The following is a 113,182-nucleotide window of genomic DNA, read 5'->3' as shown; positions in this document are numbered from 1 at the left end:
GGTCGTGTAGCGACCGGTCAATCGTCTGGTGTAGAAATTATCGAGGTAATCGCGGAGCGAGGGTTCCGGATCGCGCAGGAACCCGAGCAGGTCGTGCCGGTGCGCCGCGCCCATCAACGGGTCGTTTTCGACATCGCCGATCACATCCGGCCGCACGCTCCGCCAGAAATGATAGATCGAGACGAGCCGTGCCCGGGGTTCGCGCAGGAAGGTGAACAGGAACCGGTCGCGGTCGATCCGTTCGAGGGCCGGCAGATCGAAATGGCCCCAGAGCAAGGCGTATCGTGCTTTTTCACGGCCGATGCCGGCGGGTGCGCGATAGAAATTCTGCGGCGGCACCGCGCGCAGCGGGTCGGGGTCGATCTGTTCGGGGTGAAACTGCGGCGCGAGCCAGCGCATCACGGCGAGTCCGCCGCATTTCTCAAGGTGCAGAAACCCGAGTTTGGGTCCGGTCCAGACGGTCAGGATGTCACCTTGCAGGGGCGACAGCGGTGGCAGCGCGGTGCCGCGTCGGGCCCGCATGGCGTAGCCCATCAGATTGCACACATCGCCGACTGAACTGAGCGCCCGCACCAGTGCGGGCAATCGTGCGGCGCGATCCGTGAAGCCGCGCCGGAACGCTTGCCGCTCGCTGTCGCTGGGCCATCGCCCGAGCGAAAGGCGCAGCACCAGGGGCGCGCTCGTCAGCGCGATCACGCTCATGGCCGTCTGCCGCATGTCTGCGGCACGCCTGTGCGGGGCGCCGGGTTCTCTCATCGTTCCTGCCCTAAATGACCCGCCCGCCGGTTTCAACCGATGAATTTTGACACATTGTTACAGTGCGATGCTCATTTTATAATCACGATCTCGTGAAAACATCGAAAATTGAGCATCACCGCACAGCGGCAACACGTCTCAAACCAGTACCCAAGCCGATCGAAATCGGGCCTCTTGCAACCGGGGATGGAGGTTGCCAGAACACGCTTCGATCCTCCGCTTTTCCGACACGTCCAAACAACCCCGCCCGCTCGCCCCACCCCGTCCCTCGTACCCAAGGAGTAACCCCGGCTTGAAAATCGCGATCATTGGTGGCGGCTATGTCGGTCTGGTCTCAGCCGCCTGTTTCGCCGAGTTCGGTGTCGAGGTTGCGGTGGCGGAAACCGACCCTTCCCGCCTGACCCGCCTGCTGGCCGGCGAGATGCCGATCTACGAACCAGGCCTGGATGCCCTGGTCGCCAGCAACCGCGCCGCCGGCCGCCTCGGCTTCACCGGCGCCCTGCCCGAAGCGATCGCCGGTGCCGAAGCCGTCTTCATCGCGGTCGGCACGCCCTCGCGCCGTGGCGGCGGCCATGCGGACCTCACCTATGTCTTCGCCGCCGCCGAACAGGTGCTGCGCGCACTCGACCATCCGGCCGTCCTGGTCACCAAATCCACCGTCCCGGTCGGCACCGGCCGCAAGCTCGCCGCCCTCGCCGCCCAACTCCGCCCCGATCTCGCGATCGAGGTCGCCTCGAACCCCGAATTCCTGCGCGAAGGCAGCGCGATCGGCGATTTCATGCGCCCCGACCGTGTCGTGGTCGGCGCCGAGACCGAGCACGCCCGCACCGTCCTGCGCGCCCTCTACCGCCCGCTCAACCTGATCGAGACCCCCATCCTGATGACCGGCCTCGAAACCGCCGAGCTGATCAAATACGCAGCCAACGCCTTCCTCGCCATGAAGGTGACGTTCATCAACGAAATGGCCGATCTCTGCGAATCGGTCGGCGCCGACGTGCACGACGTCGCCCGCGGCATGGGGCTCGACGGGCGGATCGGCCGCAAATTCCTCCACCCCGGTCCCGGTTTCGGCGGCTCCTGCTTCCCCAAGGACACGCTCGCCCTCGCCCGCATCGCGCAGGACGCCCGCGCGCCCAGCCGCCTGACCGAAACCGTCGTCGCCGTCAACGAAGCCCGCAAGGCCGGGCTTGGGCGCCGCATCATCGATGCCGCGGCGATCGAGCTGCGCGGCAAGCGCATCGCCATCCTCGGCCTCGCCTTCAAGCCCGAAACCGATGACATGCGCGATTCCCCCGCGATTCCCGCCATCGAGGCGCTGGCCGAAACCGGTGCGACCATCATCGCCTACGACCCCGCCGCAATGGCCGCCGCCAAACCCCTGCTCCCCGCCGCGATCCAGTTCGCCGAAACCGCAGCGCAGGCGATCGCGGGTGCCGATCTGCTGGTGGTGATGACCGAATGGAACGAATTCCGCGCCCTCGCCCCAGCCCGCCTCGCCCAGGCGATGCCGGGCCGCGTCATCGTCGATCTGCGGAATATTTTCGACCCCGCCGCAATGCGCGCCGCCGGTTTCGTGTATCATGGCGTCGGTCGCGGCAGCCGGCCCACCGGCGACATCACCGCGGACCCCGAGACGGATGAGGATCAATGACCATGGATGACCTAACCACAACCCCGGAGCGCCTCGATCCCCACGGTCTGCCGATGGTCGGCGCCTATCCCGACTATGCCAACCCCGATCTGGTCATGGCGATCCCGCTGTCCGCCCGCACCGTGATCGACATCGGCTGCGGCGGCGGCGCGATCGGCGCGGCCTATCTTCGCCGCAATCCCCGAGCGCGCATGCTCGGCGTCGATATCGACCGCGACTCCATCGCCATGGCGCAAACCCGCCTCACCGAAGCCGCCTATTGCGACGTTCAGACCGAACCCTTCCCGTTCGATCTGTCCGGCGGTGTCGATTGCCTGGTCTATGGCGATGTCCTCGAACATCTGGCCGATCCCTGGGCGGTCCTCGCCCGCCATGCCGAGCTGCTCAACCCGGATGGCACGGTGCTGGTCTGCTTTCCCAATGTCGAGCATTGGAGCATCGCCTATCGCCTGCTCAAGGGCGAGTTCGACTATGACGACATCGGCCTGCTCGACCGCACCCACCTGCGCTGGTTCACGCCGCGCACCATGGGCACCGCCCTCGAACGCGCCGGCCTCGCTTTGTGCGATGTCCGCCCCCGCGCCGCCGATCCCGATGGCGCCGCCCGCTTCACCGAGGCGCTGGCCCCCGCCCTCGCCAGTATCGGCGTCGATCCCAACGACTACCGCAACCGCGCCACCCCCATCCAGTTCATCTGGCGCGCCAAAAAACAGCCCCGTCCCCGCCTCGTGCTGGGGGCGACCATGCTGCCACCGGTCGGCGGCGTGTCCGATGTGCGCGTGATCGACCCGATCCGCGGCCTCGCGACCGACCCCTCCCTGATCACCGCGATCAAGCCCGAAAGCGAGCTCAGCCGCGTGCTCGAAGGCGCGCCCCACATCGCCGTGCTGCACCGCCCGCTGCTGATCGGCGAACCAGGCCTCGCCCGCGTGCGCAGCCTGATCGAGCGCGGCTACCTCGTCGTCACCGAGTTCGACGATCACCCCGGCTTCCTCGAACAGCGCGGCGTCGCCGCCGCCGACCTGCTCACCTTCACCGCCGTCCACGCGGTGCAGACCAGCACCGAGGCGCTCGCCGCCGTGCTCACCGAATACAACCCCGAAATCGCGGTCTTCCCCAACGCCATCTCCGAGCTCGCCGCCCCGCGCAACTTCACCAACCCCGAGCGCATGACCCTGTTTTTCGGCGCGCTGAACCGCGAGGAAGACTGGGCGCCCTACATGCCGGTCCTGAACGAGGTGCTCCGCGCGGTCGGCCCCCGCCTCGCCGTCACCGTGCTGCACGATCGCGGCTTCTTCGATGCGCTCGACACCACCAACAAAACCTTCATCCCGACCAGCGACTACGCAACCTACCGCGATGCCCTGGCCAGCGTGGAAATCGGCTTCATGCCGCTCGCCGACACCCCGTTCAACCGCGCGAAATCCGATCTGAAATTCATCGAGGCGAGTGCCGCGCGCGTCGTCTCCCTCGCCAGCCCCACCGTCTACGATGCCAGCATCCGCGAGGGCGAGAACGGCCTGCTGTTCCGCAGCCCCGATCATCTGCGCATGCAGCTGCTCCGCCTGCTCGCCTACCCCGAGGCTGCCAGGCGTCTCGCCGATGCCGCCCGCGCCGACATCAGCGACAACCGCATGCTCGCCTACCAGATCCGTGCCCGTACCGACTGGTACCACGCCCTCTGGGCCCGCCGCGACGAGCTGACCGAAGCCCTGCGCGCCCGCATGCCGGCCCTGTTCGCTTGAACCCAGCGGCTGGAAGCGAAGGCGCCATGGATCTGCCGGACCCGCCGCCGCCCGCCATCCGGGTCATCTGGCCGGACACCGAACAACCACCCTACGAGCGCCCCTGCCCGAATTGCGGCGCATCGGGCGCAAAGCCGCATCTGCTCGATGTCGCCTGGACCGCGCCGAAACTGAAAGGCGGCGACCGCAAGCCGGTGTTCGCCTGCCCCGCCTGCACCGCCCGCTTCTACCCGCCGCTCGACGTGCCGAATTACCACGATCCCGATGTGATGGACTGGGGCTGGCACCAGTTCCACATCCAGCAGGGTGCCGGCCTGGTGCCGATCACCGAAACCATCGGCCGCATCGCCCGCCCCGCCGGCACCCGCTTCCTCGAAATCGGCTGCGGCTACGGCTTCGGCCTCGATTTCGCAATCCACGCGCTCGGCTGGCAGGGTCTCGGCATCGATCCCTCGCCGATGGCGCGCCTCGGTGCGGCCGATCTCGGCATCACCATCAACGACGGGTATTTCCCCCAGGCCGACCCCGCGCCCGCGTTATGGGACGTCATTGCCGCGACCGAGGTCATCGAACACGTCGAAACCCCGGCCGATCTGCTCGCCGCCATCCGCGCCCGGCTCAACCCCGGCGGTCTGCTCCTGCTCACCACGCCGGATGGCGCCGCGATCACCCGCGAAACCCCGGAAGCCGCCCTGGTCCAACTCCTGGCACCCGGCATCCACATGGTGTTCCAGACCGCGACCAGCCTGCGCCGCCTGCTCGACCGCGCCGGCTTCCCCGATGCCGTGATGGGCCACGACGGCCTCACCCTGGTCGCCTATGCCGGCGCCGCCGTCGATGCCGCGCTGATCGACGACGAACCGGCCCGCCGCCGCCGCTTCCGCGCCTATCTCGCCACCCGCGCCGAACAGATCCCCGCCACGACCGACCTCGGCCTCGGCTTCGCCGGCCGCGCCCTGTTCGAAGCCGCGGTCGATCTCGACTGGCCCGCCGCCAGATCCATGCGCGACCGGCTCTGGCCCGCCATCCAGACCCGGTTCGGCCTCGATCTCGACACGATCACCACCCTGCCGCCCGGCTTCGCCCCCCTCAGCCTCGCCGAACTCAAGGACCACATGCCGCTCAACCTCGGCATGATCCTCTATGCGGAGGCGAGCCGCCTGCGCGCCGATCCCGCCACACGCGCGCGCGCCGCCCCGCTGTTCCTGCTCGCCAGCGCCGCCGCCGGCACGCTGCACGCCGCCCTCGCGCGCCTCTCGCTCAACGACGGTCTCGCCGAGGAACTCTCCTGGCGCGGCATCGCCGAAGCCGCGATCGAAGCGGCGCGAACCGGCGACGCCGCGGCCCTGCCCCGTTTCGCCGCCCTGCACGCCATCGCGGGCGCCGCCGCGGAACGCGCCGCCATCGTCTGGCGCGGCGTCATCGAACTCACCAACGCCGGCGCCATTGCGCTGGCGCGCGACCTGCTCGCGCGCGAACACCTCACCACCCCGCCGCCCGCTCTGCCGGAGGCGGTCCGGCGCGACGCCCAAATCGTCATCGCCCAGCTCGCCCTGGCACCGGATGGCGATCCGCTCGGCGCGATCGCCATGGCCGAAGCGCTCGGCCCCGCCGATCCCGCCTACGCAACCCTGCTGGGCGGCGGGTTCGTCCGCCTGGTCAACCGCGCCCGCTTCGCCGAGGCGCTGCCCCACATCCCCGCGGTCACCGCCGCCTGCACCGCGGGTGACAGCCCCGCCGCAACCGATGCCAACAACGCCCTCGCCATCGCGATCGAACGCGCCGCAGACCCCGCCGCCATCCCCGCCCTGCTCCGCCCGCTCCGGCTCGACCCCGCCCGGCGCGACGCCATCCTGCTCGAAGCCTTCTGCCGCTTGGTCGATACCGGCCGCTACGAGACGGCGATCGTCATGGCGGACGCCGAAAACATTGTCAGCCGCGCCGTCGCGCGCGACGATACCGCCGGGCGCAACGCCCGCCTCGCCCTCGCCCTGCTCGACCTCGCCACCGGCGACCCGATGGACGTGCCCGCCCGCCTCGCCGGACTCGCAATCGACGAACAGCGCCGCCGCGACATCCTGATCGGCGCCTTCTGCCGCCTGGTGAACGCCGCGCGCTACCAGGACGCCCAGACCTACGCGACCACCCAGGCCATCGCCCAACTGGCCGCACCCGAACCCGGCACCACCCACGACGCCGCCGGCCGCGATGCGATCATCAGCCTCGCCATCCTCGATCTGGTCACCGGCGATCCCGCCGAAGCCCCCCGCCGCATCGCTGGCATCGCCATCGATGCCGAACGCCGCCGCCAGATCACGCTCGGCGCCTTCGTCACCCTGGTCAACCGTAGCCGCTACGACGACGCCACCGCCCTGCGCGCCACCACCCCGATCGACGCCTGGGCCGCCACCACGCTCGATGACGACGCGATCGACGCCTCGATCGCCCTGATCGCCCTGACCCTGGTGGCCGGCGACCCCGCCGCCGTCCCCGCCCTGCTCGCCCAACTGCCCGGATTATCGCCCGAAGCCCAGGCCGATGCCCGCGCCCAGGCCGCCCTCCGCCTGATCCATCTCGGCCGGCTCGATGAAGCCCGCCCCCTGATCGCGCAGATCGATTACGCCCTGCTCGACCCCGCCAGCCGGATCGATCTGGTCGCGACCGAGGCGCATTTCGCGATCGAGGACCACGCTACCGCCGCCGTCCCCGCCCTGCTCGATGCGCTGGAGGCCGACCACGCCGACCCCGTCCGCGTCAAAAACCTCGCCCTGCGCGGCTTCGTCACCGCGGTCAACCGGGGCGATTTCGCCGGTGCCGCCCTGCTGCGCCCCCGGATCGAGCCGGATTTCACCAACTACGCCAAAGCGACGACCGATGCCCTGCGCAGCGCCGGCTTCGCCCTCGGCGTGCTCGATCTGCAGGACCCGCCGCAGCCCCACCGCGCCGAGGCCGCCTTCGCCTCGGTCCGCCGGGGCTTCGCCGCCGAACTGGCCCAGGGCGATGCCGCGCCGCCGCTGTTCTGGGAATCGCTGCGCGGCGAACTCATCGCCCTGCATCAGACCGGCCGCGCCGCCGAAGCCAACGCACTCGGCCGCGCCATGCTCGACCGCTACGGCGCGGCCCCGGCCGATCTCGCTCTCGAACTCAAAGGATAACACAGGCTGATGGCGAGTGTTCTACGTCGAGTCTGGCTGGGCATCAGCGCCGCCCGCGCCGCCGTCACCCTCGCGGTCGCCGGCGTGCTGGGCCGTCTGCGCAGCCCGCATCAGGTCATCGTCAGCAAACCCGCCACCGGCATCGTGCTCGGCCCGAAAATCGTGCTGTTCCTGCATTGGGACCGCGGCGGCCGCGTGCGCGAGGCGCTGTTCACCTACATCGCCCAACTCGCGGAATCCGGCCGCTCGGTGGTGTTCATCACCAACGCCGGCAAGATCGAACCGAACGCCGAGGCCCGCCTGCTCACCCTCTGCGCCGGCGTGCTGGTCCGGCGCAACATCGGCTACGATTTCGGCGGCTGGCGCGACGGTATCGAAACCCTCAACCTGCCCCAGCCGGACACCGAGGAAATCATCATCGTCAACGACAGCGTGTTCGGCCCGGTCCGCCCGCTGGAAGCGACCTTGCTCCGGCTCGACTATGCCGATGCCGATGTCTGGGGCTTGACCGAAAGCTGGCAGCGCCGCTATCACCTGCAATCCTATTTCGTCGCCTTCGGCCCGCGCGCCATCCGCGCGCCCGCCTTCCGCACATTCTGGCAGCAGGTCATCCCCGCACCCTCGAAAGCCTATGTCATCGGCAAATACGAGATCGGCATGACCCAGGCGATGATCAAGGCGGGCCTGCGCGTCGCCGTGCTCTGGCCCTACGAGATGCTGACCAAGCAGATCACGCGCGAGCAGCTGGCCGGCTATCTCGATGGCGATGCCGCCGCCGGCGCGCGCAACGACCCGCTCGATCTCACCCGCTGGCTGCATATCCTGCGCCTGCGCGACGCCATCGCCCGGCGCAAGCCGCTCAACCCCACCTCGGATCTCTGGCGTCACCTGCTGCTGTCGGGCTACCCGTTCATCAAGCGCGAACTCCTGCGCGACAACCCCACCCGCGTCGAAGACGTCGGCGACTGGGCGGATGTCCTGCGCGAAACCCTCGGCGTCGATCCCGCCCCGATCATCGCCGATCTGCGCACCATGCTGCGGGGCGACGCGCCCTGATCGAACACAATGATCGCATGGGCCGGCTCCGCATGCTGGCCCGCCTCGCCGCCTTCATCGTCTGGACGCTGGCGCTCCTGCCCATCCAGCTCGTGCTGATCAACCTGCCCGGCAATGCCAGGCGCCGCATCCCGCTGCTCTACTGGTCGGGCGTCGCCCGCATCCTGGGGGTCGAACTCGATGTCACCGGCACCATCGCCACCGATGGCGCCCGCCCGGTCCTGTTCGTCGCCAACCACAGCTCCTGGGTCGACATCGTCGCCCTCGGCGCCGTCCTGCCCGGCTGCTTCGTCGCCAAGGGCGAAATCGCCCGCTGGCCGGGCATCAACCTGGTCGCCAAGGCCGGCCGCACCATCTTCGTCTCGCGCCGCCACGGCAACACCGGGCGCGAACGCAACGACATGCAGCGCCGTCTCCAGGCGGGCGACAGCCTGATCCTGTTCCCCGAAGGCACCACCTCCGACGGCGCGCGCGTCATGAAGTTCCACCCCACCTTCCTCGCTCTGGCCAACGATCCCTCGAACCCGATCGTCCAACCCGTCACGATCGTCTACGACCGGATGGACGGTCTGCCGATCGGCCGGCGCAACCGCCCGCGCATCGCCTGGTATGGCGATATGGACATCGCCTCGCACTACGCCCAGCTCGGCCGCCACAACTGGCGGGCCCGCATCGTCCTCGGCACACCCGCCGATACCAGCCGGGGCCGCAAAGCCCTGGCCGCCGCGCTCGAAAGCCGGATCGCGTGCGAGGCGGCGCGCCTGCGCCAGGGCCGCTCAACCCCGCCAGGCTAACCGCCGCCTCCCCGCACGGCGATACCCGGCCCGACATTCTCCTTTCTCACCCCCCGCCGACCATGCTTATCTCCCCTGGTGCGCCCCATCCCAACCCCGCTGACACTCTCGCTGCTCGACCGCTTCGCCCTCATCATGGCGATGCTCGCCGAAATCGCCGTCCGGCAGGGCCACGCACAGCACCTGCCGGGGGCCAGAATCATCGCCATCTGGCAGCGCCTCACCGGCATCGCCGCCCGCTTCGCGCGCGCCGTCCTGCGCGGCCCCACCCCAGGCCGCCCACGCCTCACCCCAGCCAAACCCAGCCGCACCGAACGCCCATCCCTGCCGGCAGGCTTCGGCTGGCTCCCCCGCGTCTTCCCCGGTACACCGGACATGCCCGCCGCCGTCACCTACCCCGCCCAGCAACTCCGCGACCTGCTCGCCGACCCCACCATGGCTCAGCTGATCGAAACCAACCCCGCCATCGGCCGCATCCTCCGCCCCCTGTTCGAAGCCCTCGGCCTCGAACGCCCCGCCATCCTCGCCATCCCCAAACCCGCAGCCGAGGCCAGGCCCGCACCGCGCCCCCTCGCGCCGCCGCCCGAAGCCATCCCCCGCGCGTGCGCCGTGCTCATGCCGTCGCCCGGCCGGATCGCCGCGACCATCCTGGACGCTTGCGAAAAATCCGCCGCATGAAGCGCCGCCGGCCCGTACGCATTTCATTACGATATCGAAACGAACGAGACGCGGTGAAGGGGAGCCGCGCCCGTCTACCCCCCGGTCACACTCATATGCCGCGCCAGCGCCGGCCGGTTGTGCGCCCGGTCGATCACGAAATCATGACCCTTCGGCTTGCGCGCAATCGCCGCGCGGATCGCATCGGCAAGCACCGCATCGTCATCCGAACCGCGCAGCACCCTACGCAGGTCCGCCGCGTCCTCCTGGCCCAGGCACATGTACAAAGTCCCCGTGCAGGTCAGCCGCACCCGGTTGCACCCTTCGCAGAAATTATGCGTGAGCGGGGTGATGAAGCCGAGCCGCGTGCCGGTCTCGGCCACATCGAAATACCGCGCCGGCCCGCCGGTCACGTAATCGGTCGGCGTCAGCGTCCAATGCGCGGCAAGCCGCTGGCGCACCAGCGACAACGGCAGATACTGATCCATCCGGTCGCCATCGATCTCGCCGAGCGGCATCGTCTCGATCAGGCACAGATCGAACCCGTGCGCCCCGCACCAATCGAGCATCCCGTCGAACTCATGCTCATTGACATCCTTCAGCGCGACCGCGTTGATCTTGACCTTCAACCCCGCCGCCTTGGCCGCCATCACCCCGTCGAGCACCTGCGGCAACCGCCCCCAGCGGGTGATCGCCGCGAATTTCGCGGCATCCAGCGTATCGATGCTCACATTGATCCGCCTCACCCCGGCCGCGGCCAGATCCTCGGCATAGCGCGCCAGCTGGCTGCCGTTGGTGGTCAAGGTCAGTTCATCCAGCCCCGGTTCGCCTGGTTTCGCGCCGATCTGCAACCCCAGCCGGTTGACCAGCGCCATCACGCCCCGCCGCACCAGCGGCTCGCCGCCGGTCAGCCGCAATTTCCGCACCCCGAGCCTGACGAAGGCGGTCGCCAGCCGTTCCAGCTCCTCGAGCGACAGCAGATCGCCCTTGGGCAGAAAATTCATATCCTCCGCCATGCAATAGACACAGCGGAAATCGCACCGGTCGGTGACAGATATCCTCAAATACGTGATGGTGCGGCCGAATGGGTCGATCATACCTGTCATCTTTACCCGTGAACACACAAACGCAAGGGAAAAACCTTCCACACGCCCACGCACGGGCGGCCTGCGCCGTAAACACCCCGGCATGGCTTGACCAGACTGTCATATCTGCACCATATCAAAAAGGCTATTGTATGTCGGCTGCGCCGAGGCACGAACTTGGCCGCCTGCCGCTCTCTCTGAGGTATGATCATGACGCTACCCCTGATGCCGAAAGCCACCGCCGTGTGGTTGATCGAAAAAACCGCGCTGACCTTCGAACAGATCGCGGATTTCTGCGGCATGCACCCGCTCGAAATCCAGGCCATCGCGGATGGCGAGGTCGCGCAAGGCATCGTCGGCTACGATCCGGTCGCGAACAAACAGACCACCGCCGAACAGATCAAACGCTGCGAAGCCGACCCCACGGCCCGGCTCAAAGTGCTGGAAGCGGCCAACCCCGGCGCCAAACGCAGCAAGGGTGCCCGCTACACACCCGTCGCCAAGCGGATCGACCGGCCGGACGCCATCGCCTTCGTGCTGCGCAACTACCCGCTGGTGCAGGACGCCGCGATCGTCAAACTGCTCGGCACCACGAAGGAAACCATCCAGAAGGTGCGCGAGCGCAGCCACTGGAACTCCGCCAACATCAAGCCGCGCGACCCGGTTATCCTCGGCCTGTGCAAGCAATCGGACCTGAACGACGCGGTCAATGCCGCCAACACCCGCGCCATGCGCGAGGGTCAGCCGATTCCCGCCCCCCTGCCGGCCCACGCGGAAGACGAAGCCGCCTGACATCGCAACGGCCGGGGCGGTTGAGCCGCCCCGGCCGCGCCGATGGGTCGATGTCGGTCGGTTTACTGTCGCGTCCGCAGACGCTCCATTTCTTCCTTCAAACGGAGTTTTTCCAGTTTGAGCCGTGAGAGACTGTCGTCATCTGGTCGGGGCCGGCGATCTTCATCGGTAATCCGCGCATCGAGGCCGGCGTGGCGCTGCTTCAATGACTCCAGTCTCGCTTCCAAGCTCATCATTCACTCCTTTCCGAGAGTTGATCCAACGTGTGGAAGGTCCGGTGCCCGATCGATGACACCGCATTCAAGACTAGTCCCGCCGCGCCGCACTTGTCATCAAACTTTTATGCAAGGCGCCGCCGATACCCCCCTTGGCTTGGCACCGAAAACCGCGATAGGCGTTGAATACGACCCTGTGCTAAGGAACCGAGCATGCTGACAGACAAGGATAATCTGCTCCGTCATCTGCATGGGTTGCGCAGCGAGCACCGCGACCTCGATACGGTCATCGCACGCCTCGGCGACCACGCCGCGATCGATCAGTTGCAGGTGCAGCGCCTCAAGAAGCGCAAACTGCTCCTGCGCGACCAGATCCTGCGGCTCGAAAGCCGCCTGATCCCCGACAACATCGCATGAACCCACCGCTCGTCGGCGTCATCATGGGCAGCCGGTCGGACTGGCCGACCCTGCAAGCCGCCACCGCCATGCTCGATGACCTCGCCATTCCCTACGAAGCCCGCGTGATTTCCGCCCATCGCACGCCCGAACGCATGGTGGCCTACGCCAAATCGGCCCAGGCGCGCGGCCTGCACATCATCATCGCCGGCGCCGGCGGTGCCGCCCATCTGCCCGGCATGGTCGCCGCGCTCACCACTCTGCCGGTGCTCGGCGTACCGGTGGAATCCCATGCCTTGCGCGGTCAGGACAGCCTGTATTCGATCGTGCAGATGCCCGGCGGCGTACCGGTCGCGACGTTCGCGATCGGCAAGCCCGGCGCCACCAACGCCGGCTTGTTCGCCGCCTCCATCCTCGCCCTGGCCGATCCGGCGCTGGCCGCCCGCCTCGCTGGCTGGCGCGCCGCCCAGACCGCGCGCGTCCCCGACATGCCGGAAGACTGACCATGACTTTCCCCCTGCCGCCCAACGCAACCATCGGCATCGTCGGCGGCGGCCAGCTCGGCCGCATGTCCGCAATGGCCGCGGCAAGGCTGGGCTATCGCTGCCATATCTTCACCCCCGAACCCGATGCCCCGGCCTCACAGGTCGCAAGCCTGACGACCCTGGCCGATTACGACGACCACGCCGCCCTGATCCGCTTTGCCGAATCGGTCGATGTCATCACCTTCGAGTTCGAAAACGTCTCGGCCGAAGGGCTCGACCTGCTGGCCGAACGCCGCCCGGTGCGCCCCGGGCCGGATATCCTGCGCATCAGCCAGGACCGAATCGCCGAAAAAACCTTCCTCAACGCCGCCGGCGTCCGCACCGCACCCTGGGCGCCGGTCGAATCGATCGCGCAACTCCAGGCGGCCATCGCCACCATCGGCCTGCCCGCCGTGCTCAAGACCACCCGCCTCGGCTACGACGGCAAGGGCCAGGCGCTGATCCGCACCGCCGGTGAAGCCGAAATGGCCTTCGCCCTGCTCAACCCGAAACCGCTGATCCTGGAAGGCTTCGTCGATTTCGCCTGTGAATGCTCCGTCATCGTGGCGCGCGGCGCCGATGGTGCCGACACCGCGTTCGACACTGTGGAAAACCGCCACCGCGACCACATCCTCGATCTCACCCTGGCCCCCGCCCCGTTCGACCCCGATCTGCGGCAGGAAGCGCAGGCGATGGCGCTGCGCGTGGCTGATCACCTCGCCCTCGTCGGGCTGATGGCGGTGGAATTCTTCATCGACCGCGATGGCCGCATCCTCGCCAACGAAATCGCCCCCCGCCCGCATAACTCAGGCCACTGGACGATCGATGCCTGCCCCGCCAGCCAGTTCGAACTCCACATCCGCGCCGTCGCCGGCCTCGCCCTGCCCCAGGCGGTGCGCCATTCCGATGCGGTGATGAAAAACCTGGTCGGCCCGGCCGATATCGCGCTCTGGCCACAGATCGTCGCAACCCAGGGCCTCATCCCGCATCATTACGGCAAAACCGCCGCCCGCGAAGGCCGCAAACTCGGCCATGTCAACACGCTGTTCCCGCACGGCGCGCTGCCGGGTGCGTTCGGCATCGCCGCCGCCCTGGGCATCCTGGCCCCAGACGAACCCTGACCGGCTCAGACCGCGGCGGCGCCGATCAACCGCGTCGCGGTTTCCAGCCGGTCCGCCTCGGCAACGGGCTTGTCGAGGCGCAACCGCAAAATGCGGGGAAACCGCAGCGCGATGCCCGATTTATGCCGGCTTGAACGCTGGGCGGCATCGAAGCCGATTTCGAGCACGATGCCAGGTTCCACCTCGCGCACCGGCCCGTAGGTGGCAACGGTGTGGGCGCGGATCCATTTATCCAGCACCAGCAATTCTGCATCGGTGTAGCCGGAATACGCCTTGCCGATCGGCACCAGCCGGCCATCCTCGGTCCAGACGCCGAACGTGTAATCGGAATAGAACGAGCTTCGCCTGCCGTGGCCGCGCTGGGCATACATCAGCACACAGTCGAGGCTGAGCGGGTCGCGTTTCCATTTCCACCAATGGCCTTTCGGCCGCCCGGCCAGATAAGGGCTCGCGGCGGCCTTGAGCATCAGCCCCTCGATGCCGTCGTCACGCGCGGTGGCGCGCAGGGCCGCGAGGTCGGCCTCGGTTTCAAAATTGATCTGCTCCGAAAGATCCATCCGCGCCGGTCTGGTCGCGGTAAACCAGGCTTCAAGCCGGCCACGGCGCTGATCGAACGGCAGTCCGCGCAGATCGGTGGCACCGTCGAACAGCATGTCATAGAGCCGCACGGCGACCGGATATTCCGCCCGCGCCCTGGCGCTGACCATCTTGCGGTTGAGCCGTTGCTGCAGATCGGCAAACGGCGCGACAACGCCATCGCGGATCACCAGCAATTCCCCATCGAGCACCGCGGTGAAGTCCATCGCGGCGAGGATTTCCGGAAAACTCGCTGAGATATCGTCCGCCCCGCGCGAATACAGCCGCTTGCCGCCCGGGGTTGCGACCAGTTGAACGCGGATACCGTCCCATTTCCATTCCGCCCGATAGGAAGACCAGTCGAGGCTCGCGCGGTCGGCCTCCTCGATCGGGTGGGCGAGCATCGGCGGGCGGAACACCGGCGTGGTGCCGGGATCGGGCCGGGCGGTGCGGCGTTCAAGCCAGTCGAACAGCGTGGGATAGGGTGCCAGCAGCCCATGCCAGATCTCCTCGATCTGATCGACCTCGACCTCAAAGCGTTGTGCGAGCGCGAGCTTGGCCAGCCGCAGCGACGCGCCGACCCTGAGACCCCCTGTGATCAGCTTGATCAGCGCGATGCGGGTCGAAACATCGCTGGCATCCAGCCAGGTGGCGATGAGCGCCGGGATCGCCTCGCGCGGGGTCTGGCGAAGCTGGTCGACCACCGCGGGTAGTTCCGGCGGCGCCTCGATCGCCGCTTTTGGCCAGATCAGCGCGATCGCCTCGGCCAGATCGCCGACATAATCGTAGGAGAGCGCAAATAATTCCGGATCGACGCGGGTTGCGACCAAGGCGCGTAGCACCGCTGGTTTGGCACCCGGAAAATCGAGTTTGCCGGCGATTGCGGCCAGGGCGTAGCCGCGTTCGGGGTCGGGGCGCGTGCCGAAGTAATCGGCCAATAGCGCGATTTTGGCGTTGCGGCCCTGGGTGTAGAGCAGGCGCTCCAGGAGGTCGGCGAAGGGCTTCATCAGGGCGAAGGCAAGGAAAGGGGAAGACTTCTTTCTGTGAACAAAAAGAAGCAAAAAAACTTTGATTCATAGAGCCCATGCCGGTGAAACCACCCGTGCCCCAAATTAACAAAAGTTTTTTGCTTCTTTTTTACAAAAAAGAAGTCCTTCCTCCCCTTCCTATCGTTCACGCATCATCCCCCTCATCGCCATACCCGATCAAACTCAGCGCCCGCCCGCGCCGTCCCATCAGACCGAGCTGGTAGATCAGCGCGGCCTCGTTGCCGTGCGTGACCCAGATTTCCGGGGCCTGCACGTCGATCACGGTGGCCAGCAACTCGTCCCAATCGGCGTGATCGGAGATGATCAGGGGCAGTTCCACCCCGCTCGCCTTGGCGCGCTGGCGCACGCGCATCCAGCCCGAAGCGACCGCGACCACCGGATCGTCCAGCCGGCGGGCCCAGCGATCCGCGACGGCGGAGGGCGGCGCGATCACCACGGCACCGCGCAGTGCGGCTTTGTCGGCCACCGTGGCCGGGCGGAGATCGCCCAGATCAATGCCGAGTTCGCCGTACAAATCGCATAGTTTCGCCAATGCCCCGTGCAGGTAGATGGGCGCGTCGTAGCCGGCGGCGCGCAGCAGGGCGACCATGCGCTGCGATTTGCCGAGACCGTAGGCGCCGATCAGATGCGGCCGTTCGGGAAATACGCTCATCGAGTGTAGCAGCTTGGCGATTTCCTTGTCGGTGTCGGGATGGCGGAACACCGGCAGGCCGAACGTCGCCTCGGTGACGAACACGTCGCACGCGACCGGCACGAAACCCGCGCAGGTGGGGTCGGCGCGGCGCTTGTAATCGCCGGACACCACGGCGCGGCTGCCCTGATAGGTCATCACCACCTGGCACGAGCCGAGCACATGGCCGGCCGGCACCAGGCCGACATCGACATCGCCGATCCGCAACACCTCGCCGCTCGCCAGCGCCTGCTGGGTGATGCCCGCCCTGCCCTCGCCCATCCGCGCCCGCATGATCGCGAGTGTCTCGGCGCTCGCCAGCACGTGGTGGTGACCGGGGCGGGCGTGATCGGCATGGCCATGGGTGATGATCGCGCGATCGACCGCGCGCGTCGCATCGATGAAAAAGCCGCCGGGGAGGCAGAACAGGCCTTCGGGGCGCGGTTGGAGCCAGGTTTCGGGGTGCGGTGCCACAGCGTGCAGATGGACGGTGATTGCGAAAATAACCAGGGTGATTAGACTGCAAATCGTGAACAAAAGCAAAACATCGCTGCCGGCGCAGTTCGGTGACTGGTTTGCAGCGCGGGGTTGGCAGGTGCGGCCGCATCAGCTTGCGGTGCTCGGGGCGGTGGCCGCGGGTGAGAATGCGTTGTTGATCGCGCCGACCGGCGGCGGCAAGACGCTGGCCGGATTCCTGCCCAGTTTGATCGCCCTGGCCGATGATCCCCGGCCGCGCTTGCACACGATCTACATCAGCCCGCTGAAGGCGCTGGCCACCGACATCGCGCGCAACCTCGAAGCGCCGATCGCCGAGATGGCGCTGCCGATCCGCGTCGAGACCCGCACCGGCGACACGCCGGCGAACCGGCGGACCCGCCAGCGCAGCGATCCGCCGCATATTCTGCTGACCACCCCGGAAAGCCTCGCCTTGCTGTTGTACCAGCCCGAGGCGGCGGATTATTTCGCCGATCTCGCGGTGATCGTGATCGATGAGATCCACGCGCTCGCCGGCACCAAGCGCGGCGATCAACTGGCGCTCGGCCTCGCGCGGCTGCACGCGCTGGCGCCGGCGGCGCTGCGGATCGGCCTGTCCGCCACCGTCGCGCATCCGGGCGCGATGCGGGACTGGCTTTCGCCCGACGGTGTCGGCGGTGCGACGCAATTGGTGCTGGGCGAGGCCGGCGCACCACCCGAGATCGGCCTGTTGATCGCGCCGGGGCGGATGCCGTGGTCCGGTCACATGGGGTTGATGGCGGCCGAGGCGATTTTGCAGCAAATTCGCGGTGCGCGCATGACCATCGTGTTCGTCAACACCCGCGCGCAGGCGGAATTGATGTTCGAGGCGCTGTGGCGGCACAATGACGAAACCCTGCCGATCGCGCTGCATCACGGCAGTCTCGATGTGAACCAGCGCCGCAAGGTGGAGGCGGCGATGGCAGCGGGACGGCTGCGCGCGGTGGTGGCGACTTCCTCGCTCGATCTCGGGATCGATTGGGCGGCGGTCGATCAGGTGATCCAGGTTGCCGCCCCCAAGGGCGTGTCGCGGCTGATGCAGCGGCTGGGCCGGGCCAATCACCGGCTCGATGAGGCTTCGCGCGCGCTGCTGGTGCCGGCCAACCGGTTCGAAGTGCTGGAATGCGCCGCCGCGATCGAAGGGGTGGCGGCGCTTGATCTCGACGGCGATCCGCCGCGGCCGGGCGCGCTCGATGTGCTGGCCCAGCATGTGCTGGGTTGCGCTTGTGCGGCCCCGTTCCACCCCGATCAATTATATGCCGAGGTCTGCCGCGCCGCACCCTATGCCCTGCTCGCGCGGCGCGATTTCGACGATGTGGTTCGCTATGTCGAAGATGGCGGCTACGCGCTCGCGGTCTATGAGCGCTACCGAAAATTGTTCCGTGATTCCGAAGGGTTCCTGCATGTGCGCCACGCGCGCATCATGCGGCAGTTCCGCATGAACATCGGCACCATCGTCGAGGCGCCGGTGCTGAAGGTGCGGTTGGGCGGCGGGCGCGGCGGCGGCATCACGCTCGGTGAGATCGAGGAATATTTCGTCACAATGATGAGCCCGGGCGATACGTTTTTATTCGCGGGCCGGCGGCTGGTGTTTCAGGGCATTCGCGAAACCACCGTGATGGCGGCGGATGGCGGCACCGGCGAGCCGAAAATACCCACCTATGTCGGCGGGCGGATGCCGCTCAGCACCAACCTCGCCAACCGGGTGCGGGCCATGCTGCACGAGCCGGCGCAATGGCGGCATTTTCCGGATCAGGTGCGCGAATGGCTGGAACTGCAGGCGTGGCGATCATCCCTGCCGGCGCCGGACGATCTGCTGGTCGAGACGTTTCCGCGCGGCGGCCGCTGGTACATCGTCGCCTATTGTTTCGAGGGGCGCCAGGCGCATCAGGCGCTCGGCATGCTGATCACCCGGCGGTTGGAGCGGTTCGGTGACCAGCCGCTCGGCTTCGTTGCGACCGATTACGTGCTCGGCGTGTGGTGCGCCCGCGAACCGCACGACATCGCCCGGCTGTTCGAGGAAGACATGCTGGGCGATGATCTCGAAGCCTGGATGGCGGAAAGCACGATGCTCAAACGCAGCTTCCGCAACGTCGCGGTCATTGCGGGATTGATCGAGCGGACGCATCCGGGCGGCGAGCGCAGCCGTAGACAAGTCAGTATCAATACCGATCTGATTTACGATGTGCTCCGCAAACACGATCCCACCCATATCCTGCTCCGCGCGACAAGGGCCGATGCCGCCCATGGGCTGGTCGATCTGGCGCGGATCGCCGGCATGCTGGCCCGCGCGCGCGGGCGGATCACGCACCGGCGGCTCAAGCGTGTCTCGCCGCTCGCCGTGCCGGTGCTCCTGGAGATCGGCCGCGAGCAGATCCGCGGCGGCGAGGCGGAGGATGCGTTGCTGGCCGAAGCCGAAGCCGAAGCCCTGCTCGCCGAAGCCGGGTTCGCGGGTGATATCGCATCGAGTGTCCATCTGGCGTGACACGGCACAATATGGAATGGAGGCAGTCATGAATGCTGCCCCGATTCACCGTGCCGGCCATCGTTTCATGCTCGACCCCGCCGGGGCGGTGTTCTGGCCCGCGCGCCGGGCGTTGATCCTTGCCGATCTGCATCTGGAAAAAGCCTCGTTCAGCGCCGCGCGCGGTGCGCTGGTGCCGCCGTATGACACGCGCGCGACGCTGGACCGGCTGGCCCTGCTGCTGCGCCGCTACGCGCCAGATGTGGTGATTGCGCTCGGCGATTCGTTTCACGACGATCAGGGCGAGGCGCGTCTGGCGGCCGAGGATGCGGCGCGGCTGGCACGGTTCGAGGCGGCGCACCGGTTCGTGTGGATCGCGGGCAATCACGATCAGGCGATGGGTGGTGCCACAATGCTGCGTGACGAGGCCTGCGTGTTTCGCCATCAGGCCGCAGCGCTGGAGGCCGGGCAAATCGAGTTTTCCGGGCATTTTCATCCCAAGGCGCGAATCGCGACACGGGCGGGCGCGATCGCGCGGCCCTGTTTCGTCACCGATCAGCACCGCGTGCTGCTGCCCTCGTTCGGCGCCTATACCGGCGGGTTGGAGGTCACGGCCGCGCCGATCCGCGCGCTGTTCCCGCGCGGCGGGCAGGTGTTTCTGCTGAGCCGGGAGCGGGTGTTCGCGTTTCCGCTCGCGCATGCGGCCAAGGCGGCATGATGGCGAAGAGCATTGTCTGGCTGCGCAACGATTTACGGCTGGCCGATAACCCCGCGTTAGCAGCGGGGCTCGATGCGGGCGAAGTCGTGCTGGTGTTCGTGCTCGATCCCGCCGCCGGCTGGGGCGGGGCGTCGCTCTGGTGGCTGCATCACTCGCTCGCGGCGCTGGCGCGCGATTGTGCGGCGCGTGGCGCGGAACTGGTGCTGCGGCGGGGCGATTCGGTGGCGGTCATCGAGGAGCTCGCCGGATCGATCGGTGCGGCGACGGTGCATGCCGGGCGGGCGCATGAGCCCTGGCTGCGCCGGGTCGATCGCGATGTGGCGGCCGCGTTGAAGGCGCGCGGCATCGGCTTTCAGCGGCATCGTTCGGCGCTGATGTTCGGCCCCGAACAGATCCGGACGAAATCGGATGGCGTCTACGGCGTCTATACCCCATTCTCGCGCGCGTGTTTCGAAGCGTTCGCGCCGCGCGGGCCGATTGCGCCGCCCGCGCGGATTGCGAGCGTTGGCGCTATCGCCAGCGATGCGCTAGAGGACTGGCAATTATTGCCCCGCGCGCCTGATTGGGCGGGCGGGTTGCGCGACACCTGGCAACCGGGCGAGGCCGGCGCACAGCAGCGGCTCGCGCATTTTCTGCACGAGGGGCTCGAGGACTACGATCGCCGGCGCAACCTGCCGGGCGAGACCGGCACCTCGATGCTCTCGCCGCACCTGCATTGGGGCGAGATCGCGATCGATGCGGTCTGGCGCGCGGCCGATACGGTGGCGGCCAGACGCGCTGACGGCAAGCACATATTTCTCAAGGAGCTGATCTGGCGCGAGTTCGCCGCCTATCTGCTCTGGCACAACGAGACGCTCGATGCGGTGCCGATGAAAGACCAGTTCGCGGCGATGCCCTGGCGCGACGCCCCGGATGATCTGCGCGCCTGGCAGCGCGGCGTGACCGGTATTCCGATCGTCGATGCCGGGATGCGCCAACTCTGGCAGACCGGCTGGATGCACAACCGGGTGCGGATGATCACCGCCTCCTTCCTGGTCAAGCATCTGCTGGTCCCCTGGCAGGCGGGCGAGGCGTGGTTCTGGGATTGTCTGGTCGATGCCGATGCCGCGTCCAACGCCGCCTCATGGCAATGGGTGGCCGGGTGCGGTGCGGATGCGGCACCCTATTTCAGGATCTTCAACCCGGTGCTGCAAGGTGAGAAATTCGACCCGGACGGTGCCTATGTCCGCCGCTTCGTGCCCGAACTCGCACGCCTGCCCGATCGCGCGCTGCACGCGCCGTGGGAGGCTCCGGAGCCCGTGCTGCGCGGCGCCGGCGTCATGCTCGGCAAAACATATCCGCGCCCGATCATCGACCTCAAGGCGGGGCGCGAGCGGGCGCTCGCGGCGTTCAAGACGATTGGAAAATCGGCGGCATGAGCAGTGAAAAACCAAAACTCGCGGTGATCGGCGCCGGCATCGCCGGGATGGCGATGGCATGGCTCGCGCGCGATGCGTTCGACGTGGTGCTCTACGAGGCCGAGGCGCGGCTGGGCGGGCATGCCGATACCCAAGTGGTCACGCTCGATGGCGCGGAGGTTGCGGTCGATACCGGGTTCATCGTGCTGAACGATCGGAACTATCCCAATCTCGAAGGATTTTTCAGGCAACTCGGTGTTGCGACGCATGACACCGACATGTCGTTCGGTGTCTCGATCGGCGATGGCGCGCTGGAATACGGCGGTTCGAACCTCGGCCAGTTGTTCGCCCAGAAGGCCAATCTGCTGCGGCCGCGCTTCTGGCGGATGATCCAGGACATTCTGCGCTTCAACCGCGAGGCGCCCGCGCTGCTGACCAGCGAGACCACCGAAACGCTCGGCGATTACCTCGATCGGAACCGCTACAGCGCCGGTTTCACCGAGGATCATATCCTGCCGATGGGGGCGGCGATCTGGTCGGCGTCGGTCGCCGGCATGCGGGCGTTTCCGGCGCGGCATTTCGTGCGGTTCTTTCATAATCACGGGCTGCTGACCATCAACGACCGGCCGCAATGGCGCACCGTGACCGGCGGATCGCGCCACTATGTCACGAAGCTGCGCGCGGCACTCGGTGCCAGGGTGCGCGCGGCAGCACCGGTGCGCCGCGTCAGCCGTCTGGCCGATCGGGTCAGCGTCAGCACCGATCATGATACGGCATGGTTCGATCAGGTGGTGCTCGCCTGCCACGCGGATCAGGCGCTCGCGATGATCGAACGACCCACGGCCGATGAACGCGCCCTGCTCGGCGCCGTGCGGTTTCAGGCGAATACCGCCGTCCTGCATACCGATGCTGCGCTGATGCCGCGGCGCAAGGCCGTGTGGTCGGCGTGGAATTACCTCTCGCGCGATGCGGCCGATCATGGCCAGGCGATCAGCGTGACGTATTGGATGAACGCGTTGCAGGGCATGAAGACGTCGAAACCCCTGCTGGTCAGCCTGAACCCGCTGATCCCGCCCGATCCGGCCGAGGTGCTGGTGCGGCGCGACTACATGCATCCGGTGTTCGACACGGCGGCGATGGCGGCGCAGGCGGCGCTGCCGCAGATCCAGGGCGTCGATCGGCTGTGGTTCGCGGGGGCCTGGACCGGCTGGGGGTTTCATGAGGATGGCATCGCCTCGGCGGTGCGGATCGCCCGGGCGCTCGGGCTCGGCATTCCCTGGCATCCGGCCGCCGAGCAGCGCGCGGCATGAGCGGTGCGACCCTCTATGCCGGATCGGTCGGCCATGTGCGCTACACCACGCCGCACCGTAAATTCGCCTACCGGCTGTGGATGCTCGCGCTCGATCTGGATGATCTCGATGGTCTGGCGCGGCGGAGCGCTGTTTTCCGGCACAACCGGCCGGGGTTGATCGGCATCAACGACCGCGACCACGGCCCGCGCGACGGCAGCCCCCTGCGCCCCTGGGTCGAGGCGGCGCTGGCGGAAAACGGGCTGGCGGCGTTCGGCGCGCGCATCCGTTTCATGACGATTCCCCGTATACTCGGTTATGCATTCAACCCGATTTCCTTTTATTTCTGCGCCGATGCGGATGGCAGGCTGGGTGCCGTGCTGCACCAGGTGAAGAACACGTTCGGCGATCAGGTCGGCTACCTCATTCCCGTCACGACCGCATCGGGGCCGATCCGCCAGCGGGTCGCCAAGGCGATGCATGTATCGCCGCTGTTCGACATGCGGGGCCAGTATGATTTCACCTTCACCCGGCTCGAACGGCGGTTTCGCATGAGCATCCGCTACGGTGCGGAAAGCCGGCGCATGACTGCGGTCATGGCGCTCGATGCGATGCCGGCGACCGATCGTGCCCTGCTCGGCCAGCTGGCGCGGATGCCGCTGATGACGGTCAAGGTGATCGCGGCGATCCATTGGGAGGCGATCAAGACCCTGGCGCGCGGCGCGCGGTTTCATCGCGAACCGAAAGACTCTCACCCGACAATCGTCCGAGGAGACGCCGTATGAACGACGCCACCACCCTCTCCAACCCCGCCCTGCCGCGCGATCGCCGGCTGCGGCTGGGGCTCGGGATCGCCCGGATGATCAAGGCCGGTACGATCGAGGTCATCCTGCCGGATGGCTCGGTGCATCATTTCGCCGGCACCGAACCGGGGCCGAACGCGACGATGGTGGTGCGCGATGCACGGATGATCGCGAAACTGCTGCTCGGCGGCAGCCTCGGTCTCGCCGAGGCGTATCTGGAAGGCTGGTGGGACAGCCCGAACCTGATCGACGTGCTGCGCTCGGGCACGGTGAACGAGGCGGCGTGGGAAGACATGCTGCGCGGCAAGCTGTGGGCGCGCGCGGTCAGCTATGTCGCGCATAAATTGCGGCCGAACACCCGCAAGGGCGCGCGGCGGAATATCGCCGAGCATTATGACCTTGGCAACGATTTCTATGCATCATGGCTTGATGAAACCATGACCTATTCAGCTGCCGTGTTCGAAACCGGCGATTCCGGCCTGGCCGCGGCACAGGAGCGGAAAATCCACCGCCTCTGCCGTGCGCTCGGCCTGAGCGAGGGGATGAACGTGCTCGAAATCGGCTGCGGCTGGGGCGGTTTCGCCGAGATCGCGGCGCGCGACTATGGCGCCAATGTCACCGGCATCACCCTGTCGCGCGAGCAGCTCGAATATGGCGAGGCGCGCATCGCCCGCGCCGGGCTCGTCAACCGCGTCACGCTGCGGCTGCAGGATTATCGCGACGTGACGGAAACCTTCGACCGGATCGCCTCGATCGAGATGTTCGAGGCGGTCGGCGAACAATACTGGCCGACCTATTTCGACTGCGTGCGCGAACGCCTGAACCAGGGCGGGCTTGCCGGGCTGCAGGTGATCACCATCGCGGATCGGTATTTCGACGATTATCGCTCGAGTGCGGATTTCATCCAGCGCTACGTCTTCCCCGGCGGCATGCTGCCCTCGCCCACAAGGTTCGGTCAGGAAATCGCCCGCGCCGGTTTAAAGCTGCGCGAGAGTTTCTGGTTCGGTCAGGACTATGCCGAAACCCTGGCGCGCTGGCAGCAGGCATTCCAGGCCGCGTGGCCGCAGATCGGCGCGATGTCGCGCCAGTACGACATGCGGTTCAAGCGGCTGTGGGAATATTATCTGGCCTATTGCGAGGCCGGGTTCCGCGCCGGCTGGACCGATGTGGGGCAGTTCGTGATCGCGCGAGGCTGATTGCCGAATTCTCGCCTCAGCCTCCGCACCAGGCTGATCTACGCGGCCCCGGCGCTGCCGCTGGCGATGCTCGGCCTGCCGCTGCTGGTGATCCTGCCGGATTTCTGGGCCGGATCGATGCACATGAACCTCGCGACCGTGGGGTTCGTTCTCACGCTGGTGCGGATTTTCGATGTCGTCGTCGATCCCGCGATCGGCCGGTGTTCCGATCTGTCGCACAGCCGGTTCGGCCGGCGCAAACCGTTCATGGCGGTGGCGATGCCGGTGGCGGCGATCGGCGCGGTCGGCCTGTTCTTTCCGCCGCACGGCGCCGGCGCGCTCTGGCTGTTCGTGTTCTACGCCCTGGTCACCTGGGGCTGGACCGCGCTATCCCTGCCCTATTGGGCGTGGGGGGCTGAATTGTCGGACGACTATACCGAGCGCCAGCGCATCACCTCGCTGCGGGAGGGCGGCACCATCGTCGGCATCCTGCTGTCCGCGATCGCGCCGGTCGCCCTCGGCATCACCACGCATGTCGGCCAGGCGCATCTGCTGTCGCTGCTGACCATCGGGCTCGCGACACCCTTCGTGCTGTTCGCGCTGCTGCTGGTGCCCGACAAGCTGCCGACGCGGCGCAGCACGCCCGCCGGGCTCGGGCCAACCCTGAAACTGGTCGCCTCGAACCTCCCGTTCCGCCGTTTGATTTTGGCCTGGGCGGTGAACGGTCTGGCGAACGGGCTGCCGGCCGCGCTGATCCTGATCGTGTTCGACCAGATCCTGCACGCGCCCGCGGCATCGGGGCCGCTGCTGCTGGTCTATTTCGCGGCGGGCGTGATCTCGGTGCCGGTCTGGCTGAAATGCGCGGCGCGGATCGGCAAGCATCAGACCTGGGCGGCGGCGATGGCGATGTCCGGCATCGCCTTCGCCTTCGTCCCGGCGATCCTGCACGTGCCGCATGTGCTGATCCTGTTCGGCATCATCAGCGTGTTCACCGGCGCCGGGCTGGGAGCGGATTTCACCATTCCGCCCGCGATCCAGGCCGATGTCGTCGATGTCGATGAAGCGGCGAGCGGCGAGCAGCGCGCCGGCATCTATTTCGCGGCCGCCACCATGGCGCAGAAGGCGGGCAACGCGCTCGCACCGGGTCTCGCGTTTCCGCTGCTCGGGCTGGTCGGGTTCTCGACCCATGGCGGCAACGATGCGATGCAGGACGCCGCCCTGATGGTGCTCTACTGCGGCATCCCATCCGCGCTGAAAATCGTCGCCGCGCTGATCATGCGCCGCTTTCCGATCGACCGTGCCGCCCAGCAGGATCTGCGCGCCGCCATCGCGGCACGGGCATGACGCCGCCCGGCCGTATTCCCCGGGGCATCGGCCTGCGCATCGTCGGTGATGTCCATGGTGATGCCAAAGGCTTCGCGGCGGCGGCGGCGACCGACCGGTTTATCATCCAGCTCGGCGATCTGGTCGATGACGGGCCGGACACGCCGGGTGCCCTGCATCTGATGTTCGAGCTGATCGATGCGGGGCGTGGCCTGTTCCTGCTCGGCAATCATGATTTCAAACTGGCCCGCGCGCTGCGGGGCGATGCGGTGCAGCGCGGCCCCGGCCTTGCCGCCACGTTGGCCGCGCTCGATGCGGCGACCGCCGCGCGCACCCTGGCCGAAATCAGCCGCGCACCGGCGTGGCTGACCCTGCACAACGGCCTCTGCGTCCACGGCGGGTTTCACCCCGCGATGCTCACCGAACCGGCCCCGCCGCTGCCGCCGGGCCGCGCCGGCCGCCTGCTCGCCCGCGCCCTGTTCGGCCAGACCACCGGCCGCGTCACCGGCGCCGGCAAGCCCGAACGCCTGCTCACCTGGGTCGACCGGATTCCGCCGGGCATCACGGTATATTGCGGCCACGACCAACGCAGCACGGATGGCCGCCCGCTGCGCCTGACCGGTGCGCTCGGCGGCGAGGCGATGTTCATGGACACCGGCGCCGGCAAGGGCGGGCATCTCTCCTGGATCGACCTGCCCCCGTTGAACTGAGCCGGGTTTCGTGCGTTTAACCCCCGGCATTCATGACATCGCTATCACTGACAGGACTCGATCGATGACCAAGCTCACCCTCGCCACCGCCGAAACCATCCTCGCCGCCGCCCGCGCCAAAGGGCGCGCGCTCAACCTCGCACCGCTGACCGTGGTGGTGCTCGACGCCGGCGGCCATATGGTTGCGCTCGCGCGGGAGGATCGCTCGGGCATCGGCCGGGTCGAAATCGCCACCGGCAAGGCCTGGGGCGGTCTCGCCATCGGGGCCGGTTCGCGCGTGCTGTTCGACCGCTGGACCGCCGGCGGCGCCGGCTTCGTCACCGGCCTCGCCGCCGCCACCCAGGGCCGCATGGTGCCCGTGCCGGGCGGCGTGCTGGTGATCGATGCCGGGGGCGACATCATCGGCGCGGTCGGGATTTCGGGCGATACCTCCGATAACGACGAGGCCTGCGCGATTGCCGGGATCGAGGCGGCCGGGTTGACGGCCAAGGCGGGGTGAGGATCGGTCAGAAAGTCAGGGAAGTCCTTCTTTTTTGAATTGGGGTATGGGCTCGGTCGGGCTTCGCAGACATGAAACAGGGGCCAGGATTGGACGCACGGGTGCTTCGCTGAAGACCGTCAAGCGCAAGGCGACCCGTTCACAACCGTGACCCATCCACAGCGTCTCCGAGTCAAAAAGTTTTTTGCTTCTTTTTTACAAAAAAGAAGCCCTTGCCTGACCTTCCTATCCAACCCGAAGTTTCAGTGTGCCTTGGCCGCATGATCCAGCGCCACCGAAATCCAAGACGATCCATCCGGCCCATCGACCAGCAGGGCCACCGCGTGTTTATGCGCCAGCCGATCGTTCAGCGCCTTGGGTGAGGTGACGAAATCCGGGCCGACCGCTTCGATCAGCGTATCGGCCTGCAATCCGGCATGGGCGGCGGCGCCGTTTTTATCGACCGAGACGACGATGACGCCCTGGGCACCGGGATGGGTCATGACGCCGATGCCGAGGGCGGTGATCATATCGGGTTTCGGCGCCGTGGCCGCGGGTACGGGTTTCGGCTTGGCGCTGGGTGTGGCCTGTTTCGGCGGCACGGCGATGGTGATGGTCGCGTCGTGCACATGACCATCGTTCCGGTACCGCAGCCGCGCGGTCTGGCCGGCCGGGATTTCGGCCAGAGCGACCTTGAAGGCGTGGACCGTATCGATCGGGTTGCCGTTGACGCGGGTGATCACGTCGGCCGGTGCGAGTTTGCCGGCCGCGGGCCCGTGGGCGACCACGCCGCCGACCACGACGCCATCGCCCGTTTTAAGATGCCACGCGCGTTGCATGTCGGCCGAGACATGCTCCACCCGCAGCCCGGCCCAGCCGCGTGTCATCGAGCCATGCGCGATCAGCGAGAGGGCGACCGGCTTGACCATGCTGGAGGGGATGGCGAAGCCGATGCCGACCGAGCCGCCGGACGGTGAATAGATCGCCGAATCGACGCCGACGACATGGCCTGCGGCATCAAGCATCGGGCCGCCCGAATTGCCGCGGTTGATCGCGGCATCGGTCTGGATGAAATTGTCATAGGGGCCGGAGCCGATATCGCGATGCAGCGCGCTGACCACGCCGGCCGAGACCGAAAACCCGAGGCCGAACGGATTGCCGATCGCAACCACCCAGTCGCCCAGATCGAGCTTGCCGCTGTCGCCGAAGGTCAGATAGGGGTCGGGCTTGCCGGTGTCGATTTTCAACACGGCGAGATCGGCCTTTTTGTCGGCGCCGACGAGCTTGGCGGTGAAAATCCGGCCGTCATGCAGCGTCACCTTGATTTCGCTGGCACCGGCGATGACGTGATGATTGGTGACGATATACCCATCCGGGCTGATGAAAAACCCGGTGCCGAGCGCCTGTTCGGCGCGCGGCGGCACGATCAGGCTGTGGCTGTCGGCCTTGTCGGTCGCGGTCTTGTGAAACCCGCCATCGCCCGGCTTGCTGGCCGCGCCGCTGCCGGGCTTGGCTTTCATCGGGTCGATGCTTTCGACATCGACCACCGCGGGCAGGGCCGCCCGCGCGAGTTTCGCGATCGCCGGCGGCGCCGGTGCGGCATAAGCGGGTGCAGCGCAGGCGAGGCCGAGAGAGACGAGCGTCAGCAGGGGCAGGGTTTTGCGCGATGTCATGTCATGAGAGTGAGGCGATATTCCCGATCCGGCAAGAGATGATTTTTCGGACCTGTTCGGGGGTTACACCGCCATCCCGCAGGTCGCGCAGCGTGGCGGCACGATCGCGCTTGGCCAGGCGCCGGCCGGCGGCATCGGTCAGCAGCGCGTGATGGGCGTAGCCCGGCGTTGGCCAGCCGAACAGGCGTTGCAGCACCACCTGGATCGGCGTGGTGTCCCGCAGATCGGCGCCGCGCGTCACCAGAGTTACGCCCTGCAGCGCATCGTCATGCGTGACGCACAAATGATAGCTGCACGGCGCATCCTTGCGGGCGAGCACGATATCACCGCACGCCGCCGCATCGCCGCTGATCCAGCCCTCGCCCGCCTCGTGATAGCGCACGGGACCGGTTTGGCTGAGCGCGGCATCGGTGCGCAGGCGCAGCGCATAGGCATCGCCGCGCGCCATGCGGTCGGCGGCAAATGCGGGATCGAGGTGACGGCAGGTGCCGGGATAGACCGCGCCCGCGCCGTGCGGCGCTCCAAGGGCGGCGGCAATCTCGGCGCGCGAGCAGAAACACGGATACAGCAGGCCCATCGCCGCGAGTTGATCGAGTGCGGCGCGATAGGCAGCGAAATGCGCGGACTGGATGCGCGGTGCGCCATCCCACTCGAGACCGAGCCAGGCGAGATCCGCGAGGATCGCTTCGGTATAGCAAGCCCGGCAGCGCGCGGTATCGATGTCCTCGATTCGCAGCAGAAACCGCCCGCCGGTGGCCCGCGCATGCCCGTAGCCGATCAAGGCGGCCGCGGCATGGCCGAGGTGCAGATACCCGGTCGGGCTGGGGGCGAAGCGCGTGGTCATGGACATCGCCGGGCAGGATGATACGCTCGGGATGAAAGTCAAAGAGGGATCAGGATGGCCGTATTGGATGGACCGCGGTGGGGACCGGCCGCGGGCGCCGCGAAGCAACTCATCGTGCTGTGCCACGGCGTCGGTGCCGACGGCAACGATCTGATCGATCTGGCGCCCTATTGGGCGAAGGCCGCGCCGGAGGCGGCCTTCGTTTCGCCACACGCGCCCGAACCCTTCGCCATGGCGCCGCACGGAAGGCAGTGGTTCGACATCGGCGACCGCGATCCCGCCAGGCTTGCGGCCGGCGTCAGGCGCGCGCGGGTGGCGGTCGATGCGTTTCTTGATGCCGAACTGTCACGCCTGGGCCTGCCGCCCGATGCCTATGCGCTGATGGGTTTCAGCCAGGGGGCGATGACCGTGCTGTTCACCGGTCTGCGCCGCGCCGTGCCGCCGCGCGCGATTCTCGCGTTTTCCGGCGCGCTGATCGACCCGGACTCGCTCGCGCACGACCTCACCGGCCGCCCGCCGGTCCTGCTGGTCCATGGCATCGAGGATCAGGTCGTGCCGGTATCACGCTCGCGTGACGCCGAGGCGGTGCTGCGCGCGAACGACGTGCCGGTGCAGGCGCTCTATGTGCCGAGGCTGGCGCACGGTATCGAGGATTCCGGACTCTCGGCCGGCGCGCTGGCGTTGCAGAAAGGCTTCGCCACCGGTGTTTAAGTTTGATGACAAGGGTTTTGTGCCATCGGCTTCGGCTTGCGGGTCTGGCCGGTCTTTGTCATAAAGCGCGGATGAATTCGGCCTGCCACGACATCTGGCGATTCGATTTCCGGAACGCCCTCAAGCGTTGGTCCCCGTTCTGGGACCTGTTCAGTCCGGCCGCCGTGCCGTGTGGTGCGCCTGATGCCTGACGGCGGGCAGAATTTTCCCGCTCTTGTGTTGAATGCGGATTTTCGTCCGCTCTCCTATTTTCCATTATCGCTCTGGGCCTGGCAGGACGCCGTGAAAGCGGTATTCCTCGATCGTGTTTCGGTCCTCTCCGAATACGAGCACGAGGTGCATTCCGTCTCGCTATCGATGAAGCTGCCCTCGGTGATCGCGCTGAAGGATTTCGTGCCCTCGATGCGCCAGCCGGCGTTCACCCGGTTCAACGTGTTCCTGCGCGACGGGTTTACCTGCCAGTATTGCAACGATCGGCTGCCCGCGCCGGATCTGACGTTCGACCACGTGATCCCGCGCGCGCGCGGCGGCCGCACGACGTGGGAAAACGTGGTCACTGCCTGCGGGGCTTGCAATCTGCGCAAGGGCTCGAAACTGCCACGCGAGTGCAAGATGTTCCCGTATGAAACGCCGCGCCGGCCGAACAGCTGGGAATTGCAGGATCGCGGCCGGGCGTTTCCACCGAATTTCCTGCACGAAAGTTGGCGCGATTTCCTGTATTGGGACAGCGAGTTGGAAACATGAGCGATCTGATCCTCTACACTAACCCCATGTCGCGCGGGCGCATCGCCCGCTGGATGCTCGAGGAGGTCGGTCAGCCCTACCGGGCCGAACTGCTCGACTACAAAGGTGCGATGAAATCGTCGCACTACCTTGCGATCAACCCGATGGGCAAAGTCCCCGCGGTGCAGCACGGCGATACGATCGTCACAGAAACCGCGGCGATCTGTGCCTACCTCGCGGATGCGTTTCCCGAGGCCGGATTGGCACCGCCGCTCCGCGACCCTCGGCGCGGCCCTTATTTCCGCTGGATGTTTTTCGCGGCCGGCCCCTATGAGGCGGCGGTGACCAACAAGGCATTCGGCTTCGAAGTGCCGGCCGGGCGCGAAATGTCGATCGGCTATGGCAGTTACGCCACCGTGATGGACGCGCTGGAGCAGGCGGTCGGGCAGGGTGACTTCATTCTGGGCGATCAGTTTTCGGCGGCGGATGTCTATGTCGGCTCGCAGATCGCCTTCGGCCTGATGTTCGGCACGATCGAAAAACGCCCGGCGTTCGAGGCCTATGCCCAGCGTCTGGCTGCACGGCCCGCCGCCCAGCGCGCCGCAGCACTGGACGATGCCTTGATCGCCGCCGCAGGCGATAAATAGCGCCCCGCCCGGTTTCACCGGATCGTCATATCGGCTATCTCCGCTTCATTGGAGAGCCGCCATGAACAAACCGATCCCGAATTCCCTGCGCAACCTGCCTGATGAACGCGGCCGCTTCGGCGCGTTCGGCGGACGGTTCGTCGCCGAGACGCTGATGCCGCTGATCCTGGAGCTGGAATCGGCTTACGAGGAAGCCAAGCGCGATCCGGCGTTTCAGACCGAATTCGACTACTACATGAAGCATTACGTCGGCCGGCCGAGCCCGCTGTGGTTCGCCGAGCGGCTGACCCGCAAACTCGGCGGGGCCAAAATCTATTTCAAGCGCGATGAGCTGAACCACACCGGCGCGCACAAGATCAACAATTGCATCGGCCAGATCCTGCTGGCCAGGCGCATGGGCAAGACGCGGATCATCGCGGAAACCGGCGCCGGGCAGCATGGTGTGGCGACCGCGACCGTGGCCGCTCTGTTCGGCCTGCCCTGCGTGATCTACATGGGCGCCGTCGATGTCGAGCGCCAGCAGCCCAACGTGTTCCGCATGAAGCTGCTCGGCGCCGAGGTGGTGCCCGTCACCTCCGGTGCCGCCACGCTCAAGGATGCGATGAACGATGCGATGCGCGACTGGGTCGCGAACGTGCGCGATACATTCTACATCATCGGCACCGCCGCCGGTCCGCACCCCTACCCCGCCATGGTGCGCGATTTCCAGTCCGTGATCGGCACCGAGGCGCGCGCCCAGATGATCGAGGCCGAGGGCCGCCTGCCGGATGTCGCGATCGCGGCGATCGGCGGGGGTTCCAACGCGATCGGCCTGTTCCACCCGATGCTCGATGACGCGGTGAAACTCATTGGCGTCGAAGCCGCCGGGCGCGGCCTCGATTCCGGCGAACACGCCGCCTCGCTCTCGCGCGGCCGGCCCGGCGTGCTGCACGGCAACCGCACCTATCTGTTGCAGGACGCCGATGGCCAGATCCTCGAAGCCCATTCGATCTCCGCCGGGCTCGACTATCCCGGCATCGGGCCCGAGCATTCGCATCTGCACGACATCGGCCGGGTGGAATATGTCGCCGTCACCGATGACGAGGCGTTGGAGGCGTTCCAGCTCTGCTGCGCGACCGAGGGCATTATCCCCGCGCTGGAACCGGCCCACGCGCTCGCGCATGTCGCGAAAATCGCGCCGGCGATGGACCCGTCGCAGATCATCCTGATGAATCTGTGCGGGCGGGGCGACAAGGATATTTTCACGGTCGCAAAGCATCTTGGAGCACAATTGTGAACCGGATCGCCGCCACCTTCGCGCGGCTGAAATCCGAAGATCGTGCCGCGCTCATCACCTTCGTCGAAGCGTTCGACCCCGATCGCGCGACATCGGCCGCCCTGCTCGCCGGCATGGCGGCGCGCGGCGCGGACATCATTGAAATCGGCATGCCCTTCACCGACCCGATGGCCGATGGCCCGACCATTCAGCAGGCCGGCCGCCGCGCCTTGTCAGGGGGCGCCACCGTCGCCGGCACGCTCGGCCTGGTGCGCGAGTTCCGCACCACGAACGACACCGTGCCGCTCGTGCTGATGGGCTACCTCAACCCGATCCTGTCCTACGGCGTCGCACGCTTCACCGCCGATGCCGCCGGTGCGGGCGTGGATGGGTTGATCGTGGTCGATCTGCCGACCGAGGAGACCGACCTGATGCTGGCGGACGTGCGGGCGAACGGGCTCGACCTGATCCGCCTGGTCGCCCCAACGACCTCGGATGCGCGCCTGCCGGTGGTGCTGAACGACTCCTCGGGCTTCGTGTATTACGTGTCGATCACCGGCATCACCGGCACGCGCACCGCCTCCGCCGCCGACCTCGCGCGCGACATCCCGCGCCTGCGCGCGGCGACCACCCTGCCCATCGCGGTCGGCTTCGGCGTGCGCACCCCCGAACAAGCCGCGATCGTGGCCCGCCACGCCGATGGCGCGGTGGTCGCCTCCGCCCTGATCGACCGCATGGCCGCCGGGCTCGACGATCAGGGCAAAGCCTCCGCCGCGCTGATCGCCACCGTGCTCGACGATGTCGCTGCCCTCGCCGCCGCGATGCGCCGCGAGCGGGTGACCGTCTTGGCGTAAGGCGGTTGCCGGTCAGAAGGCCATGGCGCCGGCCCCGATATCCCGCCGGCAGAACCCCTCGGGAAATCTGATCGCATCCACCGCCCGATAGGCGCGCCCGACCGCCTCGGCCACTCCGCTGCCGGTCGCGGTCACCGCCAGCACGCGCCCGCCCGCGCTGGTCAGCCCGCCCGCCGCCAGCGCGGTGCCGGCATGGAACACCACCGTATCCGGCAACGCCACCGCCTCACCCAGATCGATCGCGCTGCCCTTGGCATACGCACCCGGATAGCCCTGCGCCGCCACGATCACGGTCGCCGCCGCCGCATCGCGCCAGACCGGCGTCATCGCCGCATCGAGCGTGCCATGCGCGCCGGCGGTCAGCAGCGGCAGCAAATCGCTCGCCATCAGCGGCATCAGCGCCTCGCATTCCGGGTCGCCGAACCGCGCATTGAACTCGATCAGCCGGGGCCCGGTCGCGGTCAGCATCAGCCCGGCGAACAGAAACCCGCGGAATGGGGTGCCGCGCGCCGCCATGGTGGCGAGCGTTGGGCGGATGATGCCGGCCATGATGGTCTCGATCAGCGCCGCCGTCGCCGCCGGGTGCGGTGCAATCGCGCCCATGCCGCCGGTATTCGGACCCGTATCGTGGTCGAACGCGCGTTTGTGATCCATCGCGGTGCCGCAGAACAACGCCGTCTCGCCATCGCACAGTGCGAACAGCGACATCTCGGTCCCGGTCATGCATTCCTCGATCACGATGCTCGAACCCGAGGCACCATGCACCCCATCCTCCAGCATCGCCGCAATCGCCGCCTCTGCCTCGGCATCGCTCGCCGCCACCACCACGCCCTTGCCGCCGGCCAGTCCATCCGCCTTGATCACGATCGGCGCCGGATGCGTGGCGAGATAGGCGCGCGCCGCCGCCGCATCGGTAAAACTCGCCCATTCCGCGGTCGGGATCGCCGCCTCGTCGCATAATTCCTTGGTGAACTGCTTCGACGCCTCAAGCCGCGCCGCCGCCCGGCTCGGCCCGAAACAGGCGATGCCCGATGCCGCCAGCGCATCCGCAATGCCCAGCGCCAGCGGCAGCTCCGGCCCCGGGATCACCAGATCGATCGCGTTCGCGGCCGCGAACCCGACCAGCCCGGCAATGTCATCCACCGCGATCGGCACGGTCTCGCCATGCTGCGCCGCACCCGGATTGCCGGGCGCGATGAACAGGCGGGTCAACAGCCGGCTCTGCGCAATCTTCCACGCCAGCGCATGTTCGCGCCCGCCACTGCCGATGATCAGAACCCGCATCCCTGGCCTCCCGCTTGCCTTGCCCGCGGGCGCTTAGCATAGTCCCGCCCCATGAGCGAAACCCTGGCCCCACCCGCCGGCAACCTGCCGGAACTCACCGTGTCCGAAATCGCCGGCGCGGTAAAACGCACGCTGGAAACCGCGTTCGGCCGCGTGCGGGTGCGCGGCGAAATCACCGAAATGAAGCTCTACGCCTCGGGCCATACCTACATGGCGCTGAAGGACGAAGGGGCGAAAATCCGCGCGATCATCTGGAAAGGCAACGCCGCGCGAATCGGGCTGAAACCGGAAAACGGCATCGAAGTCATCGCAACCGGCCGGATCACCTCCTACCCTGAACGCTCGGAATACCAACTCATCATCGAACGGCTGGAATACGCCGGCGAAGGCGCCCTGCTCGCGCGGATCGAGGCACTGCGGCTCCGCCTGCTCGCCGAAGGCCTGTTCGATCCGGCGCGCAAACGCGCACTGCCCATGCTGCCCCGCGTGATCGGCGTGGTCAGCTCGCCGCAAGGCGCGGTCATTCAGGATATCAAGACCACCATCGCGCGCCGCTTTCCCAGTCACATCGTGCTCTGGCCGGTCGCGGTGCAGGGCGAAGGCGCCGCCGCACAGATCGCCGCCGCCATCGCAGGTTTCGGCGCCCTGCCACCCGGCGGCGCGATCCCCCGGCCCGATGTGCTGATCATCGCGCGCGGCGGCGGCTCGCTCGAAGACCTGATGGCCTTCAACGACGAAGCCGTGGTCCGCGCCGCCGCCATGAGCCCGATCCCGCTGATCTCCGCGGTCGGCCATGAAACCGACACCACCCTGATCGACTTCGCCGCCGATCGCCGCGCCCCCACCCCCACCGCCGCCGCCGAACTCGCCGTGCCGGACCGCATCGCGCTTGCCGCCGACCTCGCCCAGTCCGAAGCCCGGCTCGCCGGGGCCCTGCTGCGGATCGGGCAAACCGTGCGCCTGCGGCTCGATCGCGCCGCCGCCGCCCTGCCCGACCTGCCCGCCCTGCTCGGCACCGCGCGCCAACGGCTCGATGATCGCGGCGAACGGCTCGACCTCGCGATGCCCGCGCTGCTCACCAGCCGCCGCGCCACCCTCGATCGTCTGGCCAACCGCCTGCTGCACCCGCGCGAACTCATCGCAGCCAAACGCCACAGCACCGCCCTGCTCGCACAACGCCTCGCCGTGCCCCTGCTCGCCCGGCTGCGCGAAAACCACCTCCGCCTCGATGCCGCAGCCGGACGGCTCGAATCCCTGTCCTACAACGCCGTCCTCAGCCGGGGCTTCGCACTCGCGATCAACCCGCAAGGCGAACCCGTCACCAGCGCCAAAACCGCCAACACACTCCGCCGGCTGACCATCCGCTTCCACGACGGCGATATCGCCGTCAGCCCCGCCCGCCCCAGACCGACGGCCCAGCCCGAACTTGACCTGTGAGGGAGAGCCCCTGGCCTTGCTTACCGCCTCACGCCTACAAGCCGCCCGGCCCTACAGATCAGGCGCCGCCGTTGATGGGCAGGATGGGGCCGGCGAAGACGATGGGGGTATCGGGTTGGCCGGTGGGTGAGCCGCCGGGGGGTTCGACGGTGACGGCCATCAGGATATTCGGTTTGCGCAGATCGGCCGGGATCTGGTGGGCGGGCAGGATGCTGGGTTTGGCGGAGACGAAGCCGACCGGCACGGGTTTTTCACCGCCGGCGACGGCCCAGAGTTGCCAGACTTTGCCGGGGGGCGGTTTGATCGACCCGACCGGGGCGATATTCATGCCGCCATCGCTGCGCAGCGCGACGGTGAACACCGGGCCTGCCTTGCTGGAGAGCACGGCGACCAGGCCTGGGGCGGGGACCGGTTGCGGGCGGAGCAGGGCGATGGCGAGCGCGGCGGCGATGGCGATGCCGCCGATACCGCGCCAGACGGCGACATTATCCCAGAAGCTTTCCCGCCAGCTTGGCCGGCGGCGCAGGGATGCGGGTACCGGCACGGAGCCGGCGCTCTCGCGCGGCGCAAGGATCCGCTGGATTTCGAGCCACACCGCTTCAGACGGTTCGACCGGCGCAATGGCGAGCGAGAGCGGCAGCAGCCGCACTTCCCAGGCCGCGACTTCCATGGCGAGGACCGGATCGACCGCGAGATCGGCTTCGAACTCACGGCGTTCCTGGCCGCGCAGCAGGCCAAGCACGTACAGGCCGGCACGATCCGGGGGGGGTGCGACCAGATCGCTCATCGTTCAAGACATTTCTTGAGAGCGTCGAGCGAGCGAACGATCCAGCTTTTGATGGTACCCAGCGGTGTTTTCGTGAGATCGGCGATTTCGCTGTGTGAATAGCCTTCGACGTAGGACAGCATGACCGACCGGCGCCAATTTTCGGGCAATTCGTTGATGCAACCCGAAAGGGCGCGGCTGTCCTCGATATCGACAGGCAATTCCGCCGCTACGTCGGGCAGGTCATCGGTCCCGGTGTGACGCTTTTCGGTCTCCAACCGATCGAGCGCGCGATAGCGCAAAATACCGATCATCCAGGCCTTGGGCGAGCCGCGCTGGGTATCGAACCGATCGGCGTTGCGCCAGATCTGCAAAAATGCGTCCTGGAGGGTTTCCTCGGCGTGCGGGCGATTGCGCAACAGGCGCAGGGCGATACCGAGCATGGTCGGTGCCATGGCGTCATAAAGAGCACGCAATGCGAGGGGATCACGCTCGGCGCATCTCCGCAGCAGCGCGGCGAGCCCATCATCCGCCGTCATCCCGGCCGCGCTGTCACTCAAGAGAGGAAAACCTGTGCCATCGAACATCTTGTAGGTCACTACGGCGACACAGGCAATCCGGATGCATCAGTTACCGAGGACAGTTTCTATTTAATGAGATAGCGCGTGGACAATGCTGGCATGCCATGATCCGACACGGGAAAGCCTTGCGGCGATCCCATGCAACCGCCGGAATGACCCATGGTCGATACATCCCGTATGGTGCCTTCCACCCCGGTCGTCAGCCGGCGTGAGCCGTGCGCGCGCCATCCTGCGGCTCGTTGCCGGACATTCCGCGCAATCCGGTCGCCGCCGGGGCTGCGCATGGGGCAACGCGCACCCATGCGTTTGGGGTGGACCGGGCGGCTCAGATGGTTCACAACGCGCCTGATGGAGACCCGCATTGAGCGTCTGTGCATGGAGATCGGGCTCAAAATGACCGGCCCGCGCCGCGCCATTGCGCGTATCCTGTCCGAGGCGAACGACCACCCCGATGTCGATGAGCTGCACCGCCTGGCCCACACGCTCGACCCGCGCATTTCCCTCGCCACCGTGTACCGGACGGTACGCCTGTTCGAACAGCACGGCATATTGGAGCGGCGCAACCTCGGCAGCCGGCGGGCGCGGTATGAAATGTCGGGCGATCGCGACCATTTCCATCTGGTCGATCAGGAGAGCGGCAAGGTCATCGAATTCGATGAACCGGAAACCGAAATCCTGATGCGGCGCGTCGCGGCCCGGCATGGCTTTGAGCTGGTCTCGCTCAAGATCGAATTGTTCGGCCGGAAACTAAGCCCCGAGGCACGGCCCGGTGGTGCGACCCCGACCGTGATGAAGTCGCCCGAGCTCGTCCGCACCGCGGCCAAGAGTGCCGCCGAATGACCGCCCTCCTCGCACTCGGCCAGGAACCGCTGTTCGAGGAATTGCGCGCCGGCAATCTCGGTGTTCGCCTCGCCGCCACCGCCGATGAAATCGATGCCGCCCAGGCTCTGCGGTTCAAGGTGTTCTACGAGGAGCTGGGCGCCCGGCCCGATGCCCGCACCCTCGCCAGCCGGCGCGACCAGGACCAGTTCGACCCGATCGCGGATCATCTGCTGGTGATCGATCATGATATCGCCGACGATGCCCGTGGCGTGGTTGGCACCTACCGCCTGATCCGCCAGGAGGCCGCCGACAAGATCGGCCGCTTCTACTCGGCCGATGAATACGATCTGACCCTGCTGGAGCGGTTTCCCGGCCGGTTGCTCGAACTCGGCCGGTCCTGCGTCGATCAGACGCACCGCTCGCGCGCGGTGATGCAGCTGTTATGGCGCGGCATCGCCGCCTATGTGTTTCAGCACGGCATCGAGCTGATGTTCGGCTGCGCCAGCCTGCAGGGCACCGATCTCGATGGGCTCGCGGCCGACCTGACCTATCTGCACACCCATCACCTCGCCCCCGAACCGATCCGGTTGCGCGCGGTAGCGGATCGTTATGTCGACATGTGCCGGCTCGACCCCGCGGCGATCGAGCCGCGCCAGGTGTTGGCCGGCCTGCCGCCGCTGATCAAGGGCTACCTGCGGCTCGGCGGGTTCGTCGGCGACGGCGCGGTGATCGACTGGCAGTTCAACACCACCGACATCGCCGTGCTGGTCAAGACCGACCTCGTGACCGAAAAATACTACCGTCACTATGCAAGATGAGCATGATGGACGCTGAATTGCCGGGCTGACGGTTGGCCTCCGGCGCGCTGCGCGCTATGCGTGCGCACCGACAGCGAAGAGCAGATTGGACCTATGGCCGAAGACGATACGCCGATTCCCGACAGCCTGTTGCCCTACGATGTATGGACCGAGGAGGCGTTGCGCCTGGTCGCGGTGCGCGCGCTGCAGCACGCCGCCCGCGAGGGCCTGCCCGGCGGCCATCATTTCTACGTCACGTTCGATACCAGGCATCAGGGCGTCGTGATGCCCGATCGTCTGCGTGCGCAATATCCCGAAGAAATGACCATCGTGCTCCAGCATCAGTATCGCGATCTGGCCGTCGATGAGGCGGAGCGCTGGTTTTCGGTGAAACTCTCGTTCGGCGGTGTGCCATCGACCCTGCAGATCCCCTTCGCGGCGGTGACGGCCTTCGCCGATCCCGAGGTGCGGTTCGGCCTGCAATTCGCATTGCGCGGCGAGCCCGATATCGCGAACCAGGCGCCCGAGCCCGAACCGGCCGCCGAGCCGGCGCCGCCCGTCGAGACCGGCCCCGCCGAGGTTGTCAGCCTCGATGCGTTTCGCCGCCGCCCGCCCGCCAAGGACTGAACGACAGAGGATGCAGCATTGGGGATCGCCATGAACGCCATTGTGAAAAAGACCGCCGGTTTCGCCTTCTCCACCATGTTTCCGCTGGGGCATGACGATACGGTTTGGCGCAAGCTCGACCTTGCCGGCGTCACCACGATCGAGGCGGGCGGCAAGACCATCGTGCGGATCGCGCCCGAAACCCTGTCCGCCCTGACGTTCGAGGCGTTTCACGAGGTTTCGCATCTGCTGCGCCCTGCCCATCTGCGCCAGTTGCGCGCCATCCTCGATGACCCCGAGGCGTCGCAGAACGATCGCTACGTCGCGATGGAATTCCTCAAGAACGCCAATATCGCGGCCGGCGGCGTGCTGCCGATGTGCCAGGACACCGGCACCGCCATCGTGTTCGGCAAAAAAGGCCAGCGCATCTGGGTCGACGGTGACGAGGAAGAAGCCTTCTCGCATGGCGTGTACCGCACCTTCACCGAGACCAATCTGCGCTACTCGCAAATGGCGCCGCTGAGCATGTATGACGAGGTCAACACCGGCACCAACCTGCCGGTGCAATGCGACATTCTGGCGGCCGCCGGCGAGTCCCACGCCGAGGAATTCGACCTCATGTTCGTCGCCAAGGGCGGCGGATCGGCCAACAAGAGCTTTCTCTACCAGGAAACCAGGGCGATCCTGAACCCGAAGAAGCTGCTCGAATTCATTGAAACGAAAATAAAAACCCTGGGCACTTCCGCCTGCCCGCCCTATCATCTCGCCATCGTGATCGGCGGCACCTCCGCCGAGACGACGATGAAGACCGTCAAGCTCGCCTCGACCAAATTTCTCGATGCGCTGCCCACCACGGGTGATGCCACCGGCCACGCCTTCCGCGATCTGGCGCTCGAGCAGGATATTCTCGACCTCACCCGCCGGATCGGTATCGGCGCGCAGTTCGGCGGCAAATATTTCTGCCACGATGTCCGCGTCGTCCGCCTGCCGCGCCACGGCGCCTCGCTGCCGGTCGGCATCGGCGTGTCGTGCTCGGCGGATCGCCAGATCAAGGCGAAAATCACCAAGGACGGCGTCTTTCTCGAACAGCTCGAAACCGAACCCGCGAAATATCTGCCGGAGGTGACCGACACGCATCTCGGCGGCGATGTCGTGCGGATCGATCTGACCCGCCCGATGCCCGAAATTCTCGCCGAATTGTCGAAATACCCGGTCAAGACCCGAGTCGCCCTCACCGGCACCATCGTGGTCGCGCGCGACATCGCCCATGCCAAACTCAAGGAACGGCTCGACCGTGGCGAGGGCCTGCCCGACTACATCAAGAACCACCCGGTCTATTACGCCGGCCCCGCCAAGACGCCGGAGGGCCTGGCGACCGGCAGTTTCGGCCCGACCACGGCCGGGCGAATGGACAGCTACGTCGCCGAATTCCAGGCGGCGGGCGGCTCGCTGATCATGCTGGCCAAAGGCAATCGCTCGCGCGCCGTGCGCGATGCCTGCAAGGCGCATGGCGGCTTTTACCTCGGCTCGATCGGCGGCCCCGCCGCCGTGCTGGCGCGCGACAATATCCGCCACGTCGAAGTGCTGGAATATCCCGAACTCGGCATGGAGGCGGTGTGGAAAATCGAGGTGGAGGATTTCCCGGCCTTCATCGTCATTGATGATAAGGGCAACGACTTCTTCGCGGAATTAGTATGAAATTCACAATCGACCGGATCGACCACGTCGTCCTCACCTGCAGCGACCTCGGTGTCACCGCCGATTGGTACGAACGCGTGCTCGGCATGGAGCGCGAGGAATTCGGGCCGGACAAACGCATCGCACTCCGCTTCGGCGCGCAGAAAATCAATCTGCACCAGACCGGCAGTGAATTCAGCCCGCACGCCGCCAAGCCACAGGCGAGCGCGCTCGATATCTGTTTCATCACGGCGCTCGGCACCGAGGATATCGTCAAGCACCTCGGTGAACAGGGTGTCGCGGTGGTCGAAGGCCCGGCACCGAAAACCGGCGCGCTGGGTGCCATGCGCTCGGTGTATTGCCGCGATCCGGATGGCAATCTGATCGAGATTTCCAGCTATCTCGAAGGATGAACCTGGCGGATTTCGACTATGCGCTGCCGCCGGAGCGTATCGCGGCGGAACCGGCGCGGCCGCGTGACGCCGCCCGGCTGCTGCACGTCACCCAGGCCGCGCTGCACGATCGCCGCATCACCGACCTGCCCGAACTGCTGCGCCGGGGCGATTGCCTCGTCGTCAACGACACCAGGGTGATCCCCGCCCAGCTGACCGGCAGGCGCGGCGATGCCATCATCGGCATCACGCTCGACCGGCCGATGGACGATGGCACCTGGCGTGTGCTGCTGCGCAACGCACGGCGGGCACGACCCGGCGAGACCATCACGATCGAGCGTGGCGAGGGGCTTACCGCCACCGTGATCTCGCGCGCCGATGACGGCGCGGCGCGGCTCCGCTTCAACGCCGAGGGCGATGCGTTCCGCACGGCGCTCGATGCCGCCGGCGCCCTCGCGCTGCCGCCCTACATCCCACGCGAGGCCAGCGCGACCCCGCAGGATCAGGCCGATTACCAGACGATGTTCGCCGCCCATGAAGGTGCCGTCGCCGCGCCTACCGCCGGGCTGCACTTCACCCCGGCCCTGCTCTGCTCGCTGGCCGCGAAAGGCATCGCCACCGCCCGCGTCACCCTGCATGTCGGCGCCGGCACCTTCCTGCCGGTGCGCACCGAAAGCCTCGAAGAGCACCGGATGCACGCCGAACGCGGCATCGTCACCGCCGCCACCGCGGCCCTCATCAACACCGCCCGCGCCAACGGCGGGCGCATCGTCGCGGTCGGCACCACCAGCCTGCGCGTGCTGGAAACCGCCGCCGCGGCGGATGGCACGATCCTGCCCTGGTCCGGTGAGACCGACCTGTTCATCCTGCCCGGCTACCGGTTCCGCGCGGTCGATCGCCTGCTGACCAATTTCCACCTGCCCCGCTCGACCTTGCTGATGCTGGTCGCCGCCTTCGCCGGGCACGAGCGCATCAGGACCGCCTATCAGCACGCCATCGCGCAGCACTACCGCTTCTATTCCTACGGCGATGCCTGCCTGCTGGAGCCGGCGTGAGCGAATTCACCTTCACCCTGCTCGGCCAGGATGGCGCCGCCCGGCGCGGCTGCATCACCACCGCGCACGGCACCGCGCAGACCCCGGCGTTCATGGCGGTCGGCACCGCGGGTACGGTCAAGGCGATGACCGCCGATCAGGTCCGCGCCACCGGCTCGGAGATCGTGCTGGGCAACACCTACCATTTGATGCTGCGCCCGGGGGCCGACCGCGTCGCTGCACTCGGCGGGCTGCACCGCATGATGGACTGGCCCGGCATCATTCTCACCGATTCCGGCGGGTTTCAGGTGATGTCGCTCGCCAAACTCCGCAAACTCGATGAAATCGGCGTTACCTTCCGCTCGCATATCGATGGGTCCGCCCATCATCTGACCCCGGAATCCTCCACCGCCATCCAGCACAAGCTCGACGCCACCATCACCATGGCGTTCGACGAATGCACCCCCTTCCCCGCCACGCCGGCTGAAGCCGCCGCCTCGATGCGCCTGTCGATGCGCTGGGCCGCCCGCTCGCGCGCAGCCTTCACACCCCGCCCCGGCTACGGCCAGTTCGGCATCGTCCAGGGCGGCACCTACCCCGATCTGCGGGCGGAATCCGCCGCCGCGCTCACCGCGCTGGGCTTCGAAGGCTATGCAATCGGCGGGCTCGCGGTCGGTGAAGGCCAGGCGGCCATGTTCGAAACCCTCGACTTCACCACCCCGCTGCTGCCTGCCACATCACCGCGCTACCTGATGGGCGTCGGCACGCCGGACGACCTGCTGGGGGCAATCGAACGCGGCATCGACATGTTCGATTGCGTGATGCCGACCCGCGCCGGCCGCACCGGCCGCGCCTATACCTCGCGCGGCGTGTTCAACCTGCGCAACGCCCGCTTCGCCGACGATGCCACCCCGCTCGACCCCGCCTGCACCTGCACGCTCTGCACCCGCCACTCCGCCGCCTATCTGCATCATCTGTTTCGCTGCGAGGAAATGCTGGGCCCGATGCTGCTGACCGGGCATAACCTCACCTATTACCAGGCGCTGATGCACGGCGCGCGCAAGGCGATCGAGCAACGCCGCTTTGCCGACTATGCCGCCGCCGCGCGGGACGGATGGAGACAGACCAATGACTGACGAACGCTATGCCGGCCTCCACCAGCTCGGCCAGTACACCAAAGCCCCGGAAACCCCCGAACAGGCCGAACTCGAACGCGTCGCGGCCCCCGCGCAGGGCCGTGCCTATGTCATCCGCTTCACCTGCCCGGAATTCACCTCGCTCTGCCCGATGACCGGCCAGCCCGATTTCGCGCATATCGTGCTCGACTACATCCCTGATGCCTGGATCGTCGAAAGCAAATCGCTCAAGCTGTTCCTCGCCTCCTTTCGCAATCACGGCGCGTTCCACGAAGCCTGCACCATGATGATCGCCGAACGGCTGATTGCGCTGCTTGCCCCGCGCTGGCTGCGCATCGGCGCCTATTGGTATCCGCGCGGCGGCATCCCGATCGATGTGTTCTGGCAGACCGGCGCCCCGCCCGAAGGCGTCTTCCTGCCCGATCAGGGCGTCGCCCCCTATCGCGGCCGTGGCTGAGGCGCAATCGCTCAAGGCCGCGATCACGACCCACGCCGCCGCACTCGGCTTCGATGCGATCGGCTTCACCCGCGCCACCCTGACCGCAGAGCACCGCGCCAACCTCGATGCCTATCTCGCCGCCGGCCACCATGGCAGCATGGCATGGCTCGCCGAACGCACCGCACAGCGCGCCGACCCCGCCACGCTCTGGCCCGAAGCCGTCAGCGTCATCGCGCTCGGCCTGTCCTACGCCCCGGGCGGCGACCCGCTCGCCACGCTCGCCCAACCCGATCGCGGCAATATTTCGGTCTATGCCCGCAACCGCGACTATCACGACATCATCAAGGGCAAACTCAAGCACCTCGCCCAGTTCATCACCGCGCGCGCCACCACCGGCATCAAGGTGTTTGTCGATACGGCGCCGGTGATGGAAAAACCGCTCGCCGCCGCCGCCGGCCTCGGCTGGCAGGGCAAGCACACCAACCTCGTCTCGCGCGCCCATGGCTCGTGGCTGCTGCTCGGCGAAATCATGACCACGCTCGCCCTGCCGGCCGATCCCCCCCACGCCGATCGCTGCGGCTCCTGCACAAAATGCCAGACCGCCTGCCCCACGGATGCCTTTCCCGCGCCCTATCGGCTCGACGCACGGCGCTGCATCTCCTACCTCACGATCGAACACGAAGGCCCGATCCCGCACGCGCTGCGTCCCGCCATCGGCAACCGGATCTACGGCTGCGATGATTGCCTCGCCGTCTGCCCGTGGAACAAATTCGCGAGCATGGGCCGCGAAGCCAAACTCACCGCCCGCGCCGACCGCATCGCCCCGCCGCTCGCTGCTCTCGCCGCGCTCGATGATGCCGGCTTTCGCGCCCATTTTGCCGGCGGCCCGATCAAACGCATCGGCCGCCGCCGCTTCGCCCGCAACGTCGCCATCGCGCTCGGCAACGCCGGCAACCCCAGCCTCGCGCCCAGCGCCGCTACGCTCGCGGCCGACCCCGACCCCACGGTCGCCGAAGCCGGCGCCTGGGCGCTCGACCGTCTGCAAAATCTCTAATTTGAAGCTGGAATCAGCGCGCCGAATCATCTATCCCGACTCCAATCACAAAAGGATGAACCGGTGTCACAATCGTTCCGACCGAAAACCCCCGGCTGGGTGGATGAGTTCAAAACTTTCCTGTTGCGCGGCAATGTCGTGGACCTCGCCGTCGCCGTCGTCATCGGCGCCGCCTTCACCGGTATCGTCTCCAGCCTCGTCGCCAACATCATCAACCCCCTGATCGGCCTGCTGACCGGTGGGGTCGATTTCTCGAATCACTTCATCACCCTCAAAGGCGCCGTCGCCCCGACGCTCGCCGCCGCCAAGAAAGCCGGCGCCGTCACGCTCAACTACGGTCTGTTCATCAACGCCGTCATCAATTTCGTCATCGTTGCCTTCGCGATCTTCTGGATGGTCCGGCTGATCCAGAAACTCTACCGCAAACCACCCCCGCCCCCCGCCGTGGAACCGCCCCCCACCACGTCCGAACTCCTGCTCACCGAAATCCGCGACCTGCTGAAATCGCGCCCGAGCGTTTGAAACCGATGGGCCGCGCATAAGTCCCGAAGGGATCTTCGGGGCTTGTTCGCGCACGGGTCGGCGCCCGGCGAGCCGATCTCGGTTCAGGCTTTCTCGATCTTGCGGCCGGATTCGAAGCCGATTTCGCGCGAGAGGTCGTGGACCATGCGCGCGAGGGGTGCCTTGTTGCCGGCGATCAGTTTGCCGATCGGCGTGGTCGTGCCCCATAATTTCGGTTGATGGGGCACGGCGATATCGACCCGGCGCTTGAGGGCTTCCTCGATGTGTTTGCGTTTCAGCCCCCCTGCCCTGCCCTCTTGATTGAGCAGGATCGTCGGGCGTTGCGGCTGGCCGGGGTTGTTCGGAATTGCCAGCAGCCGGAGCGTATCGCGCAACCCTGCCACGCTGGGATCGAGCACGACGACCCTGTGGTGGGTGAGTGCGAGCAATTCCCGCTGCGACTGGAGCGGCAGGACCGGCAGATCGACCACCACGAAATTGTAGCGGAATCGAACCGCATCGATGATGCGCCGCGCAGCACCAACCGGCGCATCAAGCTCGGACGCCAGACGGGGCTGGCCGCCAAGCACCGCGAGCCGGTTCTGCACCGGGACCGCGGCATCGAGAAACAATTCGGTCGGGGTCCCGTCCGCTTCGGTCAGCAGATCGCCGAACGATCGCCGTGGTTCGACGCCAAACCGATCGAGCGCCACGCCAATGAACGGGTTCGCATCGAGCAGCAACGTATGGCGGTTGGAGTCGACGCCGAGGAACCAGGCCAGCGCGCACGCGACCGTGCTGGCACCGACGCCGCCGCGCGCGCCGGTGATTGCAACGACGCGGCCGCCGCGCGTCGCATCGACGATATGGGAGTCATTGGTGATCAACGACGCAAAGTAGCGCGCGACCATCTCACGGGTGATCGGCTTGAAGATGTAGTCGACCGCGCCGATCTGCCGGTTGATCGCGCGGTACAACTCGACATCGTCGATCTCGCCCAGCACGAGCACGCTGATCGACGGTTCGATGACATCGCAAAGGGCGGCGAGCGATTGCAGCGGTTGATCGTCGCCGGCGATGTCAATCACCAGGATTTGCGGCGCGGGCAGACGCATCATGGCGGTGATCGCGGTCTTGATGGTGCCGCGCCGGATATCGGCGGTGTTGGCGATGCCGTTCTGAGCCAGATCGTTCAGCCCGTCGCGCAAGACGGTTTCGCTGTTTCCATCCGTGACGAAGCCGAGCACGGTGAGTTGATCCGGGCGCCGGCGCGCCGGTTTCGCCGGCAAGCCGGTCCGAGGGGCGAGGGCATCGCTCATCCGTTCCGCCCTCCCGGACGAGCGATCAACGCGGCACCATGGGCGTGAAGTTGACCCAGGCCGATAGCGCGATGGCGACGCCGTAGGGGATTGATCCGCGCCGCCGCGCCCGCCATTGCTCCGCGCGCCAGACCCGCACGATCCAGTGGCGCGAGGGCGGCGGGTCTGCAATGGGCCGCCGTCCGCGGACCAACAGGCGCAGCATCAGATAGGCCATCGCGACGCCGCCGCCGAACAGGATGACGCGGAGCGAAAACAATCCCTGCGCCGCCGCGCTGGGGGGGATCAGCAGGGAGCAGGCGGTCCAGAATTTGACGTCGCCGCCGCCGATCAGATGCAGCAGCCAGACACCCGTCAGCACCGTGAACATCACGAGCGTGACGGCGATGCCTGGCACCAGATCATGATTGAGCAGCCGGAATGGCAAGGCCAGCGCGATGACGGCGGCACTGAGGCGGTTCGGGATCAGCCGGACCGAGATGTCGCAGGCCGCCGCGTAAAGCAGGCAGATCGCGATCAGCCCCGTCCAGGCCTGGACCAGGCCGCTCATCATGATACGGCACCCATCGGGCGATGCTGGGAGACCGGGGCCGATGCCAGGGGCGAAACGAGGACCATGGCATCGGCTTTAACCGATAGACCTTAACAAACGATGATCAGGCGACGGTAAACCGGCTGTCGATGTTGCCGCGTGTGGCGTGGGCGTAGGGGCAGACGATTTCGGCTTTTTTCACCAGCTCTTCGGCCTGCGCCTTGTCCATCCCGGGGATCGAGACGGTCAGGTGGGCGGTGATGCCGAAGCCGGTGCCATCGTCGCGCGGGCCGATGCCGATATCGGCGGTCACCTTGGTTTCGGCCGGCACCTTCACCTTCTCCTGGCCCGCGACGAATTTCAGCGCGCCGAGGAAACAGGCGGAAAAGCCGACGGCGAATAATTGCTCTGGATTGGTGCCGGCGCCGTTGTCGCCACCGAGTTCCTTCGGCGTGCTCAGATCGAGATCGAGCTTGCCATCATCGGTCGCGCCATGACCGGTGCGCCCGCCGGTGGCGTGGCCGTGGGCGTGATAGAGTGTTTTCATTGCGATGACCTCCTTGGTTTATGGCCCGCAACAGATCAGGACGATCCGCCTGTCATGCAAGGGGGCGAACCGCTGCCGCGGCATGGCCCATCGGGCCGTGGCCGGCGCCAAACCCCGGCGCGGCACGCAGGGCTGCCTGCAGGAAAGCCTGCGCGCGGGTGATTGCCGCCGGCAGGTCGAGCCCTTCGCCCAGGCCGAGCGCGATGGCGCTGGCCAGGGTGCAGCCGGTGCCATGGGTGTGGCTCGTCTCGATGCGCAGCTGGGGAAATGACTGGACATCATCGGCGGTGATCAGCCGGTCGATCAGTACGCTGGCATCGAAATGCCCACCTTTCAACAGGACCGCGCGCGCCCCGCGATCGCACAGAGTACGGGCTGCCGCGATCCCATCGTCCGGCGTGTCGATCGTGCGGCCGGAGAGTTTGGCGGCCTCGTGGCGGTTGGGAGTGATCAGGGTCGCCAGCGGCACCAGGTCCCGCAGCATTATGGCGACCGCATCGGGGTCGAGCAGGGCCGTGCCGCTGGTGGCGGCGAGGATCGTGTCGAGCACGATCGGCAGGGATCGTGGCAGCGGTGCGATTGCGGCGGCGATGGTTTCGACCATCGCCGCGCTGCCGAGCATGCCGATCTTGATGGCATCGACACCGATATCGGCCAGCGCCATGGCGATCGCGCGGCCGACCAGAGCGGGCGGGATCGGCGCGATCGCCTGGATCGCGACGGTATCCTGCGCGGTGACGGCGGTGATCGCAGTCATGGCATAGCCGCCCAACGCGGTGATGGTCTTGATATCGGCCTCGATGCCGGCACCGCCGCCGCTGTCGGAGCCGCCGATCGCGAGGATGCGCGGCGGGCTCAATCAGGCCACGGAATGGGCCGAGGCCGCCTCGATCACGGCACAGAGTTCATCGACGATGGCGACGATCTGCGCTTCGTCCTCGCCCTCGGCCATCACGCGGATCAGCGGTTCGGTGCCCGAGGCGCGGATCAGCAGGCGGCCGGTGCCTTCGAGGCGCTTTTCCGCGACGGCCTGGGCGGCGAGCACGGCGGCGCTGTGCAGCGGTGAAGCGCCCTGGTAGCGCACGTTGCGCAGGCGTTGCGGCAGCGGCTCGAACAGGCGGCAGACCGCGCTGGCCGGCCGGCCGTCGCGCACCAGCACCGCGAGCACCTGCAGCGCGGCGATCAGACCATCGCCGGTGGTGGCGAAATCGGACAGGATGACATGGCCCGATTGTTCGCCGCCGAGATTGAGGCCGCGGGCGCGCATGGCTTCGGCGACGTAGCGGTCGCCGACCGTGGTGCGGTGCAGGCCGAGGCCGATACCGGCGAGGTAGCGTTCGAGCCCGAGATTGGACATGACCGTGGCGACCACTTCGGTGCCGGCGAGCCGGCCATCGGCCTGAAAGGCGCGCGCGATCAGGGCGAGGACCTGATCGCCATCGATGATGGTGCCGCGTTCATCGACCAGGATGACGCGATCGGCATCGCCATCGAGGGCAACGCCGAGATGGGCACCGTGCTCGATCACCGCGGCGGAGAGAAAGCCCGGCACGGTCGAGCCGCAATCCTTGTTGATGTTGAACCCGTCCGGGTTGATGCCGAGGGGGATCACCTCCGCGCCGAGTTCCCACAGCGCGGCGGGGGCGACCTTGTAGGCGGCGCCGTTGGCGCAATCGAGCACGACGCGCAGCCCGTCGAGCCGCAGGCCGCGCGGCAGGCTCGCTTTCGCGGATTCGATATAGCGGCCGCCCGCATCGACCAGGCGGATGGCGCGGCCGAGCGAGGAGGCGTGGGCCAGACGGTCGCTGAGGTCCCGCGCCATCAGCTCTTCGATTTCAGACTCGGTTTCATCGGAGAGTTTCGCGCCGTCCGGGCCGAACAATTTGATCCCGTTGTCCTCGAACGGGTTGTGCGAGGCGGAGATCACCACGCCGAGATCGGCACGCAGGCTGCGGGTGAGCATGGCGATGGCCGGGGTGGGCAGCGGGCCGGCGAGCGTGACATCCATGCCCGCGCCGATGAAGCCCGCGGTCAGCGCCGGTTCGAGCATATAGCCCGACAGGCGGGTGTCCTTGCCGATGATGACCTGATGGCGATAGGTGCCGCGGGTGAACAGCAGACCGGCGGCCTGGCCGAGCTTGAGGGCGATTTCCGCCGTCATCGGGGCGACGTTGGCGCGGCCGCGGATGCCATCGGTGCCGAACAGGCGGCGGGGGCGGGTTTGAGGGGCGATCTGGTTCATGACCGGAGCGAAGTCCTTTTCGTTACAATAATCAAGCCGGTTCGAGTGCGTGCCATACGCGCAGCGCCTGCGCCGTGCCGGCGACGTCGTGCACGCGGAGAATGGCAGCACCGTGGCGGGCGGCGAACAGGGCGGCCGCGAGCGAGGCAGGGTCGCGCGCCGCTGGTTCGGGCACACGGGCGATGTCGCCGATGAAGCGTTTACGCGAGACTCCGACCACGAGGGGGTGACCGAGCGCACACAGCCGGTCGAGCCCGCGCAGCAGGGCGATGTTCTGGTCGGCGATTTTGGCGAAGCCGAAGCCGGGGTCGAGCGCGATGGCGGCCGGTGCGATGCCGGCGGCGATCGCGGCATCACGACGGGCGGCGAGTTCGTCGATCACCTCGGCGAGGAGATCAGCGTAGTGGGCCTGGCAGTTCATGGTCGCGGGGGTGCCGCGCATGTGCATCAGGATGACCGGGCAGCCGCGGTCGGCGAGGAGCCTGGTGGATCGGTGATCGTGGCGGAGGGCCGAGACGTCGTTGATGATGGCGGCGCCGGCATCGAGGGCCGCGGCCATGGTGGCGGCGTTGCGGGTATCGACCGAGACGACCGCGCCGGCATCCGCCAGCGCGCGGATGACCGGGATGATGCGCGCGGCTTCGATGTCGGGCGGCACCGGGGTGGCGCCGGGGCGGGTCGATTCACCGCCGATGTCGATGATGTCGGCGCCGGACGCGCGCAGGGCGAGGCCGTGGGCGATGGCGGCGGCGGGATCGGGGTTGGCACCGCCATCCGAAAAACTATCCGGCGTGACGTTGAGGATGCCCATCACGAGCGGGGTGGTCAGCGGCAATCCAGCCCAGTGCGGCACTGCGGGTTGGGTGGGATGATCCGGCATGCGGCGGGCATAACCGGATTTCGGCGCCGCGCCAATCAGAGGGATGGCATGGTGATGTCGCTGCCCGATCCGCCGGTGCCGGAGGTGCCGAACAACGCGGTGCCGTGGTGGTGATGATTGGCCGATGAATTGGCGGTCAGGCCGTGGTTGGTGGCCTGGAGCTGTGCGAGGGTTGCCTGCAGGGCCGCGGTGAAGGCCGGTTTGGCGGTGGACGCCTGACCGCCGGCATAGGCGATCGGCTGGGCGGCGGCGGACGTGATGGGAAGTATCATGGCGGGCTCTCCTGACGGTGGATGATATTTTGGTAGGCAGGGATGCGCTTTGCAGATAACGTGCCAGATGAGATGCGATGCTGTGCCTGGTGTTTCCCGGTCGGCGCTCGGCCAAAACGACCCACCCGGCATGATGTGCCGGGCAGCAACTGCCTAGCCATTGAATCAGCCGCATGAAACTGCCCAGTCAGATCGATCTCTTGAATGCCTATGCGCCGCGCTACGGGACGGCGCTGACGCGCGACGTGGTGTACGGGCCGAACCCGTATCATCGGCTCGACATCTATCGGCCGGCACGCCAGCGCGGCCCGCTGCCGGTGGTGGTGTTTTTTTACGGCGGGTCGTGGCAGAGCGGCGCGCGGGCGGAGTATCGGTTCGTCGGCGCGGCCTTGGCGCGGCGGGGGTTGATCGTGGTGGTGCCGGATTATCGGCTGTATCCGGACGTGCGGTATCCCGACTTCATTCATGATGCCGCGCAGGCGACGGCGTGGGTGCTGGGCGAGATCGCGGCTTATGGCGGCAATCCCGAGGCGGTGTTCGTCGCCGGGCATTCGGCGGGCGCTTATCTGGCGATGATGCTCGCGCTGGCGCCGGTGTATCTGGCGGGGGCGAAATCTGACCGGCGGTTGCTGGCGGGCGCGATCGGGCTGGCGGGGCCGTATGATTTTCTGCCGATCACCGGGCCGGTGTATCGCAAGATTTTCGGGCAGGCGGCCGATCTGGTCGATACCCAGCCGATCGCGCATGTCGATGCCGAGGCACCGCCGTGCCTTTTATTGACCGGCGCGCAGGACCGGCTGGTCGCGCCGGCCAACACGGCTTCGCTGGCGGCCGCGCTGCGGGCGGCGGGTGCGAGCGTGGATACCAGGGTTTATCCGGGCATCGGGCATATCCGGTTGCTGCTATCGACCGTGCCGCCGCTCAACCTGGCGACGCCGGTGCTTGCGGATATCCGCGCGTTCGTAACGCAGACGGTGCAGGCGCGGCTGGCGGCGGCGGCGGCGCGGCCGCGCGATATGGCCGGGCGGGCGAATCCGGGCTAATCCTGGTTCATGGATCAGGCACACGCTGTTTTATATATGGGGAGCCGGCGGTATTCGTCGTGGTCGCTGCGGGGGTGGCTTGCGGTGCGCTGTGCGGGGATTTCGGCGGAGGAACGGGTGATCCCGCTGTCCGGCGGGCATACCGCGGCAGTGCGGGCGGTTTCGCCGTCCGGGTTCGTGCCGTATCTGGAGCATGATGGCGCGCAGGTGTGGGACAGTCTGGCAATTCTGGAATATTGCGCGGAGATTGCGCCCGGGCTGTGGCCGGGTGAGCGGGTGGCACGGGCGTATGCGCGGGCGATCAGTGCGGAGATGCACAGCGGGTTTCGGGATTTGCGGATCGCGATGCCGATGAATTGCTGCCGCAGCTTTCCCGGGCGGGGTATCACGCCGGGGAGTGCGGCGGACATCGAGCGGATCGTCGCGATCTGGCTCGAGGCGCGGGGGCGGTTTGGTGGGGCGGGGCCGTATTTGTTCGGTGCGACGCTGACGGGGGCGGATATCATGTTCGCGCCGGTGGTTGCGCGGTTTTTGACCTATGAGCCGGCGCTGCCCGCGGCGGCGCGCGCGTATATGGCGGCGGTGCGGCTGCATCCGCTGGTGGCGGCGTGGTATGAGGGCGCGGCTGCGGAGCCGGAATCCTGGATGATCGACAAATATGAGGCCATGACATGAAATTTCTTGCCGCGATGACCGCGGGGCTGGTGTTGTGCGGGGCGGCGGCGATGCCGGCGCTGGCCAAGAGCGACGAGACGGTGCCGCTGGGCATGACGGTCGGGCACGGGTGGACCCGGCAGACGAAGGCGCGAGGCCAGACCACGCCGGCCTATTTCACGATCCATAACGCCGGGACGACGCCGGACACGCTGGTTTCGACCAGTTGCCCGATCGCGCATCATACGCTGCTGCTCGACCGGTCGGGGCAGGCTGTGGGCGGGTTGGTGATCAAACCGGGGGAGACGGTGACGCTCGCGCCGGATCGGACCCATCTGATGCTGCAGCAGAACCGGTTTCGGTTCTATGCGCATGCGATGATCCCGTGCAGCGTCGATTTTCTCGATGCGGGCAAGGTGATTTTGTATCTGCATGTCGAACCCGATGACGCCAAGGCGTATGAGCAGGTGCGCCGGCCGATCGTGAAGAATTGAGGCGAGGCAGCATGGTCGAGAAACTGACGGATGCGGAGCGGGCGGCGCTGGTGGATCTGCTGCCGGCCTGGAGTTTCGCGCAGCAGGCCGAGGGCGGGCTCGATGCGATCGAACGGAAATTCGTGTTCAAGGATTTCGCGGCGGCGTTTGCGTTCATGACGCGGGTGGCGCTGCTGGCGGAAGCGCAGGACCATCATCCCGATTGGTCGAATGTGTATAATCGGGTGTCGATCCGGCTGTCGACCCATGAAGCGGGCGGGTTGTCGGAGCGGGATATCAAACTGGCGCAGGCGATTGATCTGATTGGGTAGGGCCAGAAGGAAGGAAGGCTTCTTTTTTGTAAAAAAGAAGCAAAAAATTTTCTTTAATCTGGTCACGGGCGTTTTCACCGGCACGGACCCAAATTAACAAAGTTTTTTTTGCTTCTTTTTTGTTCACAAAAAAGAAGTGCTTCCCTTATTTTCGTGCTTTTCGTTGCGTTATCGTAACAAATAGGGCGCGAAAAATCATGGCCCCTTCCGCCACATTTTTTTGACGTCGAACGACGGGATGAAGGGTTGGTGCCAGGGCGGCACGGGCGGTGGGGGTGCGCCGAACTGGTCGTAGAATTGTTCGGGTGTGAGGTCGATGCTGCCGTCGGCGTTGAATTTGTATTTGCCCGTGCGGTCTGGCCGGTGCCTGGGTTTACGGATGCGCTTGGGGCGCGGTTTGGCGGGTTGCGGCCGTTTCAGATGGTCGGGCAGGCGGATGCCGAGCATGTGGCAGAGCGGGCGCAGGGCGCGGGCGGTGCCGGGGTGGGCGGCGACGAGTTCGGTGGTTTCGGCGAGGCTGAGGAGGTGCTCGATCTGGTTGATGTAGCTGTTGGTGTTGCAATGCGGCACGACGCGCCGGACCCAGCCGAAGCTGCGCGGCAGGATGGGCGGCGGGCCGGGGAAATAGGCCGCGGGCCAGTTGGGGGGTGGTTTGGCGGGTCTGGCGGCGGCGGGTCTGGCGGCGGCGGGTTTGGCGTTGGGGTTTGGTTTGCGCAGGCGGACGGGGCGCGGCGCGGTGGTGGCAAGGACGGTGAAGCGGCGGAACAGCTGCGCGATGCGGGCGTTGATCATCCAGAGGAGGGGTGCGGACACGGCGAGGCGTTTGCCCTGCTCGGCGATGGTTTCGCGCAGCAGGCGGACGCTGTAGGCGAAGCGGTCTTGCAGGGAGGTGGGGAGGAAGCTCGGGGTCCAGGGCACGTCTGCACCATAGGACGCGACCCCGGGGGGTGAGAAAGCGGAAAATGCGGGGGTCGGTGGATTTCGGGATGGCGCGGGTGTTGCGCCGTTGGAAAATTCGGCCGGTTTTTTTGGAAGCGAAAGCGTTTGTTAACGAATGTCCCCGTAAATGGGCGCGGCGGGTGCCGCGCGCACTGACGGGTTCGGGATCAGAGGATGAAGCGGCTGAGGTCGCCCTTGGCGGCCAGGGGGGCGACTTTTTCGTGGACGAGGTTGGCATCGACGCTGATGGATTCGCCGGTGCGGTCGGTCGCGCCGAAGCTGATTTCCTCGAGCATGCGTTCGAGGACGGTGGCGAGGCGGCGGGCGCCGATGTTTTCGACGCGGTCGTTGATATCGGCGGCGAGGCTCGCGATCGCGTCGATCGCGGCGTCGGTGAAGTCGAGATGGACGTTTTCGGTGGCCATCAGGGCGACGTATTGCTTGAGGAGGGAGTGTTCGGGTTCGGTGAGGATGCGGCGGAGATCGTCGCGCGAGAGCGGGGCGAGTTCGACCCGGATGGGCAGGCGGCCCTGGAGTTCGGGCAGCAGATCGGAGGGTTTGGCGATGTGGAAGGCACCGGAGGCGATGAAGAGGATGTGGTCGGTCTTGACCGGGCCGTATTTGGTCGAGACGGTGGTGCCTTCGATGAGGGGGAGCAGGTCGCGCTGCACGCCTTCGCGCGAGACATCGCCGCCGCGGAAGCCGCCTTCGGTCTTGGCGCAGATTTTGTCGATTTCGTCGAGGAAGACGATGCCGTGGTTTTCCGCATGGCTGCGCGCGTCGGCGGTGAGCTGGTCGGTGTCGAGCAGGCGGTCGGCTTCCTCGCGGTTGAGCGCGGTGCGGGCGGCGGCGACGGTCATGCGTTTGCGGCCCTGCTGGCGGCCGAACATGGATTTCATCATTTCGCCGATATTGGCGGCACCGCCGGGGGGCATGCCCGGCATATCGAGCTGGCCGATCATGGCGGCGGGGTTTTCGGCGACCTCGATGTCGATTTCCTTGTCTTCCAGCTGGCCGTCGCGCAGCATGGTGCGGAAGCGGGATTTGGTGTCGGCACCGGCGCCTTCGCCGACCAGGGCGGTGAGCAGACGGTCCTCGGCGGCGAGTTCGGCGCGCGCGGCGACACCCTTGCGATTGGCATCGCGCAGCATGGTGATGGAGATTTCGACCAGATCGCGGATGATGCTTTCGACATCACGGCCGACATAGCCGACTTCGGTGAATTTGGTGGCCTCGACCTTGATGAAGGGGGCCTGGGCGAGTTTGGCGAGGCGGCGGGCGATTTCGGTTTTGCCGCAGCCGGTCGGGCCGATCATCAGGATGTTTTTCGGGACGACTTCCTCGCGCATGGCTTCGGGGAGTTGCTGGCGGCGCCAGCGGTTGCGCAGCGCGATGGCGACGGCGCGTTTGGCGTCGTTCTGGCCGACGATGAAACGGTCGAGCTCGGAGACGATTTCGCGGGGGGTGTAGGTCGGGCTGTCGATCACAGGGTTTCTACAATCAGGTTGTGGTTGGTGTAGATGCAGATGTCGCCGGCGATTTTCATGGCGCGGCGGGCGATGTCCTCGGCGGTGAGACCCTCGACGGTGAGCAGGGCGCGGGCGGCGGCAAGGGCGAAATTGCCGCCCGAGCCGATGGCGATGATGCCGTCTTCGGGTTCGAGCACGTCGCCATTGCCGGTGAGGGTGTAGGAATGGATGCCATCGGCCACCGCCATCATGGCTTCGAGGCGGCGGAGGTAGCGGTCGGTCCGCCAGTCTTTCGCCAGTTCGACGCAGGCGCGTTCGAGCTGGTTGGGGAAGCGTTCGAGCTTGGCCTCGAGGCGTTCGAGCAGGGTGAAGGCATCGGCGGTGGCGCCGGCGAAACCGGCGAGGACGGCGCCGTTGCCGATGCGGCGGACCTTGCGGGCGTTGCCTTTCACGACGGTGTTACCGAGGCTGACCTGGCCATCGCCGGCCATGGCGACCGCGCCGTTCGCGCGGACGCAGAGGATGGTCGTGCCGTGCCAGCCGACCGGATCGTGCGGGTTTTCCATGCGAGGGAGATGGCATCGCGCGGGCGTTCCGGCAAGCGCGACAATTTCAGATGCGCGCCGGGCGCGGGCGGGGTATGCAGCGATGAAACAAACAGGGCGGTGGGATGAAACACGGGATCGAGTCCAAGGCGTATCATTATTTCGAGATCGTCGTGGTGCAGGTGCTGACGCTGCTGATGGCGGTGGTGGTGGTGGCGGCGCTGCTGCATCTGATCCTGAATATTCTGCACGATATTTTCTTCACCAGTTTCGATCCGACCAATCCGGCGATTTTTCAGGCGGTGTTCGGGGCGATTTTCACGGTGGTGATCGCGCTGGAGTTCAAGCGGTCGATTCTGGTGACCAGCGAGCGGGCCGAGGGATTGGTGCGGGTGCGGGTGGTTATACTGATCGGGATGCTGGCGATCGTGCGCAAGCTGATCATTCTGGATCTGGGCAAGGGGCAGTCCGAGACGCTGTTTGCGCTTTCGGCGGCGTTTCTGTCCCTCGGGGCGGTGTATTGGCTGGTCCGCGATCAGGACCGGCGGGATGGCAACCAGGGCGTGGATTGAGCGGCGCGCTCAGGCCGCGGGCGGAGGCGTCTGGCGGGGCAGGTTTTCCAGCGTGTGGTCGATCATGCCCCATTCGGGCGCGCGTTCGGTCCAGATGAACCCGTCCGGCCGGCCGAGGGATGGATCGTCGAGCGTACCGGCGCGGACCGCGAGCAGGCCCGGTGCGGCGGCGGATTCGCCGAACAGCGGCGTGCCGCAGCGGGGGCAGAACGATCGTTGCACCGCGTGGCCGCTATCGGCGGTGGATTGATAGGTGCTGAGCGGGCCGGTGATGGTGAGGTGGTCCTTGACGAAGACCACGTTGATCGCGGCGTTGCCGGCGGCGAGATACTGGCAGTCCCGGCACCAGCAGGCGCGGCTGGCGAAGGGCGCCAGGCTCGATTGAAAGGTGACGCTGCCGCACAGGCAGCGCCCGGTGATGGTGGGTGCCATGGTCGTGACCTTCTGCACGGGTTGCGCGGGCGGTTCGGGGCCGACAGTGTAAGAGACCCGCTGGTTATCGCCGGAAACCGTGCATCGGCGCAATGAAAATCGGGGGTCAGCCGGGTTGGGTGGATTTGAAGGACGGCAGGGCCTGGATGGCGGACCACCAGGCGGCGAAGCCGGGGATGTCGAAGATGGTTTCGGCATCCGGCGTCATTGCGACGTAGGCGACGATGGGTGCGAGGTAGAGATCGGCGAGGCTGAGATCGCCGGCGATGAAGGGCGACGCGCCTTTGGTCTGCATGGCGAGGGCGAGCACGGTGCGGCCGTTTTCGATGCCGGATGCGCGGGCGGCTTCGTTTTTGCCGCCGACGAAATCGGGGAACAGGTGGTAGGCGGCGACACCGCCAAGCAGCGCGCCGTAACCGTAGGAATCGATCAGGCCGATGATCATGTCCATGCGCGCGCGGTCCTTCGGCGTGGCGGGGATGAGCGCGGGGCCGGCGAGGATGTCGTTCAGGTAGCGGGTGATGGCGCTGGTTTCGAGGATGCGCAAATCGTCATGATCGAGCACGGGGACCTTGCCGAACGGGTGGCGCGCGCGGTGTTCCGCTTGTCTTGGTTCGCCGGCGAGGACGTTGATCTGGTGTTGTTCGAAATCGGTGACGCCTTTTTCGGCGAGGACCATTTTGACGGTGCGGACGTAGGTGGAGGCATCGAAGCCCCAGAGGATGAGAGCGGACATGGTGGTTTCCTTCGGGTGGACGCGGGGATGCGGCTGGTCAGCGGCATTGGACCGGATGGGCTCGATTGTCCAGCGACGCCGTGCCGGGGCCGGATGACGCTTGCCAAAAGCAGGGCGGGCGGGCTTAACAGCGCATAAATCATCAGCTGCGGGGGGTTTTACCATGTCGGGGCAACATTCGGCGGCGATCGCGGCACGGCTCGACCGGCTGCCGCCGTCGCGCACGGTCTGGACCATCATTGTGCTGATCTCGCTGGGCGGCGTGTTCGAGTTCTATGATCTGTTCTTCACCGGGTATGTGGCGCCGGGGATGATCGGGTCGGGACTGTTCAAGCCGGCGTCGCTCGGGGTTTTTGCCTCGCTCGGGGCGCTGAAGGTGGCCGGGTTCGGGACGTTCGTATTCGCGACATTCGCGGGGCTGTGGCTCGGGGCGCTGGTGTTCAGCCAGGTGGCCGACCGGTTCGGCCGGCGCATCGTGTTCACCGGTTCGTTGATCTGGTACATGGTGTGCACCGCGATCATGGCGTTTCAGACCAGCGGTTTTGCGCTGGATATCTGGCGGTTCATCGCAGGCGTCGGCATCGGGGTGGAGCTGGTGACGATCGATACGTTCATTTCCGAGATGATTCCGCGCGCCGAACGTGGGCGGGCGTATTCGATCAATCAGACGATCACCTTTGCCGTGGTGCCGGTGATCGCGTTTCTGGCCTATGTTCTGAAGGGCAGCAGACCGTTCGGGCTGGATTACTGGCGCGTGGTGATCCTGGTCGGGTCGGTCGGGGCGCTGGTGGTGTTCTTGCTGCAGCGCGGCATTCCCGAGAGTCCGCGCTGGCTGGCGCGGCATGGGCGGATGGCGGAGGCGGACGCGATCGTCGGCGAGATCGAGCGCAAGGTGATGGCCGAGACCGGGCGGCCGCTGCCGCCGCCGCAGCCGGCGGCGCCGGAGGAGGACGGCGCCGGGTCGTTTTCCGAGATTTTCGGCCCGCAGTATCTCAAGCGCACCATCATCCTGTCGGTGTTCAACATGGCGCAGGTGATCGGGTTCTACGGGTTTGCCGCCTGGGTGCCGACGCTGCTGATCCATCGCGGCATTCATGTGACGGCGAGCCTGGAATATGCGTTCATCATCGCGATCGCCAATCCGTTCGGGCCGTTGATCGGCACGCTGTTCGCGGATCGGCTGGAGCGCAAGACGCAGATCATCGGCGGGCTGGCGGTGATGGGCGTGGTGATCGCGCTGTTCGCGATGAGCAACGCCCCTGCCCTGCTGATTGCGCTCGGTGTGTTGTTCACGCTGGCGGCGAATGTCATGTCCTTCGCCTATCACGGGTATCAGCCGGAATTGTACCCGACGCGGATTCGCGCGCGGGCGGTGGGGTTCGTGTATTCGTGGAGCCGGATTGCCGCGGCGTTCGCGGGACTCGCGATCGGGATCTTGTTGAGCGATTACGGAGTGCCGGGGGTTGCGGTGTTCATCGGCGCGGCCATGCTGGTCGGGATCGTGATGATCACGCTGGGGCCGTCGACGCGGGGGTTGGCGCTGGAGCAGATCAATCATTGAAGGAAGCACTTCTTTTTTTGGAAAAAAAGAAGCAAAAAAACTTTTATTTGCTGGGTCGGTGCTGGTGAAAAGGCCTGGGGCCTAGATTAAGGAAGTTTTTTGCTTCTTTTTTTCAAAAAAGAAGGACTTCCTTAACCACGCGGCCCGCAAGATTGGCGGGCCGATCTTTTTGGGCTAGGCAGCGCGGATGAGCCGCAACGCAACCATCAGTCGTAAAACTTCCGAAACCGCGATCGAGTTGATGCTTGATCTGGATGGCACGGGGCATACCGAAATCGCCACCGGGATCGGGTTTTTCGACCATATGCTGACCGCGTTCGGGCGGCATGCGATGATCGACCTTGATGTGCGGGCCGAGGGGGATCTGCATATCGATGCGCATCATACCATCGAGGATGTTGGTATCGTGCTGGGCCAGGCGATCCGCGAGGCGCTGGGCGACAAGCGCGGAGTGACGCGGTTCGGGTTTGCCGCGGTGCCGATGGATGAGGCGTTGTGCGAGGCGGCGATCGATTTGTCGGGGCGGGGGTTTCTGGCGTTCAACGTCGCGTTCGAGCGGCCGATGCTCGGGGATATGGATACGCAACTGGTGCAGGAGTTTTTCCAGGCGGTGGCGGCGAACGGGCAGTTTGCGCTGCATGTGAACCAGCGGGCCGGGCATAATGCGCATCATGTCGCCGAGGCGGCGTTCAAGGCGGTGGCGCGGGCGCTGCGGATGGCGGTTGAGCCGGATGCGCGGGCGGCGGGTGCGGTGCCTTCGACCAAGGGGGTGCTTTGAGGATCGCGGTGATCGACTACGGCAGCGGCAATCTGGCTTCGGCGGCGCGGGGGCTTGAGCTCGCGGCGGCGCGGTGCGGGATCGGGGCGGTTGTGACGATCAGCGATGATCCCGATGTGGTCGGGCAGGCCGATCGGATCGTGCTGCCGGGCCAGGGCGCGTTCGCCGATTGCGCGCAGGGGCTGGCGGCGCGGCCGGGGCTGGCGGCGGCGATGCATCGGCGCGTGGATGACGGGGCGCCGTTTCTGGGCATTTGCGTCGGCATGCAGTTGATGGCGGCGCGCGGGTTGGAGCATGGCACGACGGCGGGGTTCGGCTGGATTGCCGGCGATATCGCGCCCATCGAGGCAGACGGCTTGCGGCTGCCGCATATGGGGTGGAACGAGCTGGTGTTCACGCCTGGCGCGCATCCGTTGCTGGACGGGCTGAAGACCGGCGATCATGCGTATTTCGTGCATTCCTATGCGCTGCGCACCGATGCGCCGGCGCCGGTGATTGCGACGACCGATTATGGCGGGCCGGTGGTCGCGATGGTGGCGCGCGGCAACCGGGCGGGGACGCAGTTTCATGTCGAGAAGAGCCAGGAGGTCGGGTTGACGATTCTGGGTAATTTTCTGCGGTGGAGTCCGTAATGACGATCGCACCGATCCGCGACATGCCGCCGCCGGAGTCGCTGGCGGTCGACCGGCTCGCGGTGATCGGGGATGACGACATGCAGGCGCTGTGCGAGGCGGCGGATGCGGCGATCATCGATGGTGGGGGATTCGGCTGGATCAAGCCGCCGGGGCGAGCGGCGCTGGAGCAGTATTTTCGCGGCGTGGTCATGGTGCCGGAACGCGAGTTGTTCGTGGGGCGAATGGACGGCACGATCTATGGCGCAGCACAGTTGGTACGGCCACCGCGCAATAACGAGGCGCAGGCGTTCGGTGCGACGATCGCGCTGAATTTCGTGGCCCCCTATGCGCGCGGGCACGGGCTGGCGCGGTTGATTTTGCGGCGGGTCGAGGATCGGGCGCGGGCGCTGGGGTATCAGGTGTTGAACCTCGATGTGCGCGATACCCAGCAGGCGGCGATCGCGCTGTATGAAGGGGCGGGATTTCTGCGCTGGGGGACGCATCCGGCCTATGCACGGGCGGAAGGACGAACCGTGGCGGGGCATTTTTATTATAAATTGTTGCAGGCGCAGTGATGAGACGAGAAGAAGAAGGCTTCTTTTTTGTAAAAAAGAAGCAAAAAACTTTTTTTCGCTGGGGCATGGGCGTTGAAACCGGTATGGGCCGAACGAATAGAAGTTTTTTGGTTCTTTTTTACAAAAAAGAACACTTCTGATGTCCTTGACCCTCTATCCAGCGATCGACCTGAAAGACGGCGCCTGCGTGCGCCTCAAGCGCGGCGCGATGGACCAGGCGACGGTGTATGCCGATGACCCGGCGGCGCAGGCGCGGCGATTCGAGGCGCAGGGGTTTACCGCGCTGCATGTGGTCGATCTGAATGGCGCGTTTGCCGGCAAGCCGGTGAATGCCGCCGCGGTGCGGGCGATTCTGGCCGCGGTGCGCATGCCGGTGCAGCTCGGCGGCGGCATCAGGGATATGGCGGGGATCGAGGCGTGGTTGGCGCTGGGGGTTGCGCGTGTGATTCTGGGCAGTGCGGCGGTGAAAAATCCGGCGCTGGTGCGCACGGCGGCGGCGGCGTTTCCGGGGCGGATCGTGGTCGGGATCGATGCGGCAGAGGGGATGGTGGCGACCGAGGGCTGGGCCGAGGTTTCGACGCTGGCGGCGACCGACATGGCGCGGCGGCTGGAGGATGCGGGGATTGCCGCGATCATTCACACCGATATCGCGCGCGATGGCATGCTGGCCGGGTTGAACCTGGCGGCAACCGAGGCGCTGGCGCGATCGGTTGCGATACCGGTGATTGCGTCGGGCGGGGTGGCGGGAATTGGCGACATCATTGCCCTGCGCGCGGCGGCGGGGCGGACGGGGAATATCGTGGGCACGATCATCGGGCGGGCGTTGTATGATGGCAGCCTCGATCCGGCGGCGGCTTTGGCGGAGGCCGGGACGTGCTGAAACTGCGGGTGATCCCATGCCTCGATGTGAAGGACGGGCGGGTCGTCAAGGGTGTCAATTTCGTGTCGTTGCGCGACGCGGGCGATCCGGTCGAGCAGGCGCTGGTGTATGACGCGGCGGGCGCCGATGAGCTGACGTTCCTGGATATCACGGCGAGTCATGAGAACCGGGACACGATCATCGATGTGGTGTCGCGCACCGCGGCGCGGGTGTTTCTGCCACTGACGGTGGGCGGCGGGATCAGGAGCACCGAGGATATGCGGCGCCTGTTGCTGGCGGGGGCCGATAAATGCAGCATCAACTCGGCGGCGATCGCGCGGCCTGACTTTATCAACGAGGCGGCACGGAAATTCGGCAGCCAGTGCGTGGTGGTGGCGGTGGATGCGCGGGCGGTGGCGGCGGGAAGGTGGGAGATTTTCACCCATGGCGGGCGCCAGCCGACCGGGATCGACGCGGTTGCGTGGTGCGGCGAAATGCAGGCGCGCGGCGCGGGCGAGATTCTGCTGACCTCGATGGACCGGGACGGCACCGGCAGCGGGTTCGATCTTGCATTGCTGCAGGCGGTGGCGGGGGCGGTGACGATTCCGATCGTCGCGTCGGGCGGGGTTGGCACGCTCGATCATTTCACCCAGGGCGCGCGGGTCGGCGCGACCGGGCTGCTGGCGGCCAGCGTATTTCATTTTGGTCAATTTACGATTTCAGAGGTCAAGGCGAGCTTGCACCGCGCCGGCCTGCCGGTCAGGCTGACCGGATCATAACGCAGAGGATTGCATGCCCAAGAAACTTTCCAAAACCGATACGATGCTGCCGGACGCGGCGGTGAGCGGCAAGAACGGTAAAACCAAGGCCGTGAGGGCGAAGACCGCGAATGCCAAGGTGGCCAAGACGAAGGCGGCGAAAACAAAGGCGGCCAAAGTTAAGGCGCTGAAGGCCAAGATGCCGGTGGCAGCACGGTTCGCACCGGTGCCGCCGCTCGATCCGGAGGCGCCGGATGCGCGGGTGATGGACCGGCTGTGGTCGACGATTATTGCGCGCAAGAACGCCGATCCGCTGATCAGCCATTCGGCGCGGCTGCTCTCGCGCGGGGTGAACAAGGTGGCGCAGAAATTCGGCGAGGAATCGGTCGAATGTCTGATCGAGGCGGTGGCGGGGAATCGGGACGCGCTGATCGCGGAAAGTGCCGATGTGCTCTATCATCTGCTGGTGATGTGGGTCGCGGTGGGGCTGCGGCCGGAGGATGTGTGGAGCGAGCTGAAGCGGCGCGAGGGGATTTCCGGAATTGCCGAGAAATCGGCGCGGCCGGTCATGTTGTCGATCGCGGAGACGAGGAAGATTCCATGAATTTGAAGCCTGGCGTGAGCGGCAAGCCGCCGTATGATGATCAGAACGTGTTCGCGAGGATTTTGCGCGGGGAGATCCCGTGCCGCACAGTGTTCGAGGACGCGTTCGCGCTGGCGTTTCACGACATCAACCCGCAGGCGCCGCATCATGTGCTGGTGATCCCGAAGGGGCGGTATGTCGCGTTCGCCGATTTCGCGGCGAACGCTTCGGAGGCGGAGATCGCGGGATTCATCCGCGCGGTGGGGCATGTGGCGCGGCTGCTCGGGTTCGAGGACAGCGGCTATCGGCTGCTCGCGAATATGGGGCCGGACAGCCACCAGGAAGTGCCGCATCTGCATGTTCATATCTTCGCGGGCCGCCCGCTGGGGCCGATGCTGGCAGGCTGAGCCGATGATCATCGCGGCACCGCGTCTGCTGATCGATGGCGCGATCATCGGGCCGGGCGGCGTGGTGGTCGAGGATGGCCGGATCGTGCTGGTGCTCGATCATGCGCCGGATGAGGCGGATGTGGTGCTGACCGAGGGCGTGCTGGCGCCCGGGCTGATCGATCTGCACAACAACGGCGCGTTCGGGATCGATTGCGCGACGGCGGCACCTGCGGATTTCGCGGTGCTTTGCCAGCGGCTGGCGGCGTGCGGGGTGACGGGTTTTCTGCCGACGGTGATTACCGCGCCGATCGATCGGTTGCAGGCGGCGGCGGCGCGGATCGATGCGGCGATGCGCGCGCCGGCCGGTGACGAACCGGGTGCGGCGCTGCTGGGATTGCATCTGGAGGGGCCGTTTCTGGCACCCGCGCGGCGCGGGGCGCATCGGGCGGATTGGTTGATGGCGCCGGATGCCGCGGCGCTCGATGCGCTGCTGGGGGATGCGGCGATGCGCCGGGTGCTGCTTGTGGTGACGCTGGCACCGGAACTGCCCGGGGCGATGGCGGCGATCGGGCGGCTGGTGGCGGCGGGGATCGTCGTGTCGCTGGGTCATACCGATGCGGATGCCGCGTGTGCGACGCGCGCGGTCGATGCCGGGGCGCGGCTGGCGACGCATGTTTTCACCGCGATGCGGCCGTTTCATCATCGCGACCCCGGGGTGATCGGGGTGGCGCTGGCGGATGAACGGATCGCGCCGTGTTTCATTGCGGATGCGGTGCATGCCGACGGGCTGAGCCTGCGGCTGGGGTTTGCCGCGGCAGGCCGGCGGGCGGTTGCGGTGACGGATGCGGTGAGCCTGGCCGGGATGCCGGACGGGTATGCGGCGGAGTTCGGCGGCGGGCCGGCGATGGTGCGCGACGGCGCTGTGCGGCGGCCGGATGGCACGCTGACCGGGGCGGTGATCGCGCTTGATGAAGGGGTGCGGCGGTTGATCGCGGCGGGGATTGCGCCGGCGGCGGCGCTGGAGGCCGCGACCGCGGCACCGGCGCGCGCGCTGGGCCTGACAGATCGGGGGCGGCTGGCGGCGGGGCTGCGGGCGGATCTGGTCTGGTTCGATGATGCGTACCAGGTGCGCAACTGCTGGATCGCGGGGGTTGCGATCAGGCCCGTGGCGCGACCGGTGCGGCGCGCGGCGACGCTGCCGTTGACCGAGGCGGTGCGGACTGACCTCGATGATCTGGATATGCGGCCGAGTGCGGCGATCATTGCGGTGCTGCTGGCGCAGGAGGCGGCGGCGCAGGCGGCGTTGCGGCATGCCGCCCCTGCCCTCGCCCGGCTGGCCGATGCGGTCGCTGCGCGGCTGGCGGCGGGCGGGCGGCTGTTCTACGCCGGGGCCGGCACTTCGGGGCGGTTGGCGGTGCTGGATGCGGTCGAATGCGGGCCGACGTTTTCGCTGCCGCCGGGGGTGATCATTCCCTTGATCGCGGGTGGCGCGGCGGCGGTGAGCGGCGCGGTCGAGGGTGCCGAGGATGAGGCGCAAGCGGTGACGGGGCTGCTGGCGGCTCATGCGATCGGGCCGGGGGATGTTCTGGTTGGGATCGCGGCCTCGGGCGCGACGCCGTTCACGCTGGCGGCGATCGCGGCGGCCAGGCGGGCCGGGGCGTTGACCGGCAGCATCACCAACAGCGGCGGGCCGATTGCCGCGGCGGCCGAGATTGCGGTGGTGATTGCGACCGGGGCGGAGGTGATCGCGGGATCGACCCGGCTGTCGGCGGGGACGACGCAGAAGATCGCGCTGAATTGCCTGTCGAGCACGGTGATGATCCGGCTGGGCAAGGTGTTCGGGCCCTATATGGTCGATCTGAAGCCGACCAATGCGAAGCTGCGCGCGCGGGCGGCGCGTATCGTCGCGGCGATTGCACCGTGCGAGGTTGCGGCGGCGGCGCGGGCGCTGGCGGATTGCGGCCATGAGGTGAGCACCGCGATCATCGCCGTGCGGTTCGGACTGGGGGCGGATGCGGCGCGGGCGCATCTGGCGCGGTGCGGGTTTCGCTTGCGCGCGGCGCTGGCGGCGGATGGAAGACGCGGCTGAGGCTGCGCCGGTGGTCGTCTCGTGCGTTGGAAGGCCGGATCATCAAGGTTTTTTTGCGAAGTCCGGCCCCGTGGCGCTTGCGCAGGGGCGGAAAAATGCGTAATTGCTAGGCTGGCTGCGGATATTGTGTTCGCGGCTCATTCCTGTTCGGGAATGTTTTTTCAATCCGCCCGGCGTCGCCGGGCAGTCGAGGCTCGATCGCCCGCATACCAAACCGGCCGCGCAAGCGGTCTTGTTTCAAGGATTCAAGCGACTTCATGGGTTCAATCGCAACTGTTGCGCGCCAGCATGGCGCAGACCAATACACCGGCACTGACGACTTCGCAGCCCTGCTCGACAGCACATTGGGCAGCAATACCGGGTTCGAAGGCTCGGTCGTCTCAGGCCGCGTTTCACGCATCGACGACGAGTTCGTGGTCGTCGATGTCGGGCTGAAGAGCGAAGGCCGGGTTCCGCTCAAGGAATTCGGCGCCCAGGAAGTCAAGCCGGGCGATGTGTTCGACCTGTTCATCGAGCGCTACGAGGACAAGGACGGCTCGATCGTGCTGTCGCGCGAGAAGGCCCGCCGCGAAGAGGCGTGGACCGCGCTCGAGCGCGCGCATGAGGCGCAGACGCGCGTCAACGGCATCATCCACGGCCGGGTCAAGGGCGGGTTCACCGTCGATCTCGGGGGGGCGACCGCGTTCCTGCCGGGCAGCCAGGTCGATATCCGGCCGGTGCGCGATGTGACGCCGTTGATGGGCATGTCCCAGCCGTTCCAGATCCTGAAAATGGACCGGGCGCGCGGCAACATCGTGGTGTCACGCCGGGCGGTGCTCGAAGAGACCCGCGCCGAGCAGCGTTCGGAACTGATCCAGGGCCTGAAGGAAGGCCAGATCCTCGATGGCGTGGTCAAGAACATCACCGATTACGGTGCGTTCGTCGATCTCGGCGGCGTCGATGGTCTGTTGCACGTGACCGATATCGCGTGGCGGCGGATCAACCACCCGGCCGAGGCGCTGACCATCGGCCAGCCGGTGCGGGTGCAGGTGATCCGGTTCAATTCGGACACGCAGCGCATCAGCCTGGGCATGAAGCAGCTCGAGACCGATCCTTGGGAAGGCGTCGACGTCAAATATCCGCCTGGGATCAAGGTGACCGGCCGCGTCACGAACATTACCGACTACGGTGCGTTCGTGGAGCTGGAGCCGGGCGTCGAAGGCCTGGTGCATGTTTCGGAAATGTCGTGGACCAAGAAGAACGCGCACCCCGGCAAGATCGTGGCGACGAGCCAGGAAGTCGAGGTCATGGTGCTCGACGTCGATGCCAGCAAGCGGCGGATTTCGTTGGGCCTGAAGCAGGTTTCGCGCAATCCGTGGGAACAGTTCATGGACGATCACCCCGTGGGCTCGCTGGTCGAGGGCGAAATTCGCAACATGACCGAGTTTGGCCTGTTCGTGGGTCTGGCGCCGGAAATCGACGGCATGGTTCATATGTCCGACCTGTCGTGGGACGAGCCGGGCGAGCTGGCGATGGCCAAATACAACAAGGGCGATATCGTCAAGGCGAAGGTACTCGATGTCGATGTCGAGAAGGAGCGCATCAGCCTGGGCGTGAAGCAGCTCGAGGAAGATCCTGCCGCCGGCGTGCTCGACCGTGTGCACAAGGGCATGATCGTGACCTGCGTGATCACCGCGGTGCAGACCAACGGGCTTGAGGTGAAGGTCGATGACGTGCTGACCGGCTTCATCCGCCGCGCCGAACTGGCCCGCGACAAGGGCGATCAGCGCCCCGACAAATTCGCCGTCGGCGAAAAGATCGATGCGAAGATCACCGCCGTGGACCGCGCAGCACGCAAGTTGCAGCTGACGGTGAAGGGCAAGGAGATCGACGAGGACAAGCAGGCGATGGCCGATTTCGGCTCGTCGGATTCGGGCGCCTCGCTGGGCGATATTCTGGGTGCCGCGATCCGTCGCCGCAACCAGCAGGCGCAGAGCGAGACCTGAGTTTCGATTTAGTTTGGTTGGGGAAACGCCGTCCTTCGGGGCGGCGTTTTTCGTTGGGGCGATGGGATCTGGCTCAGGCGCGGGGCTGGATTAGGTTGGCGGTGGCGGGGCCGCTCGCTACGCCATCGCCCGCCGGGGGCGGCGCAGGTGCAGGGCGGCGCGGCCGAGGCCGTAGGCCAGCGCGCCGAAGACACCCACGAAAAATCCGACGGGCCAGTTGGTGAGGTAGGACAGCGCGATCGCCGCCCAGACCGTGAGCAGCGACAACGCCACCGAGAGGGCGATGGCAAGGCCGGCGCGATCGGTCAGGTTGCGCGCGGCGGCGGCCGGGCCGACCATCAGGCTGAACACGAGCAGCGCGCCGACCACCGGCAGCGCCACCGCCGAGGCCATGGCGAGGATGACCAGGAAGGCGAGATCGGTCCGCGCGGGAGCGGCACCGCGCGCCTGGGCGAGGTCACGCGAGACCGCACTGAGCAGCAGCGGGCGGAACAGCAGCAGAACCGAACCGGCCGCCGCCGCGCTGACCAGCGCGATCGGGGCGATATCCGCCGCACCGATGCCGAGCACCTGGCCGAACAGCAGCCCATAGACCTCCTGCGCGTAGGTGGTGGTGCGGCTGAGAAACAGCGTGCCGAGCCCGAGCAGCATCACCAGGGTGAGCGCGGTGGCCACTTCCGGCCGGCCGCGGCGGCTCAGCGCATCGATGCCGATGACGCCGAGACCCGCGAAGGCGACCAGACCGGCAATTTCGTTGATGCCGAGCCAGGCGGCGGCGGCGGCACCGGGGAAGGTGCTGAGCGGCAGGGCGTGGGCGGCGAAGGAGGCGCCGCGCACCACCACGAAAAACCCGACCAGCCCGGCGGTGGCCGCGACGATGGAGGCGGCGATCCAGGTGTTGATCATGAAGCCGGAAAACATGCTCAGGACCTTGCCATCCGCCGCCGCGCGAGCGCGCTGCCGAGCGGGCCGGCGGCGAGGTAGGCGGCGAGCACGATCATCACCACGAAGACGCTGACCGGCCAGCCGTGGCCGGGGGTCCAGTAGAAACTGTCGTAGGCGAGCGCGATGCCGCCCCAGGTGGCGCTGAGGCCGATCGCCACGGCGATCAGGATCGCGGTGCCGGGCCGGGTTGCGAGGCGCAGGGAAGCCGCCGCCGGGCCGATCAGCAGGGCGGTCGAGAGGATGGCGCCGATCGTCATCGCCGAGAGGGCCACCGCGATCGCGAGGACGAGCAGGTGAGCGAGGCCGATCAGGCGGGGATCGATGCCACGGATGGCGGCGAGGTCGGGGTCGATCGCGATCAGCAGCAGCGGGCGGTAAAGGGCGGCGGTCATTGCCAGGGCGAGGAGGCCGACGCCGAGGGCGAGCGGGATGGTGGCGGGTGCGATGGCGAACATCGAGCCGAACATGACGGTATTGGCGGCACCGGAGGCGCTGGTGGTGGTCATGTCGAGATAGAGCAGCAGGGCGGTGACGCCGAGCCCCGCGCCGAGCACGATGCCGGTGACCAGATCGCGCTCGCGGATCTGGCGCGCGCCGATCGCTTCCATGCCGCCGGCGCCGAGGGCGGCCATCGCGAGAAAGCCGGCCAGCGGGCGAATGCCGAACAGCAGGGCGGCCGAGCCGCCGGCGCTGCTGATATCGGCCAGGGCGTGACCCGCGAAGGACTGGCCGCGCAGCACGGTGAACACGCCGACCACGGCGGAGACCAGTGCGGCGCCGCCGCCGATGATCAGGGCGACCTGCACCGGGCCGTTGGTGAAGAAGGCGGCCCCGATCATGCCGTGTCAGCGGATCTGGGTGACATGCACGGGCTCGCAGGCGGCATCGGCGTCCAGCGCGTCCTCGCCGCCGGCTGCGACCACCAGGACGCGGCCGTGCACGCGGATGACGTCGATGTGGTAGCCGTAGAGCCGGCTGAGCACCGCGCCGCGCACCACCTCCCCCACCGTGCCGCTGACCGAGCTGCCGTTGGCGAGGTAGACGATGCGGTCCATCACCGGCAGCAGCGGGTTCATGTCGTGCGCCGAGAGCAGCACGGTGATCCGCTGTTCGAACGACAGGGTGTGCAGCAGGGATACCACCTCGGCCACGCTGCGCAGGTCGAGATTGGCGAGCGGTTCATCGAGCAGGAGGAGTTTCGGGCGGCGGACCAGCGCGTGCGCGATCATGATGCGCTGCTGCTGGCCGCCCGACAGGTCGCCCACCCGGCGGTCGGCAAAGCCGGTGGCATCGACCGCGGTCAGCATGGCATCGACCGTGCGGCGGCGCGCGGCGGAGGGCAGCGGCAGGCCGAAGCGATTGCCATCGAGCCCCAGAGCCACCACATCGCGCGCGCGCAGCGGCATGAACGGGTCGAGCTGGATTTTTTGCGGCACGTAGCCGATTTCATGACCGCCGGTGTCCACCGTGCCGCGATCCGGCTTCACGAGGCCGAGAATGGTGCGCAGCAGTGTGGTCTTGCCCGATCCGTTCGAGCCGATCAAGCCGCAGAAGGAGCCTTGCGCCAGGGTGAAATCGACGTTGTGCAGGATGGTGCGGCCGGCGAAGGCGACTGAGATGGAGGATAGGGTGAGCATATTAAAGAAAGACTACTTTTTTGAAAAAAAGTAGCAAAAAACTTCTGGGAGTCTGGGCCTGGGGCTTTGGCGTTGTCGTGCCTCCGGACTTGGCGAATGAAAGTTTTTTGGTTCTTTTTTTCAAAAAAGAACCCTTCCCTACTTCGTGACCATCGCGCGCCCCGAAACCGCCCGCTGCATCGCCCGAACTTCCGCCAGCATCCATGACTGGTAGGTATAGCCCGGCGTCGGCATCGTCTCATAGACCCCGACGACGGGGATGTGGTTCCGGCGGGCGAGATCGAGGAACGAGGCGGTCAGCGGGTCGGTGACCTGGTGGTTGTAGACGAACAGTTTGACCTTGTGGCCGGTGAACAGGGCGTTCTGGGTCGCGACGTCCTGCGGTGACGGATCGGTGCCGTTCATGATCGCGGCCTGGAGGGTGAACGGGGTTTCGATCCGCATGCCCATCGCCTGCAGCAGGGCATCGGCCACCGGTTCGGTCACCGCGACCGGTGTGGCGGGGTAGCGCGCCTTGAACGCGGCGATCGCGGCGTTCCAGGGGGCGAGTGCGGCGATGAAGCGTTGGGCGTTGGCGTGGAAAGCGGCGGCGTGCGCCGGATCGATGGCGGCGAGCGCGGCGGCGATCGCCTGGGCGAGTTTCGGCATGGTCGCGGGGGCGTACCACAGATGCGGGTTGGGCGTGCTGTCCGGCAGCCCGAGCAGATGCTGCACGTCGATCACGCGGCGCCGCGGGTTGGGTACGGCGGCCATGATCTTGTTGGCCCAATTATCGTAGCCGAGCCCGTTTTCGACCACCAGCGCCGCCCGGGCGATCTGGCGCGCAACCAGCGGGCTGACTTCGAATTCATGCGGGTCGATATTGGGGTTGGATTCGACCGCGCCGACGCTGACATAGGGGCCGCCGATCTGGCGGATGACATCCGCATACTGGTTTTCGAGGCCGAGCGCGCGGATCGGCGCGGCGGCGCGGGCCCCGATTGGTCCCGCGAGCGCGAGCGCAAGGCCGATGGCGGCGCGACGGGTGATGGTTGTTCCTGGCGGCATCGACGCTCCTTCCCGCCGGTGTCGTAGCCAGATTGGGGGTTCGGATCAAATCCCTCCGTGTGGTTTGGCGGGGTTTGGTCCGCAAATGCGGCGCAGGATGGGCGGCGCGGCCGGGCCGATCGGCACAAGTGTCGCGCCGGAGGCTTCGCGCAAGCGAATCACATGCTATAAGCCCGGCCCGATGACGCACGCGCACCCAAAGACCGTTCCGCCCGCCCCGCACCCCGCCATGCAGGTGCCCTCGCCGGCCCGCAAACACCGCCCACGGCTGGCGTTGCTTTGGCTGCTCGCCCCGCTCACGCTCGGCGGCTGCGGGATTTTCGGCGGCGGCCATGCCCATACCGGTGACCAGGGCAAGCCAGAGAAATCGGCGGCATTACCGCCGGCCGGCACGCTCTATGCCAACGGCATCGCCTATCTGCAGAAGGGCGAGAATAAAAAAGCCTCCGATGCGTTCAACGAGGTCGAGGTCAATTACCCGTATTCGACCTGGGCCACCCATGCCGAGTTGCTGCACGGGTATGCCGAATTCCGCCGGCAGAATTTCGACAGCGCGGTGGGCGCGCTCAACCGCTTCATTCAGTTGCACCCGGCCAGCCCCGATGCGGCCTATGCCTATTACCTGCGCGCGCTGTGCTATTACGAGCAGATCGAGGGCGTGCAGCACGACCAGACCTTCACGCTCGAAGCGGTGCAGGCGTTGCAGGATGTCGTGACGCGGTTTCCCAACAGCGCCTATGCGCGCGATGCGCGGGTGAAGCTCCGGCTGGCGCAGAACCGCCTGGCGGGGCATGAAATGTCGATCGGCCGGTTCTATGAGCGGCAGAACCTGTATGCCGCCGCGGTGACCAAATATCAGGAAGTGGTCCAGCAGTATCAGACGACGACTTTCGTCCCCGAAGCGCTGGAACGGCTGACCGAGTGCTATCTCGATCTCGGCTTGACCAAGGAGGCGCTGCGCACCGCCGCGGTGCTCGGCTATAATTATCCGGGGTCGCGCTGGTATCAGGATGCCTACAACAAGCTCGGCGCGCATGATCTGCTGAACGGGGTCGCCAAGCCGAAACGCTCCGGCGGGTTCCTGTTCGGGCTGCTCTGACCGGGGCGCAGCCACGCCATGCTCACCGCGCTGTCGATCCGCGACGTGGTGCTGATCGATCGGCTCGATCTGAGTTTCGATGCGGGGCTTTCGGTGTTCACTGGTGAAACCGGGGCGGGCAAGTCGATTTTGCTCGACGCGCTAGGGCTGGCGCTGGGCGCGCGGGCCGATGCCGGGCTGATCCGCGCCGAGGCGGCGCAGGCGGTGGTCACGGCGTCCTTCGTGGTCGGCGCGGCCCATCCCGCCTATGCGCTGCTCGATCATCACGGGATTGCGGGCGGCGAGGATATCCTGCTGCGGCGAATCGTGGCGCGCGATGGGAAATCGCGCGCGCTGATCAATGATCAGCCGGTGGGTGCTGCGCTGCTGCGGCGGGTCGCCGATCTGCTGATCGAAATCCAGGGCCAGCACGCACAGATCGGGCTGAGCGACGCGGCAACCCAGCGCAGCATGCTCGATGAGTATGGTGTCGATCGCGCGCTGCGCGACACCGTCGCTTCGTTCCATGCCTCATGGCAGGCGGCGGAGGCGGCGCGGCACGATGCCGCCGCCGCCCTGGCTGAGGCGCAGCGCGACGAGGATTTCCTGCGCCACGCGGTCGATGAACTGGCCACACTGGCGCCGCGCAACGGCGAGGAAGACGAGCTGGCGGCGTCGCGCCAGCATTTGCAGGGGGCTGAGCGCCGCGCCGAGGCGATCGGCAATGCGCTGGGTGAACTCGCGCCGCGCGAGCGCCGCTCCGCCGGGCCGGCGGCGACGCTGCGCAGCGCGGCGCGCGCGCTCGCCCGCATCGCCGAGGCGGAACAGGGGCCGGTGATCGGCCAGGCGCTGGCCGCGATCGAACGCGCCGAGGAGGCTCTGGCGGAAGCCGAAACCCTGCTCTCGCGCGCCGCCGGCGAGGCCGAGGCCGATCCGCGCGGACTGGAATCGATCGAGGAGCGGTTGTTCGCGCTGCGCGCGATGGCCCGCAAGCATGGCGTCACCCCGCCGGAACTGCCCGGCCTGCTCGATCATTTCGCGGCACGGCTCGCAACCCTCGATGCCGGGACCGCCTCGTTGCAGCAATGCGAGGCCGCGGCACAGGCGGCGCGGGCCGAATACGTCACCGCCGCCGCCGCCCTCACCGCTGCGCGGGAGCAGGCGGCGATCCGCCTGTCACGCGCGGTCGGGCGGGAACTGCCGCCGCTCAAACTCGATCGCGCCCGCTTCGTGGTGGAGCGCAGCGGGCTGCCCGAGGCGCAATGGGGGCCGCGCGGTGCGGATGCGGTGCGGTTTTTGATCGCGACCAACCCGGGCGATGCGCCGGGCGCGCTCGACAAGGTCGCCTCAGGCGGTGAATTGTCGCGCCTGCTGCTGGCGCTGAACGTGGTGCTGGCGGGGGAATCGCCGGTCGGCACGCTGATTTTCGACGAGGTGGACAGCGGCATCGGCGGCGCCACCGCGGCCGCGGTTGGCGAGCGGCTGGCGCGCATCGCGCAGGCGACGCAGGTGCTGGTGGTGACCCATTCGCCCCAGGTTGCCGCCCGCGCCGGCACGCATTTCCAGGTGGCCAAGGCGAGCGGGCGCAGCCGCGCGCAGACGCTGGTGACGATGTTGCCGCCCGCGGCGCGGCGCGAGGAGATTGCGCGGATGCTGGCGGGTGAGACCATCACGGATGCGGCGCGCGAGGCCGCCGCCAGCCTGCTGGCCGGCCCATGAGCGGCGCGCGCGAAACCCTGGCGGCGCTGCTCGCGCGCATCGCCGAGGCCGATCTTGCGTATCATCGCGACGATCAGCCGATCATGGACGATGCGACCTACGACGCGCTGAAACGCGAGGCCGATGCGCTGCGCGCGGCCGACCCGGCTCTCGCCGCCTCGCTCGATCAGGTCGGGGCGCCGCCGTCCGGCGCGTTTGCCAAAATCCGCCATCGCCAGCCGATGCTCTCGCTCGATAACGTGTTCGACGAGGTCGAATTCGCGGCGTTCTGTGCGAAAATCAGGCGCTTTCTCAACCTTGGCCCGGCGCCGCTGGCCTTCGTTGCGGAGCCGAAGATCGATGGGCTGTCGATCTCGCTGACCTATGAGAACCGCCGGTTCGTGCGTGGCGCGACGCGGGGCGATGGCAGCGAGGGCGAGGATGTCACCGACAATCTGCGCACGCTGGCGGCGCTGCCGCTCGATCTGCCGGATGACGCGCCGGCGATGATCGAGATCCGCGGCGAGGTCTATATGACCAAGGCCGATTTTCTGGCGCTCAACCAGGGCCAGGCGCGGCAGTTCGCCAACCCGCGCAACGCCGCCGCCGGCAGCCTGCGGCAGTTGGACGTCGCGATCACCGCCTCGCGCAAACTCTCGCTGTTCGCCTATGCGCGCGGGGCGGCCAGCGCGCCGGTGGCCGCGACCCATGCCGAATATCTCGCCACGCTCCGGCGCTGGGGGTTTGCGGTCAATCCGCTGGCGCGGCCGGTGAGCGAGGCGGAGGCGGCGCAATTTCAGCAATCGATCGGTGAGCAGCGGGCGGCGCTCGATTACGATATCGACGGCGTGGTCTACAAGATCGACGATCTGGCGTTGCAGGACCGGCTCGGTTTCGTCGGCCGCGCGCCGCGCTGGGCGGTGGCGTGGAAATTTCCGGCCGAGCGCGCCATCAGCGTGCTGCGCGCCATCACCATCCAGGTCGGGCGGACCGGGGCGCTGACGCCGCGCGCCACGCTCGATCCGGTCAATGTCGGCGGCGTGCTGGTGCAGCACGCTACGCTGCACAACGAGGACGAGATCATCCGCAAGGATTTCCGGGTGGGCGACACGGTCGAGGTGCAGCGCGCGGGGGATGTGATCCCGCAGGTGATCCGCGTGCTGCCCGAACATCGGCCGGACGATGCGGTGCCCTATGCGTTTCCCGATCATTGCCCGGTGTGCCACGCGCTGGCGATCCGCCCGGCGGGCGAGGTGATTCGCCGCTGCACCGGCGGGCTGACCTGTGCGGCGCAGGTGGTGGAACGGCTGATCCATTTCTGTGCGCGCGGGGCGTTCGACATCGAAGGGATGGGCGAGAAGACCGTGCGGGAGTTCCACGCGCGCGGCTGGCTTGCCGGTGCGCCGGATATTTTCCGCCTGCCCGCGCGGGTGGACGCGATTGCCGCACTCGAAGGCTGGGGCGAGACCTCGGCCGCGAAACTCGCCGCCGCGATCGAGGCGCGCCGGACCATCCCCCTCCCCCGCTTCATTTTCGCGCTCGGGATTCGCCGGATCGGTGAGGCCAACGCGCGGCTCCTGGCGCGCCACTATACGAGCTATGCCAACTGGCGCGCGCAGATGGAGGCAGCAGGCGAGATCGGCTCGGACGCGCGGCTCGAGCTCGGCTCGATCTCGGGCATCGGCCCGTCGATCGCCGAGGAGCTTGCGGGGTTCTTCGCCGAACCACACAACCGGGCGCTGCTCGATGATCTGGTCGCACCGCTGACCATTCTCGATGAGGCGGCCACCGCCGCATCCGGCGCGCTGGCGGGCAAGACCATCGTGTTCACCGGCACGTTGCAGGAACTGGCGCGGCCCGAGGCGAAGGCGCGCGCCGAGGCTCTGGGGGCCAAGGTGACGGAATCGGTTTCCAGGAAGACCGATTATGTCGTGGTCGGTGCGGATGCCGGGTCGAAGGCGGCCAAGGCGGCGGCGCTCGGCGTAACCATTCTGACCGAGGCCGCGTTCCGGGAGCTGGCGGGATTGTGACGCGTGCCCGCGCGGATGCGCGCCGATCGCTGATGGTCAATGCGGACGCGCGCCGATCGCTGATGGTCGATGCGGCTGCGCGTCGATCGCTGATGGTCAATCACTGATCGTCAATCGTTGATCGACAGCACCATGATCGGGTCGGCGATTTTCTCGGGCGCGATTTCCTGATCGAGCGGCAGCACGGCGGTGCCGATCGCGAAGAACTCGATGACGTGGCTCTGCCAGCCGTGGCTGCCCTCGTGGATATCGACGCCGACGACGCCTTCCGCCTTCGCCGCCGCGGCTTCGAACTGCATCCGCTCGACCGCGATTTCCCGCGCCTCGTACATGGCGGAGGTGAAGTTTTCGAGCTCGACGTTCTGGCCCGCGCGGGCGAGCGAGGCGAGCGCGCCGCGATGGGCGACGTGATAGACGCATGAGCCCATCACCATTTCGACCGGCCGGTAGCCGGCGTGCAGCAGCGACCAGAAATCCTGCCCCGACAGATCGGAGGTGAACGGCCCGCCGTCATGCGCGCGGAACCCCTTGTGGCCCTCGCCATGGACGACGCCGGTGCCGATGGCGATGAATTCGAGCAGATGCTCGTCCCACTCCAGCCGCTTGATCGTGAGTTTGACGCCGACGATGCCATCCGCCCCCATGGCGCCGGCTTCGGCGCGCATCCGCGACATTGCAAGCTCGCGGGCGTGATACATCGCCTTGGAGAGCACATCCATTTCCTGGTTCTTCGACCAGCTGCCGTACTGCACGCCGACATGATAGACGCAGGTGCCAACGCACAGGCCGATCGGCTCGAACCCCGCCTTGCGCACCAGCAGGAATTCATTGACGCTGAAATCGGAGGTGAACACCCCCGACGAGTGCAGCGAGGAGCGCAGCCCTTTCAGGCGTTCCCTGGCGTGGACCGGTATGGCGCCGTTGGTGTCGTCGGGCATGTCAGATCGCTCCGTCCTGATCGTTGGTGGCATAGGATTGGTGATGGCGCGCCGTGCCGGTCAGCGGCGTGGCGCCCTGGTGCATGTCGACCACCATTTTGATCTCGTGCGGGATCGGCGTGCCGCGCCTTGCATCGACCGTGGTGGCGATCACGATGTGGCGGGCGAGATATTGCTTGGGCTGGTTCTCGCCGCCTTCCTGCTCGAACATCTCGCTGAAATTGATGTGGGCGAGCACGCCGTTGCCCTGGCCGCGCGCGCTCTGGCGCAGGTCGGCGTGGGCGCGGCGGCGCACGTCTTCCCATAAATTCGACAGGGCGGTGGACTCGGTATTGCCCATCCAGCGCTGGTTGGTGGCGCCGCGCCAGTCGCTCATCCATTCGTAATGCGCGCCGATCGCGATGCCGGTTGCGACCACGTCGGCTTCGAGCAGCTTGACGAATTCGAGCGCGGGGACCGTGGCGATCACCGGCTCGGCGCTGGGGGGCAGACCGTCGATTTTCACCGCGGTGCCGACCAGGGTGAAATCCATGCTGGCTTCGATATCCATCGGGATCGTGCGCATCTTGACATCGAGCACGGCGTTGGCGCCGGCGATGCGCGCTTCCTCGCGCAGGCGGGCCAGCGCCTTGTTCCAGCCCTCGGCGTGGCCGAGCGTCCAGGACCAGCCGTAATGCAGCCAGCAGGTGGCCGAGACCGAGGCGATCGGGCGGATGCCGTGCGAGCGGGTGATCAGCAGTTCGGCGGGCGACATCGTCGCGGTCCAGGGCACGGTACCGCGGCTGGCGCCCTGCAGGCGTTCGAGCGTGCTGGTCGGCACCCGCCCTGCCCGCAGATTCATCATGATATCGGCCTGGCGATGCGCCGTCGCGGCTTCCCGGGCGGCGGCATCCGGCGATTTTCTGAAGCGATCGAACAGGCCCATGATCAGGCTGCTTTCCTTGTCATGAGGCCATGAAGGCGCTGATCGACTGGCTGAGGCTGCGGGCATGGGCGGAGGCTTTTTCGGTCTCCTGCGCCAGTTGCGCGAACCAGGTGCCGGGATCGACCTCGCGGGTGTTCAGCGTGATGCCGCGGACTTCCATCGCGATGCTCGCCTTCAGGCGGCCATGGTCGATTTTCAGGGTGTAGACATGTTCATCCATCCGCACCGCGAGGCCGGTCAGCGTGGCCTTGCGGGCGAATAATCCCTTGGATTCCAATAGGGTCACGCGGTCCGGCATCGCTTCGCGCAGCCGCTGGGCGAAGGCGTTCAGATTGCTCTCGGCATCGGCGGTGAAGCGCCGCAGCCATGCCGCCTGGGTATCGAAATCGGGGCTGGCGCTCATGGTTGCGCGACCGCGCGCTGGTTGACGCTCTGCATGCCCTTGACCAGCCGGTTGCGGGCATCGGCGAGCTTGGCCTCGCGCTCGCGATCGCCGGCGGCGATTTCGCGTTCGATGTCGATCACCTCGTTCATGGTGCGGATCGATTCATCGGCGACCTGGGCGAGTACGTCGATGTTCCGCTGATCGCCGCCGAGGCTGCGCGCCGCCGTGGTTGCCGCCTCGTGCGCGCCTTTGGCGGCGAGCAGGGTGATCTGGCGGTTCGCCTCGTCGAGTTTCGCCGCCTCATCGGCCGCGTGGCGGATTTCGACCTGCACGACCGCCTGCGAGGCGACCGCCATCAGGCGCGGGATGACCACCAGCATGCCGTTGGAGATTTTCATCATGCGCGTCTCGGCCGCCTGCTTGTTCTGCCCGATGATCGGGATCAGCAGCGCCGAGCCGACCAGGGCTTCGCGCATGTCCGCGATCTTGCCACGGAAATTGGCGATCGCGCCGCGGAACTCCATGACATCGGCCGCGTCCGCCGGATCGCCGGTTTCGACCGCGTGCAGCCGCAGCGCCTCGAGCTCGTCCTGGCCGCGATCGATCGCGATCTGCCCGGCCGCGATCTCGACTTTCAGCGCATGCAGGCTCTGGCGGATCGCCAGCGCCTGCTGATCGAGCAATTCGATGGTCACTGCCAGATCGGCCTTGGTCTTGCGCGCCTTGGCCTGTTCGGCGTCCATCAGATCGAGGAACTGCTTGCGGTTTTCAGCGAAGCCCTTGAAGGCGGTGTGCGCATCGGCGGCGGCGCCCATCAGTTTGCCGAAAATACCCTTGCGCGGGGCGGGCTGGCCGTTGCTGGCCTCGGCCTGCAGATCGGCGATGCGCAGGATTTTGACGCCGTCGATCACCGCGGCGGCGATCCGGCCGACCTCGCCCGCCTCACCGAGGCGCACGCCGCTGAGCAGCTGGCGCGAAGCACCGGCGATGCCGGCCAGCACGCCGTCGCCATGGTTCATCAGGCTGGTGGTGTTGCGAAAATCGATTTTCGCCGCCGAAGCCTGCGCGGCGGACAGATCATCGGGGTTCAGATTGGCGATTTCGACCAGGCGTTCCAGGCGGGGCTGCGGCTGCAGCCGTTCATCGGCCGTGGCGGGGCCGGCGGGCAGCGTTGCTACCGCCTGGACCGGTGCGGGCGGTGGATCGAGATTGTCGAACATCGAGAGATCGAGCGGCGCGGCTTGCGTTGGTTCAGGCATTCGGCAGCCCTTCTGGTGTTCGAGCGCGGACGGTCTGATTCCGTCTGGCGGGAAGATTACCGCAGTCCGGGGTGGCGTTCCAGATGATGCCGATCACGCATTCGTGTCGGGTGCCCGGGGCTGGTGATTGACGCAGATGTAGAGGACAGCGAGCGCGACGGCGATGGTGAGCGCGGCGGATACCGACGGCGTGCCCCAGCCGAGGCCGGACGTGGCGACGGGTTTATCGAACCAGTCGGCGAAGGAGGCACCCATCGGGCGGGTCAGGATGTAGGCGGTCCAGAACGCGGGCACTTCGCTCAGACCGCGCGCGACATAGGCAATGCCGGGCAGCACGAACAGGGCCGAGAACAGCACGGCCGCGTTCAGGTAACCCATGCCGAAGGTCGAGGCGGTGAGATCGCCCGCGGCGGTGCCGAGCGCGAAGGTCGCGATGACGGTTGCCCAGTAGAACGCCTCGCGGCGGGGGGTGATGATGGTGTGGATCGACAGGGACCGCTCGGTCGTGTTCCAGAGCCAGAGAATGACGACGAGGCTGACGGCGAACAAGGTGGTCGATACCGTATAGGGCACGCCGAGGACGACATGGATGACATCGGCGATCATGGTGCCGAATATGCTGACCATGACGACGACAAGCCAATAAACGGCGGGCACATGGCGGCGGAGGCTGAACTGCAGGGCGAGTGCGGCCAGGAAGCCGATGCCGCCGGCCGCCACGGCGAGGTAGGGATTGGTGTGGAAGACCAGGAAATCGGAGGTCGCCTCACCCATCGCGGTCGAGAGGATTTTCGCGACCCAGAAGGATGGCGTGATGTCGGGTACTTTCGCACCGGTGTATCTGGCCTCGTCCAGACGCATGAACGTTCGCAGCGATCCCACCGTGGCAATGCTCCTGTCTTACACGCGCGCCGGAATGCGCAAATGCGGCCGTGGCTGCAAGCGGGGCGGCGCGGGTCGGTGATAAAGCTTGCGTGAACGGCAGGGTTCTGGCCGCGGGCCGCACCGCTTGCATTCCGGCGTGCGGGACGCACATGGTCGTGATGATGTTTCGCACGATGTCCTGCCGGTTGGCCGATCGCCGATGAGCGCGCGCGGCCCCGCCGCCGTCGAGGCCCTGGCCAGGCCTTTGAAGCAGGCGATCACCGGCAAGGTGGTGGCCGTGTTCAACGATCGGGCGCGCGGCGAGGCGCCGGTGGTGCGGCGGGCGGATGGGTTGTTCGGGCCGCGCGCGGTGGCGTGGCGGGTGAATGGCGATGTCACCTCGATGATGGTGGGCGGGGTGGCCGGGTTGATGATGCAGATGCTGCATCCAGCGGTACTGGGCGGGGTGTGGGATCATTCGAAGTTTCGCACCGATATGGCGGGACGGTTGCGGCGGACGGCGCGGTTCATTGCCCTGACCACCTATGGCGATCGGGGCGAGGCGGAAGCGGTGATTGCGCGGGTGCGGCGGATTCATGGCCAGGTGCGCGGCGTGTTGCCCGATGGGACGTCCTATGCGGCGGATGATCCGGCGTTACTCGCCTGGGTGCATGTGACCGAGACGATGTGTTTTCTGGATGCATGGGTGCGCTATGCGGAGCCGGGCATGTCGGGGGTGGATCAGGACCGGTATTTCGCGGAAATGGCGGTGGTGGCGTCTGCGCTCGGTGCCGATCCGGTGCCGCGCACGCGGGGTGAGGCGCGCGATCTGGTGCGGGCGATGCGGCCGGGGTTGCGCCATGATGAGCGGACCCGCGCGGTGATGGGGATTTTGCGGAATCAACCGACGACATCGTTCATCTCCGGTTCGTTTCAGGCGTTGACGATGCAGGCGGCGGTGGATCTGCTACCCGGCTGGGCGCGGCGGCTGCACGGGCTGGATCATCCGGTGATCGCACGGCCGCTGGTGCGGGCGGGGACTTTCGGGGTGGCGCAGACGTTGCGCTGGGCGTTCCGCTGAATTAGCCTTTCGCCGGCAATGCCCGGGATGACAGCATGAAATGCGATGAGACGGCCAGCGGTGTCTATGCGATTGCGGCGACGCCGTTTTTGCCGGATGGCGCGATCGATACCGGTTCGGTCGATCGTCTGACCGATTTTTATCTGGGCTGCGGTGTTGCGGGGCTCACAATTCTGGGGATCATGGGTGAGGCACCGAAGCTCGATCATGCGGAGGCGCTGGCATTGTCGGACCGGATGATCCGCAGGGCCGGCGTGCCGGTGATCGTGGGGGTTTCGGCACCCGGGTTTGCCGCGATGCGGGCCTTGGCGCATGGCGCGATGGCGAGCGGCGCGGCCGGGGTGATGATCGCGCCGCCGCCCGCGCTGCGGACCGATGATCAGATCATCGGGTATTATCGCCAGGCGGTTGCGGCGATCGGGCCGGACGTGCCGTTCGTGATCCAGGATTATCCGCTGACGCTGAGCGTGGTGATGACGCCCAAGGTGATCCGCACGATCGTGATGGAGCATCCGTCCTGCGTGATGCTGAAGCATGAGGATTGGCCGGGGCTGGAAAAGATCTCGGCGCTGCGGGGGTTTCAGCGCGAAGGGTCGCTGCGGCCGCTTTCGATTTTGACCGGTAACGGCGGGTTGTTCCTGGATTTCGAGATGGAGCGCGGCGCGGATGGGGCGATGACCGGCTACGCCTTTCCGGACATGCTGGTGGAACTGGTGGCGCGGGCGCGCGCCGGCGAGCGGGAGGCGGCGCATGATCTGTTCGATGCGCATCTGCCGTTGATCCGCTACGAGCAGCAGCAGGGGATCGGGCTCGCGGTGCGGAAATACGTGCTGCGGCGGCGCGGGGCGATTGCGCATGAGACGCAGCGGGTGCCGGGTTCGACGTTGAGTGCGACGGCGCGGGGGGAGATTGAGTATTTGCTCGCGCGGTTGGGGCGGAGCGATGGGCGGGCGGTGTTGGGGTAGGTAGGGGTAGACTTCTTTTTGTGAACAAAAAGAAGCAAAAAAACTTTTTTAATTTGGATTATCGGACATTTTTGCTGCGACAATTTCTGTTTAGAAAAATTTTTTTGTAGTATATATTATTTTTATACTGGAGGACAGGTTAACTTATGGATTTCATTTTTGATCAAACCAACGTGGATTTTGGTCGATATTTTTCCGCTTTGGCCGAGCGCGATATCGATTTTTTACTTTTAGAAGAACTTCTAGTCAGTGAGGATTTTGTTAAATGGTTCTGCGAGATGATCGATCTGCCTGATGTGAAACCGGCGGGCGCTTGGCATAGTGTGTTCGATGAAAATGGCGAAACCGACCTACTTGTTTGCGTTTATCAAGGTGCCGACAAGGTGGGAATTTTAATCGAAAACAAGGTCGCTGCCGCTGAGCAACCGACTCAGGCAGAAAGATATCATATTCGCGGCACGAAATTGGTGAATCAGGGCAAGATATCGCGCTATCAAACAGTGATTTGTGCGCCGGCGGCTTACTTGGGCAATATTAAGGTAGGCGCCTACGATCGATCTATTTCCTATGAGCAAATCGCTGAATGGTTTGACGCCCAGCGGTCTCGTCGTTATGCGTGGCGCGCTCACGTTCTCCGTGGGGCAGTTGGCCAGTCGGCGAATGGTTACAAAATGATCGTCGATCGGACCATAACCGAATTCCAAGCTGAATACTGGCGGTATCTTCAGACATTTCATCCCCAGCTTTTGATGGCAAAACCGGGTGACCGCGGCCCAAATTCTACCTGGATCATTTTGAAAGGTCATGGTTTCCCGAAAGGTGTTCATCTCAACCATAAGATCAGCAAAAATATAATGGAACTTGCATTCTCAAGAACGGATATAACCAAGCTAATTAATTTTCGAAGCGCGTGGCCGGAAGACATATTCATTCGGCAAAAGGGGAACGAGGCTGTTATGGCCCTGCTTACTCCCCAAATCGATATACGGGCCAAATTCGCCGAACAAATTCCCGCTGTCGAAGCAGCATTTAAAATTGCGGAAAGACTATCCAAATACGCGACGATTTTTCTTACGAAACCGCAGTCTGTGTCGACCGGCACGGAAACGAATAATCGTATTACAGATGAATCTTTAGATAAGATAAAGGCGATCGCAAAGTTTTTGCCTATTTTTACACGGGCTGATTTCAAATTTGGTGAATGGGTGCGGAAAGACGGTGAGATTGGCTATGTCTGCCTCTCGGACCCGGCGCAAGAGTTTATCCAAATGTTGTATGATAAAGAGTGGATAAGCCAGTTTTCCTGGACGGATTGGGAGACCACGACAGAAGCCGTGCGGCTACGCGATGAACCCGATTTTCTGGCTGAAGCCAATACTGATCAAATAGCCAAACTACTGACGGTCATCGTCCGCAAAGATCGGTTTGTCGAGGGAGAATTATTGGCGGCGTATGAGAGCGGGCTACTCAATCGAATCATAAGCCGAGCAATATCAATTCGTGAATTGCATGAGGGCAGTGCCTGAGATCGAACTGGATCATAGGAGAGATCGGTTCTGATCGCCGACCAACCGAGACCTGGATTAGCAGCAGGTACGCGGATTGATCATTGATCGTGCCTAGTGATTGGATGGGATTATGCAGCGGCTGATTCGAGGGCGTTGACGGCCATGGTTTCCAGGCCGCCGGGGGACTGGGGTGCGATGCGGTTCCAACGTCGCGGCGCGGCGGAGTTCCGCCATGATGAACAAGGTGCCGTATTAGAGGAAGATGATGTGCGGGCGGTGTTTGGTTAGATGGGAGAAGATTTCTTTTTGTGAACAAAAAGAAGCAAAAAAACTTTTTTAATTTGGGCTATGGGCGCGGCAACGGCACGGGCCAAAACGGATAGAAGTTTTTTGGTTCTTTTTTTCAAAAAAGAACACTTGGCTTTACTGCGCCCTCCAGCGTCGCGACGACCATGGTTTCCAGACCCGTGGGACCGGCGGCGGCGATCATCGGGGCGGTCCAGCGGTGAGCGACGCGGCCTGATTCGATCATGATCATTTCCGTGCAGCCGGTGCCGATGGTGGCGAGCATGTGGGTGGACATGACGAGGCCGTGGCCGGCGGCGCAAAGTTCGGCCAGGAGGCGGCGGATGCGGGCGAGGATCAGCGGGTCGAGGCCGTTCAGCGCCTCATCGAGCAGCAGCAGGGGCGGCGAGCCGAGCAGCGCGCCCATCAGCGAGAGTTTCATGCGCGTGCCGAGGGAATAGGCGCCGACGGCGGTGCGCAGCCAGGGGCCGAATTGCAGGGTCGTGATCAGGTCCTCGCGCGGCCAGGCGTGGGGATGGCAGCCGCGGATCGAGCCGATCAGTTCGAGATATTGCTGGCCGGTGAGGTCGGGCGGGAGATCGGCCGGGTCGACGGCGTAGCCGAACTGGCGTTTGGCGTGCTCGGGGGCGGCTGCGAGATCGACGCCGGCGATCAGGATGGTGCCTTCCAGAACGGGGATCTGGCCGCTGACGGCGCGCAACAGGGTGGATTTGCCCGACCCGTTGGCGCCCAGGATCGCGGTGAAGCTGCCGGGGTGGACGGTGAGATCGATGCCGGTGATGATTTTGGTGCGGCCATAGCCGGCGGCAACGCCGGAGAGGGCGAGCAACGGCGGGTCAGCGTCCGGCACGGAAGGCCGCGCGGGCGCGCATTACCAGGATGATCAACAGGGCGTACAGGATGACGAAGGCCAGGTTTTGCAGGGCGGCGTACTGGTCGGCGGCGAGCGGGCGCGGACGGGTCAGGTCGAGCGAGAGGCCGGCCATCGCGAAGAGGGCGAACCAGGCGACGGCAAGGCTCGCCGGCAGGCGGAGCATGGCGATTGCGGCACGGTGATAGGGGATCGCGCTTGTGCGCAGGACCGGTGAGACCAGCGGTGTGCAGCGGATCGCGCCGATCAGCGTGAGCAGCGGGCCGATGATCGCGAGGGTCGCACCGAGCATGACGGGGCGGGGGCCGTGGGCTGCGGCTTCGGCAATCGAGAGGCTGGCGGCCAGGGAACCGGTGGTGAGCACGGCGATCCGCCTGCGGCGGGATCCGAGCGCCCAGCAGCCGGCCCAGCGCGGGGCGGCGTGATCGAGCCGGGCGAGCCAGATAGTGGTTTTGGTTGGTGCTGCCGATTGCCTGGCGGGTCTGGGGCGGGATGGCGCGACGGCATTCAGCGCGCAGCCGGTGATGAAGCCCGCGGCGAAGAGGGCGATGGCTAGGGGCAGGCATCGTTCGGCGATGCCTGCGCTGGGTGCGCCGAGGCGGAGGGTGATGGCGATGAGGGCTGTGCCGGTGGCAAGGCGTGAGAGCAGCGAGAGCAGGACGGCGTCGCGTCTGGCGTGGCCGGGCCAGGGCTGGATGGCGAGGAACGATGTGGTCAGGGCGGCGCGGTCCTGGGCGGTTGCGATGGACCCGGCGATCAGACCGATGGCGAGGCAGGCGAGGTTGGTGATGAGAGTTCGCTGGGATGGTTCGGTCCTTGTGGCTATGAGTTGGTGGATCAGCGATTGCAGCCAGAGGGTGGCGTAGATCAGCATGATCATCGCGGCGACGCCGATTGGCAGAAGGCGCCAGCCGCGCTGCGCGAGGGCGCGGAGGCGGTTGGCGCGGGCCTGCCAGCGCCAACGGATGAGTGTCAGCCGGAGCGTGAGGTGCGGGTTTGGCAATAAGATATTTTAGATTGGTTAACCATGTGTTTAGATGTTTGTGTTGAACTGCTTTACAACGCAATAGGCAGAAGGAGTAGCGCAAAAGGCGATTCCCCGTGAGGAGTCTTGCCATGATCAATCCGGTTAATGCGGTTCATGAGATTGTGCAGAGCGGGCCGGGTATGGGCGGGCCCCAGGTGCAGTCTTCCGCTGCGACGGTGGGTGGGGCGTCATCGTCGCTGGTGCAGGCGGATGTGGTTTTATTGTCGCAGCAGGCGTTGGACGGACTGTTACAGGATAGCCTGACGCTGGCTTCGGGCGCTGCGGCGGTGGAGACGGTGACGGCCGGTGGTGGGGCAGCAGGTGTTGGGGCGGGGCCTGGGTTTGGGGTTGGAACCGGCGTTGGGACGGGGGCTGGGGTTGGGATGGAGCCGCCAGTGCCGAGTTCGCTGGTCAATCAGATCGAAGCGGCGGCCGAGAGTGTTGCGGCCAATCCGGATTTCTTCAGTTACCTGGTCAATGCTTTAGGCGGCTCCCAATATGTCGCCGCGCTGATGCGGTTGCAACAGGGTGGGGCGCCGGTTGAGCCGGTCACGTCGCCGGTGGCACCGGTCGGGGCCGTGCCGCCGCGGAACGACGTGACCAGATCGTAGGGGGGGTTCGGAATACGCGGGACAATTCATGAACTTACGGCAGCCGACGCAGCGCCTGTCCGCTAGTGTCTGCGCTCGTGGTGGAAATTGTTTGAACGATGCGGGTGGGGTTGGCCCTGGAGGTCGGCGTAGCCGGCCGGAAGGGCCAACCCCACCCGCAGACCGGGTTGAGGTGGCCATCGGATCGTTCGGCTAAGGTGGAGTTGCAAAGCTTCAACCCGAACCGAATGAGGACCCGATGACCGACGACAGACTACCCCTGGCCGAGCTTCTTTCCAAAGCCGGCGATGGCGATTTCCTGCGCAGCGTGGCCGAGGCGGTGGTGCAACTATTGATGGAGACCGATGTGGAAGGTGTGATCGGCGCCGGGCGGCATGAACGCTCCGGTGAGCGCACCACCTATTGCATCGGCTATCGCGATCGTACCCTCGATACCCGCCTCGGCAGCCTGCAATCCGCATCCGAAAGCTTCGGCAAGGCAGCGACTTCCCGCCTTTCCTCGAACCCCGCAAAACCTCCGAGAAGGCGCTCGTCGCGGTGATCCAGGATTGAGCCGCGAAGCGGATCAACGGGGTGAGCGGTGTATCCACTCGGCGCGTTGATGACCTGGTGCAGGCCATGGGGCTCTCAGGCATCAGCAAGAGCACCGTCAGCAAGCTCTGCAAAGATATCGACGACCGCGTCAACGCCTTCCTCGACCGCCCCCTTATCGGCGACTGGCCGTATCTCTGGCTCGATGCCACCTATCTCAAGCAACGCGAAGGGGGTCGCATCGTCTCGGTCGCGGCAATAATCGCTGTGGCCGCCAATACCGATGGCAAGCGCGAGATCGTCGGCCTGCATATCGGAAAAACAAAATGGATATATGACAGTATTAATGACTTATTATCATTATTATAGTATATATCATCATCTTCATATAAAAACTGCTCACGATGCAGATACAGCCTACGAACTATCCGGCATCATATCGAAATGATATGAAGAACACGCGTCCGTAATAATCGGGAGTGGAGTCCATCATTATCCATGAACGTGCGACACCGCATTGTATCCTGATAGACGTACCCACAATATATGCGAATAATCGAACTTATGGCTTAGATACTGCAACTTTTGAAGATGGATGGCGGAGAGGGTGGGATTCGAACCCACGGTACCCGTGAAGGCACAACGGTTTTCGAGACCGTCCCGATCGACCACTCCGGCACCTCTCCGTCTCGGGGCGGCTTATAGGGAAAGGTTTCGGGGGAGGCAACTGGAGGGGCGGGGCCCACTCTTGACGCGATGAGCCCAAAGACGCTTTGTCCCGCCATGAACGACCAACCCGATAGCAACACCCCTCGCACCCACGCCGAGGTCGTGGCCGAGGCCCGGCGGCGGCGGGAGGCGGCGGCGTTGCGCGCCAACCTTGCCCGCCGCAAGGCGCAGCGCCGCGAACGGTCCGAATCCGATGACCTGCCACCACCCAATGATCCGGCACCGCCCAATGACCCGACACAGAAAGAGACAGCATGCCGGTAATGCCCGATCGTTGGATTCGCGAACAGGCGCGGACCCGCGCCATGATCGAACCCTTCGTTGAAACCCAGAAACGCGATGGCGTGATTTCCTACGGCCTGTCGTCCTACGGGTACGACGCGCGGGTGGCGGATGATTTCAAGATTTTCACCAATGTCGATTCCGCCGTGGTCGATCCCAAGGATTTCGCGCCGAGCAGCTTCGTCGATCGCAAGGGGCCGGTCTGCATCATTCCGCCCAACTCCTTCGCGCTGGCCCATACGGTGGAGTATTTCCGAATTCCACGTGATATTCTGGTCATCTGCCTGGGTAAATCGACCTATGCGCGTTGCGGCATCATCGTGAATGTGACACCGCTGGAACCCGAATGGGAGGGCCAGGTGACGATCGAAATTTCCAACACTACCCCCCTGCCCGCACGGATCTATGCCAATGAAGGCATCTGCCAGTTCCTGTTCCTGCAGGGAGCCGGGCCGTGCGAAGTCAGCTACGCCGACAAGGCGGGCAAATACATGCGCCAGACCGGCGTATCATTACCAAAATTGTGAGGGCTTGTGGATAAAATTCGAATCGTGGGCGGCCGGCCGCTTGAAGGCATTATTGAGATCTCCGGCGCGAAGAACGCGGCCCTTATTCTGATGACCGCCGGCCTGCTCACCGATGAGCGCCTCGTGCTGACCAACGTGCCCGAGCTTGCGGATGTCGCGACCATGAGCCAGTTGCTCGCCCAGCACGGCATCGCGGTCGACCCGATTGCGCCGCGCACACTGGCACTCGGCGGCGCGATCACCAATACCGAAGCGCCCTACGATATCGTTCGCAAGATGCGCGCCTCGATCCTGGTGCTCGGACCGCTGCTGACCCGCACCCGCGAAGCCCGCGTTTCGCTGCCGGGCGGGTGCGCCATTGGCACGCGGCCGGTCGATCTGCATCTTAAAGGGTTGGAAGCCATGGGTGCTGAAATCCGGCTGGAGGGCGGCTATATCGACGCCACCGCGCCCCACGGGCTGCACGGCGCCACCATTACCTTCCCGTTCGTCTCGGTCGGCGCCACCGAAAACCTGATGCTCGCGGCAAGCCTCGCTGAGGGCGAGACCGTGCTGATCAACGCCGCGCGGGAGCCCGAAATCGGCGACCTCGCCGCCTGCCTGACCGCGATGGGCGCTGAGATCAGCGGCATCGGCACCGACCGGCTGACCATCACCGGCGTCAAGACGCTGCACGGCGCCGAACACGGCATCATCCCCGACCGGATCGAGACCGGCACCTACGCCTGCGCCGCCGCCATCACCGGCGGTTCGGTGCTGCTGCGCGGCGCCCGACCGGATGATCTGGGCGCGGTGCTCGCAACCCTGGGGCAGGCCGGCGTCGATATCAGCACCACACCGGATGGGCTCAAAGTCAGCCGGCGCAACGGGCTGCACGGCACCGATGCGATGACCGAACCCTTCCCCGGATTCGCAACCGACATGCAGGCGCAGTTCATGACGCTGATGGCCGTGGCGGAAGGCGCTTCGATGATCACCGAATCGATTTTCGAAAACCGCTTCATGCACGTGCCCGAACTCAACCGGATGGGCGCACGCATCAATGTCCATGGTTCGTCGGCCATCGTGCGCGGCGTTGCCGCCTTGTCCGGCGCGCCAGTGATGGCAACCGACCTGCGCGCCTCGTTCTCGCTGGTGCTGGCAGGACTCGCAGCACGCGGCGAAACCATCGTCAACCGCGTCTACCACCTCGACCGCGGCTACGAAGCCGTCGAACGCAAACTCGCCGCCTGCGGCGCCACCATCGAACGACTGGCAGCGTAATTTCGGGCTTTGGTGGGGTGGGCCATGGGTAAGGAAGGCGGGGGGCTTTGCCCCCTCGACCCCCACTAAGGGCTTAGCCCTTAGAACCCGCTAGTTTTAGGCAAGGGGAGGGCGCTGCCTCGCACTTGTCGCGTGTCTGGCCTGGACAGCCCTCCCCTTGCCTAAAACTAATGGATTTTAAAGGCTCCGCCTTTAACGGGGTCCAGGGGCAGAGCCCCTGGCCTTGCTGGCCCATGGCCCACCCCACCACCGCCCAAAATAACGCCGCCGGGCGGTCAGACTTTTTCGACTTGGGCGTATTCGAGTTCGACGGGGGTTGAGCGGCCGAAGATCGAGACGGAGACTTTGACGCGGCCTTTTTCTTCATCGACGTCTTCGACGACGCCGTTGAAGCTGGTGAAGGGGCCGTCTGCGACGCGGACTTGTTCGCCGATTTCGAACACGACGGCGGGGCGGCGGGTTTCAGCGCCTTCCTCGACCTGGCGCATCATGCGTTCGGCCTCGGCGTCCGAGATGGGGGTGGGGCGGATTTTGGTGCCGAGGAAGCCGGTCACTTTGGGGATGTCGCGCACCAGATGCCAGGCATCGTCGCTCATTTCCATTTTGATCAACACGTAGCCGGGGAAGAATTTGCGCTCGGCGTTGACCTTCTGGGCGCGGCGGATCTCGACCACTTCCTCGGTCGGGACCAGGACTTGTTCGATTTCGTCGGACAGGCCTTTCTGGGCCGCGGTTTCGGTGATCTGGTTCGCGATTTTCTTTTCGAACCCGGAATAGACATGCAGAACATACCAGCGTTTTGCCACGGCTTTAACCCCCTACGCCGAACAGGAACCGCATGCCCAGCCCGATCACCTGATCCACCACCAGAAAGAACACGATCGTCAGCGCGACCATGGCGAGCACGACGCCTGTGGTCACCAGGGTTTCCCGCCGCGACGGCCAGGTGGTCTTCGAGGCCTCGATGCGCACGTCGCGCAGGAACTTCGCCGGGTTGAACGCCAATGCAGTCATGCTCCAGATTGCCTAAAAATGTCGTGTTGCGTGCCGGCCCAGAAAGACCGGTTGGCAGGGGTGGAGGGTCTCGAACCCACAGCCTCCGGTTTTGGAGACCGGCGCTCTAGCCAATTGAGCTACACCCCTGCAGTGACAGGTCGCTTGCGGACAACACGCGTCCGCTGGCTTGCACAACGTGCGGGCCCCGATGTCAAGGGCCGGCGCAGAAATGCCTGCCGGACGCTGGAGCGGGTGACGGGAATCGAACCCGCACAACCAGCTTGGAAGGCTGGGACTCTACCGTTGAGCTACACCCGCTCCGTATGGCTTCTATAATCGGCTGGACTGCCGGCAGCAATGCTTATGGAATGAGCCGGTCGGCGCGGAGCTGTGTGAACAGGTCGTAGAACGCATCGTCGGTGGGCTGGTAGGCCGCGAAGCCGAGGCGGCGGCTTTTCGACATGTCGGTGACAACCTCGATCGGGCGGCCGAGATCGGCATCGGTGTGCCAGGGCGAGGCGAGGCGCGCGAGGTCGGGTTCGGCGAGGCCGTGGTTTGCGGCGATGCTGCGCCAAAGCGGTGCGTCCTGCGCCATCTGCTGTTCCAGGGGGCGGATGATGCCATCGAACGGTGCGGGGTCGATGCCGAACCATGCGGCGATGCGCTCCCACATCCAGCTCCAGCGGAAGATGTCGCCGTTCACCACGTTGAACGCCTGGTTGCGCGCGGCAGGGGTGGTTGCGGCCCAGAGGATGTGTTGCGCGAGCAGGCGGGCGTCGGTCATGTCGGTCAGGCCGTGCCATTGCATCGGCGAGCCGGGAAAGGTGAATGCCCTGCCCTGTTCGCGGCAGATGACCGCGCAGGTGGCGAGCGTTGTGCCCATGTTCATCGCGTTGCCGACCGCCTTGCCGATGATGGTGTGCGGGCGGTGCACGCTCCAGCCGAATCCGTCGCGCGCGGCGGCGGCGAAGAGTTCGTCTTCCTGGGCGTAGTAGAAATTCTCGACATCGAGCCGGCCCTGGGTTTCGCGGAACGGGGTCTGCGGCAGGGTGCCTTTGCCGTAAGATTCAAACGGGCCGAGGTAGTGCTTCAGGCCGGTGACCAGGGCGACGTGGGTGACCGAGCCGGCGGGGCGCACGGCATCGAGCAGATTGCGGACCATGGCGCCGTTGACGCGGATGTTCTCGGCCTCGGTGGCGCCGCGAATCCAGGTGGCGAGGATGACGAGGTCGGGTTTGATTGATTTGAGCGCCTCGGCCAGGGCTGCCGCGTCGCGCAGATCGGCGGCGATCGGGGTGACGCCGGATTGCGCCTGCGGGTGGCGGGCGAGGCCGTGGACCTGCCAGCCCTGATCGAGCAGATGCGCGCACGACGCGCTGCCGACGATGCCGCTCGATCCCACCACCAATGCCGTGTCTGCCATGATCCGCTCCGTTGTTGTGCAGGGCGACATCTGGGGATGGCCGGCGGGGTGTGCCAGCGCTTCATGGCTGGGGTGAGCGCCGCGACAGACGGCGCCGATCGCGCTATAGCGGTTGCATGATCGCGACCGATGACGGCATCAATCAGGCCGGCGAGCCGCCTGATTACAATGTCTATTCCTTCGATCCCGCGCTCGGCGGCGCGGTGGCGGCATTCGGCGGGGCGTGGGCGGAGGATCGGCTGGCCGCGTGCGGCGCGCGGATTGGCGCGGCGCGGCTGCGGGAGTTGGCGCGGGATGCCAATCGGTACGGGCCGGAGTTACGGGCGTTCGACCGGTTCGGGCAGCGGATCGATGAGATTGGCTATCATCCAGCCTGGCATGAGTTGATGGGGTTGATCCGCGGCGATGCCTATCATGCGCTGGCCTGGACGGCGGCGCGGCCGGGTGCGCAGGTGGCGCGGGCGGCGATTGCGTATGCATGGGGCCAGGGGGAGCCGGGCGTGTGTTGTCCCGAGGCGATGACCTATGCCTCGATAGCGGCGCTGCGCCATGCGCCGGACCTGCTGGCACGGTTCAGCACGGGGATCCTGGCGACGGCGTATGATCCGCGCCCGCTGCCGCCGGGGGCGAAAGCGGCGCTGACGGTCGGTATGGCGATGACCGAGAAACAGGGCGGCTCGGATCTGCGCCAGACCCGGACGGTTGCGCGCCCGGATGGGGCGCGGTGGGCGCTGACCGGTCATAAATGGTTTTTTTCGGTGCCGATGAGCGATCTGTTTTTGACGCTGGCGCGCACGGATGAGGGTGTGAGCTGTTTTCTGGCGCAGGGCTGGCGCGATGACGGTTCGCGCAACGCGGTTCGGATCCAGCGGCTGAAGGATAAATGCGGCAATCGGTCGAACGCCTCGTGCGAGGTCGAGTTCGACGGGCTCGACGCCGTGATGGTCGGTGAACCGGGCCGGGGCATCGCGACGATCATTGAAATGGCGCACCTGACCCGGCTGGAATGCGCGATCGGTGCTGCGGCGCTGATGCGCCATGCGACCAGTCTGGCGGTGTTTCATGCAAGCCGGCGCACCGCGTTTCAGCGCGCGTTGATCGATCAGCCGGTGATGCGCGCGGTGCTCGCGGATATGGCGCTCGATGCCGAAGCGGCGCTGTGGCTCGCGATGCGGGCGGCCGCCGCGATCGATGCGGCGCCGGATGATCCGGCCGCGGCGGCGCTCGCGCGGGTGATCGTGCCGGTTGCGAAATACTGGAATTGCAAGCGCGCGCCTGGTCTGGTTGCCGAGGCGCTGGAATGCCACGGCGGCAACGGGTTCATCGAGGAGCACCCGATCGCGCGGTTGTATCGCGAGGCACCGCTGAACGGTGTGTGGGAGGGCGCGGGCAATATCATCTGTCTCGATGTGCTGCGCGGCCTTGCCCGCACATCGGGGGCGGCGGATGCACTGCTCGCCATGCTGGCCCCGGCGCGCGGGGTGGATGCCGGGCTGGATGCGCTGATCGCAGGGGTTGCCGCCACGCTCGCGGCACCCGCTGGCCCGGAAGCCGAGGCGCGGCGGGTGGTCGAGCAGATTGCGCTGGCGATCGCGGCGGCGCTGCTGCTGCGCCACGCGCCGGCATTCGTGGCGGAAGCCTTTATCCGGGCGCGGATTGCGCGTGCGGGGCTTGCGTATGGCGCGCTGCCGGCCGATCTGGATCATGCAGCCCTGGTGCGCCGTGCCGCGATCATTCCAACCGACTGAGGATACCTGCCGATGCAAGATGCGATGATCGCCGAATACGGCACCACGGCCGCCGGCGCGCTGGTGCGGCAGGTGACTTTGCGCAACCGTGCCGGCATGAGCGTTGCTGTGCTGGACTACGCCGGGGCGATCACCGCCATCATGGCGCCGGACCGGAACGGGGTATTCGGCAATGTCGTGCTCGGCTGCACCAACATGGCCGATTATGAGACCAGGAGCCCCTATTTCGGCGCACTGCTCGGGCGCTATGCGAACCGGATTGCCGGCGGGCGGTTCAGCCTGGATGGCGAGACGTTCCATCTGCCGGTCAATAACGGACCCAATACGCTGCACGGCGGGTTGAAGACCGGTGCAACGCCGAATTTCGGGCACCGGATCTGGGATATCGTGACCGCGAGCGCGTGCTCGGTCACGCTGCAACTGGTGAGTGCCGATGGCGATAACGGATTTCCCGGCACGCTGACCGTGACGGTGGTGTACACGCTGGAGGAGGACAATGCGGTGCGGATCGACTACGCGGCGCAGGTGGAGGGCCGGCCGACCGTGCTTAATCTGTCCAACCATACCTATTTCAATCTCGCGGGGTCGGGCAGCGCGCTCGACCAGATCGTGACGATTCCGGCCAGTTTCTTTCTGCCGACCGATGCCACGCAGATCCCCACCGGGATTTTGCTGGCGGTGGAGGGCACGCCGATGGATTTTCGCACACCGCACGCGGCCGGTGCGCGGATCGGCGAGGCCTATGAGCAGCTGAGACTCGCCGGCGGGTATGATCATTGCTACGTGCTCGACAAACCGGCGGACGCGATCGGGCCGGCCGCGACGCTGCATGATGCGGCGTCGGGGCGGGTGTTGAGCATCGAGACCAGCGAGCCCGGTGTGCAATTCTATACCGGCAACAACCTGACCGGCACCATCATCGGGCAGAATGGCGTATTGATCGGTCCGGGGGATGGCATTGCGTTCGAGACCCAGCATTACCCGGATGCGCCGAACCAGCCGCATTTTCCGACCACCCGGCTCGACCCCGGGCAGGCGTTCCGCTCCACCACGATCTGGCGGTTTTCGGTCGCGTAAGAACATCATAGGAACAAATAGTTAATAAATCCTTACCAGACGCGTTGCCGTTCTGTTCTCTCCATGCGAAACTCATACTCGACGAGTCGGATCGCGCAGCCTATGGTTATTTCTCGCCTAAGTTGCAACACCGCCCCTGAAACACACGCTTGAGGAGTTAACCGATGGAAAAAAACAAAGCTCTCGACGCTGCCTTGGTGCAGATCGAGCGGGCATTCGGCAAAGGCTCGATCATGCGGATGGGTGCGCGGCCTGGCAATGAGGAGATCGACGTTGTGCCATCGGGATCGCTCGGGCTCGATCTGGCGCTCGGCATCGGCGGGTTTCCGCGCGGCCGGGTGATCGAAATCTACGGGCCGGAATCCTCGGGCAAGACGACGCTGGCGCTGCACGCGATTGCCGAGGCGCAGAAGCGCGGCGGCACCTGTGCGTTCATCGATGCGGAACACGCACTTGATCCGATCTATGCGCGCAAACTCGGTGTCGATGTCGATAATCTGCTGATCTCGCAGCCCGATACCGGCGAGCAGGGTTTGGAAATCGCCGATACGCTGGTGCGCTCGGGTGCGATCGATGTGCTGGTGATCGACTCGGTGGCGGCCCTGGTGCCGCGCGCTGAACTCGAGGGCGAAATGGGTGACAGCCATGTCGGCCTGCACGCGCGGTTGATGAGCCAGGCGCTGCGCAAGCTGACCGGGTCGATCTCGCGTTCGAAAACGATGATGATCTTTCTCAATCAGATCAGGTTGAAAATCGGCGTCATGTTCGGCAATCCGGAAACCACGACCGGCGGCAATGCGCTGAAATTCTATGCCTCGATCCGCATGGAGATCCGCAGGATCGGTGCGATCAAGGACCGCGAGGAAGTGACGGGCAACCAGACCCGGGTAAAGGTGGTGAAGAACAAGCTGGCGCCGCCGTTCCGCCAGGTCGAATTCGACATCATGTATGGCGAGGGCATCTCGAAGGTCGGCGAATTGATCGATCTGGGCGTCAAGGCTGGAATCGTCGAGAAATCGGGCGCGTGGTTCAGCTATGACAGCGTGCGCGTCGGCCAGGGGCGCGAGAACGCCAAGCAGTTTCTGCGGGATCATCCGGACATGGCGGCGGCGATCGAGAAACGCATCCGCGACCAGGCCGCGGTCGTTGAGAAATCGATGATGGTGGCACCGTCCGAGAACGAGGTCGCCGAAGCGGCGGAGTAGCGCGGCCGGGCTCGCGTTCGGGATCGGCCGGGCCCAAGCGCAACGCCTGGAAAGATGACAGCGATGCCATGAGGCGGTATGCCGGGGGAACAAGTCGATTTTCCAGGGACATCTCGCCGCTCCATGACATCCAGCAACGATATCCGCGCCACGTTCATCGATTATTTTCAGCGCCACGATCACGAGGTGGTGCCGAGCGCGCCGCTGGTGCCGCGCAACGATCCGACGCTGATGTTCGTCAATTCGGGCATGGTGCCGTTCAAGAACGTGTTTACCGGCCAGGAGAAGCGGCCCTATGTGCGCGCGACCTCGGCGCAGAAATGCGTGCGCGCCGGCGGCAAGCACAACGACCTCGACAATGTGGGTTATACCGCGCGCCACCACACGTTTTTCGAAATGCTGGGCAATTTTTCGTTCGGCGATTATTTCAAGGAACAGGCGATCACCAATGCCTGGACCTTGCTGACGCGTGACTTCGGCCTTGCGAAAGATCGCCTGCTCGTCACGGTCTATCACAGCGATGACGAAGCGGCATCGCTGTGGCGGAAGATTGCCGGTCTTTCGGATGAGCGGATCATTCGCATCGCGACCGATGATAATTTCTGGCGCATGGCGGATGTCGGTCCGTGCGGCCCTTCATCGGAGATCTTCTACGATCATGGGCCGCACATCGCAGGCGGGCCGCCGGGCAGCCCCGAGGAGGATGGCGACCGCTTTATCGAAATCTGGAACCTCGTGTTCATGCAGTATTTCGAGGATGCGGCGAAAACGCTGACCCCCCTGCCCCGCCCCTCGATCGATACCGGCATGGGCCTCGAACGGTTTGCCGCCATCATGCAGGGCAAGCACGATAATTACGATACCGATACGCTGCGCGCGCTTATCATGGCCTCGGCCGAAGCCTCTAACACAGATCCTGACGGCGCCCATAACACCAGCCACCGCGTCATCGCGGATCATTTGCGCGCCACGGCTTTTATCATCGCGGACGGTGTGCTGCCCTCTAACGAAGGGCGCGGCTATGTGCTGCGCCGGATCATGCGCCGCGCGATGCGCCACGCGCATCGGCTGGGTATGCGCGAGCCGTTCATCTACCGGCTGGTGCCGGCGCTGACCCGGCAGATGGGTGTTGCCTATCCCGAATTGCCGCGCGCGGAACCGCTGATCGTCGAGACGCTCAAGCTCGAGGAAGCGAAATTCGCGATCATGCTCGAGCGCGGCCTGTCGCTGCTCGATGACGAGGTAAGCCGGCTTGGCGCGAGCGCGCCGCTGGCGGGATCGGTCGCGTTCAAACTATACGACACGTTCGGTTTTCCGCTCGATCTGACCGAGGATGCGCTGCGTGAGCAGGGCCGCAGCCTCGATCGCGACGGGTTCGAGGCCGCCATGGCCGAGCAGCGCGCCCGCGCCCGCGCCGCCTGGGCCGGCAGCGGCGATGCCGCCACCGAGACCATCTGGTTCGAGTTGAAGGAAAAATTGGGTGCGTCCGAATTCCTTGGCTACACCACGGAAGACGCCGATGCGAGCGTGACCGGCCTGATCATCGATGGCGCGCCGGTCGAGCGTGCCACAGCCGGCCAGAGTGTGGCCATCATCCTCAATCAGACGCCGTTCTACGCGGAATCGGGCGGCCAGGTCGGCGATACCGGCACGCTGCGCGCCGAGGGGCTGGACGTTGCGGTTACCGACACGCAAAAGAAAGCAGGCGATCTGTTCGTGCATTACGGCACGGTGCGGACCGGTACCGTGACGCGCGGCCAGACCGTGCATGCCTCGGTGGATCACGCGCGGCGGACTGCGATCCGCGCGCATCATTCCGCCACCCATCTGCTGCATGAGGCGCTGCGTCAGGCGCTCGGCCCGCATGTGACGCAGAAGGGCAGCCTCAATGCGCCGGACCGGCTGCGGTTCGATATTTCGCAGCCACGGCCCGTCACCTTTGCCGAATTGCGCGACGTCGAGCGCGCGGTGAACGCCCGCATCCGCGAGAACAGCCCGGTGGAAACCAGGCTGATGACGCCGGATGAAGCGGTGAAGCGGGGCGCCATGGCGCTGTTCGGCGAAAAATATGGCGACGAAGTGCGCGTGGTTTCGATGGGCGTCGGCGATGGCACGAAATCCGCCTATTCGATCGAATTGTGCGGCGGCACACATGTCAACCGCACCGGCGATATCGGCGCGTTCCGCATTCTGGCGGAATCCGGGGTTGCCGCCGGGATTCGCCGCATCGAGGCGGTAACCGGGGCTGCGGCGCTGACGGCGATCGAAACCGATGCCGATCTGCTGGCCGAAGCCGCGACCACGCTGAAGGCACCCCCCGCCGAAGTGCCGGCGCGCATCGCAGCCCTGCTCGAGGAGCGCAAGCGTCTGGAACGCCAGATCGGCGAACTGCAGCGCAAGATCGCAACGGGCGCGGGTGAAGCCGCCGTTGAGGACGTGGCGGGCGTGAAACTCGCCGCGCGCAATCTGGGCGATGTCGCGCCGCGCGATCTGAAATCCCTTGCCGATTCGATTTTGAAATCGATGGGCCAGGGCGTGGTGGCGCTGGTATCCACCGCCGATGGCAAGGCGAGCATCGTGGTCGGCGTGTCGGACGATCTGACCGCGAAACATAACGCCGTCACTTTGGTGCGCGCGGCCGCCGAAGCGGTAGGCGGCAAAGGCGGCGGCGGGCGGCCCGCTATGGCACAGGCCGGCGGGCCGGATGCGGCTCAGGCGGATGCCGCCCTCGCCGCGGTGCGCGCGGCCCTCGCGGCGTAGGGTGACGCGCCTTATTCGGGGTCGGGCGGCTGCCAGACGGCGCGGACCAGGTAGATCGGGCGTTGTTTGCTCTCTTCGTAGAGCCGGCCAAGGTATTCGCCGAGCACGCCAAGTGCGAGCAATTGCACGCCGCCGAGAAACAGCACGGCGACCAGCAGCGAAGGGTAGCCCTTGACCGGGTTGCCGTAGACCAGCTTGTTGAAGATGGTGATGAGTGCGTAGATGAAGGCGAGCACTGAAACGCCGAAGCCGAGGTAGGAGGCAAGGCGCAACGGCGCGCTGGAGAAGCTGGTGATGCCCTCGATCGCGAAGTTCCACAGCTTCCAGTAGTTCCAGGTGGTGGTGCCGGCGTGCCGGGGGGCGCGGTCGTAGGTGATGGTCGCGGTACGAAAACCGACCCAGGCGAACAGGCCTTTCATGAAGCGCCGGCGTTCCGGCAGGCGTTTCAGCGCCTCCAGCGCGGGCCGTGAGATCAGGCGGAAGTCGCCGGTATCGGCCGGAATATCGACCTGGCTCATCCGGTTGATCACCCGGTAGAACGCGTGCGCGGTGGCACGTTTGACCGGGCCATCGCCCTCGCGCGAGGCGCGCACGGCGTTCACCACCTCAAAACCCTCGCGCCATTTCGCGATCAGCGCGGGGATGATTTCCGGCGGGTCCTGCAGATCGGCATCGAGCGGGATGACGGCATCGCCGCGCGCAAAATCGAGCCCCGCGGTCAGGGCGGCTTCCTTGCCAAAATTGCGCGACAGGTCGATCACGCGCACGCGGGCATCCCGCTCGGCGAGGGCGACCAGCCGGGCGAGCGTGTCATCGCGGCTGCCATCGTTGACGCAGACCAGCTCCCACGGATCGGGCCCGGCCTCCAGCACCTCGGCAAGGCGGGTGTGCAGGGTTTGCACGTTTTCGGCTTCGTTATGAAACGGTACAATGATCGAAATGAGCGATGGCGCCGGCGGTAAGGCGTTGTTCATTGCGCGTGCCGTCCTTTCGGGCTGATCCATCGCCCCACCATCTGCCACATCAGCACCAAGGCGCCCAGCCAGAAACCGAGCCACGCCCAGCCCGCGTAAGGCGGGCTGAAGCGGAAGCGGACGATATTCCGCCCGGCGTGCAGCGCGATGCTCTGGACGACGGCGTGATGCACATGAACAGCGACCCTCGCGCCGTTATCGGTCGCGTGCCAGCCGGCCATGAAGAGTTCGCGGCGGATCAGCGCGGCGGCGGCAGGGCAATCGATGATCGCGGCATTGACGCTGTGCGCACCGATCCGGCAGGCGGCGCCGGTGGTGGTGTAAAACGGCTCCGCGCCGGCCAGCCGCCAGATCGTCATCAACTTGTCGGTATAGACTTTGCGGAACAAGGCTTGGTCGGGGCGGACGCTGAAGGCGATTTCGGCGGTGCGAGCGGGGATGATGTGACCATCGCCGGTCGTCACGCTGCCGCCCGATGCTGGATAGAGCCAGATTGCGTCAGGGCTACTCCCGGTGCGATGATCGATCGTGATGTGATATTGTGCGCCGGGGCGTAGCGTCAGCGTGCGCGCAAGAACGACGGTGAACAACGTGTTGTCCCGCGAGGTGCCAAGGTCGCCGGTGCCGCGCGCGCAGATGCCGCCGCTGCACAGGCTGATCGACATCAGACCGGTTGCGGTATTGCCGTAATTGCCCTGATTGATGCCGATCCGCCCGATCGGCGGCATCGTAGCGAAGCCCGGCGGCGCGATGCCGTGCATCGTGATCGACTGGCCGGGATACAAAGCGAACGCCATAGCGATGCCGGGTGAGGCGGGGATTTCGAGCGAGGGGCTGAGCGATGTGCCCGGGCTCGTGAGGATATAGCGAACGCCGAGATAGCGATAATCATGCTGAAACCGCATCACGTCACGCGCACCATCCGTAATCGACATTGGCGGAAACGGTGCGAAAAAAATATTGCCCTGATCGAATCCGCCATCGGTGAACAAATGCCGGTGCACGAAATCGGCCCAATTGGCCGCAACCGGCAGATAGATGTAATTGAGGTCGGGCAGTTCGAAATACGCGCTGTAGTTCGGATCGATCGGCCCCAGCGTATAGAATCGCCGCAGGCCGAGATGGGCCTTGAGGTAATGGATCGCAGGCCAATCGACCTTACCGGGCGCGTGGCCGGATAATTGCGGCACGATGAACAGCGCCAGCGCGTTGAGCACCACAATGAAGCTCAAGCACCAGCGGCGGACTTCGCCGTGCAAGCCGCGCCAGACGGCGAGGACCAGCAGCAACGCGGCGAGCTCGAACGCCACCGCGCGCACCAGCCAGAACACCATGATCGCGCGATCACCTTCATTCCAGTGCCAGACCGGCGCCCAGGGCGATGCGAACCAGAGCGCGAGGCCGAGGATGGCGAGCGTCACAACCAGCGGCCCGCGGAGTTTCATCGTGCCGGCGCGCAGATCTTCCAGCGCAAAACAGGCCGGAATGATGAGCGCCAATTCCCAGCTTGGCGAGGAATAGCGCGAAAACACGACATCGCGCATCAGCGGCAATGCGTTAAGCAGCAGCATGACCGGCGGAAATCCGAATGTTTTACCGATGCTGATCACCAGCCACGCGGCGAGGAGGGCAGTGATCGGGCGATCGCGCTGCGACATCAGACCAGCTGCGCCGAACAGCACCAGCAGCAAACCGACGTAACCACCGGTCGAGGCTGAGACGCCAAGCAGCAGGGTACTGCCGGCTCCCATACCCAGCGGGCCAAACACATACGGCAGCACCGTAACCGCGAAGCCGCGGTAATTGATGTAATCGGTACCGAAACGATGAGATCGGAACACGGTGCTGGTTAGAGTGAAGTCGATGAATGCAACAATCTGCGGCGCGGCGATCAGCAATCCGGCAATCCCGCCAATCACGATCCTGGCGATAAATCGCCGAACGTCCCGCACCTGAAACGAGCGCACGATCGCCCAGAGCAAGGCCAACAGCCCATCGATATAGGCGGTCTCCGGGAAACCGGCGAGAAGCGATCCGCCGATGCCCAGGGCGATCAGCACAATCGCGCGGCGCGGGTGATCGGGATCACGTGCATCTTCAATACCATGAAGTAACAGGGGCAGAAACGGAATCACGTTCAAAATGGTCTCGCCCGGCACCCAGGCGAAAGTGCCGCTGAAGGCAAACAGAAGCCCGCCGGTAAGCGAACCAAGACGCCCCAGGCCGAGCCGGCGCAGCAGACAGAACATGGCGATGCCTGCAAATATCTGGAGCGATAGTTCGAGCCAGACAATGCCGTTCTGGGTCGCAAGCAACAGCACGAACGGCAGGAACAGCGCGGCCGGCTGCATTTCACCGGCCAGCGGCAGGCCGATGCCGGAATAGGGGTTCCACCATGGGATGACGAGATGCAGCCAGTCCTGCGCGGCGAGATGGCCGAGCGCCTGGTTGGTCCAGCCCACATTGGTATCGCTGAAGTCGAGCGCGTAGATGATGCTGCGCCCGATGCCGGTGACCGCACCGGATTCCGTCCAGATCGGGTTGGAACTGAGGCCGGTGAGCCAGGAGGCAGCGTGGCCCAGAAACGGCGCGAGGATGAGGATCAGGATCGGCATGCGGGGATGGCGGTCGAGATGTTCAGGCGGCTGCGCGACCCGTTGCACCTCGGCAGCATTCACGCTTCGCAGCAACAGAATTTTCCCCGCCAACCTCGTCTCCGCGTTGTATATCATATCGGCGATAACCGCGCAGGTCTATCGCCAGCCATGCGGCATCGTCGGAATTAGGGAAGGTTCCAGCGTCGGTTGACACCATGGCGGTGATAACGCAGTGCCATACGGCCCCTTGATCCAAAGGTACCTGACTGAGCATGGACAACCTAAAAAGTGATTCTTTGCGGAGGGCGGTTTCATGTTTCATCGTTGGCTGCTTTGCCGCGCTGGTTCTTTTCCGCATGCCGTCCATCATTCTCGACGGAGGACGGTTCTGGGCCGAAGAAGGGGTGGTTTATTTCAGTAGCGATTGGTATCATCCCTGGTACATGTCGTGGTTCACCGTCGCCGCCGACGCCGGTTATATCAACCTTGCGGCGGGGTTCGCGCCTTGGGTCGGCCTGCATTTGGGTGGCCTGATGTACGCGCCGCTGATCACCGTATTGATCGCGCTGTTAGTGCAGTGTCTGCCTGCATTCATCTTGATAACACATGAGTTTCCATGGCGCCGGTCCTTGGGCGCGACGCTGGTCGCTGTGTTGCTATGCGCCGTCCCGCCGGTGACCGGTGAAGTTTGGCTTAACACGATCACCAGCCAGTTTCACCTCGCGCTCTGTGCCGCGCTGATCTTCGCGGCGCCGCCCCGTGATCCAGCTCTTTTTTATGTGGATTGCGCCATTCTTGGTTTTGGAGTGCTATCCGGCCCTGCGACCAGCTTTCTGATGCCGCTGTTCGTGCTGGTGGCGCTTCAGAAGCGCGACATGCGGTCATCGATCCAGGCTGGGATAATCCTGGTTGGCTTTGCCATCCAGATCACGGTCTTTCTATCGCATCCACTACCTGAGCGCGGCAGCCATCTTGCGCCCGCTCCACTGCTTTCAGTGATCAGTCTCCACACAATCGTGCTGCAATTCGCGGGGCTCAGTTTGGCACGTGACTTTGCAAATTATCTTGGCACCAATCACGCGGCGCATCGGTTCCTCTGGGCTGGACCCCTGATTTTCATCGCGTTCAATGCGGTCGTCGCTTTCAATATCTGGCGGCGGCAAAACTGGGTTCTTGCGAAGCTGTTTATTGCGGGATTGGTAATCGTTTTGGTATCATTCTATGAGGCGTGGGAAGGGTCATTCAGCGGTTTCATGCACGTCATTGGCGGTCAGCGCTACGCATTCGTCCCTGAAGTTATCAATGCACTCCTGATCGTTGGTTTGGCCGCGGTAAGGCGCGGACCTTCGCGCGGTTTCTTCGGGACAGCAGCCGCGATCCTGGTTTTCACCGGTTTATTCAACTATCAGCGCGGTTTGACGCAATTTGCGCACGGGCCACTATGGCGGCCCGAAGTGATTGTATGGCGTAAAAATCCGTCGCAGATACTGGATGTCTGGCCCGGCGCCCCTTGGGCGTTTAGCTTGACACCGCGGCAGCCAACCAAAAATAACGTGAAATGACACCACGGCGGCCAGCGCCGCGATACGATCCGACCCGTTTATCATCGGGTGAGTCCCGATGAATGTGAGCCTGCCCGCTGGCTGGTTCGGTAGTTTGCGCTTGCTGCCCCTGATCTTTCTCGCCCTCAGCCTCGCCACCGGCCTGCGCCTCGCGTTGCTCACGCCGATTGGCCAGGTGGCCGATGAGCCGGCCCATATCGCGCGGGCGGGCGCGTTGTTGCACGGCCAGTGGCTCGGGCGGCGGGTGCCGTTCAAGCCGGTCGGCAAGGCGGCGGTGATCGTTCCCGCGACGCGGATCAATTTCGGATTGTTGAATGCCTCGATCGGCGAGATGAACGCCACCTGCACAGCGCCGGCCTCGATTGCCAGTACCGCGCGCCAGCCCTGGACCAAGGCGAAGATCATCGATATCGATTTCAACACGACGCAATATTTTCCAGCACTGTATCTGCCCGGCACGCTCGGCATCGCGGCCGGTCGCGCGCTCGGGGAGCGCCCGTTGCCCGCGCTGTTCACCGGGCGGGTGGGCATGCTGCTCGCCTATGTGCTGGTCGGCACGCTCGCCATCGCGATCGCGCGGTTCGGCCGCGCCGTGCTGTTCGCCACATTGTCGTTCCCCGAGGCGCTGAGCCTGGGTGCGTCGTTCAACCAGGATGGCATGTTGATCGCGCTGAGCGCGCTGGCCGGTGCGTTGCTCACGCTCGATCCGGTGCGGCATCGGCGGTGGCGCTGGTGGTTTCTGCCGGTGATGACGCTGATCATTCTCTCCAAGCCGCCTTATGGGCTGTTGCTGTTCGCCGTGCTGGCGCCGCTCGCGCTGCCGCACCGCTGGCTGCGCCTGGCGCTGACGGCGCTATGGGCAATCCCGCCGCTGATCTGGGTCGCGATCATGACGCGGATCTCCCTGATGCCGTATCTGCTCGGCCCGTATCATCCCGGCCCGCTCTGGCCGGGGCCGGCCGGCGCGATGTTCAGCACGACCGATCCGGCGGCGGCGGCGCGGGTGTTTCTGGCCGACCCCGCCCGGCTGCTGACCCTGCCGGTCGGATTTCTGCTGGCCAATTTCGGCTTTCTGTTGAAATCGGGCATCGGCATGCTGGGGTGGCTGACCATCGGCCTGGCACCCCCCGCCTATCTCGGCTGGGAGATCGCCATTCTGTGTGCCGCGCTCGGCGTGCTGGCCTCGCCGCGGATGGCGGGGTTGCGCTGGTCCTGGGGCGATGCGGCACTGATCCTGGCGCTGGTTTCCCTCAGCGTGCTGGCCGTCGAAATCGCGGTCTATCTGAGTTGGGACAAAGTGGGCAGCGCGATGATCTACGGTCCACAGGGCCGCTATTATCTGCTGTTCCTGCCGTTCCTGATGCTGATAATTCCCCGCCTCGGCGGGCGGATCGGCGCCATCGCCGCACCGCTCAGCGCGCTGCCGGCGGTGGTGATGGCGGCGATCGATGTCTGGTACATCCCCGGCCTGCTGCTGCGGCGCTTCTGTCTGGGTTGAAGGCCGGCGCTATCTCGTTTTCGTGAGATGCGCCTTTGACGGCGGGTTTTACCGCGCCCAAGCCCCCTGCCCGCTTGCGTTCACCGCGTTTGAAGGCATCTTGGCGGGCATTGCTCTCGATGGGGGATATCCATGAACGCTTTCACGACGACGCCGCTGATTTCGCGCGCCGCACTGTTCGGCAACCCAAGCCGGAAGGGTGCCGCGATCAGTCCGGATGGGGCGCATATCACGTTTCTCGCACCGTTGGATGGGGTGATGAATGTGTTCATCGCGCCGCGCGGGGCGCTCGATCAGGCAACGCCGTTGACGCAGGAAACAAAGCGCGGTGTGCCGTTTTATGAATGGGCAAAGGATTCGCGCCATGTGCTGGTCGGGCGCGATACCGACGGGGATGAGAATTATCACATCCACGCCATCGATATCAAAACCGGTGCGGCGCGGGATTTGACGCCGTTCGAGGGCGTGCGGGCGTCTCTCAGTAAGGTTTCGCACCGTCATCCCGGCACGGTGGTCATCAGCCACAACGCGCGCAATCCGCAGTTTCCGGATCTCTACCGGGTCGATATCGCGACCGGTGCGGCCACGATGCTGGTGGAAAATCCGGGCTTTGCCGGCTTCGGGATCGATGATGATTTCACCGTGCGTTATGCAGTCGCGATCCAGCCGGATGGCAGCCAGCTCGTGCTGCGGCCAGACGCGGCGGCGGGATGGGCCGAATTCATGCGGTTCGCACCGGAAGATGCGATGACATCGGGCATCGAGGACGATTTCGCGCCCGACGGCAGCACGCTGATGCGATCGAGCGCGGGGCGCGATACCGCGGCCTTGTATCGGCTCGATTTCGCAACCGGTGCGGCGCGCATGATTGCTGCGGATGAACGGGCGGATATCGGCGGGGTGCTGGTCGATCTGCACTCGAAGGTGCCACTGGCGTACAGCGTGAATTACGAGCGCAATCGCTATGTGGCGTTCGATGCGGCGGTGCAGGCGGACCTGGATTTTCTGGACGGGGCAAAGATTGGCGACTGGGGCGTGCAGTCGCGCACCAGCGATGACCGGTTGTGGGTGGTCGGCGCCGATGCGGATACCGCACCGGGCGCGGCTTATTTATATGATCGGAAATTGAAAACGCTCGAAAAACTATATGATTCGCGGCCGGATCTGGCGACGGCACCGCTGGCGGCGATGCATCCGGTGGTGATCGAGGCGCGCGATGGGTTGAACCTGGTATGTTACCTGACCCTGCCGAAGGGCAGCGACGAGGCAACACCGGGGCGGCCAGCGCAGGCGTTACCCATGGTGCTGCTCGTGCATGGCGGCCCGTGGTCGCGCGATACGTTCGGCTACGATTCCTATCATCAATGGCTGGCGAACCGCGGTTACGCGGTGCTTTCGGTGAATTTTCGAGCCTCGACCGGGTTCGGCAAGGCATTTCTGAACGCGGGCAACAATGAATGGGGCGGCGCGATGGATGACGATCTGCTCGATGCGGTTGATTGGGCGATCGGCGCCGGGATCGCCGATGCGTCGCGCATCGCGATCATGGGCGGATCATATGGCGGCTACGCGACGCTGGCGGCGATGACCCGCAACCCAACCCGATACGCCTGCGGTGTCGACATCGTGGGCCCGTCGAATCTGGAAACCCTGCTGGCGACGATCCCGCCCTATTGGGAAGCGGGCAGGGCGATTTTCCATAAATCGATCGGCAACCCCGACACCGCGGATGGCTTGGCGTTGCTGCGCGAACGCTCGCCGGTACATTTCGCGGACCGGTTGGCCCGGCCGCTGCTGATCGGCCAGGGTGCCAACGACCCGCGGGTAAAACAGGCGGAATCCGACCAGATGGTCGCGGCACTGAAGGCAAAAGGGATCGCGGTAAGCTACGTGCTCTTCCCCGACGAAGGACACGGGTTTGCGCGGCCGGAGAATAATATTGCGTTCAACGCGATTACCGAGCAGTTTCTCGCAGCGCATCTGGGCGGACGGGCGGAGCCGATCGGGGCGGATGAAATCTCCCGTTCCACCGCGCAGATATTGGAAGGTGCCGATACGCTCTCATGACGACCGAACCGAAATCGCCGCTGATCACCCGCAAACGCGTGATGCTGGGGCTGGAACTCGTCTTCAACTTCCTGCTGCCCTGGATCGTGTATCGGGTGGCGAAACCCCATGTCGGCGAGATCCACGCCATCATGGCCTCGGCCGCGCCGCCGATGGCGTGGAGCCTGGTGGAGTTCGCACGCAAGCGGCGGGTGGACGCAATTTCGGTGATGGTGCTGGGCGGCATCGGGCTTTCACTGCTCGGCTTCGCGCTCGGCGGATCGCCGAAATTGCTGCTGATGCGGGAATCGCTGATCACCGGGTTGATCGGCATCGTGTTCGTGGGCTCGGCCATCATCGGCCGGCCCCTGATGTACGTGCTGGCAAGCGCCAGCCTGAAACGGCAATCGGCCGAAGACAGCGCCGAATTCGAGACCTATAAGGACGATCCCGCCTTCCGCCGCATGATGGGCGTGATGACCCTGGTGTGGGGCATCGGCTTCATCGCGGAAACGGCGGTGCGCAGCGTGCTGGTTTTCTCGCTGCCGGTCGGACGATTCCTGATCATCGGGCCAATCGTCGGATACGCAACCATCGGCCTGCTGATGCTATGGACCTTCCTGTACGGCCGCGCCGCCGAAAAACGCGGAGTGTTGTCGTGAGGCACAGAGGCAGCCAGGCCAGCGGCGCTCCCTCCGCCGTGGTGCCGCCTTGTGTCATGATCCTGTCGCAGGAAACCGCTTGACAGACTCTAGGCAATATCTGCGATATAAATGATATGAAAACGGGACTGGTATCATCTCCGCGCGCTTGACCGCACCGGTTACTCGGCACATCCACGGGCGGATGACACGCCCGGATGATCAGGAATGACCGAAACCACCCCGACCGCCGCGACCGACCAGAATTTGCGCACGCTCCATATCGTCACCTGGGGCTGCCAGATGAACGCCTACGATAGTCTTCGGATGGCCGATCTGTTGCGCCCGCTGGGATACCGCGAAGTCACGACCGACGATGCCGACCTGGTGATCTTCAACACCTGCCACATCCGCGAACGCGCCGCCGACAAGCTGTTCTCCGCTCTCGGCCGCCTCCGCGCGGTGAAAGACGCCCGCAACGGCCGGATGATGATCGCCGTCGCCGGCTGCGTTGCCCAGGCGGAAGGTGCTGAAATCCTTCGCCGCGCCCCCTATGTCGATCTCGTGGTCGGCTCGCAGGCCTACCACAAACTCCCCGAACTGATCGCCGCGGTCGAAGCGAAACACGCGGCGGTGATCGATACCGATTTCCCCGCCGCGCAGAAATTCGACTTCCTGCCGGAAGCCCAGTCGAGCCAGGGTGCGATCGCCAACCTCGCGATCCAGGAAGGTTGCGACAAATTCTGCACCTTCTGCGTCGTCCCCTACACCCGCGGTGCGGAAGCCAGCCGCCCCGCCGCTGCCATAGTCGCCGAAGCCCGGCGCCTGGTTGCGGGGGGCGCCCGCGAAATCGCCCTGCTCGGCCAGAACGTCAACGCCTGGCACGGCGAAGGCCTGGATGGCAAAATCTGGCCGCTCTCCCGCCTGCTCGCAACACTGGCCGACCTGCCCGACCTCGCCCGCCTGCGCTACACCACCTCCCACCCGCGCGACATGAGCGACGATCTGATCGAGGCCCATCGCACCAACCCCAAGCTCATGCCCTTCCTGCATCTGCCCGTGCAATCCGGCGCCGATGCCATTCTCGCCGCGATGAACCGCCGCCATACCGCCGACGATTTCCGCCGCATCGTCGACAAACTCCGCACCGCGCGCCCCGATATCGCCTTCTCGTCCGATTTCATCATCGGCTTCCCCGGCGAGACCGATGCCGATTTCGCGGCCACCATGGAACTCGTGCGCGAGATTGAGTTCGCACTCGCCTACAGCTTCACCTATTCCCGTCGGCCCGGCACCCCGGCGGCCGACGCGCCCAACCAGGTTCCCGCCCCGCTCGCCCACGCCCGCCTGATGGAATTGCAGGACGTGCTGCGCAACCAGCAGCACGCATTCAACCGGGCCCAGGTCGGCAAACAATTCGATGTCCTGTTCACCGGCCCCGGCCGTCACCCCGGCCAGATCGCCGGCCGCTCGCCCTATCTGCAACCCGTCGTGGTCGAACACGCCAATCTCGCCCAAGGCAGCATCCATCCCGTGACAATCACATCCGCCAACCCCAACTCCCTCATGGCTACACTTAATCAGGAGCAAATCGCAGCTTGAGCCAGATCCTTGCGCCCCAGGCTTCGCTATCCCGCACTTTAACCTTCAACAACAATGGGTTGTTGTCCGTTCTTGTAGGCGACCACGACCGCAACCTCGCCCGTATCGAGCAGCGACTCGGCGTCCGCGTCGCCTGCCGCGGCAACCGCGTTTCGATTTCGGGCGAAGCCAGCAAGGTTGAAGCCGCCGAAATCGCGCTCTCCTCGCTCTACCAGCGTCTCATCCGCGGCGAGGCGATCGACGCCGCCGAGGTCGATGCCGCCGCCCGCCTGGTCGACCCCGCCAGTGATCCCCGCTTGCCGCTGTCCGACCTGCCGGCCATCCGCACCCGCAAGGGTGCGGTCGGTCCGCGCAGCCCGGGCCAGACCGGCTATATCGAACTGCTCGCCAAGCATGAAATGGTCTTCGCCATCGGCCCGGCCGGCACCGGCAAGACCTATCTCGCCGTCGCACAGGCCGTCGCCATGCTGATCTCCGGGCGCGTCGACCGCATCGTGCTTTCCCGCCCCGCCGTCGAGGCCGGCGAACGCCTCGGCTTCCTGCCCGGCGACATGAAGGAAAAGGTCGACCCCTACCTCCGCCCGCTGTACGATGCGCTGCAAGACCTCCTGCCCGGCGACCTCATGACCCGCCGCATGGCCGCCGGCGAAATCGAAATCGCTCCCCTTGCCTTCATGCGCGGCCGGACCCTCGCCCACGCCTTCGTCATCCTCGATGAAGCCCAGAACACCACCCCCGTGCAGATGAAAATGTTCCTCACCCGCATGGGCGAAGGCACCCGCATGGTCATCACCGGCGACCTCTCGCAGATCGACCTGCCCACCGGCGCACGCTCCGGCCTCGCCGATGCGCTGGACACACTCGAAGGTGTCCCCGGCATCGGCATCGCCCGCTTCGGCGTGGGCGATGTCGTGCGTCACCCCCTGGTCGCCCGCATCGTCGAAGCCTACGGCCAGCGCATGACCGCCCAGCAGGAGCGCGAACGCGGTCGCTGATGGAGCCTTCCGAACCTTACAGTAAGCG

Annotated in this window: 110 protein-coding genes, 3 tRNA genes and 1 pseudogene (2 of these 114 only partly in view); 73 read left to right on the top strand and 41 right to left on the bottom strand. The window is 65.9% G+C overall.

The features are described 5' to 3' along the window. Nucleotides 1–717 carry the 5' portion of a hypothetical protein gene (locus AruPA_RS05195; RefSeq protein ID WP_265635580.1) on the bottom strand. It extends 342 nt beyond the left edge of the window, so only the first 717 of its 1,059 coding nucleotides appear in the window; its start codon is at nt 715–717; its stop codon lies off the left edge, out of view. Nucleotides 718–1,048: 331 nt separating this feature from the next. Between AruPA_RS05195 and AruPA_RS05190 the strand changes: the two genes are divergently transcribed. The 6 genes from AruPA_RS05190 (at nt 1,049) to AruPA_RS05165 (ending at nt 9,835) form a co-directional block, all read left to right on the top strand. Beyond that, nucleotides 1,049–2,407, top strand: a complete 1,359-nt coding sequence (locus AruPA_RS05190) for a UDP-glucose/GDP-mannose dehydrogenase family protein (protein ID WP_265635579.1) — start codon at nt 1,049–1,051, stop codon at nt 2,405–2,407. A 2-nt stretch (nt 2,408–2,409) separates the two neighbouring features. Further along, a complete protein-coding gene (locus AruPA_RS05185; RefSeq protein WP_265635578.1) occupies nt 2,410–4,152 on the top strand; it encodes a methyltransferase domain-containing protein in 1,743 nt (580 codons plus the stop codon). A gap of 26 nt (nt 4,153–4,178) precedes the next feature. Then, nucleotides 4,179–7,307, top strand: a complete 3,129-nt coding sequence (locus AruPA_RS05180) for a class I SAM-dependent methyltransferase (protein WP_265635577.1) — start codon at nt 4,179–4,181, stop codon at nt 7,305–7,307. Between the two features lie 9 nt (nt 7,308–7,316). After that, nucleotides 7,317–8,363: a rhamnan synthesis F family protein gene (locus tag AruPA_RS05175; RefSeq protein WP_265635576.1), complete on the top strand. Its 1,047-nt coding sequence runs from the start codon at nt 7,317–7,319 to the stop codon at nt 8,361–8,363. A gap of 17 nt (nt 8,364–8,380) precedes the next feature. After that, nucleotides 8,381–9,157, top strand: a complete 777-nt coding sequence (locus AruPA_RS05170) for a 1-acyl-sn-glycerol-3-phosphate acyltransferase (protein WP_265635575.1) — start codon at nt 8,381–8,383, stop codon at nt 9,155–9,157. A 78-nt stretch (nt 9,158–9,235) separates the two neighbouring features. Further along, on the top strand, nt 9,236–9,835 hold the full coding sequence (locus AruPA_RS05165; protein ID WP_265635574.1) for a hypothetical protein: 600 nt from the start codon (nt 9,236–9,238) through the stop codon (nt 9,833–9,835). 74 nt (nt 9,836–9,909) lie between these two features. Here the strand turns inward: AruPA_RS05165 and moaA are convergent, their stop codons facing one another. Further along, on the bottom strand, nt 9,910–10,911 hold the full coding sequence (moaA, locus tag AruPA_RS05160) for a GTP 3',8-cyclase MoaA (RefSeq protein WP_265635573.1): 1,002 nt from the start codon (nt 10,909–10,911) through the stop codon (nt 9,910–9,912). Nucleotides 10,912–11,106: 195 nt separating this feature from the next. On the opposite strand from moaA, the gene AruPA_RS05155 reads away from it, so the two are divergent. Then, nucleotides 11,107–11,691 carry a DUF1013 domain-containing protein gene (locus AruPA_RS05155; RefSeq protein WP_265635763.1) on the top strand — a complete coding sequence of 195 codons (585 nt, stop codon included), beginning with the start codon at nt 11,107–11,109 and terminating at the stop codon, nt 11,689–11,691. A gap of 62 nt (nt 11,692–11,753) precedes the next feature. Here the strand turns inward: AruPA_RS05155 and AruPA_RS05150 are convergent, their stop codons facing one another. Beyond that, nucleotides 11,754–11,924: a YdcH family protein gene (locus AruPA_RS05150; protein ID WP_265635572.1), complete on the bottom strand. Its 171-nt coding sequence runs from the start codon at nt 11,922–11,924 to the stop codon at nt 11,754–11,756. A 195-nt stretch (nt 11,925–12,119) separates the two neighbouring features. Between AruPA_RS05150 and AruPA_RS05145 the strand changes: the two genes are divergently transcribed. The 3 genes from AruPA_RS05145 to AruPA_RS05135 are packed head-to-tail and all read left to right on the top strand — an operon-like array spanning nt 12,120 to nt 13,947. Beyond that, nucleotides 12,120–12,323 carry a YdcH family protein gene (locus AruPA_RS05145; RefSeq protein WP_029310831.1) on the top strand — a complete coding sequence of 68 codons (204 nt, stop codon included), beginning with the start codon at nt 12,120–12,122 and terminating at the stop codon, nt 12,321–12,323. Continuing rightward, complete coding sequence (gene purE / locus AruPA_RS05140; RefSeq protein ID WP_265635571.1) at nt 12,320–12,805, top strand: 5-(carboxyamino)imidazole ribonucleotide mutase; 486 nt, start codon at nt 12,320–12,322, stop codon at nt 12,803–12,805. Before AruPA_RS05145 ends, purE begins: the two co-directional genes overlap by 4 nt. Nucleotides 12,806–12,807: 2 nt before the next feature. Then, a complete protein-coding gene (locus AruPA_RS05135) occupies nt 12,808–13,947 on the top strand; it encodes a 5-(carboxyamino)imidazole ribonucleotide synthase (protein ID WP_265635570.1) in 1,140 nt (379 codons plus the stop codon). A gap of 5 nt (nt 13,948–13,952) precedes the next feature. Here AruPA_RS05135 and AruPA_RS05130 read toward each other — a convergent pair whose 3' ends face one another. Both AruPA_RS05130 and AruPA_RS05125 read right to left on the bottom strand, forming a co-directional pair. Continuing rightward, nucleotides 13,953–15,530: a cisplatin damage response ATP-dependent DNA ligase gene (locus AruPA_RS05130; protein ID WP_265635569.1), complete on the bottom strand. Its 1,578-nt coding sequence runs from the start codon at nt 15,528–15,530 to the stop codon at nt 13,953–13,955. A 166-nt stretch (nt 15,531–15,696) separates the two neighbouring features. Further along, nucleotides 15,697–16,716, bottom strand: a complete 1,020-nt coding sequence (locus tag AruPA_RS05125; RefSeq protein ID WP_265635568.1) for a ligase-associated DNA damage response exonuclease — start codon at nt 16,714–16,716, stop codon at nt 15,697–15,699. A 55-nt stretch (nt 16,717–16,771) separates the two neighbouring features. Here AruPA_RS05125 and AruPA_RS05120 point away from each other — a divergent pair, with 55 nt between their 5' ends. From AruPA_RS05120 to AruPA_RS05080, 9 genes are all read left to right on the top strand, one after another. Beyond that, nucleotides 16,772–19,240, top strand: coding sequence for a ligase-associated DNA damage response DEXH box helicase (locus AruPA_RS05120; protein WP_265635567.1), 2,469 nt, complete (start codon nt 16,772–16,774; stop codon nt 19,238–19,240). 28 nt (nt 19,241–19,268) lie between these two features. Then, the gene (gene pdeM, locus AruPA_RS05115) at nt 19,269–19,937 is read left to right on the top strand and encodes a ligase-associated DNA damage response endonuclease PdeM (protein WP_265635566.1); all 669 of its coding nucleotides are present in this window, start codon (nt 19,269–19,271) and stop codon (nt 19,935–19,937) included. Next, nucleotides 19,937–21,355 carry a deoxyribodipyrimidine photo-lyase gene (locus tag AruPA_RS05110; protein WP_265635565.1) on the top strand — a complete coding sequence of 473 codons (1,419 nt, stop codon included), beginning with the start codon at nt 19,937–19,939 and terminating at the stop codon, nt 21,353–21,355. Before pdeM ends, AruPA_RS05110 begins: the two co-directional genes overlap by 1 nt. Next, nucleotides 21,352–22,644 carry an NAD(P)/FAD-dependent oxidoreductase gene (locus AruPA_RS05105; protein WP_265635564.1) on the top strand — a complete coding sequence of 431 codons (1,293 nt, stop codon included), beginning with the start codon at nt 21,352–21,354 and terminating at the stop codon, nt 22,642–22,644. Before AruPA_RS05110 ends, AruPA_RS05105 begins: the two co-directional genes overlap by 4 nt. Then, on the top strand, nt 22,641–23,408 hold the full coding sequence (locus AruPA_RS05100) for a DUF1365 domain-containing protein (protein ID WP_265635563.1): 768 nt from the start codon (nt 22,641–22,643) through the stop codon (nt 23,406–23,408). The genes AruPA_RS05105 and AruPA_RS05100 overlap by 4 nt, the downstream gene beginning before the upstream one ends. Then, on the top strand, nt 23,405–24,622 hold the full coding sequence (locus AruPA_RS05095) for a cyclopropane-fatty-acyl-phospholipid synthase family protein (RefSeq protein ID WP_265635562.1): 1,218 nt from the start codon (nt 23,405–23,407) through the stop codon (nt 24,620–24,622). Before AruPA_RS05100 ends, AruPA_RS05095 begins: the two co-directional genes overlap by 4 nt. Then, the gene (locus tag AruPA_RS05090) at nt 24,623–25,945 is read left to right on the top strand and encodes an MFS transporter (RefSeq protein WP_265635561.1); all 1,323 of its coding nucleotides are present in this window, start codon (nt 24,623–24,625) and stop codon (nt 25,943–25,945) included. Continuing rightward, a complete protein-coding gene (locus AruPA_RS05085) occupies nt 25,942–26,634 on the top strand; it encodes a metallophosphoesterase (RefSeq protein ID WP_265635560.1) in 693 nt (230 codons plus the stop codon). Before AruPA_RS05090 ends, AruPA_RS05085 begins: the two co-directional genes overlap by 4 nt. Before the next feature lie 64 nt (nt 26,635–26,698). Further along, entirely contained in the window at nt 26,699–27,133 is a 435-nt protein-coding gene (locus AruPA_RS05080) for a heme-binding protein (protein ID WP_265635559.1), read from the top strand. A 242-nt stretch (nt 27,134–27,375) separates the two neighbouring features. Here the strand turns inward: AruPA_RS05080 and AruPA_RS05075 are convergent, their stop codons facing one another. After that, complete coding sequence (locus tag AruPA_RS05075; protein ID WP_265635558.1) at nt 27,376–28,785, bottom strand: trypsin-like peptidase domain-containing protein; 1,410 nt, start codon at nt 28,783–28,785, stop codon at nt 27,376–27,378. A gap of 1 nt (nt 28,786) precedes the next feature. Then, nucleotides 28,787–29,635 (bottom strand): tRNA glutamyl-Q(34) synthetase GluQRS, encoded by an 849-nt coding sequence (gene gluQRS / locus AruPA_RS05070; RefSeq protein WP_265635557.1) that lies wholly within the window; start codon nt 29,633–29,635, stop codon nt 28,787–28,789. Nucleotides 29,636–29,683: 48 nt separating this feature from the next. Here gluQRS and AruPA_RS05065 point away from each other — a divergent pair, with 48 nt between their 5' ends. The 5 genes from AruPA_RS05065 (at nt 29,684) to trpA (ending at nt 33,819) form a co-directional block, all read left to right on the top strand. Beyond that, entirely contained in the window at nt 29,684–30,340 is a 657-nt protein-coding gene (locus tag AruPA_RS05065) for an alpha/beta hydrolase (protein ID WP_265635556.1), read from the top strand. A 183-nt stretch (nt 30,341–30,523) separates the two neighbouring features. Further along, complete coding sequence (locus AruPA_RS05060; RefSeq protein WP_265635555.1) at nt 30,524–31,084, top strand: HNH endonuclease; 561 nt, start codon at nt 30,524–30,526, stop codon at nt 31,082–31,084. Further along, nucleotides 31,081–31,710 (top strand): glutathione S-transferase family protein, encoded by a 630-nt coding sequence (locus AruPA_RS05055; RefSeq protein WP_265635554.1) that lies wholly within the window; start codon nt 31,081–31,083, stop codon nt 31,708–31,710. Before AruPA_RS05060 ends, AruPA_RS05055 begins: the two co-directional genes overlap by 4 nt. A 61-nt stretch (nt 31,711–31,771) precedes the next feature. After that, the gene (trpB, locus tag AruPA_RS05050; RefSeq protein WP_265635553.1) at nt 31,772–32,986 is read left to right on the top strand and encodes a tryptophan synthase subunit beta; all 1,215 of its coding nucleotides are present in this window, start codon (nt 31,772–31,774) and stop codon (nt 32,984–32,986) included. Next, nucleotides 32,983–33,819, top strand: a complete 837-nt coding sequence (gene trpA, locus AruPA_RS05045) for a tryptophan synthase subunit alpha (protein WP_265635552.1) — start codon at nt 32,983–32,985, stop codon at nt 33,817–33,819. The genes trpB and trpA overlap by 4 nt, the downstream gene beginning before the upstream one ends. A 12-nt stretch (nt 33,820–33,831) precedes the next feature. Here trpA and purD read toward each other — a convergent pair whose 3' ends face one another. After that, nucleotides 33,832–35,103: a phosphoribosylamine--glycine ligase gene (purD, locus tag AruPA_RS05040; RefSeq protein WP_265635551.1), complete on the bottom strand. Its 1,272-nt coding sequence runs from the start codon at nt 35,101–35,103 to the stop codon at nt 33,832–33,834. Between the two features lie 51 nt (nt 35,104–35,154). Between purD and xseA the strand changes: the two genes are divergently transcribed. Next, a complete protein-coding gene (xseA, locus tag AruPA_RS05035; protein ID WP_265635550.1) occupies nt 35,155–36,540 on the top strand; it encodes an exodeoxyribonuclease VII large subunit in 1,386 nt (461 codons plus the stop codon). Between the two features lie 58 nt (nt 36,541–36,598). Here the strand turns inward: xseA and AruPA_RS05030 are convergent, their stop codons facing one another. Both AruPA_RS05030 and AruPA_RS05025 read right to left on the bottom strand, forming a co-directional pair. Continuing rightward, the gene (locus AruPA_RS05030) at nt 36,599–37,327 is read right to left on the bottom strand and encodes an anti-sigma factor domain-containing protein (protein ID WP_265635549.1); all 729 of its coding nucleotides are present in this window, start codon (nt 37,325–37,327) and stop codon (nt 36,599–36,601) included. Further along, nucleotides 37,324–37,866 carry a sigma-70 family RNA polymerase sigma factor gene (locus tag AruPA_RS05025; RefSeq protein ID WP_265635548.1) on the bottom strand — a complete coding sequence of 181 codons (543 nt, stop codon included), beginning with the start codon at nt 37,864–37,866 and terminating at the stop codon, nt 37,324–37,326. Before AruPA_RS05025 ends, AruPA_RS05030 begins: the two co-directional genes overlap by 4 nt. A gap of 369 nt (nt 37,867–38,235) precedes the next feature. On the opposite strand from AruPA_RS05025, the gene AruPA_RS05020 reads away from it, so the two are divergent. The 10 genes from AruPA_RS05020 to mscL all read left to right on the top strand — a co-directional run bounded on the left by AruPA_RS05020 (nt 38,236) and on the right by mscL (nt 46,366). Continuing rightward, nucleotides 38,236–38,727, top strand: coding sequence for a Fur family transcriptional regulator (locus AruPA_RS05020; protein ID WP_265635547.1), 492 nt, complete (start codon nt 38,236–38,238; stop codon nt 38,725–38,727). Continuing rightward, nucleotides 38,724–39,527: a GNAT family N-acetyltransferase gene (locus AruPA_RS05015; protein ID WP_265635546.1), complete on the top strand. Its 804-nt coding sequence runs from the start codon at nt 38,724–38,726 to the stop codon at nt 39,525–39,527. Before AruPA_RS05020 ends, AruPA_RS05015 begins: the two co-directional genes overlap by 4 nt. Nucleotides 39,528–39,620: 93 nt before the next feature. Further along, nucleotides 39,621–40,133: an SspB family protein gene (locus AruPA_RS05010; protein ID WP_265635545.1), complete on the top strand. Its 513-nt coding sequence runs from the start codon at nt 39,621–39,623 to the stop codon at nt 40,131–40,133. Nucleotides 40,134–40,163: 30 nt separating this feature from the next. Continuing rightward, on the top strand, nt 40,164–41,810 hold the full coding sequence (locus AruPA_RS05005; protein ID WP_265635544.1) for a fumarate hydratase: 1,647 nt from the start codon (nt 40,164–40,166) through the stop codon (nt 41,808–41,810). Further along, on the top strand, nt 41,807–42,202 hold the full coding sequence (locus AruPA_RS05000; protein ID WP_265635543.1) for a VOC family protein: 396 nt from the start codon (nt 41,807–41,809) through the stop codon (nt 42,200–42,202). The genes AruPA_RS05005 and AruPA_RS05000 overlap by 4 nt, the downstream gene beginning before the upstream one ends. After that, the gene (gene queA / locus AruPA_RS04995; RefSeq protein WP_265635542.1) at nt 42,199–43,236 is read left to right on the top strand and encodes a tRNA preQ1(34) S-adenosylmethionine ribosyltransferase-isomerase QueA; all 1,038 of its coding nucleotides are present in this window, start codon (nt 42,199–42,201) and stop codon (nt 43,234–43,236) included. Before AruPA_RS05000 ends, queA begins: the two co-directional genes overlap by 4 nt. Then, on the top strand, nt 43,233–44,351 hold the full coding sequence (gene tgt / locus AruPA_RS04990) for a tRNA guanosine(34) transglycosylase Tgt (protein WP_265635541.1): 1,119 nt from the start codon (nt 43,233–43,235) through the stop codon (nt 44,349–44,351). Before queA ends, tgt begins: the two co-directional genes overlap by 4 nt. Beyond that, nucleotides 44,344–44,808, top strand: coding sequence for a preQ(1) synthase (gene queF, locus AruPA_RS04985; RefSeq protein ID WP_265635540.1), 465 nt, complete (start codon nt 44,344–44,346; stop codon nt 44,806–44,808). Before tgt ends, queF begins: the two co-directional genes overlap by 8 nt. After that, a complete protein-coding gene (gene queG / locus AruPA_RS04980) occupies nt 44,801–45,844 on the top strand; it encodes a tRNA epoxyqueuosine(34) reductase QueG (RefSeq protein ID WP_265635539.1) in 1,044 nt (347 codons plus the stop codon). The genes queF and queG overlap by 8 nt, the downstream gene beginning before the upstream one ends. A 63-nt stretch (nt 45,845–45,907) precedes the next feature. Beyond that, a complete protein-coding gene (mscL, locus tag AruPA_RS04975; protein WP_265635538.1) occupies nt 45,908–46,366 on the top strand; it encodes a large conductance mechanosensitive channel protein MscL in 459 nt (152 codons plus the stop codon). A gap of 83 nt (nt 46,367–46,449) precedes the next feature. On the opposite strand, the gene AruPA_RS04970 is transcribed toward mscL, so the two are convergent. From AruPA_RS04970 to AruPA_RS04940, 7 genes are all read right to left on the bottom strand, one after another. Next, nucleotides 46,450–47,664, bottom strand: a complete 1,215-nt coding sequence (locus tag AruPA_RS04970) for a cellulose synthase operon protein YhjQ/BcsQ (RefSeq protein ID WP_265635537.1) — start codon at nt 47,662–47,664, stop codon at nt 46,450–46,452. 25 nt (nt 47,665–47,689) lie between these two features. After that, nucleotides 47,690–48,217, bottom strand: coding sequence for a prepilin peptidase (locus AruPA_RS04965; protein ID WP_265635536.1), 528 nt, complete (start codon nt 48,215–48,217; stop codon nt 47,690–47,692). 103 nt (nt 48,218–48,320) lie between these two features. Then, the gene (locus tag AruPA_RS04960; RefSeq protein WP_265635535.1) at nt 48,321–48,743 is read right to left on the bottom strand and encodes an organic hydroperoxide resistance protein; all 423 of its coding nucleotides are present in this window, start codon (nt 48,741–48,743) and stop codon (nt 48,321–48,323) included. A 52-nt stretch (nt 48,744–48,795) separates the two neighbouring features. Then, nucleotides 48,796–49,602, bottom strand: coding sequence for a bifunctional hydroxymethylpyrimidine kinase/phosphomethylpyrimidine kinase (gene thiD / locus AruPA_RS04955; protein WP_265635534.1), 807 nt, complete (start codon nt 49,600–49,602; stop codon nt 48,796–48,798). Further along, nucleotides 49,603–50,985 (bottom strand): phosphoglucosamine mutase, encoded by a 1,383-nt coding sequence (glmM, locus tag AruPA_RS04950; protein ID WP_265635533.1) that lies wholly within the window; start codon nt 50,983–50,985, stop codon nt 49,603–49,605. Nucleotides 50,986–51,016: 31 nt separating this feature from the next. Continuing rightward, nucleotides 51,017–51,865, bottom strand: a complete 849-nt coding sequence (gene folP / locus AruPA_RS04945) for a dihydropteroate synthase (protein ID WP_265635532.1) — start codon at nt 51,863–51,865, stop codon at nt 51,017–51,019. A gap of 35 nt (nt 51,866–51,900) precedes the next feature. Beyond that, complete coding sequence (locus AruPA_RS04940; RefSeq protein ID WP_265635531.1) at nt 51,901–52,137, bottom strand: hypothetical protein; 237 nt, start codon at nt 52,135–52,137, stop codon at nt 51,901–51,903. 173 nt (nt 52,138–52,310) lie between these two features. On the opposite strand from AruPA_RS04940, the gene AruPA_RS04935 reads away from it, so the two are divergent. From AruPA_RS04935 to AruPA_RS04920, 4 genes are read left to right on the top strand one after another with little or no spacing between them, the layout of a single operon-like run. Beyond that, nucleotides 52,311–53,180 (top strand): alpha/beta hydrolase, encoded by an 870-nt coding sequence (locus AruPA_RS04935; protein ID WP_265635530.1) that lies wholly within the window; start codon nt 52,311–52,313, stop codon nt 53,178–53,180. 9 nt (nt 53,181–53,189) lie between these two features. Next, the gene (locus AruPA_RS04930; protein ID WP_265635529.1) at nt 53,190–53,855 is read left to right on the top strand and encodes a glutathione S-transferase; all 666 of its coding nucleotides are present in this window, start codon (nt 53,190–53,192) and stop codon (nt 53,853–53,855) included. Further along, nucleotides 53,852–54,328: a copper chaperone PCu(A)C gene (locus AruPA_RS04925; RefSeq protein ID WP_265635528.1), complete on the top strand. Its 477-nt coding sequence runs from the start codon at nt 53,852–53,854 to the stop codon at nt 54,326–54,328. Before AruPA_RS04930 ends, AruPA_RS04925 begins: the two co-directional genes overlap by 4 nt. An 11-nt stretch (nt 54,329–54,339) precedes the next feature. After that, nucleotides 54,340–54,639: a 4a-hydroxytetrahydrobiopterin dehydratase gene (locus tag AruPA_RS04920; protein ID WP_265635527.1), complete on the top strand. Its 300-nt coding sequence runs from the start codon at nt 54,340–54,342 to the stop codon at nt 54,637–54,639. A 195-nt stretch (nt 54,640–54,834) separates the two neighbouring features. On the opposite strand, the gene AruPA_RS04915 is transcribed toward AruPA_RS04920, so the two are convergent. The 3 genes from AruPA_RS04915 to hslV form a co-directional block, all read right to left on the bottom strand. Beyond that, entirely contained in the window at nt 54,835–55,557 is a 723-nt protein-coding gene (locus AruPA_RS04915; protein WP_265635526.1) for a hypothetical protein, read from the bottom strand. Between the two features lie 188 nt (nt 55,558–55,745). Then, the gene (gene hslU, locus AruPA_RS04910; RefSeq protein ID WP_265635762.1) at nt 55,746–57,062 is read right to left on the bottom strand and encodes an ATP-dependent protease ATPase subunit HslU; all 1,317 of its coding nucleotides are present in this window, start codon (nt 57,060–57,062) and stop codon (nt 55,746–55,748) included. Further along, the gene (gene hslV, locus AruPA_RS04905; RefSeq protein WP_265635525.1) at nt 57,062–57,613 is read right to left on the bottom strand and encodes an ATP-dependent protease subunit HslV; all 552 of its coding nucleotides are present in this window, start codon (nt 57,611–57,613) and stop codon (nt 57,062–57,064) included. The genes hslU and hslV overlap by 1 nt, the downstream gene beginning before the upstream one ends. 104 nt (nt 57,614–57,717) lie before the next feature. On the opposite strand from hslV, the gene AruPA_RS04900 reads away from it, so the two are divergent. Beyond that, nucleotides 57,718–58,164 (top strand): phosphate-starvation-inducible PsiE family protein, encoded by a 447-nt coding sequence (locus AruPA_RS04900; RefSeq protein ID WP_265635524.1) that lies wholly within the window; start codon nt 57,718–57,720, stop codon nt 58,162–58,164. A gap of 9 nt (nt 58,165–58,173) precedes the next feature. Here AruPA_RS04900 and AruPA_RS04895 read toward each other — a convergent pair whose 3' ends face one another. Then, complete coding sequence (locus AruPA_RS04895) at nt 58,174–58,596, bottom strand: GFA family protein (RefSeq protein WP_265635523.1); 423 nt, start codon at nt 58,594–58,596, stop codon at nt 58,174–58,176. A gap of 106 nt (nt 58,597–58,702) precedes the next feature. Beyond that, complete coding sequence (locus AruPA_RS04890) at nt 58,703–59,332, bottom strand: glutathione S-transferase family protein (protein ID WP_265635522.1); 630 nt, start codon at nt 59,330–59,332, stop codon at nt 58,703–58,705. 163 nt (nt 59,333–59,495) lie between these two features. On the opposite strand from AruPA_RS04890, the gene AruPA_RS04885 reads away from it, so the two are divergent. The 11 genes from AruPA_RS04885 to rpsA all read left to right on the top strand — a co-directional run bounded on the left by AruPA_RS04885 (nt 59,496) and on the right by rpsA (nt 69,523). After that, nucleotides 59,496–60,893: an MFS transporter gene (locus AruPA_RS04885; protein ID WP_265635521.1), complete on the top strand. Its 1,398-nt coding sequence runs from the start codon at nt 59,496–59,498 to the stop codon at nt 60,891–60,893. Nucleotides 60,894–61,080: 187 nt separating this feature from the next. Next, entirely contained in the window at nt 61,081–61,671 is a 591-nt protein-coding gene (gene hisB, locus AruPA_RS04880; RefSeq protein ID WP_265635520.1) for an imidazoleglycerol-phosphate dehydratase HisB, read from the top strand. Further along, nucleotides 61,668–62,303: an imidazole glycerol phosphate synthase subunit HisH gene (gene hisH / locus AruPA_RS04875; protein ID WP_265635519.1), complete on the top strand. Its 636-nt coding sequence runs from the start codon at nt 61,668–61,670 to the stop codon at nt 62,301–62,303. Before hisB ends, hisH begins: the two co-directional genes overlap by 4 nt. Further along, nucleotides 62,303–62,860, top strand: a complete 558-nt coding sequence (locus AruPA_RS04870; protein ID WP_265635518.1) for a GNAT family N-acetyltransferase — start codon at nt 62,303–62,305, stop codon at nt 62,858–62,860. Before hisH ends, AruPA_RS04870 begins: the two co-directional genes overlap by 1 nt. Next, the gene (locus tag AruPA_RS04865) at nt 62,860–63,000 is read left to right on the top strand and encodes a hypothetical protein (RefSeq protein WP_265635517.1); all 141 of its coding nucleotides are present in this window, start codon (nt 62,860–62,862) and stop codon (nt 62,998–63,000) included. The genes AruPA_RS04870 and AruPA_RS04865 overlap by 1 nt, the downstream gene beginning before the upstream one ends. After that, a complete protein-coding gene (gene hisA, locus AruPA_RS04860; protein ID WP_265635516.1) occupies nt 63,000–63,740 on the top strand; it encodes a 1-(5-phosphoribosyl)-5-[(5-phosphoribosylamino)methylideneamino]imidazole-4-carboxamide isomerase in 741 nt (246 codons plus the stop codon). The genes AruPA_RS04865 and hisA overlap by 1 nt, the downstream gene beginning before the upstream one ends. Further along, nucleotides 63,734–64,498 (top strand): imidazole glycerol phosphate synthase subunit HisF, encoded by a 765-nt coding sequence (hisF, locus tag AruPA_RS04855; protein ID WP_265635515.1) that lies wholly within the window; start codon nt 63,734–63,736, stop codon nt 64,496–64,498. The genes hisA and hisF overlap by 7 nt, the downstream gene beginning before the upstream one ends. 13 nt (nt 64,499–64,511) lie before the next feature. Then, nucleotides 64,512–65,081 (top strand): phosphoribosyl-ATP diphosphatase, encoded by a 570-nt coding sequence (locus AruPA_RS04850; protein ID WP_408858571.1) that lies wholly within the window; start codon nt 64,512–64,514, stop codon nt 65,079–65,081. Further along, the gene (locus AruPA_RS04845; RefSeq protein WP_265635514.1) at nt 65,078–65,467 is read left to right on the top strand and encodes a histidine triad nucleotide-binding protein; all 390 of its coding nucleotides are present in this window, start codon (nt 65,078–65,080) and stop codon (nt 65,465–65,467) included. The genes AruPA_RS04850 and AruPA_RS04845 overlap by 4 nt, the downstream gene beginning before the upstream one ends. A gap of 4 nt (nt 65,468–65,471) precedes the next feature. After that, nucleotides 65,472–67,538, top strand: coding sequence for an N-acetylglucosamine-6-phosphate deacetylase (gene nagA / locus AruPA_RS04840; protein ID WP_265635513.1), 2,067 nt, complete (start codon nt 65,472–65,474; stop codon nt 67,536–67,538). 257 nt (nt 67,539–67,795) lie between these two features. Further along, complete coding sequence (gene rpsA, locus AruPA_RS04835) at nt 67,796–69,523, top strand: 30S ribosomal protein S1 (protein ID WP_265635512.1); 1,728 nt, start codon at nt 67,796–67,798, stop codon at nt 69,521–69,523. 117 nt (nt 69,524–69,640) lie between these two features. Here rpsA and AruPA_RS04830 read toward each other — a convergent pair whose 3' ends face one another. The 4 genes from AruPA_RS04830 to AruPA_RS04815 all read right to left on the bottom strand — a co-directional run bounded on the left by AruPA_RS04830 (nt 69,641) and on the right by AruPA_RS04815 (nt 73,152). Then, a complete protein-coding gene (locus AruPA_RS04830) occupies nt 69,641–70,429 on the bottom strand; it encodes a metal ABC transporter permease (protein WP_265635511.1) in 789 nt (262 codons plus the stop codon). Nucleotides 70,430–70,446: 17 nt separating this feature from the next. Next, a complete protein-coding gene (locus AruPA_RS04825) occupies nt 70,447–71,307 on the bottom strand; it encodes a metal ABC transporter permease (protein WP_265635510.1) in 861 nt (286 codons plus the stop codon). Between the two features lie 6 nt (nt 71,308–71,313). Beyond that, on the bottom strand, nt 71,314–72,105 hold the full coding sequence (locus tag AruPA_RS04820) for a metal ABC transporter ATP-binding protein (RefSeq protein ID WP_265635509.1): 792 nt from the start codon (nt 72,103–72,105) through the stop codon (nt 71,314–71,316). 138 nt (nt 72,106–72,243) lie between these two features. Continuing rightward, on the bottom strand, nt 72,244–73,152 hold the full coding sequence (locus AruPA_RS04815) for a metal ABC transporter solute-binding protein, Zn/Mn family (RefSeq protein ID WP_265635508.1): 909 nt from the start codon (nt 73,150–73,152) through the stop codon (nt 72,244–72,246). A gap of 181 nt (nt 73,153–73,333) precedes the next feature. On the opposite strand from AruPA_RS04815, the gene AruPA_RS04810 reads away from it, so the two are divergent. Genes AruPA_RS04810 through ligA form a run of 3 tightly spaced genes read left to right on the top strand, consistent with a single transcriptional unit; the run spans nt 73,334 to nt 77,958 of the window. Then, on the top strand, nt 73,334–74,251 hold the full coding sequence (locus AruPA_RS04810; protein WP_265635507.1) for an outer membrane protein assembly factor BamD: 918 nt from the start codon (nt 73,334–73,336) through the stop codon (nt 74,249–74,251). Between the two features lie 18 nt (nt 74,252–74,269). Next, the gene (gene recN, locus AruPA_RS04805; protein WP_265635506.1) at nt 74,270–75,949 is read left to right on the top strand and encodes a DNA repair protein RecN; all 1,680 of its coding nucleotides are present in this window, start codon (nt 74,270–74,272) and stop codon (nt 75,947–75,949) included. Continuing rightward, nucleotides 75,946–77,958, top strand: a complete 2,013-nt coding sequence (ligA, locus tag AruPA_RS04800; protein ID WP_265635505.1) for an NAD-dependent DNA ligase LigA — start codon at nt 75,946–75,948, stop codon at nt 77,956–77,958. Before recN ends, ligA begins: the two co-directional genes overlap by 4 nt. A gap of 110 nt (nt 77,959–78,068) precedes the next feature. Here ligA and AruPA_RS04795 read toward each other — a convergent pair whose 3' ends face one another. From AruPA_RS04795 to AruPA_RS04775, 5 genes are all read right to left on the bottom strand, one after another. Continuing rightward, a complete protein-coding gene (locus AruPA_RS04795; RefSeq protein ID WP_265635504.1) occupies nt 78,069–78,896 on the bottom strand; it encodes a heavy metal-binding domain-containing protein in 828 nt (275 codons plus the stop codon). Between the two features lies 1 nt (nt 78,897). Next, nucleotides 78,898–79,821 carry a heavy metal-binding domain-containing protein gene (locus tag AruPA_RS04790; RefSeq protein WP_265635503.1) on the bottom strand — a complete coding sequence of 308 codons (924 nt, stop codon included), beginning with the start codon at nt 79,819–79,821 and terminating at the stop codon, nt 78,898–78,900. A 19-nt stretch (nt 79,822–79,840) separates the two neighbouring features. Beyond that, entirely contained in the window at nt 79,841–80,224 is a 384-nt protein-coding gene (locus AruPA_RS04785) for a hypothetical protein (protein WP_265635502.1), read from the bottom strand. Next, a complete protein-coding gene (locus AruPA_RS04780; protein ID WP_265635501.1) occupies nt 80,221–81,465 on the bottom strand; it encodes a toxic anion resistance protein in 1,245 nt (414 codons plus the stop codon). Before AruPA_RS04780 ends, AruPA_RS04785 begins: the two co-directional genes overlap by 4 nt. A gap of 93 nt (nt 81,466–81,558) precedes the next feature. Then, on the bottom strand, nt 81,559–82,326 hold the full coding sequence (locus AruPA_RS04775) for a hypothetical protein (RefSeq protein WP_265635500.1): 768 nt from the start codon (nt 82,324–82,326) through the stop codon (nt 81,559–81,561). Nucleotides 82,327–82,549: 223 nt separating this feature from the next. On the opposite strand from AruPA_RS04775, the gene AruPA_RS04770 reads away from it, so the two are divergent. From AruPA_RS04770 to AruPA_RS04760, 3 genes are all read left to right on the top strand, one after another. Further along, nucleotides 82,550–83,410: an oxygenase MpaB family protein gene (locus tag AruPA_RS04770; protein ID WP_265635499.1), complete on the top strand. Its 861-nt coding sequence runs from the start codon at nt 82,550–82,552 to the stop codon at nt 83,408–83,410. Nucleotides 83,411–83,445: 35 nt separating this feature from the next. After that, nucleotides 83,446–84,375 (top strand): dihydrodipicolinate synthase family protein, encoded by a 930-nt coding sequence (locus AruPA_RS04765; protein ID WP_265635498.1) that lies wholly within the window; start codon nt 83,446–83,448, stop codon nt 84,373–84,375. 146 nt (nt 84,376–84,521) lie between these two features. Beyond that, nucleotides 84,522–85,901 carry a DUF6508 domain-containing protein gene (locus AruPA_RS04760; protein WP_265635497.1) on the top strand — a complete coding sequence of 460 codons (1,380 nt, stop codon included), beginning with the start codon at nt 84,522–84,524 and terminating at the stop codon, nt 85,899–85,901. A 385-nt stretch (nt 85,902–86,286) separates the two neighbouring features. On the opposite strand, the gene AruPA_RS04755 is transcribed toward AruPA_RS04760, so the two are convergent. Both AruPA_RS04755 and AruPA_RS04750 read right to left on the bottom strand, forming a co-directional pair. Continuing rightward, complete coding sequence (locus AruPA_RS04755; protein WP_265635496.1) at nt 86,287–87,039, bottom strand: ATP-binding cassette domain-containing protein; 753 nt, start codon at nt 87,037–87,039, stop codon at nt 86,287–86,289. Continuing rightward, complete coding sequence (locus tag AruPA_RS04750) at nt 87,026–88,063, bottom strand: hypothetical protein (RefSeq protein WP_265635495.1); 1,038 nt, start codon at nt 88,061–88,063, stop codon at nt 87,026–87,028. The genes AruPA_RS04755 and AruPA_RS04750 overlap by 14 nt, the downstream gene beginning before the upstream one ends. A gap of 113 nt (nt 88,064–88,176) precedes the next feature. Between AruPA_RS04750 and AruPA_RS04745 the strand changes: the two genes are divergently transcribed. Next, on the top strand, nt 88,177–88,698 hold the full coding sequence (locus AruPA_RS04745; RefSeq protein ID WP_265635494.1) for a hypothetical protein: 522 nt from the start codon (nt 88,177–88,179) through the stop codon (nt 88,696–88,698). Between the two features lie 238 nt (nt 88,699–88,936). Further along, nucleotides 88,937–89,556: pseudogene (locus tag AruPA_RS04740) on the top strand (transposase); the annotation flags it as partial. Nucleotides 89,557–89,825: 269 nt separating this feature from the next. On the opposite strand, the gene AruPA_RS04735 reads toward AruPA_RS04740, so the two are convergent. Further along, nucleotides 89,826–89,915, bottom strand: a tRNA-Ser gene (locus AruPA_RS04735). A gap of 97 nt (nt 89,916–90,012) precedes the next feature. Here AruPA_RS04735 and AruPA_RS04730 point away from each other — a divergent pair. From AruPA_RS04730 to murA, 3 genes are read left to right on the top strand one after another with little or no spacing between them, the layout of a single operon-like run. Further along, nucleotides 90,013–90,222 (top strand): hypothetical protein, encoded by a 210-nt coding sequence (locus tag AruPA_RS04730; RefSeq protein ID WP_265635493.1) that lies wholly within the window; start codon nt 90,013–90,015, stop codon nt 90,220–90,222. Continuing rightward, a complete protein-coding gene (gene dcd / locus AruPA_RS04725) occupies nt 90,213–90,767 on the top strand; it encodes a dCTP deaminase (protein ID WP_265635492.1) in 555 nt (184 codons plus the stop codon). Before AruPA_RS04730 ends, dcd begins: the two co-directional genes overlap by 10 nt. A 6-nt stretch (nt 90,768–90,773) precedes the next feature. After that, nucleotides 90,774–92,030, top strand: a complete 1,257-nt coding sequence (murA, locus tag AruPA_RS04720) for a UDP-N-acetylglucosamine 1-carboxyvinyltransferase (RefSeq protein ID WP_265635491.1) — start codon at nt 90,774–90,776, stop codon at nt 92,028–92,030. Nucleotides 92,031–92,305: 275 nt separating this feature from the next. Here murA and nusG read toward each other — a convergent pair whose 3' ends face one another. From nusG to AruPA_RS04695, 5 genes are all read right to left on the bottom strand, one after another. Beyond that, a complete protein-coding gene (gene nusG, locus AruPA_RS04715) occupies nt 92,306–92,836 on the bottom strand; it encodes a transcription termination/antitermination protein NusG (protein ID WP_265635490.1) in 531 nt (176 codons plus the stop codon). Between the two features lie 4 nt (nt 92,837–92,840). Further along, complete coding sequence (secE, locus tag AruPA_RS04710; protein ID WP_029310802.1) at nt 92,841–93,035, bottom strand: preprotein translocase subunit SecE; 195 nt, start codon at nt 93,033–93,035, stop codon at nt 92,841–92,843. A gap of 61 nt (nt 93,036–93,096) precedes the next feature. Next, nucleotides 93,097–93,173: transfer RNA gene (locus tag AruPA_RS04705), tRNA-Trp, on the bottom strand. A 97-nt stretch (nt 93,174–93,270) separates the two neighbouring features. Continuing rightward, a tRNA-Gly gene (locus AruPA_RS04700) sits at nt 93,271–93,344 on the bottom strand. A 43-nt stretch (nt 93,345–93,387) separates the two neighbouring features. Continuing rightward, nucleotides 93,388–94,449: an SDR family oxidoreductase gene (locus AruPA_RS04695; RefSeq protein ID WP_265635489.1), complete on the bottom strand. Its 1,062-nt coding sequence runs from the start codon at nt 94,447–94,449 to the stop codon at nt 93,388–93,390. A 116-nt stretch (nt 94,450–94,565) separates the two neighbouring features. Here AruPA_RS04695 and AruPA_RS04690 point away from each other — a divergent pair, with 116 nt between their 5' ends. The 4 genes from AruPA_RS04690 to alaS all read left to right on the top strand — a co-directional run bounded on the left by AruPA_RS04690 (nt 94,566) and on the right by alaS (nt 101,239). Further along, entirely contained in the window at nt 94,566–96,197 is a 1,632-nt protein-coding gene (locus tag AruPA_RS04690) for an acyl-CoA dehydrogenase family protein (RefSeq protein WP_265635488.1), read from the top strand. Nucleotides 96,198–96,209: 12 nt separating this feature from the next. Beyond that, nucleotides 96,210–97,274 carry an aldose epimerase family protein gene (locus AruPA_RS04685; protein WP_265635487.1) on the top strand — a complete coding sequence of 355 codons (1,065 nt, stop codon included), beginning with the start codon at nt 96,210–96,212 and terminating at the stop codon, nt 97,272–97,274. A 164-nt stretch (nt 97,275–97,438) separates the two neighbouring features. Further along, a complete protein-coding gene (gene recA / locus AruPA_RS04680; protein ID WP_265635486.1) occupies nt 97,439–98,479 on the top strand; it encodes a recombinase RecA in 1,041 nt (346 codons plus the stop codon). 123 nt (nt 98,480–98,602) lie between these two features. Then, on the top strand, nt 98,603–101,239 hold the full coding sequence (gene alaS, locus AruPA_RS04675; RefSeq protein ID WP_265635485.1) for an alanine--tRNA ligase: 2,637 nt from the start codon (nt 98,603–98,605) through the stop codon (nt 101,237–101,239). Nucleotides 101,240–101,250: 11 nt separating this feature from the next. Here the strand turns inward: alaS and AruPA_RS04670 are convergent, their stop codons facing one another. Further along, nucleotides 101,251–102,213 carry a glycosyltransferase family 2 protein gene (locus AruPA_RS04670; protein ID WP_265635484.1) on the bottom strand — a complete coding sequence of 321 codons (963 nt, stop codon included), beginning with the start codon at nt 102,211–102,213 and terminating at the stop codon, nt 101,251–101,253. Next, complete coding sequence (locus AruPA_RS04665; RefSeq protein ID WP_265635483.1) at nt 102,210–104,921, bottom strand: hypothetical protein; 2,712 nt, start codon at nt 104,919–104,921, stop codon at nt 102,210–102,212. The genes AruPA_RS04670 and AruPA_RS04665 overlap by 4 nt, the downstream gene beginning before the upstream one ends. 161 nt (nt 104,922–105,082) lie before the next feature. Here AruPA_RS04665 and AruPA_RS04660 point away from each other — a divergent pair, with 161 nt between their 5' ends. From AruPA_RS04660 to ybeY, 7 genes are all read left to right on the top strand, one after another. After that, nucleotides 105,083–106,372: a hypothetical protein gene (locus AruPA_RS04660; RefSeq protein ID WP_265635482.1), complete on the top strand. Its 1,290-nt coding sequence runs from the start codon at nt 105,083–105,085 to the stop codon at nt 106,370–106,372. Between the two features lie 58 nt (nt 106,373–106,430). Then, entirely contained in the window at nt 106,431–107,870 is a 1,440-nt protein-coding gene (locus AruPA_RS04655) for a DUF2142 domain-containing protein (protein WP_265635481.1), read from the top strand. Between the two features lie 132 nt (nt 107,871–108,002). After that, a complete protein-coding gene (locus tag AruPA_RS04650) occupies nt 108,003–109,937 on the top strand; it encodes a S9 family peptidase (protein WP_265635480.1) in 1,935 nt (644 codons plus the stop codon). Beyond that, a complete protein-coding gene (locus AruPA_RS04645) occupies nt 109,934–110,578 on the top strand; it encodes a VC0807 family protein (protein WP_265635479.1) in 645 nt (214 codons plus the stop codon). Before AruPA_RS04650 ends, AruPA_RS04645 begins: the two co-directional genes overlap by 4 nt. 207 nt (nt 110,579–110,785) lie before the next feature. After that, nucleotides 110,786–112,159, top strand: coding sequence for a tRNA (N6-isopentenyl adenosine(37)-C2)-methylthiotransferase MiaB (gene miaB, locus AruPA_RS04640; protein WP_265635478.1), 1,374 nt, complete (start codon nt 110,786–110,788; stop codon nt 112,157–112,159). Further along, nucleotides 112,156–113,154, top strand: coding sequence for a PhoH family protein (locus AruPA_RS04635; RefSeq protein ID WP_265635477.1), 999 nt, complete (start codon nt 112,156–112,158; stop codon nt 113,152–113,154). Before miaB ends, AruPA_RS04635 begins: the two co-directional genes overlap by 4 nt. Continuing rightward, on the top strand, nt 113,154–113,182 hold the start of the coding sequence (gene ybeY / locus AruPA_RS04630; RefSeq protein ID WP_265635476.1) for an rRNA maturation RNase YbeY. 433 nt of this gene lie beyond the right edge of the window; only the first 29 of its 462 coding nucleotides appear in the window; the start codon lies at nt 113,154–113,156; the stop codon falls past the right edge of the window. The genes AruPA_RS04635 and ybeY overlap by 1 nt, the downstream gene beginning before the upstream one ends.

It is taken from the genome of Acidiphilium sp. PA, from assembly GCF_026191915.1.
Classification (GTDB): domain Bacteria; phylum Pseudomonadota; class Alphaproteobacteria; order Acetobacterales; family Acetobacteraceae; genus Acidiphilium.
Note: the sequence above shows the minus strand (reverse complement) of the source record. Positions and strands in the feature narration are given on the sequence as shown.

Excerpts from the sequence above, each read along its gene's own strand:
- AruPA_RS05185 (WP_265635578.1), top strand. The coding sequence starts at position 2,410 with ATGGATGACCTAACCACAACCCCGGAGCGCCTCGATCCCCACGGTCTG.
- AruPA_RS05180 (WP_265635577.1), top strand. The coding sequence starts at position 4,179 with ATGGATCTGCCGGACCCGCCGCCGCCCGCCATCCGGGTCATCTGGCCG.
- AruPA_RS05175 (WP_265635576.1), top strand. The coding sequence starts at position 7,317 with ATGGCGAGTGTTCTACGTCGAGTCTGGCTGGGCATCAGCGCCGCCCGC.
- AruPA_RS05170 (WP_265635575.1), top strand. The coding sequence starts at position 8,381 with ATGGGCCGGCTCCGCATGCTGGCCCGCCTCGCCGCCTTCATCGTCTGG.
- moaA (WP_265635573.1), bottom strand. The coding sequence starts at position 10,911 with ATGATCGACCCATTCGGCCGCACCATCACGTATTTGAGGATATCTGTC.
- AruPA_RS05150 (WP_265635572.1), bottom strand. The coding sequence starts at position 11,924 with ATGAGCTTGGAAGCGAGACTGGAGTCATTGAAGCAGCGCCACGCCGGC.
- AruPA_RS05145 (WP_029310831.1), top strand. The coding sequence starts at position 12,120 with ATGCTGACAGACAAGGATAATCTGCTCCGTCATCTGCATGGGTTGCGC.
- purE (WP_265635571.1), top strand. The coding sequence starts at position 12,320 with ATGAACCCACCGCTCGTCGGCGTCATCATGGGCAGCCGGTCGGACTGG.
- AruPA_RS05135 (WP_265635570.1), top strand. The coding sequence starts at position 12,808 with ATGACTTTCCCCCTGCCGCCCAACGCAACCATCGGCATCGTCGGCGGC.
- AruPA_RS05130 (WP_265635569.1), bottom strand. The coding sequence starts at position 15,530 with ATGAAGCCCTTCGCCGACCTCCTGGAGCGCCTGCTCTACACCCAGGGC.
- pdeM (WP_265635566.1), top strand. The coding sequence starts at position 19,269 with ATGAATGCTGCCCCGATTCACCGTGCCGGCCATCGTTTCATGCTCGAC.
- AruPA_RS05110 (WP_265635565.1), top strand. The coding sequence starts at position 19,937 with ATGGCGAAGAGCATTGTCTGGCTGCGCAACGATTTACGGCTGGCCGAT.
- AruPA_RS05105 (WP_265635564.1), top strand. The coding sequence starts at position 21,352 with ATGAGCAGTGAAAAACCAAAACTCGCGGTGATCGGCGCCGGCATCGCC.
- AruPA_RS05100 (WP_265635563.1), top strand. The coding sequence starts at position 22,641 with ATGAGCGGTGCGACCCTCTATGCCGGATCGGTCGGCCATGTGCGCTAC.
- AruPA_RS05095 (WP_265635562.1), top strand. The coding sequence starts at position 23,405 with ATGAACGACGCCACCACCCTCTCCAACCCCGCCCTGCCGCGCGATCGC.
- AruPA_RS05085 (WP_265635560.1), top strand. The coding sequence starts at position 25,942 with ATGACGCCGCCCGGCCGTATTCCCCGGGGCATCGGCCTGCGCATCGTC.
- AruPA_RS05080 (WP_265635559.1), top strand. The coding sequence starts at position 26,699 with ATGACCAAGCTCACCCTCGCCACCGCCGAAACCATCCTCGCCGCCGCC.
- AruPA_RS05075 (WP_265635558.1), bottom strand. The coding sequence starts at position 28,785 with ATGACATCGCGCAAAACCCTGCCCCTGCTGACGCTCGTCTCTCTCGGC.
- gluQRS (WP_265635557.1), bottom strand. The coding sequence starts at position 29,635 with ATGTCCATGACCACGCGCTTCGCCCCCAGCCCGACCGGGTATCTGCAC.
- AruPA_RS05065 (WP_265635556.1), top strand. The coding sequence starts at position 29,684 with ATGGCCGTATTGGATGGACCGCGGTGGGGACCGGCCGCGGGCGCCGCG.
- AruPA_RS05060 (WP_265635555.1), top strand. The coding sequence starts at position 30,524 with ATGCCTGACGGCGGGCAGAATTTTCCCGCTCTTGTGTTGAATGCGGAT.
- AruPA_RS05055 (WP_265635554.1), top strand. The coding sequence starts at position 31,081 with ATGAGCGATCTGATCCTCTACACTAACCCCATGTCGCGCGGGCGCATC.
- trpB (WP_265635553.1), top strand. The coding sequence starts at position 31,772 with ATGAACAAACCGATCCCGAATTCCCTGCGCAACCTGCCTGATGAACGC.
- purD (WP_265635551.1), bottom strand. The coding sequence starts at position 35,103 with ATGCGGGTTCTGATCATCGGCAGTGGCGGGCGCGAACATGCGCTGGCG.
- xseA (WP_265635550.1), top strand. The coding sequence starts at position 35,155 with ATGAGCGAAACCCTGGCCCCACCCGCCGGCAACCTGCCGGAACTCACC.
- AruPA_RS05030 (WP_265635549.1), bottom strand. The coding sequence starts at position 37,327 with ATGAGCGATCTGGTCGCACCCCCCCCGGATCGTGCCGGCCTGTACGTG.
- AruPA_RS05020 (WP_265635547.1), top strand. The coding sequence starts at position 38,236 with ATGGAGACCCGCATTGAGCGTCTGTGCATGGAGATCGGGCTCAAAATG.
- AruPA_RS05015 (WP_265635546.1), top strand. The coding sequence starts at position 38,724 with ATGACCGCCCTCCTCGCACTCGGCCAGGAACCGCTGTTCGAGGAATTG.
- AruPA_RS05010 (WP_265635545.1), top strand. The coding sequence starts at position 39,621 with ATGGCCGAAGACGATACGCCGATTCCCGACAGCCTGTTGCCCTACGAT.
- AruPA_RS05005 (WP_265635544.1), top strand. The coding sequence starts at position 40,164 with ATGAACGCCATTGTGAAAAAGACCGCCGGTTTCGCCTTCTCCACCATG.
- AruPA_RS05000 (WP_265635543.1), top strand. The coding sequence starts at position 41,807 with ATGAAATTCACAATCGACCGGATCGACCACGTCGTCCTCACCTGCAGC.
- queA (WP_265635542.1), top strand. The coding sequence starts at position 42,199 with ATGAACCTGGCGGATTTCGACTATGCGCTGCCGCCGGAGCGTATCGCG.
- queF (WP_265635540.1), top strand. The coding sequence starts at position 44,344 with ATGACTGACGAACGCTATGCCGGCCTCCACCAGCTCGGCCAGTACACC.
- AruPA_RS04970 (WP_265635537.1), bottom strand. The coding sequence starts at position 47,664 with ATGAGCGATGCCCTCGCCCCTCGGACCGGCTTGCCGGCGAAACCGGCG.
- AruPA_RS04965 (WP_265635536.1), bottom strand. The coding sequence starts at position 48,217 with ATGATGAGCGGCCTGGTCCAGGCCTGGACGGGGCTGATCGCGATCTGC.
- AruPA_RS04960 (WP_265635535.1), bottom strand. The coding sequence starts at position 48,743 with ATGAAAACACTCTATCACGCCCACGGCCACGCCACCGGCGGGCGCACC.
- glmM (WP_265635533.1), bottom strand. The coding sequence starts at position 50,985 with ATGAACCAGATCGCCCCTCAAACCCGCCCCCGCCGCCTGTTCGGCACC.
- folP (WP_265635532.1), bottom strand. The coding sequence starts at position 51,865 with ATGCCGGATCATCCCACCCAACCCGCAGTGCCGCACTGGGCTGGATTG.
- AruPA_RS04940 (WP_265635531.1), bottom strand. The coding sequence starts at position 52,137 with ATGATACTTCCCATCACGTCCGCCGCCGCCCAGCCGATCGCCTATGCC.
- AruPA_RS04935 (WP_265635530.1), top strand. The coding sequence starts at position 52,311 with ATGAAACTGCCCAGTCAGATCGATCTCTTGAATGCCTATGCGCCGCGC.
- AruPA_RS04930 (WP_265635529.1), top strand. The coding sequence starts at position 53,190 with ATGGATCAGGCACACGCTGTTTTATATATGGGGAGCCGGCGGTATTCG.
- AruPA_RS04925 (WP_265635528.1), top strand. The coding sequence starts at position 53,852 with ATGAAATTTCTTGCCGCGATGACCGCGGGGCTGGTGTTGTGCGGGGCG.
- AruPA_RS04920 (WP_265635527.1), top strand. The coding sequence starts at position 54,340 with ATGGTCGAGAAACTGACGGATGCGGAGCGGGCGGCGCTGGTGGATCTG.
- hslV (WP_265635525.1), bottom strand. The coding sequence starts at position 57,613 with ATGGAAAACCCGCACGATCCGGTCGGCTGGCACGGCACGACCATCCTC.
- AruPA_RS04900 (WP_265635524.1), top strand. The coding sequence starts at position 57,718 with ATGAAACACGGGATCGAGTCCAAGGCGTATCATTATTTCGAGATCGTC.
- AruPA_RS04895 (WP_265635523.1), bottom strand. The coding sequence starts at position 58,596 with ATGGCACCCACCATCACCGGGCGCTGCCTGTGCGGCAGCGTCACCTTT.
- AruPA_RS04890 (WP_265635522.1), bottom strand. The coding sequence starts at position 59,332 with ATGTCCGCTCTCATCCTCTGGGGCTTCGATGCCTCCACCTACGTCCGC.
- AruPA_RS04885 (WP_265635521.1), top strand. The coding sequence starts at position 59,496 with ATGTCGGGGCAACATTCGGCGGCGATCGCGGCACGGCTCGACCGGCTG.
- hisB (WP_265635520.1), top strand. The coding sequence starts at position 61,081 with ATGAGCCGCAACGCAACCATCAGTCGTAAAACTTCCGAAACCGCGATC.
- AruPA_RS04870 (WP_265635518.1), top strand. The coding sequence starts at position 62,303 with ATGACGATCGCACCGATCCGCGACATGCCGCCGCCGGAGTCGCTGGCG.
- AruPA_RS04865 (WP_265635517.1), top strand. The coding sequence starts at position 62,860 with ATGAGACGAGAAGAAGAAGGCTTCTTTTTTGTAAAAAAGAAGCAAAAA.
- hisA (WP_265635516.1), top strand. The coding sequence starts at position 63,000 with ATGTCCTTGACCCTCTATCCAGCGATCGACCTGAAAGACGGCGCCTGC.
- AruPA_RS04850 (WP_408858571.1), top strand. The coding sequence starts at position 64,512 with ATGCCCAAGAAACTTTCCAAAACCGATACGATGCTGCCGGACGCGGCG.
- AruPA_RS04845 (WP_265635514.1), top strand. The coding sequence starts at position 65,078 with ATGAATTTGAAGCCTGGCGTGAGCGGCAAGCCGCCGTATGATGATCAG.
- nagA (WP_265635513.1), top strand. The coding sequence starts at position 65,472 with ATGATCATCGCGGCACCGCGTCTGCTGATCGATGGCGCGATCATCGGG.
- rpsA (WP_265635512.1), top strand. The coding sequence starts at position 67,796 with ATGGGTTCAATCGCAACTGTTGCGCGCCAGCATGGCGCAGACCAATAC.
- AruPA_RS04830 (WP_265635511.1), bottom strand. The coding sequence starts at position 70,429 with ATGATCAACACCTGGATCGCCGCCTCCATCGTCGCGGCCACCGCCGGG.
- AruPA_RS04825 (WP_265635510.1), bottom strand. The coding sequence starts at position 71,307 with ATGATCGGGGCCGCCTTCTTCACCAACGGCCCGGTGCAGGTCGCCCTG.
- AruPA_RS04820 (WP_265635509.1), bottom strand. The coding sequence starts at position 72,105 with ATGCTCACCCTATCCTCCATCTCAGTCGCCTTCGCCGGCCGCACCATC.
- AruPA_RS04815 (WP_265635508.1), bottom strand. The coding sequence starts at position 73,152 with ATGCCGCCAGGAACAACCATCACCCGTCGCGCCGCCATCGGCCTTGCG.
- AruPA_RS04810 (WP_265635507.1), top strand. The coding sequence starts at position 73,334 with ATGACGCACGCGCACCCAAAGACCGTTCCGCCCGCCCCGCACCCCGCC.
- recN (WP_265635506.1), top strand. The coding sequence starts at position 74,270 with ATGCTCACCGCGCTGTCGATCCGCGACGTGGTGCTGATCGATCGGCTC.
- ligA (WP_265635505.1), top strand. The coding sequence starts at position 75,946 with ATGAGCGGCGCGCGCGAAACCCTGGCGGCGCTGCTCGCGCGCATCGCC.
- AruPA_RS04795 (WP_265635504.1), bottom strand. The coding sequence starts at position 78,896 with ATGCCCGACGACACCAACGGCGCCATACCGGTCCACGCCAGGGAACGC.
- AruPA_RS04790 (WP_265635503.1), bottom strand. The coding sequence starts at position 79,821 with ATGGGCCTGTTCGATCGCTTCAGAAAATCGCCGGATGCCGCCGCCCGG.
- AruPA_RS04785 (WP_265635502.1), bottom strand. The coding sequence starts at position 80,224 with ATGAGCGCCAGCCCCGATTTCGATACCCAGGCGGCATGGCTGCGGCGC.
- AruPA_RS04780 (WP_265635501.1), bottom strand. The coding sequence starts at position 81,465 with ATGCCTGAACCAACGCAAGCCGCGCCGCTCGATCTCTCGATGTTCGAC.
- AruPA_RS04775 (WP_265635500.1), bottom strand. The coding sequence starts at position 82,326 with ATGCGTCTGGACGAGGCCAGATACACCGGTGCGAAAGTACCCGACATC.
- AruPA_RS04770 (WP_265635499.1), top strand. The coding sequence starts at position 82,550 with ATGAGCGCGCGCGGCCCCGCCGCCGTCGAGGCCCTGGCCAGGCCTTTG.
- AruPA_RS04765 (WP_265635498.1), top strand. The coding sequence starts at position 83,446 with ATGAAATGCGATGAGACGGCCAGCGGTGTCTATGCGATTGCGGCGACG.
- AruPA_RS04760 (WP_265635497.1), top strand. The coding sequence starts at position 84,522 with ATGGATTTCATTTTTGATCAAACCAACGTGGATTTTGGTCGATATTTT.
- AruPA_RS04745 (WP_265635494.1), top strand. The coding sequence starts at position 88,177 with ATGATCAATCCGGTTAATGCGGTTCATGAGATTGTGCAGAGCGGGCCG.
- AruPA_RS04730 (WP_265635493.1), top strand. The coding sequence starts at position 90,013 with ATGAACGACCAACCCGATAGCAACACCCCTCGCACCCACGCCGAGGTC.
- dcd (WP_265635492.1), top strand. The coding sequence starts at position 90,213 with ATGCCGGTAATGCCCGATCGTTGGATTCGCGAACAGGCGCGGACCCGC.
- AruPA_RS04695 (WP_265635489.1), bottom strand. The coding sequence starts at position 94,449 with ATGGCAGACACGGCATTGGTGGTGGGATCGAGCGGCATCGTCGGCAGC.
- AruPA_RS04690 (WP_265635488.1), top strand. The coding sequence starts at position 94,566 with ATGATCGCGACCGATGACGGCATCAATCAGGCCGGCGAGCCGCCTGAT.
- AruPA_RS04685 (WP_265635487.1), top strand. The coding sequence starts at position 96,210 with ATGCAAGATGCGATGATCGCCGAATACGGCACCACGGCCGCCGGCGCG.
- recA (WP_265635486.1), top strand. The coding sequence starts at position 97,439 with ATGGAAAAAAACAAAGCTCTCGACGCTGCCTTGGTGCAGATCGAGCGG.
- alaS (WP_265635485.1), top strand. The coding sequence starts at position 98,603 with ATGACATCCAGCAACGATATCCGCGCCACGTTCATCGATTATTTTCAG.
- AruPA_RS04670 (WP_265635484.1), bottom strand. The coding sequence starts at position 102,213 with ATGAACAACGCCTTACCGCCGGCGCCATCGCTCATTTCGATCATTGTA.
- AruPA_RS04660 (WP_265635482.1), top strand. The coding sequence starts at position 105,083 with ATGGACAACCTAAAAAGTGATTCTTTGCGGAGGGCGGTTTCATGTTTC.
- AruPA_RS04655 (WP_265635481.1), top strand. The coding sequence starts at position 106,431 with ATGAATGTGAGCCTGCCCGCTGGCTGGTTCGGTAGTTTGCGCTTGCTG.
- AruPA_RS04650 (WP_265635480.1), top strand. The coding sequence starts at position 108,003 with ATGAACGCTTTCACGACGACGCCGCTGATTTCGCGCGCCGCACTGTTC.
- AruPA_RS04645 (WP_265635479.1), top strand. The coding sequence starts at position 109,934 with ATGACGACCGAACCGAAATCGCCGCTGATCACCCGCAAACGCGTGATG.
- miaB (WP_265635478.1), top strand. The coding sequence starts at position 110,786 with ATGACCGAAACCACCCCGACCGCCGCGACCGACCAGAATTTGCGCACG.